Genomic DNA, 115343 nt, shown 5'->3' with positions numbered 1-115343 from the left:
GGAGGAACCGCGCGGCTACGATCAGTGCGTTCATTGGCCTCGCACTTGAACGAAGAACCAAAAAAAATCCCACCCTTTCGGGTGGGAGATTTCATGATCGCAACGCGATAGGGCTACTGGAACAGGGTTTCCGGATATTCCGGTTTCTGTTCGCGCGCCAGCAGGCGCTCCAGGCCTTCGGCCGGGGTGATCTCGCCGTGCAGGACATCGCGCACGGCCTCGCTGATCGACAGGTCGATGCCGTAGCGGCGCGCTTGGCGCATGACCTCGTCGGCGGTCTGCACCGACTCGACCACCTGGCCGATCTCGCGCACGGCCTCTTCGATGGACTGGCCGCGCCCCAGCGCCAGGCCCAGGCGGCGGTTGCGCGACAGGTCGCCCGTGCAGGTCAGTACCAGGTCGCCCAAGCCGGCCAGGCCCATCAGGGTCTCCGGGCGCGCGCCGATAGCTGCGGCCAGGCGCAGCATCTCGTTGAGGCCGCGGGTGATCAGGCCGGCGCGCGCGTTGAGCCCCAGGCCCATGCCGTCGGCCACGCCGGTGGCCACGGCCAGCACGTTCTTCATCGCGCCGCCCAGCTCGGCGCCGACCATGTCGTTGCCGGTGTAGGCGCGGAACGTCGGGCCGTGCAGGACGTCGGCGACCTGCTGGCAGAACGCCTCGTCGGCACCGTGGATGGTCAGCGCGGTGGGCAGGCCCTGGGCGACTTCCTTGGCGAACGAGGGGCCGGTGACCACGGCCAGCGGCACCTCCGGACCCAGCACGTCCTCGGCCACTTCGTGCAGGAAGCGGCTGGAGCCGGGCTCGAAGCCCTTGGTCGCCCAGCTCACGCCGGCCTGCGCTGGACGCAGCGGCGCCAGCGCGCGCAGGGTGTCGGTGAAGGCATGCGAGGGCACGACCACCAGCACCAGATCGGCGTCGGCCATGGCCGCGGCCAGGCTGGTGGTGGCACGCAGGGTGTCGGGCAGTTCGATGCCCGGCAGGTAGCGCGGATTCTCGTGGCGGAGGTCGATGGCCTGGGCCACCGCCTCATCGCGTCCCCACAGCACGGCCTGGTGGCCATGCCGGGCGATCAGGGCCGCCAGCGCGGTCCCCCAGGAGCCGGCGCCGAGCACTGCGACTTTCAACGCGTTCATTGCATCCCCCCGCCTGTGTGCAGGGGGCCAAGCTTTATCACAGACGCCATCGAAATCAGGCGTTGCCCACCGGCGGATCGTTCTCGATCACGCCCTGCTGGCCCTGGGCGGCGCGCTGGCGCAGGGTCTCGGCGTACAGGCCGTCGAAGTTGATCGGCTGCAGGAAGAACGGCGGGAAGCCGCCGGCCTGGATCAGGTCGCTCAGCAGCTGGCGCACGTACGGGAACAGGATGCTCGGGCACTGGGTGCCCAGCAGCGCGTCGATGGTCTGCGCGTCGAAGCCGGCCAGGCCGAACACGCCGGCCTGCTGCACTTCGGCCACGTAGGCGGTCTTGTCGCCGGCCTTGCAGGTCAGGGTCACGCCCAGGATCACCTCGAAGGCGTTCTCGGCCAGGCGCTGCACGCGCTGGTTGAGGTTGAGGTTCAGTTCGGGGGCGATGTTCTCCGAATAGATCGCCGGCGCGCCGGGGACTTCGAAGGACACGTCCTTGACGTAGATCTTTTCGACGGTGAAGTTCGGGCCGTTGGCCTGGGTGGCGGCTTCGTTGGCGCCGTTGAGGGTCTCGTCGGACATCGTGTACTCCGAATGGGTTGCGGTGAATGGGCCAAAGCCCGGGATTATCGCATGGGGGTGGCGCCACGCCCGGGCCGCTTCAAGGCCCGCGCGCGACGCGACGCGTGTTCAGTGTCAGGCGCGGCCCTTGACCAGCGGCAGGTCGGCGGCCTGCCAGGCCCCGACGCCGCCATCGAGCACATAGACCTTGGCGAAACCGGCCTTCTTCAGCTGGGCGGCCGCGCCCGGCGCGGTCTGGCCGCTGCGGCAGACCAGCACCACCGGGCGATCGCCCGCGCCGGCCAGCAGCTTGTGCTTGGGGTCGAACTTGCCGGCTAGGTTCTTGCTGCCGGGGATGTGGCCCTTCTCGAAGTCGCCGCTGGCCGACAGATCCAGCACCAGCGCGTTGTCGTTGTTGATCAGCGCGGTCAGCTCGCCGGGGCGCACGCCCTTGTAGCCGCGGAACAGGCGCATGACCTCGGTGACGAGAATCGCCAGGGTCAGGCCCACCAGGGCCATGGACAGCATCGCGTTGTCGGCGGCGAAAGCCTTGAGTTGTTCGAAATTCACGGCAGGAAAGCGTCGGCTGGGCGCGAAAAGGCCGGCGATTGTCGCACAGCCCCGGCGACTATTGCCCCTGCCAGAGGTCCGGCAGGCCGTCCTGCAGCCACCACTGCTCGGCCGCCGGGTCCCAGCGCCAGCGCTCGCGCACCCGCACGGTGCGCTCGGCCATGGTGTGGCGGTTGACCACGCGCACGTCGACCATGCGCGCCACCGTGCCGTCGGGTTCGGCGGCGCTGCCGATCTCGCTGTAGCCGGTGATTTCCACCTGCTGGTAGCGCGAGAGCTCCAGCGCGCTCAGCCCGGCGCCCTGGCTGGCCTCGGGGTCGACCACGCTCCAGGCCTGCTCGAATTCGCCCCAGCGCATGGCCTTGGTGAACAGGGTCTGGGTATCGGTGAGCTTGCGCTGCTTGGCGCGGTTGCTGATGGCCTCGGCCGGGCCGGCGCTGGCCAGCACCAGCAGCGCGGCCAGCAGCATCCACAGAAGTCGTCCCACGTGCGTGTGTCTCCCCAGGCGTGAACGAACGATGCTACCCCTTTGCCAGGGCGACGTAGCGGCCGCTCAGTTCGGCGGCGACACCGCCGTCGGGCAGCAGCACCTGGGCCAGCAGCGGGGCGCGCGCCTTGCCGCGGCGGCGGAAGGTGTCGATGAACTCGGCCCAGTCCGCCTCCGGCGCCAGCCAGGCCTGAGCAGCCAGGTCGTGCAGCAGCGGGGCGCGGTAACGCACGGCGCTGTCGGCCACGTAGACCTCGGCCTCCAGGCCGGCCTGGCGCAGGCGCAGCGTGGTCAGCGCCCAGCCGGCCAGGGTCATCAGCGCGACCAGGCTGCCGCCGAAGGCCGTACCCTTGTCGTTGACGTTCGCCGCCAGCGGCGCGCTCATGTGCAGACGCGTGCCGTCGAAATCGCGCAGCGCGATGCGCATCGCCACCACCGGCGGCATCTGCGCGCAGGTCGCGCGCAGCGCGTCGAGCAAGGCGTCGTGATCCATCGCGTACTCTTGATTCATGGGCCAAGGCAAAGCGCGCGCATGGTACGTCATCTCCCTGCGGCCTCAGGGCGGCCACGCCGCGGTGCGCCAGGCCGCCGCGCGCGTGGGCGCCGGAGTGATCGCGCTCTCGCCGTGGTCGCTGGCGGCCTGTACGGATGCACCGGCGCGGCAGGCCTGGGACGCGGCGCGGGCCTGCGAGGTGGTGGTGTTCACCAGCCCGGCGGCGGTGCGCTTCGCCCACGCACTGGCGCCCATCGCCGCGCGGCCCGGCCAGGTCCTGGTCGGCACCGGCAGCGGCACGCGCGCGGCGCTGGCAAGGCTGGGGCTGGAGGCCGTCGCACCTGCGCGCATGGACAGCGAGGGGCTGCTCGCGCTGCCCGAACTGGCCGCGCTGGAGCAGCGCCCGGTCGGCCTGGTCACCGCGCCCGAGGGACGCGGCACGCTGGCCCCTGCGCTGCGCAGGCGCGGCGCGCACCTGCACCTGGCCGAGGTCTATCGACGCCAGCCGATCCCGCTGTCGACGCGCGCCCTCGCTCGGCTCGATGCGCTGGACGCGCCCGCCTGCGTGCTGGTGACCAGCAGCGGCGCGCTGGGCGAGGTGTTCCAGCGCCTGCCAGGCCATGCGGCCGCGGCGCTGCGCGCGCAGCCGGCCATCGTGGCCAGCGCGCGGCTGGCGACCGTCGCGCTGCAGGCCGGGTTCGAACACGTGCTGCAGGCCGAAGGCCCGCGTCCTGCGCAGCTGATGGCCACCGCACAGGCCATGTACTCACATCGCTTGGGCTAGCATGCGGCCGATCCCGCCGCGCCTTCACGCGCCTGTTCCACGGCTTCTTTGTTGGAGTGCCCCCCTTGAACGATGCCATCGCCAGCGCCGAGTCCGACACGCGCCCGCGCCGCCGCATCTGGCCCGCCCTGATCGTGCTGCTGCTCATCGCCGCCCTGGCGGCCGCGGGCTGGTACGGCTGGCAGCAATGGCAGGGCTGGCGCGCCGCGCAGGAAGGCCAGATCCAGCGCCAGCTGGCCGCGCTGGACCAGCGCATCGATGTCCTGCGCGGCGATGCCCGCGCCCAGGGCGAGCGCATCCAGGACGCGGCCGCCACCAACCGCGTGCTGCGCGATGAAATGCTCGGCCTGAGCCAGCGCGGCGCCCTGCTGGAAGACACCGTGGCCAAGCTGGCCGACTCCACCCGCCAGGGCGCCACCGCCCTGCGCCTGGACCAGACCCAGCTGGAACTGCAGCTGGCCGCCCAGCGCCTGAACATCGCCGGCGACCTGCCCGGTGCGCAGCAGGCCTACGGCCTGGCCGCCGATACCCTGGCCGGCCTGGACGACCCGCGCGTGCTCAATCTCAAGCAGTCGCTGGAACAGGAGCGCGCCGCGGTCCTGCGCCTGGGCGCCGGCCCGAAGGCCCAGGCCCTGCAGCAACTCGATGCTGCAAGCGCGGCATTGGCCCAGTTGCCGCGCCAAGTGTCGGTCGATCCGGCCGCGCGCCCGGCCTGGCAGCGCGTGCTCGCGCCGCTGGTCGATGTGCGCCCCAGCGGCGCGCGCGTGGCGGTGGTGCCGGCCCAGCGCGCCGCCTTCGACAACGCCCTGCAGCTGGAACTCACCCTGGCCCGCGCCGCCGCCGAGCGCAACGACACGGCGGGCTTCCGCGCCGCGGTGCTGCGCGCGGCCGGCTGGATCCCGCGGCTGTGGCCGGCCACGCCGCAGGCCGACGCGCTGGAGCGCCAGCTGCGGCAGATCGCGGCCCTGCCGCTGCAGCCGCAGATTCCCGAACTGGGCAGCACCCTGGCCCAGCTGCAGGCCCAGCGCGGCAAGGCGGCCGGCACCGCGCCGGCGCCGCCGGCACCGGTGCCGGCACCCCCTCCGCCCTCCGCGCCCATCGCGCCGGCCCCAACGGAGACCACGCCATGAAGATCCTGCGTCTTGTCGTGATCGTGCTTGTGCTGGTCGCCCTGGGGGTGTTCGGCGCGCAATGGCTGGCGCGCGATGAGGTCCGCGACTGGGGCGAGGTGTTCGTGCGCGTGGGCGGCTACGACGTCACCGCCACCGTGCCGGGCGCGATCCTGGCGCTGGTCCTCGCCGCCGTGCTGCTGTGGATCGTCTGGACCCTGCTGGCCCTGCCCTTCCGCGCCTGGGGCCGGCATCGCCGCAAGCGCGCCCGCGCCCAGCTGATCGAAGGCCTGGAAGCGGTCCAGCACGGCCATTGGCTGCGGGCGGAGAAGCTGCTGGACCGCGCCGCGCAGGATCCCGAGGTCGGCAGCGCGGCGCGCATCGCCGCGGTCCGCGCCGCGCAGGCGCGCACCGACGCGCCGGCCCTGGAGCGCCATCTGCAGGCCCTGGCCCAGCGCGATCCCACCGCCCACGCCCTGCTGCTGGCCGACGATGCGTTGGCCGCCGGCATGCCGACCCAGGCGCTGGTGGCCCTGGACGCACCCGGCGCCCAGCCGCTGCCGCCGCGCGGCCTGGCGCTGCGCGCGCAGGCCCTGGCCGAGGTCGGCCGCGCCGGGGATGCCTGGGGCCTGCTCGGCCCGCTGCGCCAGCACAAGGCGCTGTCGGCCCCGGACTACGCCCAGCTGGAAACGCGCCTGGCCGCGCAGTCGCTGGAGCAGGCCGGCGACGCCAATGCGTTGGCCGAGCGCTGGGAACTGGTGCCAAAGGCCCTGCGCACCGAACGCGCCGTGGTGGCCGCCTACGCCACCCGCGCCGCCGCGCTGCGCTGGGACGATGCGGCCACCCATGCCCTGGAACATGCGCTGGACAGCCGTTGGGACGAAGACCTGATCGCCCTCTACGGCCGCCTGCCGGTGGGCAAGCTCGATTCGCGCCGGGCCAGCGCCCAGCGCTGGCTGCAGGCCCATTCCGACAGCCCGGCGCTGCTGCTGACCCTGGCCCGGTTGGCGCGCCAGCAAGGGCAGTGGCCGCAGGCGCAGGAGTTCCTGCACCGCGCCCTGGCCCAGGGCGGCGGCGCCGAAGCCTGGGAGGAACTGGGCCACGGCTACGCCGCCGCCGGCGAGGACTTGCTCGCCCGCCGCAGCTACGCCAACGCCCTGGCCGCCCAGCGCGGCGAACTGCCCGCCACCGCGCCCGACCGCGACCTGCGCCAGCAGATCCACGACCAGGCCGTCACCGAGACCTGCGACGAACACGGCCTGCCGCGCCTGCCCGAGTGATGCGTCAGCCGCTTGGGTGACGCGGCTTGAACTGGTTACGCAAGCGACGCATCAACGCTGAGGTCGCTCGCCGTCGCATCCGTTCGGCTCGCCATGGTTTAGTCGAACACGCCGCTGCGCACGGGCACGGAACGTGGAGTCAGCGCAGCGACCCAGCTGCCCTGCGCGCCAGCAGCGCGCTGGCCGCTGCCGCGGTCAGCGCCGCGACGCCGGCCAGCAGGTAGATTGCGCCGAAGCGCCAGGCCAGCGCGAGCGCGCCCGCCAGCGGGCCGGTGATCGCCAACGCCAGGTCCAGGAACAGCGAGTACAAGCCCAGCGCGGTGCCACGGTTGCTGTCGCTGACCCGGCGCACCGCTTCCATGCCCAGCGACGGGAACACCAGGGCGAAGCCCGCGCCGGTGATCGCCGCGCCCACCGCGGCCAGGGCCGGCAGCGGCGCCCGCCAGATGCACAGCAGGCCAGCGGCCTCCACGCACAGCGACACCACCGCCACGCGGTAGCCGCCGTGGCGGTCGATCGCGCGCGGGAAGACCAGCCGCACCGACACGAAGGTCGCCCCCAGCAGCGTCATCGCCAGCGCCGCGTGCGGCCAGCCGCGCTGGGCATAGTACAGCGCGATGAAGGCGGTGATCGCACCGAACCCCACCGACGCCAGCCCCAGGCACAGCCCGAACGGCAGGACCCGCGTCAGCACGCGGCGGGCCGGGATATGTTCGCCCGGCACCGGCCGCACGCCGTGCCGCGGCAGCACGCAGGCCAGGGCGGCCAGCGCCAGCACGACGGTCAGCGCGCCCAGCGCGGCCAGACCGAAGCGCTGCCCCAGCGCCACGCCGACCGGGGCCGCCAGGGCCAGCGCGCCGTAGGTGGTGACGCCGTTCCACGAGATCACCCGGCCGGTATGGATCGCACCGACCGCGCCGATCCCCCAGATGATCGTGGCGGTGGTGATCAGGCTTTCGCCGCAGCCCAACAGCAGGCGCCCGGCGAACAGCACCGCCAGGCTGGCCGCCGGCCAGGCCACCATCAGCGCGGCGGCCACGGTGCAGGCGCCCGCCAGCGCGCACGCGCCCAGGCCCAGCAGCACCGAGACCTTCGGCCCGCGCCGGTCGCACAGGCGCCCGGCCACGGTGCGGCTGAGCAGGGTGGCGACGTACTGCAGGCTCACCGCCAGGCCGGCCAGCACCGTGCCGTAGCCCAGCGTGGTGTGGACGAAGCCCGGCACCACCGCCAGCGGCAGACCGACGCAGAAATAGCCGACGAAGTTGAACACCACGACGCTCAGCACGCGGCGGGTGAGGCGCGAGGGCACCGCGGCGGCGGCATCTGCAGGCGTCAGGGAAGCGGGTGAATCGTCCAAGGCGATACGCGGCGGCCCGCGCGAGGTCATGCGCGCGCCGGCAAACGGGGGGAGGGCCTGGACATGATGCGCCTGGCAGCCGGTGCATGCCGCACCGGCCTTGCCGAATTCCAGTCAGCGGCGCGTGCGCTGTGGGCACGGACACGTGCCTCGGAAGCGGCATTCAGGGGCACGCTAGGACTTGGTCGTGCTTGTGGTTTCTGCCTGCTCGGGATCGGGCTCGGTGGGAGCCGCCATGGCGGCGAGGGGTTCTCCCGAGAAAGCCCCATCGCCATGGCGCCCCTACCTGTAGAGCGGAGCTTGTGGCAATCCCCTCTTGGGGACTCCGCTGCTCTTCGTTCGGTTCGTGGGGAAGGCCCCAGCGGAGCAAGCTCCGCTCTACAGGCGGGCAGCTGCGGGGTTTGAGGACACAGTTGCTCCCCCAACACTTGCTGCGATTAGCGGGGAAAAGCGGAGCAGCCCCTCAGCGCTCGACGATGGCGACCACGCCCATGCCGCCGGCGGTGCAGATCGAGACCAGCGCGCGGCCGCCGCCGCGCTGGGCCAGTTCCTTGGCCACCGTGCCGATGATGCGCGCGCCGGTGGCGGCGAAGGGATGGCCCGCAGCCAGCGAGGAGCCGTTGGGGTTGATCTTCTCCGGATCGATGCGGCCCATCGGACCGGGCAGGCCGAGGCGATGGGTGCAGTACTCCTCGCTCTCCCACGCGCGCAGCGTGCACAGCACCTGCGCGGCGAAGGCCTCGTGGATCTCGTAGATGTCGAAGTCCTGCAGGCTCAAGCCGTGGCGCGCCAGCATCTGCGGCACGGCCACGGTCGGGGCCATCAGCAGGCCCTCGCCGTGGACGAAATCTACCGCCGCGCTCTGCACGTCCTTCAGATAGGCCAGCGGCGTGTGGCCGTGCGCGGCCGCCCATTCATCGCTGGACAGCAGCACCGCCGCCGCGCCATCGGTCAGCGGCGTGGAATTGGCGGCGGTCAACGTGCCGCGGCCGGAGGTCTTGTCGAACGCCGGCTTGAGCGTGGCCAGCTTCTCCAGCGAGGTGTCCGGGCGCAGGATGTTGTCGCGGCTCACCCCGCGGAAGGGCACGATCAGATCGTCGAAGAAGCCGCGCTCATAGGCCGCGGCCAGCTTCTTGTGCGAGGACACCGCCCAGGCGTCCTGCGAATCGCGCGAGATGTTCCACTCCTTGGCCATGTCCTCGCAGTGCTCGCCCATCGACTTGCCGGTGCGCGGCTCGCCCACGCCGGGGAACTCGGGCTTGAGCTCGGAAAAGCGGAAGCCCTTGAGCAGGGCGCGCGCCTTGTCCTTGGGCGTCTTGGCGCGGTTGACCTCGAGCAGGCGCGCGCGCAGCTTCTTGCCGTAGACAATCGGCACGTCCGAGGTGGTGTCCGAGCCGCCGCCGATGCCCGCCTCGATCTGCCCCAGCGCGATCTTGTTGCCGATGTGGGCGATGGTGTCCAGGCTGGTGCCGCAGGCGCGCTGCAGGGTGATGCCGGGAGTCAGCGGCGACAGACCGGAGGACAGCGCGGCCTCGCGGCCCAGGTTCCAGTCCCTGGAGTGCTTGATCACCGCGCCCATGGCCACCTCGCCCAGGGTCTGCCCGTGCAGGCCGAAGCGCTCGACCAGCGCGCCCAGGGTGCGCACCGACATGCCCAGGTTGCCGACATCCGAATACGCGGTGTTCTGGCGGCAGAAGGGGATGCGAACGCCGCCGAGGATGGCGACGGGACGGGCGACTGGCATGGGAAGACCTCGGTGGACGGCCATGTTCAAGGGAGACCCGCACATGCGCAGGCGTATGGTGGAAGTGTAGCGGCGTCGTTCGACGCCTGTCATTGCGCGTCAACGACCTTCTCTGCTGCGCCGTGAACAGCACGTGCGCGTTCATCGTGTCGCGGCGGTCACCCGGCAGGTGGCGAGGGCCTGTCAGCCATGCCCGGGCAGGCCGCGCCGCCCTTGCGCGTGCCCGGGGCAAGGAAGCGGGAGGGAGTGGACGTCCGTCCACGACCGAGCAATGACGCAGCCCCGGGTGCGCGCAAGGGCGGCCCTCCGGGTTGGCGCTGCAAGGCCGCCATCTTCGCGCCGCGCGGCTTGGCCTGACGGCCAGTCAAGCCTGCGCCACGCGACGCAAACCTGACGGCCTTGCAGCGCCAACGCGACCTGCCCGGGCATGGCTGACAGGCCCTAGAATGCCGACAGATTGCATTGGCCTTGCTGTTCCTTCCATGACCCACCCCAACGAAACCGCGCAGGTGATGGGCCTGATCGCTCTTGAGCTGGCCGGCGGCGCCCCGCCGCGGCAGCCGGCCCTGCCCCAGGCCGAGGCCGGCGCGCTGGCCGAGAAGATCGCCCGCGACCTGGCCGGCCTGGTGCCGCAGGTGACCGCGCTGGAGCTGACCCTGGCCGCCGCGCACTTCGACCCCGCCGAGGCGCTGCGCCCCGGCTGGCCACTGCACCGCCGCCTGGACGAGCTGCGCCAGCGCGCGCCGGGACGCGATCAGGGCCCGCGCGTGATCGCCTTCGGCGCGGCCAGCGATGGCCAGGTGCCGATGCCGTTCCAGGCCGACCCGGACCTCACCGGCGGCGCGCTGCGCGTGCTGCCGTTCCTGCTCAGCGGCACGCCGGAAGATGTCGATGCGGTCGGCGAGGCATTGGAAGAGGTGCTGATCGAACGCGGCATGGCCGGCGCCGACACCGCGCTGCAGCTGCAGGACGGGCTGGGCGCCAAGGTCGAGCATGTGCGCTTCATGACCCTGCACGACCTGGCCGCGATGATGGCGCTGCAGTACCAGCACCAGCACCTGGAAGGCCTGTGGCCGGTGATCGAGACCGCGCTGCTGGCGCCGGACGAGGAGCAGTGGCTGGACGCGCCCCCCGAACCGCTGCTGCGCTATGCCGATGGCCAGGTGCAGATGGCGCTGCTGGACGCGGCCACCTGGAAGTCGCGCAACACGCCGGGCACCGACGAGCCCGAGCGTCTGGCCCGCGCCTACGAGCACTATCTGATGCGCAAGCGCCAGCTGGCCGCGGTGCTCGAGGCGCACGGCATTCCCGTCACCTACGTGCACTGCCCCGGCGAGGGCGACCTCTGCGCGCACCTGCGCAGCTGAAGGCGGCTTCCTGCCCGTGCAAAAGAGAAGGCGCCCAGTGGGCGCCTTCTTTCTTCCTGCGGACCTCGCGGGCGGACGCATCGCGCCGCCCGCGATGGCGCGGCTTACATCGCCGCCGGCGCGGCCTCGATCACGCCGCAGGCCAGGCGGCCACCGGCATCGCCGGTCGGCTGGGTTTTGTAGTCGTCCGGCTTCTCGTGAACGATCACGCCCTTGCCGACGATGTCGTACTTGTCGCCCTTGCCGATGTCGGTATTGGCCGAGAGCATCTGGTCGATGGTCACGTTGCCTTGCGCGTCGGCGGTGATGTTGTTGCTGTCGCCGGCGTGGTGGGTCGGCGCGGTGACCTGGCCGTGATCCACGCCGTCGGGATTGAAGTGGCCGCCGGCGCTGCTGCCGTCCGGCGCGCTGCAGTCGCCCTTCTCGTGGATGTGGAAGCCGTGCTCGCCCGGGGTCAGGCCGGTCAACGTGCCGGTGACGTGCACGCCGCCTTCCATCGCCATGAAGTTCAGCTCGCCGGCGACCTTGTTGCCCTGGGTCGGCTTGAGCGTGGCCTTGGCCGAGGCCATGGCGGTGGTGGCCGGCGAGCTCGGCGGCGGCGTGTTCTCGGCCGGGGCCGAGCTGGCCGCCGGATCGCTCACCGGCGCGGGCGCGGCCTCGGGTTCGGACTTGTTGCACGCGGCCAGGGCCAGCACGGTGGCGGCACACAGCAGGGTTTGGGTCAGTCGCTTCATCGGAACGCTCCTCGTGTTGCTTCTAGGGAATGCGCGCCATGAGGCACGCGGTCAACGGATCGCCTGGATCACGCCACAGGCCACCCGCGCACCGGACTTGCCCGCCGGCTGGGTGGCGTAGTCGTCGGGGTCTGCATGCACCACCAGCGCGCGGCCGAGAATGTCGTTGGGCGCGCCGCCGCCCAAGGTGACCTCGCCCAGGCGCGTATCGACCCGGGCCACGCCTTCCAGATCGGAGGTGAGGTTGTCCATGTCGCCGGCGTGGTGGGCGCCGATCTTGGCGTTGCCGTGCGGCTGGTGGGTGGGATTGAAATGTCCGCCGGCGCTGCTGGCATCGACCGCGCTGCAGTCGCCGACCTCGTGCACATGGAAGCCGAAACGCCCCGACGGCGGCAGGCCGCCGATGGTGCCGGCGATGCGCACGCCGCCGGCCACCGGGCTCAGCGTCAGCTTGCCGCTGACCAGGCTGGCCGAGGCCGAGCGCATGATCGCCTGCGCATCGTGGACCGTCGCCTGGGCGGGCACGACGACCGGAGGCGCGGGCTTGGGCGCCGGTGCGCTGCTGCAGGCCGACAGCGCCAGCGCCGCGCCCGAGGCGAGGGCCGGCAGCAGCAGGCGATGGAAGCGGTGGTGAGGCATCGGGCCGCCACGCTATCGGCGGCGGCGTTCAGTTGCAATGAAGTTGGGCGCCAAGCGCGTGGCGGCGCGGTGACCATCGCGTCATCGCATCGGCGGCCCTTGCCGCACGCAATCAGCTGCGACGGCGCCCGGAACCCAGCTTGCGCGTGATCGTGTTGCGGCCCACGCCCAGCCGCGCGGCGGCATCGGCACGTCGGCCGTTGGTGAACTGCAGCGCCGCTTCCAGCAGGGCGCGGTCCAGGCGCGTGCGCGCCTCGGCGTGCAGGCCATCGGCACCTTCGGCCAGGCGCGCGCGCGCCCACTGGCCGAGCAGCGCGTCCCAGTCGGCGGCATCGCGCGTGGACGACCTGGCGCCATGCGGCAGGGCCTGTTCGACATCGCCCACGGTGATGGTGTCCGACGGCGCCAGCGCGGCCAGGCGCCAGCACACGTTCTCCAGCTCGCGCACATTGCCGGGCCAGTCGTGCGCGCGCAGCGCCTCGCGCGCGGACGGGGCCACGCGCTTGGCCGGCATGCCGAGCTTGGCGCAGGCCTGGGCCAGGAAGTTCTCGGCCAGACGCGACACGTCGCCGCGGCGCTCGCGCAGCGGCGGCAGCTGCAGGCGCACCACGTCCAGGCGATGCAGCAGGTCGGCGCGGAAGCGGCCGGCCTGCACCAGGCCTTCCAGGTCCTGGTGGGTGGCGGCGATCACGCGCACGTCTACGCGGATCAGCTCGCGCCCGCCGACGCGGAAGAACTCGCCCTCGGCCAGCACGCGCAGCAGCCGCGTCTGCAGCGGCAGCGGCATGTCGCCGATCTCGTCCAGGAACAGCGTGCCGCCGTCGGCCTGCTCGAAGCGGCCGATGTGTCGCCGCTGCGCGCCGGTGAACGCACCGGCCTCGTGGCCGAACAGCTCGCTTTCCAGCAGCTCGGCCGGAATGGCCGCGGTATTGAGCGCCACGAACGGCTTGCGCGCGCGCGGGGACTCGTTGTGCAGGGCGCGCGCGACCAGCTCCTTGCCGGTGCCGGTCTCGCCGGTGACCAGCACCGACAGCGGCGCCTGCGCCAGGCGGCCGATCGCGCGGAACAGCCCGCGCATGGCCGGCGTGTCGCCGATCAGCTCCGGCGTGCCGTTGCGCGTCTCCGCCACCGGTTCGGCGACGGCGGCCTCGCTGGGCTCCAGGCTGGGCAGCGCGCGCGCGGCCAGGGCCACCGCATCGTCCAGGTCGAAGGGCTTGGACAGGAACTCCTGCGCACCGCCGCGGAACGCGCCTGCCGTGCTGGCCACATCGGTATAAGCCGACATCACGATCACCGGCAGGCTCGGATGCGCATGCTTGAGCCGGTCCAGCAGCTTGAGGCCGTCCTCGCCGGGCATGCGCACGTCGGTGAACAGCAGGTCCGGCACGCCGCGCGTGCCCAGCGCCTGCAGCGCCGAGGCGGCGCTGTCGAAGCCGTCCACGTCGTAGCCCGCGTCGCGCAGCGCGGTGGCCAGCACGAAGCGGACCGAGCGGTCGTCGTCGACGACCCAGATGCGCTGGCTTTCCTCAGTGGGCATGGCGTCCCTCCTCGGCGGCATCGCGCGATTGCGGCAGCAACAGGGTGAAGACGGTGTGCCCCGGGCGCGAGCGGAAGCCCAGCGAGCCGCGATGCTCGCGCGCCACCTGCTGGGCCAGCGCCAGGCCCAGGCCGCTGCCCTCGGCGCGGCCGCTGACCAGCGGCAGGAACAGGTGCTCGGCCAGCTCCTCGGGCACGCCGCGGCCGTCGTCGATGATCTCCAGCCGCAGCGCGCGCGCATGCAGCTGATCGTGGATGCGCAGCCCGTGCTCGACGCGGGTGCGCAGGGTGATCAGCGCGGCCCCGGCCTGCATGGCGTTGCCGACCAGGTTCCACACCGCCTGGGTCAGGCGGTCGGCGTCGCCGTGCAGCTCCGGCAGGCTGGGGTCGTAATCGCGCTGCAGGCGGCCGTGCCAGGCGCCCTCGGCCTCGGCCAGGCGCAGCACGCGCTCGAGCACGGCGTGGATGTTGAGCGCGGCGTGCGGGCGCTGCGAGGTCGGCGACAGCAGCCGGTCCAGCAGGGCGTTGAGCCGCTCGGCCTCGGACTCGATCAGGCCGATCAGGGCGCGTTCGTCCTCGTTGTCCGCGCGGTTCTGCGCGCGGCGCGAGAGCAGCTGCGCGGCGCCCTTCAGGCCGGCCAGCGGGTTGCGCAGTTCATGGGCCAGGCCGCGCAGGGCGGCGGCCAGCGCGCTGGGCATGGCCTGGGCCGGGTCCAGCGCGGGGAAGTCGTCGACCGGATGGGCTTCCAGCAGCCAGCCACCGGCGTCTGCACGCGAGAGCCAGCCCTCGGCGAAGCGCGCGGCCCCGCCGGGGAAGCCCAGGGCGACCCGGTGCAGGCGCAGCAGGTCGCGGTCGGTATTGCGGAGAAAACGGGCCATGGCATCGCCATCCATTTCCAATGCGGCCAGGGGGCGTCCGACCAGGCGGCGCTGGCTGACACCCAGCCAGCGCGCGAAGGCGGCATTGACGCCCAGGACCGTGCCGGCGGAATCGGCCCAGGCCACCGGCGTGCTCAGCGCGTCCGGGGTGGGAATCTCGCTCACAGCGCGTTCCGGGGGTTCGGGAAGCGGGTCCGTGGAGTCCGGCGGCAGCATTGCACCATCTTAGTGCAATGCCGCCGACGGGAGCGGTCAGGCCTCGTAGGCCGCCTCGCCATGCGAGGTGATGTCCAGGCCCTCGCGCTCGGCGTCCTCGCTCACGCGCAGGCCGAACACCAGCTTGGCAATCGCGAAGCCCACCACGGACACCACGCCGATCCAGGCCACGGTGATCGCCACGCCCTCGATCTGGATCAGCACCTGGTGCGGGATGGAGTAACCATCGCCCTTCACCCCACCCAGCGACGCGGCCGAGAACACACCGGTCAGGACGGCGCCGACGATGCCGCCGATGCCGTGCACGCCGAACACGTCCAGCGTGTCGTCGGCCTTGAGCAGCTTCTTCAGGCCGGTCACGCCCCACACGCAGACGAACGCGGCGATGGCGCCGATGGCGATCGCGCCGAACGGACCCACCGTGCCGCAGGCCGGGGTGATGCCGACCAGGCCGGCCACCGCACCGGAGGCCACGCCCAGGGCGGAGGACTTGCCCTTGAACAGCTTCTCGGCCAGCGCCCAGGCCAGGATCGCCGCGGCGGTCGCCAGCATCGTGTTGAGGAAGGCCAGCGCCGCGCCGGCGTTGGCTTCCAGGTTGGAACCGGCGTTGAAGCCGAACCAGCCCACCCACAGCAGCGCCGCACCGACGAAGGTGTAGGTGACGTTGTGCGGCCGCAGCGCGACCTGGCCGAAGCCGATGCGCTTGCCGACGAAGTACGAGCCCACCAGACCGGCGACACCGGCATTGATGTGCACGACCGTGCCGCCGGCGAAGTCCAGCGCGCCGCGCTCGAACAGGAAGCCGCCGGTCGCCCAGACCATGTGTGCAATCGGCAGATAGCCGGCCGTGAACCAGATCAGCGCGAACAGCAGCACCGCGGCGAACTTCACGCGCTCGGCGAAGGCGCCGACGATCAGCGCGCCGGTGATGCCGGCGAAGGTCAGCTGGAAGCAGACGAACACCTGCTCGGGCAGGCTGACGCCCTTGGTGAAGGTGGCTGCCAGCGTCTCGGTGGTCACGCCCTTGAGGAAGAGCTTGTCCAGATTGCCGATCCACTTGCCGTCGCCCGAGAAGGCCAGGCTGTAGCCGTAGGCGACCCACAGGATGGCGATCAGCGAGAACACGGTGATGACCTGGATCAGCACCGAGAGCACGTTCTTGGCGCGTACCATGCCGCCGTAGAACAGCGCCAGGCCGGGCACCACCATCATCAGCACCAGCAGCGTGGAGGTCAGCATCCAGGCCACGTCGCCCTTGTCGACGATCTCGGCGGCCGGTGCGGCCGTGGCCGCGGCGGCGGACGGGGCAGCGACCGGTTCAGGCGCGGCGTCCGCCGGGGCGGTGGTGGCCGGGGCCTCCGTGGCGGCAGGCGCGGTGGCTTCCTGCGCGGCGACGGTGGATACGGTACCGGCGGCCAGCAGGCCCAGCGCGGCGGCCGCGCACAGCACCTGCAGGCGGGTGGTCAGGGCGGAGAGCAGACGAGTCTTCATGGGGGGTCTCTCCGGAGGGGTTAGAGCGCGTCGGCGCCGACTTCGCCGGTGCGGATGCGGATGACCTGGTCGATCGTGGTCACGAAGATCTTGCCGTCACCGATCTTGCCGGTGCCGGCGGCCTGCTGGATGGCCTCGATGACCGCATCCAGACGCTCTTCGGTGACGACGGTTTCGATCTTGATCTTCGGCAGGAAATCGACGACGTACTCGGCGCCGCGATACAGCTCGGTGTGGCCCTTCTGGCGGCCGAAGCCCTTCACTTCCGTGACGGTGATGCCCGAGACGCCTGTCTGCGACAGCGCCTCGCGGACTTCGTCCAGCTTGAAGGGGCGGATGATGGCGGTGATCAGTTTCATGCACATTCCCCGATGATGGTTGGAGCGCCCGGCGCGGGGCCGGACGAAAGAGCGGCGCGATAAGCCGAATCGAAGGTGGTCGCCGGCATCGCGCCGGCGCCACGATGAAGCGCCCAAGGGCCGCGTCGAGCGCGCGGGAGCAAGGACCCGTGCGTACGACGTGGGAGGGAGGGCGTGCGGCCCATGGGCGTCTTCGATGACGCGTCCCCAGCACTGCATGGTTCACAGCCGCCCCAGCGTGGCATTGCGGCTTCCGTCGGCCGTGCACCGGAAGCGCTCAGATGAGGTGCAGCGATGGCAGTGGGTGGGAGGGGGGACCCACCGCCATCGCCGCGTTTGCTCAGTTGGCGTAGTACAGCTGGTACTCGAGCGGGTGGGTCGCCGCGCGGAACTTGGTGACTTCCTGCATCTTCAGGTCGATGTAGCCGTCGATCAGGTCGTCGGAGAACACATCGCCGGCCTTGAGGAAGTCGCGGTCGGCGTCCAGCGCGGCCAGGGCCTGGTCCAGCGAGGAACAGACCTGCGGGATCAGCTTCTCTTCTTCCGGCGGCAGATCGTAGAGATCCTTGTCCGAAGCCGCGCCCGGGTCGATCTGGTTCTTGATGCCGTCCAGGCCGGCCATCATCAGCGCGGTGAAGGTCAGGTAGCCGGACTGCAGCGGATCGGGGAAGCGGATCTCGATGCGGCGCGCCTTCGGGCTGTTGACCCACGGGATGCGGCACGAGGCCGAGCGGTTGCGCGCCGAGTAGGCCAGCATCACCGGCGCCTCGAAGCCCGGCACCAGGCGCTTGTAGCTGTTGGTACCCGAGTTGGCGAAGGCGTTGATCGCCTTGGCGTGCTTGAAGATGCCGCCGATGTACCACAGCGCCATCTGCGACAGGCCGCCGTAGCCGTCGCCGGAGAACAGGTTGGTGCCGCCCTTGGCCAGCGACTGGTGCACGTGCATGCCGCTGCCGTTGTCGCCGACGATCGGCTTGGGCATGAAGGTGGCGGTCTTGCCGTTGCGGAAGGCCACGTTCTTGATGATGTACTTCATCATCAGCAGCTCATCGGCCTTCTTCACCAGCGTGTTGAACTTGGTGCCGATCTCGCACTGGCCGGCGGTGGCCACCTCGTGGTGGTGCACCTCGGTCTCGATGCCGACCTGCTCCAGGGTCTTGACCATCTCGGCGCGGATGTCGTGCAGCGAGTCGGTCGGCGGGACGGGGAAGTAACCGCCCTTCACGCCCGGACGGTAGCCGCTGTTGCCGCCTTCGTACTTGGCCGCGCTGTTCCAGGCCGCCTCCTCGGAGTCGATCTTGAAGAAGGTGTTGCCCATCTCGTTGGCGAAGCGCACCGAGTCGAAGATGAAGAACTCCGGCTCCGGGCCGAAGAAGGCCACATCGGCGATGCCCGAGGACTGCAGGTAGGCCTCGGCGCGCTTGGCCACGCCGCGCGGGCAGCGCAGGTACGAGGTCATCGTGGCCGGGTCCAGCACGTCGCAGGTCAGGTTGATGGTCGGATCGGCGTAGAACGGATCCAGATAGGCCGTGTCGGCGTCGGGCATGAGGACCATGTCCGATTCGTTGATGCCCTTCCAGCCGGCGATGGAGCTGCCGTCGAACATCTTGCCTTCCTCGAACAGGCTGGGCTCGACGATGCTCGCCGGGAAAGTCACGTGCTGCTGCACGCCGCGCAGGTCAACGAAACGCAGGTCGACGAACTCCGCCTTGGAGTCCTTGATCAGCTTTTCGACTTTGTCGACGGACATCTTTGCTCCTCGAATCGGTGGTGAGGTGGAATGTGTGACGGCCTTATCGCAAGCCGCGTGCCAACCCGGAGGGCGCGCTAAGTCCCTGTTTTCTCTACATCCTCTTCACGCCGCGCACCAACCGGATGCACTTTGAAGGTGCATCGACTGAAACTAGCACCCAAAGCGTGCAAATGCGATTCGCCTTATGCTTCGGCCTCCCCCACGTTGCGCCCTGCCCCATGTCCGAACTCCTGGCCGCGCTGCTGCTCGGCATCCTCGAAGGCCTGACCGAATTCCTGCCCATCTCCAGCACCGGGCACCTGCTGATCGCCCAGCACTGGCTGCCGCGGCAGACCGATTTCTTCAACATCGTCATCCAGGCCGGCGCGATCATCGCGGTGGTGCTGGTGTTCCGGCAGCGGCTGGTGAGCCTGGCGCTGGGCTGGCGCGACCCGGTCCAGCGCGACTACCTGTTCAAGCTCGGCACCGCCTTCCTGGTCACCGCGGTGGTGGGCCTGGCGGTGCGCAAGCTGGGCTGGGCGCTGCCCGAGACGGTGACCCCGGTGGCCTGGGCGCTGATCATCGGCGGCCTCTGGATGATCGTGGCCGAACGCCTGGCCGAGCGCCGCGGCGACAGCCCCAACGTGACCTGGACGGTGGCGGTGCTGGTCGGCCTGGCGCAGGTGGTGGCCGGCGTGTTCCCCGGCACCTCGCGCTCGGCCGCGGCGATCTTCATTGCGATGCTGGCCGGCACCAGCCGGCGCTCGTCGGCGACAGAATTCGCCTTCCTGGTCGGCATCCCGACCATGTTCGCCGCCAGCGGCTACACCTTCCTGGAGCTGGCCAAGGACGGACAGCTGGGCCAGGTCGACTGGACCGCGGTGGCGGTGGCCTTCCTGGCCGCGGCCGTGACCGGCTTTATCGTGGTGCGCTGGCTGCTGGGCTTCATCAAGTCCCACCGCTACACCGGCTTTGCGGTGTATCGCATCTTGCTGGGCGTGGCCCTGCTGCTGTTCCTGCCCAGCGGCGCCTGACCCGCGGCAACCGATAAGACGAAAAGCCCGCGCGATGCACGGGCTTTTTTCTTGCCGGAGCGCGTCACCCAGGTCTGTCGATGACATGCGCGCTGGGGCTTGCGCTCACTTCGCCGACCAGCCTCGACCCGGCCGGGCACGGCTCCTCGGCTCGGTCCGCCATCCCTGGCGGACTCGCCGCCGCGGGCCATCCATGGCCCGCTCTCCGCGCGCCCGGCCGGGTCGAGGCTCCGCGAGCGTGCAGATCAGGACTTCTTCCCACGAAGGCATTGCGCAAGCGCTCTGCCCCCTCCCTTTCGCCGCAGGCGAAGGGGAGGGCCGGGGTGGGGTGCTTTTGCTCTTGCTCTTGCTTCGGTGGCTTTCCCGGGAAAGCCCCGACCCCTCCCCCTCAGTCGCTAGCCGCGACTTCGAGCTCCCCTGCGCTGCGCGCAAGGGAGGGGGCCTCAAGTCGAAGCCCTTCCCTTCGCTGATCGCGCTCTGCGCATGGGCGAGGGTCTCGAACGACCGCGCAAACCGAAGCGCTGTGACCTGACGCGCGAGGCAGCGGGCCGGCGGGCGGGGGCCGCGCCTAGCGAGGCAGGAGCCGAGCGCCCGAATCAGGGCAGGATGCCCTGATTGAGGGATAAGCGGCCCCCGCCCGCCGGACCGCTGCCCCGCCGAAGCCGAGAGCACTCAGGCACCGCGACCGCTTACTCGGGAAGAAGAGGCCTCTCTACGAGAGAGGCGCAAACAACTCAGCCCGACAGCTTGGGGTTGAGCGTATAGGTGCCGACCCACTAGGCCTGCCCCAGCACATGGCCTTCGATCGCCTTCAGCACGTCCTGCCCGGTGAACGCACCCTCCACCGGCACGCGCTCCAGGTCCAGCGCGTACAACCGGAAATGGTAGTGATGCAGGCGCGCATCGTTGTACGGCGGATAAGGCCCGTCGTAGCCGAAGTACTGCCCGGCCAGCTGCGCATTACCATCGAAATAGCCGGTGTAGTCGTTCAGCCCCTGGCGCGCGCCGGACGGACCTTCAGGCGTGCGCTTGCCGCCGGCGATGAAACCGTCGGCACAGCTGCCCGCCGCGAGCGCCTGCACCTGGGCCGGGATGTCGACCATCACCCAGTGATAGAAGTCCTGCCGCGGCTGGTCGGCCGGCACCTCCATGTCGTCGCGGTTGGTGGTCTCCGGCACCGTCGGCACGTCCGGATCGACCACGAGCAGCGCGAAACTGCGCGTGCCGGCCGGCGCCTGCTCCCAGGCCAGGTGCGGATTGCGGTCGGGCGCGAAACCCTGGGCATCGCCGCCGGCGAACTCGGCCGGGATCGGGGCGCCGTTGGCGAAACTGTCGCTATGGATGCGCATGGCAAGTCTCCGTATCGAAGGAAGCTGGGAAGACGGCGCGCCGGGCGCGGCGCGGACGCTAGTCGCGGGTGAGCCGATCAGTCACCCAGCGCTCGCCGAACCCGTCGCAGTGCGCGTTCTCGATGAAGCCGCAATGGCCGCCCCAGCGCGCCACTTCCAGCGCCACGCTGGCCGGCAGCTGCCAGCGGGCGAAGTCGGCGAAGGGAATCACCGGATCGTCCTGAGCCATCAGGATGTGCGCCGGCACGGTCATCTCGGCCAGCCGGTTGCCGGCGATGGAATAGCCGTCCAGATAGTTCTCCAGCGTGCCGAAGTCGGTCTCGTGCTCGACCATCCAGCGGGTCAGCTCGCGCACGCTCAACGACAGCACCGTGTCGTCGTAGACATGGCGCTCGGGGAACAGCTGACGCTTGATCTCCAGCGAATGGCGCCACTTGCGCTGGAAGTACCAGTGGTACAGCGGCAGGCCCTGCTCCATCCCGGTCAGCGTGGACTGCGGGTCCAGCACCGGGCACACCGCGGCCACGGCCTTGAGCGGCAGCCCGAACGCCGGCGCGCGCAGCGCCACCCGCAGCGCGAAGTTGCCGCCGAGCGAGTAACCGGCCGCGACCATCGGCCGCGACGGGAACCGCTGCGCCACATCGCAGGCCGCGTGCAGCACCTCGGGCAGCAGGCAGGAGTGGAAGATGTCCTCGTTGAGGTGGTGGGTCTGGCCGTGGTCGCGGAAATTCAGCCGCACCACCTCGTAACCGGCCTCCAGCAGGCTGGCGGCGGTCATGCGCATGTAGCTGGATTCCGAACTGCCCTCCCAGCCGTGCAGCAGCAGCGCCAGGCCGCGCACCTCCATGCCCGGCACGATGCTGTGCCAGCCCTGCAGGCGCACGCCGGCGCCGCCGTCGAAGATGTGCTCGGTGCTGACCGCGCCCATCGCCTGCAGCCGGCGCAGACCGCGCCGGCGGCGCAGGTCGCTCGAACTCAGGATCGACTGCAGATGCGCGTTGCGCAGCCAGCGCGGCGGCGCGTAGCTGCTGGCGCTGACCGGCGCCTGGCCCACGTCGGACTGCGCCGGCGCCAGGGAGGCGCCCATCAGGCCCGCGCGTGCGCCGAAGCCCAGCATGCTCAGGCCTCCATCGCCGCGACGATGCGCGCCCGGGCCGTGTCGGCGATCTGCCGACGGCCCTGGACCTGGTCGGGGAAGATGGGTTCGAGGAAGCAGATCTCGGCCACGCGCGAAGGTTCGCCCAACAGGCGTAGAAAGTTCGCGAAGAAGCTCTCGTGCGGGCCGAAGGCCACCACCTGCTGCGCATCGCCGCGCACGCCGTAGCGCAGCGCCACCGGCTGCACCGGCACGGCCGCCTCGACCGCCGGCTGGAAGATGCGCGCGTGGAACGGGCCGACCTCGCTGCCGTCGCGGGTGCGACCTTCCGGGAACACCGCCACCGGGCGGCCTTCCTTCAGCCGCTCCAGCATCGCCTCCATCACCCCGCCCAGCGACTCGGTGCTGCCGCGCTGGTGGAAGATGGTCTCCCCGCGCTGCGCCAGCCAGCCCACCACGGGCCAGCCGCGGATCTCCTGCTTGGCCACGAAGCCGACCATGCGCTGGCTGTGCACCATCTCGATGTCCACCCAGCTGACGTGGTTGGAGACGAACATCACCGCCCCCTGCAGCGGCGTGCCGCTGCGACGCAGGCGGAAGCCGAAGATGCGCATCAGCGCGGCCGACCAGTGCTCGACGGAGAACTGCTTGACCGTGCGCCCGCGCAGCGGCAGGCCCGCCCACAGCGGCACCATGGTCAGCAGCAGCAGCGGCAGCATGACCAGCACGTGGATCAGCAGCAGCGGCGTGCGGAGCAGATAGCGGAAGGCGCGGCCGGCACCGGGGGCAGCAGGCGCCAGAGAGGGGGACGGACTCATCCAGGCAAGATACCGGATGGGTCCGGGGCCGGCTACAACAGCCGACCGGAAGCAGCGTTGCGCCGGGCCGGCGCGCGGCCCGCGCGGCCGATCAGGCCGCCGGCTTGGGCACCACCGCCAGGGTCAGGCGCGAGACGCACACCGGCTTGCCGCGCTCGTTCTCGATGCGGATGTCCCAGACCTGGGTGCTGCGGCCGATGTGGATCGCGCGCGCGGTGCCGGTGACGGTGCCGGCGCGCTCGCCGCGGATGTGGTTGGCGTTGATCTCCAGGCCGACCACGGCGTGCCGCTCGGGATCGAGCACGCTCAGGCCGCCGGCCAGGCTGCCCAGCGTCTCGGCCAGCACCACCGAGGCGCCGCCGTGCAGCAGGCCGAACGGCTGGTGGGTGTGCGCGGCCACCGGCATGGTGCCGCGCAGCCAGTCCGGGCCGGCCTCGGTGATGACGATGCCCAGGTGGCCGACCAGGTTGCCGGCCGACATGGCATTGAGCGCGTCGATATCGACGGGGACGCGGAAAGTCATGGCAGTGTCCTTCTAAAACGTGAAGCGTCAGAGGATCGGCACCAGGCCGGCGCCGAAGGCGATCAGGATGCGCGCGTACAGCCGCTTGGGCCCGATGCTCACCTCGGGGAAGTCGCCCACCGACTTGTAGCAGGCGTGGAACATCGGATCCTTGACCGGCAGCGGGCCCGGGCACTGTTCGCTGGGCACGAATTCGTAGCTGGTGGCATAGCGCCAGGGCCAGATGTCGAACACCGGCAGCGCCGAGGACACCTTGTCCAGGCTGTAGTTGATGCCCGAGAACACGCCCGGCTTGGGCCGGGGCGCGATTACCCAGGAATTCTCCGGCTCGATGTCGCGGCGGATGCTCTGCTCCAGCTGCTGGGCGAAGGCGCGGTTGGGGATCACCACCACCGCCTCGGTGTTGTAGTCGAGCGAGCGCGGGTCGAAGTTGTGCGTGCCGATGACCGCGATGTCGTCGTCGATCACCATCGACTTGGCATGCAGGCCCATGCGCACGCCGGCGCGCTTGAGCGGCAGCGGGTCGCTGTGCGGGCCCTTGCTGAGGAACGAGGGCCGGCCCTCGGCGCGCTGCAGGCGCCGGTCCACGCGGTTGCGTTCGCGCGCGCGGCGCGTGGCGCGGTCCTGCTGCTCGTCGCGGTCCACCATGCCGAAGGGCCGGCTGCCGGGCATCGAGGTGCGGATGGCGGTGCTGCGCGGCACGTCCTGCTCGGGCATCGGTGCCGGTTCCTGCCCGGGCAGCGCCACCGGCGGCACCGGCAGCAGCGTGGCCACGTCCACCGGCGCGTCGGCCGGGAACGGCTTGTATTCGTAGAGCTGGAAGCCGAGCTCGCGCAGGTACATGCGCTTGTACTTGGCCGACACCGAATACACGATCGGATTGTCGGTGGCGGCCAGGCTGTTGGTGGACACCACCACCGCCGGCGGCACCGGCCGCGTGCGCAGGCCCTTGAAGAAGCGCTTGGCCTGCTTGGACATGATCAGGTACGGCGTCTGCATCAGGATCTCGTCCTGCGCGCGGGTCAGCAGCGTGCCCAACTCCCAGTCCGAGGGCGCGGCGGTCTCGGGATCATCGGCGCGATGCTTGCGCGGGGTGTCGGCCACGTAGCTGACCGTGCCAACTTCCAGCGCGCGGTCGACCAGGCGCTGCTGGATCACCTCCGGGTCGCTGGCGTCGGCGCCCATGTCGGCGACGCGGTCGGGGCGCTTGAACGCCTCCGGCGGCATCGGCGGCACGCCTTTCTCGAGCAGCGTGCGGCCGACGTCGCTGAGCCGCTCGGCCGGGATGCTGCGCGGCGCGTCCCAGAACTGGTCGAAGCTGCGCCCCATGTCCGCGCCTTCCGGGCCTGCGATCAGCACGTCGCGGTCGCGGAAATTGTATTCCGAATCCCAGTCGTAATAGTCGTCCTGGTAGTTGCGCCCGCCGGTGATGCCGACCGCATCGTCCACCAGCAGCAGCTTGGTATGCATGCGCTGGTTGAAGCGCCGGAAGCAGCACACCACGCTGGCCGCATAGTCCAGGTAGCCCGGCACGGCCTGGTTGAAGGTTGGGTTGTACAGGCGCAGGGCGAAGTTGCGGTGCGCGCCGGACAGCGCCGCTAGCATGTCCAGGTTCGGAATGGCGGTGAGCTGGTCGATCAGCACCCGCACCTGCACGCCGCGGCGCGCGGCGGCCAGCAGCTCGTCCAGCACCAGCCGCGCGCTGTCGTCGGTGTCGAAGATGTAGGTCTGCACGTCGATGCTGTGGCGCGCGGAGCGGATCAGGTTGAGCCGCGCCAGCAGCGAGTCCTCGCCGCGGTCCAGCAGCAGCGCGTAGTGGCGCGGCACCTTGGGCGTGGAATCGGCGCGCGCCTTGTCGGCCAGATCGCGCAGCGCTGAGGGCTCGGCGCAGGCGTTGGCGCCCTGGCAATCGATCACCTGCGAACGGGCGGCCTGGGCGATCTGCACCGCCCGTGCATGATCGGCCTGGGACAGGCTGGCGCAGCCGCTGCCCAGCAGGGACAGCAGCAGGGCGAAGGCCCCCAACAGCTTCCTCAAGGTTTGGGCTCCCGCTCCGGTGCCTGCACGCGCGCGCGCAGCAGGAACTGCACCTTGTCGCTGAGCGCCAGCCGGAAGCCGTCCATGTCGTAGTCGCTGCGGCGCACCTCGCCGGACAGCACCACATCGCAGTCCACGCCAGGGCGCGCACAGGGCTCGGGCGTGACCGTGAGGGTCTCCGGGCGGCGGATGCCGCGGATCACCAGCTCACCCTCGAGCTGGCCGCCGCCTTTGAGCACCGCACTGTCATAGGGGTAGGACACGAACACCACTTCCGGCCATTTTTCCGCATCGAAGAACGCGCTGCCGCGCGCCCACTGCGCATAGCGCGTATGGTCGCCGATCTGCACGTCGGCCGTGTACATGTGCAGGGTCACCTGGTGTCGGCCGTCGGGCAGCACGTGCACCACCCCGTCGTAGCGCGGGAAGTTGCCTTCCAGCGTCTGCCCCCAGCGCGTGGACAGCGCGAAGCCCAGCCGCGTGTGCTGCTTGTCCAGCGGCATGGTGCGCGACTGCGCGGCGGCGGCGGTGCAGAGGGTCAGCCCGGCGCCGAGACAGAACCGGATCCAGGCCTTCGCCTTCACGGCCACCAGAACGCCGACAGGCTCGCCGCGCCCGGTTCGATCGGGCCGTCCTCGGCGAAGGTCAACACGACCACCGAGCCGGTGGGCATGCCGCGGTAGTCGCTGGTGCTGCCGCTGTGCAGCAGCGCCGCCAGTTGTTCCAGCCCGGGGTTATGGCCCAGCAGCAGCAGGCGGTCGACATCGCGGTGCGCATCGGCCAGGCCGATCAGGGTGCCGGCGGTGGCCTCGTAGATGGCCTGTTCCAGGCGCTGTTCGACGTAGCCGGTGGTGGCCAGCACCGCTTCGAGCGTCTCGCGGGTGCGGCGCGCGGGCGAGCACAGCACGCGGTCGGGGATCAGGCGCTGGTCCTTGATCCAGCGCCCGGCCGCCTCGGCCTCGGCCTGGCCGTGCGGGGCCAGGGGGCGGTCGAAATCGGACTGGCCGGGCAGGGCGGGCTCGGCATGGGCATGGCGCAGGAGGATGAGTTCACGCATGGGACGACCTTATCGGGAGCTGCGTGATCAGACCGCATCCAGCCAGGCGAGCAGCGGCTGCCAGTCCTGCTGGTGATCGCGCACCTGCAGGGAGTGGTAATCGAACAGGCTGCGTCCCAGTCCGGCCATGACCACATAGGCCTGGGTATCGCGCAGGGTGGCGACCACCGGATAGGGCCATTCTCCCATCATCTCCAGTGCCTGCTGGGCGGTGTGGGTCCAGGGCTTGGCGCGGTTGAGGACCAGGCCCACCGGCAGCTTGCGCTTGTGCACGCGCGGGACCTTGGACAGCGAGTTGAGGAAGCCGACGGTGGCTTCGATGTCGAGCCCTGAGGGCAGTACCGGCACCACCACCGCATCGGCGGCGTCCAGCAGCGCTTCCAGCTCATCGGCCATGGCGCCGGCGCGGCCGTCGGCGATCACGGTCTGGGTGTCGGCCGGCAGCCTGGACGCCCACTTCTTGCCGGTGCCGCTGAGCGGCAACACGGCGCTGGGAAGCTCGGCGCGGCGCTGGGCCCAGCGCGTGGCCGATTCCTGGGGATCGGCGTCCACCAGGACCGTGCGCTGGCCCTGCAGGGCGTAATACGCGGCCAGATTGGTGGCCACCGTGGTCTTGCCCGCACCGCCCTTGGAACTGGCGACCAGGATGGTCTTCATGCGCTCACGCCTTCGCACTCGTCCGGGAAGCCGGAGCGTACACCGTCGGCCGTGAAAGCCACCAGCCGGCCTCCGGCCCGTGGCGAGGGTGCGCTCTGCTATGTTCGCTCGCCCCGCAAGGAGTGCCCATGAGCGAGTTGAAGGACCTGACCGCGCTGATCCGCGCCGGAACGCCGCTGATCGTCATCGAGACCCAGGACGAGGCGCGCGTGGTGGACCTGTTCCGCCAGTCCCTGGCCCAGGTCTGGCGCGCGCTCTATCGCTGGTCGGCCACCGAGGGCCTGCGCCGGCTGGACATGGACCGCGAGGACGCGGCCGAAGGCGCGCCCGAGGCCGGTGCGGCCCTGCAGGCGATCAAGGCGGCCGAGCAGCGCGGCGTCTACCTGCTGCTCGACTTCGCCCCGTATCTGGAATACGCCGGCCACCAGCGCCAGCTGCGCGACATCGTCCAGCGCCGCCATTGCCAGCCGCACGTGGTGGTGCTGGTCGGCGCCCGGGTCGCGCTGCCCGAAACGCTCGAGCCGCTGGCGGTGCGCTTCAGCCCGCGCCTGCCCGATGCAGCGGCGCTGCTGAAGATGCTGCGCGAGGAAGTGGCCGCCTACCCGGCCGAGAACGGCGGGCGGCGGGTCGAGGTGGACACTGCCGCGGCCCAGCAGATCATCCGCAACCTGGCCGGGCTGGACCTGGTCGACGCGCGGCGCATCGCGCGCCACCTGATCTACGACGACGGCGTGCTCGGCCCTGGCGATCTGCCGCAGCTGGCCAGGCTGAAGTTCGAGCTGCTCGGCCGTGGCGGCCAGCTGCAGTACGAATACGACGGCACGCGGCTGGACGAGGTGGCCGGCGCCGACCGGCTCAAGCGCTGGATCGCCCAGCGCCGCAGCGTGTTCGCCTCCACCGCGCCGCCGCCGGGCCTGGACCCGCCGCGCGGCATGCTGCTGCTGGGGGTGCAGGGCTGCGGCAAGTCGATGCTGGCCAAGGCCACCGCGGCCGGGTTCGGCGTGCCGCTGCTGCGCCTGGACATGGGCGCGCTGTACGACAAGTACCACGGCGAGACCGAGAAGAACCTGCGCAAGGCGCTGGCCGCGGCCGAGCAGCTGGCGCCGTGCGTGCTGTGGATCGACGAGATCGAGAAGGGCCTGGCCAGCAGCGGGAGCGGCGAGGATGGCGGCGTGTCCCGGCGCGTGCTCGGCAGCCTGCTGACCTGGATGGCCGAGCGCAGCGCGCCGGTGTTCGTCGTGGCCACCGCCAACCAGGTCCACGAACTGCCGCCGGAGCTGCTGCGCAAGGGACGCTTCGACGAGATCTTCTTCGTCGACCTGCCCGACGCCGACACGCGGGTCGAGCTGCTGCGGCTGCATCTGGGCCGACGCAGGCTGGTGGCCGAGGACTTCGCCCTGCCTGCGCTGGCCGCGGCCAGCGACGGCTTCTCCGGCGCCGAGATCGAGCAGGCCATCGTCTCGGGCCTGTACACCGCACACGCCGAGGGCCGCGCCCTGGACACCGACGGCCTGATGCGCGAGATCCGCACCACCCGCCCGCTCTCGGTGCTGATGGCCGAGCAGGTCCAGGCGCTGCGCGACTGGGCCCGCGGCCGCACCGTGCCGGCACACTGAGGCGCGGGTGTGCGACGGCGGCCAAGCGCGCCGCTGGGCCCAGGTGGGGTGAACCGCGTGGAAGACGCTACCAATCCTCACTCATTTCCCTGTAATTCCAAATACTTGTCGCTTGTCGCAAGGGCCGCGCTGACGTACGCTCAGGGGTCTCACGGATCCCGACGGAACGGCCCCGTAGTCCATGGAACACTCCCTTCCCCACCCCCAGACCTGCGAGGAGGCCACGCCCTCGCAGGTGGCCGCCGAGCTGATCGCGCGGCATCAGCAGGCCGACGGCCGCGTCGCCGTGCTCGATCTGGCGCGCCAGGTGCCCGCCACCGCGCGCGCCAGCCACATCGAAGTGCAGGTGCTGGCGCAGGAAGTCGCCGTGCGCCTGCCCATCCCCGTCGCGCGCAAGCTGCTGTCCGGCTTCCCGCCCTTCAGCCTGGTTCCGCGCGCGCCGTGGCAGCGCAAGAGCCTGCTGTACCGCGCGCTGGACGCGCTGGCGCCACTGCGCTGGGTGCGCTATCGGCTGGGCCGCTCGCGCTATGCCTGGGTGCGCCAGCGCGCGGCGCATCGCCAGGGCCTGGAGGCGTTCACCGTGGTCGAACGCGCCACCGACGCGGCCGTGGCCCGCTTCGCGCGCGTGGTCGACCTGCATTGCTTTGCCGACCTGTTCGGCCGCGACGGCGATTTCCGCGACACGGTGGTCGCGCTGGTGTGCGAGCACGCCGCGCCCGAGCTGCGCGATCCCTCCGGAGCCGAGCAGCGCCTGAACATGGCCGCCCTGCTCGACCTGACCGCCTGGCACCAGGGACAGCGCGGCGACGCCGCCACCCAACTGGGCGCCGAACTGGTGATGCTGGCCATCCCGGCCTCGGTGTTCGAGCGGGTCACGGCGGCGATCCGCCAGTGCATGTCCCAGCGCACGCCGGTCGTCCCGGCGCAGGCGCCTTCCCAGGAGATGGCGGCCGCCTGAAGGCCGGCGGGGCGCTACCGCGACCCTGCCACTGTCGCCCTGTCCGACGTCCAGCCCGCGGGCGGGTTGAGCGGCCAGTGGTTGGCGTCCAGCAGACGTCGCAGGGCGACGATCTCGCCGTCGCGCAGTCGCCAATCCAGGTAGGTGTCCAGCGGAACTTCGCCCGTTGCCGGCGGCAGGAAGCGCGAACCTTCGGCCAGGAGCCATTGCAGCTGCCGCCGCTCCTCGCGCCAGCGCAGTTCCTGCGGGGTGTCCGCCGTCAGGCGCGTCATCACGCCGATGCCGAGCAGGCGGCTGATCAGGTCGCTGCCGTCCCGCGCCATCAGCGCGAACACCGATTTGCAGTCGTCCCAGCGTTCGCGGTCGTCGTGGGTATGCGTTTCATCGCAATAGCGGGTGACCACGCCCAGATTGGGCATCGGCCGCGTCGCCAGCATGGTCAGCACGTTGAACCTGGGCCAGTCCGCCAGTTGCGAGCCGTTGGGTATAGCGTTCTGCGCCGCGAGCGCCTGGCGCAGCGCTGCATCCATGGGAGGCACCGGCATGCCGGAGACTGCATCCGCCAGCAGGCCGCCGAACTCGATCTGCATCGCGTCGTAGCGCGTCGCCTGCGTGGCCGCGCGCCAGGCCTTGGCCGCTGCCTTGGCATCGCCGCGCTGCTGGGCCTCGATGAAGGCGAGCAGCTGCACGAACAGGTTGTCGCCTTCCTCGCGCTGCAGGAACGCAAGCGCGCCGGCCGCGTCGCATTGCACGTTGGCCCCGGGGCATCCCATCGCCTCGAAGCGTGCGACCAGCGCATCGCGCGGCCGCGCATCGAGCGCGGCCTGCATCCAGACACCGGGCTCGTCGATCCCGGCGGCAGGCGGCTTGCCCGTGCCTTGCCGTGCGTCGGCGTCGTCGCGTGGCCACAGCACGGCGGCGGCATAGAGATCGCGCGCCTGGCCGCTGGAGGCCACGCCGCGCAGGTGCAGCTGCAGGGCCTGGTCGTACTGCGCCTGCCAGGCCTTGAAGCGCTGCTCGGACGCGGTCTGGTCGGCCGCGGCCTGCGCCTGCGCACGGACCGGAAGCACCTGAAAGGCCAGCAGCAGAACGGCGGCGAAGGCAAAGCGGCGCATGTCGGTTCGTCCCTGAAAACCCGACCTCGAGGATGACACGTCTCAAGGCGCCAGGTGCGGCAACAGCCAGGCCAGCAGGGGCAGCGTGGCCAGCGACAGCACGATGGAGTAACCGGTCAGCGCCGCGCACAGGCGCGGGGCCAGGTTGTGCGAGATGGCCAGCGCCGCGGCGGTGATCATGGTCGGCATGGCCGACTCGAGCACGTTGACCTGGAACAGCTGGCCACGCAGACCGAAGGCGTAGGACAGTGGAATGGCCAGCGCCGGCATCACCAGCAGGCGCAGCGCCAGGCCCACGGCCAGCGGCTTGAGTTCATGGCGCGGCAGCCGCAGCTGGATCGACAGGCCGACCGAGAGCATCACCAGCGGCAGCATCGCATCGGCCAGGCGCTGCAGGCCGCTGGCGATCCAGGCCGGCGGCGCGGCGGGCATCAGCGTGACGGCGAACACCAGCGCCCACAGCGGCGGGAACTTCACCACCCGCAGGACGAGCTGCCTGGCCCCCGGCGGCGTCTCGCCCGAGTAGCGCGCCAGGATCACGATGCCGAGCGTGGACAGCATCAGGAAGGTGCCGAACTGGTCGTACACCACCGCATAGGGCAGCGCATGGTCGCCCAGCAGCGCCCGCACCATCGGATAGCCGATGAAGCTGGAGTTGGAGAAGCCCACGCAGATCAGCAGCGCGGCCTGTTCGCTGCGCGCCAGCTTCAAGGCGCGGCCGGCGATGGCGACCAGGCCATAGACCGCGCCCATCAGGATCCACGGCGTCAGCATCAGGCCCAGCAGCGAAGGATCCAGGTGCAGGCGCGGCACGAAAGTCAGCACCGCCGCCGGCAGGCAGACGTAGAGCACTACCAGATTGAGCACATGCGCCGCCCCTTCCGGGAACAGGCGCAGCCGCGCGAACAACAGCCCCAGGGCCAGCATGGCCAGGATCAGGGCGAAGGCATCGAAGGCCATGCGTTTCCTTGCGCGGACAGGCGCGAGAGCGTGGATCGGGCGCATTGTCGCAACGCGCCTGCCGCAACGCCAAGTGAGGCCGGCCCCGAGGCGGTTGTAGACTGCCGCCGCGCCAGGCCCATCGCCACGCGCACGCCACGCCGCTTTCCACCGGGCCAGCCCATGACCAGCACCGCAGAACTCACCTCGCCTTCGTCCGCCGACACGCCGGCGCTGGCCACGCTGGATACCGACTACACCCTGGAGCACAAGTACACGCGCACCGACGGGCGCATCTACCTGTCCGGCGTGCAGGCGCTGGTGCGGCTGCCGCTGATGCAGCGCCTGCGCGACGATGCGGCCGGCCTGAACACCGCCGGCTTCGTCAGCGGCTATCGCGGCAGCCCGCTGGGCGGCTTCGACCTGGAGCTGTGGCGCGCGCGCCGGCACCTGGATGCGGCCAAGGTGAAGTTCCAGCCCGGCCTCAACGAGGACCTGGCTGCCACCATGCTGTGGGGCACGCAGCAGACCACGCTGTTCCCGGGCGCCACCGTCGCGGGCGTGTACGGCATGTGGTACGGCAAGGGCCCGGGCGTGGACCGCAGCGGCGATGTGTTCAAGCACGCCAACGCGGCGGGCACCTCGCCGCTGGGCGGCGTGCTGGCGCTGGCCGCCGACGACCACGCCTGCCGCAGCTCGACCCTGCCGCACGGCAGCGAGGAAGAGTTCGTCAGCGCGATGATGCCGGTGCTCAATCCGGCCGGCGTGCAGGACATCCTCGACCTGGGCCTGGTCGGCTGGGCGATGAGCCGCTACACCGGGCGCTGGATCGGCTTCAAGACCATCGCCGAGACCGTGGAGTCCTCGGCCTCGGTGGACGTGGATCCGTTCGCGCGGCGGATCGTGCTGCCGGAGGACTTCACCATGCCGGCCGGCGGCCTGAGCATCCGCTGGCCCGATCCGCCGCTGGACCAGGAGATGCGCCTGCATCGCTACGCGGTGGCCGCCGCGCAGGCCTTCGCCCGCGCCAACCAGGTCGACCGGGTGGTGCTGGACTCGCCGCGCGCGCGGCTGGGCATCGTCACCACCGGCAAGAGCTACTTGGACGTGCTGCAGGCGCTGGAGTACCTGGGCCTGGACGAGGCGGCCTGCCGCGACATCGGCATCCGCGTCTACAAGATCGGCATGAGCTGGCCGCTGGAGCCGGTGGGCATCACCGCCTTCGCGCGCGGGCTGGAGGACATCGTCGTGGTGGAGGAGAAGAAGGCCTTCATCGAGCGGCAGATGAAGGAGCTGTTCTACAACTGGCCGGCCAGCGCCGGCGCGCGGCCCAGCATCGTGGGCAAGTACGACGAGGCCGGCGCCTGGATCCTGCCCTCCACCGGCGAGCTGACCCCGGCCACCATCGCCGGCGTGATCGGCGCGCGCATCCTGCGCTTCGCCAGGACCGAATCGATCGAGCAGCGCCTGCGCTGGATGGAGGCCAAGGAAGCCGAGATGGCGCTGCCGCGCGCCAGCTTCCCGCGCGTGCCGCACTACTGCAGCGGCTGCCCGCACAACACCTCCACCGTCGTGCCCGAGGGCGCGCGCGCGATGGGCGGCATCGGCTGCCACTACATGGTCACCTGGATGGACCGCAGCACCGACACCTTCACCCACATGGGCGGCGAAGGCGTGACCTGGTCGGGGCAGGCGCCGTTCACCGCGACCGAGCATGTGTTCCAGAACCTGGGCGACGGCACCTACTTCCACAGCGGCTCGCTGGCCATCCGCCAGTCGATCGCCACCGGCGTCAACATCACCTACAAGATCCTCTACAACGACGCTGTCGCCATGACCGGCGGCCAGCCCGTCGATGGTCCGCTGAGCGTGCCGGACATCGCCGCGCAGATGCGCGCCGAGGGCGTGCAGACCCTCGTGCTGGTGTCCGACGAGATCGCCAGGTGGTCGCGGCGGCGCGACCTGTTCCCGCCGGACACCGAATTCCACGACCGCGCCGAACTGGACAGCGTGCAGGCGCGCCTGCGCCAGGTGCGCGGCGTGTCGGTGCTGATCTATGAGCAGACCTGCGCCACCGAGAAGCGCCGCCGCCGCAAGCGCGGCAAGCTGGTCGATCCGCCCAAGCGGGTGATGATCAACTCGCTGGTGTGCGAGGGCTGCGGCGACTGCGGGCAGAAGAGCTTCTGCGTGTCGGTGCTGCCCAAGGAGACCGAGTTCGGCCGCAAGCGCGCCATCGACCAGTCCAACTGCAACAAGGACTACTCCTGCGTGTCGGGCTTCTGCCCCAGCTTCGTCACCGTGCACGACGGCCGGCCGCGCAAGGGCCAGCGCAGCGAGGCCTCCGCGCTGCTCGAGGCGCTGCCGGCGCCGGCGTTCAAGTCCGACCTGGGCGAGCCCTGGAACATTCTGATCACCGGCGTCGGCGGCACCGGCGTGGTGACCATCGGCGCGCTGCTGGGCATGGCCGGGCACCTGGAGGGCAAGGGCGCCAGCGTGCTCGACCAGACCGGACTGGCGCAGAAGGGCGGTGCGGTCACCACCCACGTGCGCCTGGCGCGCGCGCCGCAGGACCTGCACGCCGTGCGCATCGCCGCCGGCGAGGCCGACCTGGTGCTGGGCTGCGACATGGTGGTGGTCAACGACTACTGGGTGCTGTCCAAGGTGCGCGGCGAGCGCGCGCAGGTGGTGCTCAACACCTATGAGGCCATGCCCGGCACCTTCACCACGCACCCGGACATGCAGTTCCCCGCGGCCGAGATCATCGCCGGGGTCAACGTCGCCCTGGGCGGCCGCGACCCGCTGTTGCTCGATGCCACCCAGCTGGCCACCGCGCTGCTGGGCGATGCCATCGCCACCAATCTGTTCATGCTGGGCTATGCCTGGCAGCAGGGGCTGGTGCCGATCGCATTCGAGGCGCTGATGCGCGCCATCGAGCTCAACGGCGCGGCCATCGAGATGAACAAGACCGCTTTCGCCTGGGGCCGCCTGGCCGCGGTCGATCTGCCCGTCGTGCAGCAGGCCGCCGGCCTGGTGCGCAATACCGAGACCCGCGAGGAGCACGTGCCGCGCAACCTGCGTGTGCTGCCGCCGGGCGACTGGGAAGGCACCGAATGGGGCGCCACCAGCGCGCCGCGCAATCCCGACAACGCGCGCAGCGTGCGCGGCCTGCCCGACACGGCCGCGGCCACCGCCGACGGCGTGGTGCTGCTGCCGCTGGACGACGCGCGCCTGTCGCGCACCCTGGACGAGGCCATCGCGCGCCGCAGCGCCTTCCTGGTCGACTACCAGGACGCCGCCTACGCGGCGCGCTATGCCGATTTCGTCGCCCGGGTCCGCGAGGCCGAGAGCGCCCGGGCGCCCGGCTCGACGGCGCTGACCGAGGCGGTGGCGCGCTATCTGTTCAAGCTGATGGCCTACAAGGACGAGTACGAGGTCGCGCGGCTGTATACCAGCGGGGAATTCCAGCGCCAGCTCGAACAGCAGTTCGAAGGCGACTACACCCTGCAGTTCCACCTGGCCCCGCCGCTGCTAGCCAGGCGCGACGCCAAGGGCGAGCTGGTCAAGCGCGCCTACGGGCCGTGGATGCTGCGCGCGTTCGGCGTGCTGGCCCGGCTGAAGTTCCTGCGCGGCGGCGTGTTCGACGTGTTCGGCCGCAGCGCCGAGCGGCGCATGGAGCGCCAGCTGATCGAGGACTACCGCCGCACCGTGGCCGGCCTGCTGGACACGCTCGACGCCGAGCGCCTGCCGCTGGCCGTGCGCATCGCCAGCCTGCCCGAGCGGATCCGCGGCTATGGCCACATCAAGGAGCGCCACCTGCACGCGGCCCGGGCGCAGGAGGCGCAGCTGCTGGCGCAGTGGCGCAACCCGAAGGCCATCCCGATCGTGCAGGCGGCCTGAGGGTCTGCCGCTCCTGTGGGAGCCGCCATGGCGGCGATGAGGCTTTCCCGGTAAGGCCCCATCGCCGCCATGGCGGCTCCCACGGAAGCAGAAGATGCGGCGGTCGCCGATGCTTCCAACCGCAACCAAGCCCCAGCAAACCTAACGCGCGCTGTAGCATGGCGGCCCTATGACCGCACCGCTCAAGCCTGCCGATTACCTCAGGAAAATCCTCACCGCGCGCGTCTACGACGTGGCCGTCGAGACGCCGCTGGAGCCGGCACGCATTCTCAGCCAGCGGCTGCACAACAAGGTCCTGCTCAAGCGCGAGGATCAGCAGCCGGTCTTCAGCTTCAAGCTGCGCGGCGCCTATAACAAGATGGCGCATCTGAGCCCCGAACAGCTGCAGCGCGGGGTGATCTGCGCCTCGGCCGGCAACCATGCCCAGGGCGTGGCGCTGGGCGCGCACCGGCTGGGCACGCGCGCGGTGATCGTGATGCCGGTGACCACGCCGCGGCTGAAGATCGACGCGGTCAAGGCGCTGGGCGGCGAGGTGGTGCTGCACGGCGACAGCTACTCGGACGCCTACACCCATGCGGTGACGCTGGAACAGCAGCAGGGCCTGACCTTCGTCCATCCCTTCGACGACCCGGACGTGATCGCCGGCCAGGGCACCATCGCCATGGAGCTGCTGCGGCAGCATCCCGGTCCACTGGATGCGGTGTTCGTGGCGGTCGGCGGCGGCGGGCTGATCTCGGGCGTGGCCAACTACATCAAGGCCCTGCGCCCGGAGATCAAGGTGATCGGCGTGCAGATGGCCGACTCCGATGCGATGGTCCGCTCGGTCAAGGCGCGCAAGCGCGTGGCGCTGACCGAGGTCGGCCTGTTCGCCGACGGCACGGCGGTCAAGCAGGTCGGCCGGGAGACCTTCCGCATCGCCCGCGGGCTGGTGGACGCATTCGTCGTGGTCGACACCGACGCGGTCTGCGCGGCGATCAAGGATGTCTTCGTCGACACGCGCGGCATCGTCGAGCCCTCCGGCGCGATGGCGGTGGCGGCGATCAAGCAGTACGTGGCCACGCACAAGACCAAGGGCGCCACCTACGCGGCGATCCTGTGCGGGGCCAACATGAACTTCGACCGCCTGCGCTTCGTCGCCGAGCGCGCCGAGGTCGGCGAGGAGCGCGAGGCGCTGTTCGCGGTCACCATCCCGGAAGAGCGCGGCAGCTTCCTGCGCTTCTGCGAACTGGTCGACCAGCTGCCCGGCGGGCCGCGCAACGTCACCGAATTCAACTACCGCATCAGCGACGCGGCGCAGGCGCATGTGTTCGTCGGCCTGACCACGCACGGCAAGGGCGAGTCGTCGAAGATCGCGGCCAACTTCCAGCGCCACGGCTTCGCCACGCTGGACCTGACCTTCGACGAGCTGGCCAAGGAACACGTGCGGCACATGGTGGGCGGACACTCGACGCTGGCCCAGGACGAGCGGCTGCTGCGCTTCGTGTTCCCCGAGCGGCCCGGCGCGCTGCTCAAGTTCCTGACCCTGCTCAAGCCGAGCTGGAACATCAGCCTGTTCCACTACCGCAACCAGGGCGCCGACTACGCGCGCACGCTGGTCGGCCTGCAGGTGCCGGCCAAGGACAACGCCGCCTTCGCCCGCTTCCTGGACACGCTGGGCTACCCCTGCGTGGAAGAGACCGACAACCCGGTGTACCGGCTGTTCCTGCGCAAGTAGCGCTCCTGCCTCTCCCCGTTGCGCGCAGCGCGGGTGGAGGTTGGGAGGGGTGCTGTTGCCGTTGGCACAGGCACGAGCAACGGCAACGGCAACAGCTAACCCCACCCCAGCCCTCCCCTTCGCTTCGCGAAAGGGAGGGGGCAGAGGCCCGCGAACTTGCTGCAATCAGCGGCTGCCGGGGTAGCGCGGTATGCGCTGCTGCGAACGCCGCTTTTGCCCCTCCCCTTTGCGCGCAGCGCAAGGGGGAGGTTGGGAGGGGGTGCTTTTGCTTTTGCTTTGCTTTTGCTGTTGGCACGAGCAACGGCAACAGCAACAGCCAACCTCTCCCCAGCCCTCCCCTTCGCTTCGCGAAAGGGAGGGGGCAGAAGCAGCTCGAGGCCTTGGCTTCACGCTCGGCCAGCAGGCGTACGCCGCGCGAGACGAGCGGCTAGGGTGCGTCGAAGCGTTCGCCGCGGCGCAGGCGCACGGGGCCCTTGGCGTCCTCGATCCGCACGGTGCGCCGCCGCTGGGTGACCTCGATCCGCTGCGCCTGCGCCAGGTGCGCCGCCGCCTCGCGCACGGCCGGCATCAGCGCGCGCCATACGGCCTCGTCATCGCCCAGGGCGCGCGCCACTTCGGAGGGGCAGATCGAGGCCTGCGCCTCGCGCTCGGCCAGCAGCCGCAGGATGGTCGCCTCGACGCACGCCGGTGCGTCGGGCGCGGTCACAGCGGCTGCAGCAGACGCAGGCCGAACCAGTCGCGGGCGTCGTTCCAGCCGTGGGTCACCTTCAGCCCCGCGCGCGCGGCCAGCTGGGCGAAGCGCGCATCGGTGTACTTGTGGCTGTACTCGACCTGCATGGCCTCGCCCTCGGCGAAGTCAAAACGCCGCCCACCCACGTGCACGGTCTGCGCCCGCTGGCTGACCAGGAAGGTCTCGATGCGCAGCCGCTCGCGCACATAGATGGCGCGATGGGCGAATGCGTCCAGGTCGAAATCGCTGCCGATCTCGCGGTTGAGCCGCGCCAGCAGGTTGAGGGTGAAGGCGGCCGTGATCCCGGCGGCATCGTTGTAGGCCGCCTCGATCAGCGCCGGATCCTTGTCCAGGTCGATGCCGACCAAGGCGCAGCCGCCCGGCCCCATCGTCTGGCGCATCCCGTCCAGCAAGGCCTGCGCGGCCTCGTCGGTGAAGTTGCCCAGGGTCGAGCCGGGAAAGAACATCACCGTACGCTGCGCCGGCCGTGCGCTCTCGGGCAAGTCGAGCGGCTTGGTGAAGTCCGCGCACACCGGCAGCATCTCGATCGCGGGGAAATGCTCGGACAGGCGCGCGGTGGCCTGCACCACCGCCGTGCGCGAGATCTCCACCGGCGTATAGGCCACCGGGGCGTGCAGGTGTTCGAGCAGCAGCTCGGTCTTGCGGCCGCTGCCGCTGCCGTACTCGACCACGTGCGCGCCCGGGCCGATGGCCTGGGCGATGGAGGGCAGTCGCTGCTCCAGCAGGGCCAGCTCGGTGCGGGTCAGGTAGTACACGGGCAGATGCGTGATCGCCTCGAACAGGCGCGAGCCCTCCGCATCGTAGAAGTACTTGGACGGCAGCGTCTTGGGATCGCGCGAAAGGCCCTCCAGCGCATCGGCGGTGATGTCGTCGGGCTTGGGGCGCAGGTCGGTCAGCGCGTCACGGGCGCGGGTCATGGCGCAGGCGGCAGCGTTCAAGGCAGGTCCTTGGCAAGGCGCATGCCGGCGTACTGCCAGCGCGCGTCGGAGGGGAAGAAATTGCGGTAACTGGCGCGGATGTGCGTGCGCGAGGTGGCGCAGCTGCCGCCGCGCAGCACCCACTGGGCATTCATGAACTTGCCGTTGTATTCGCCCAGCGAGCCGGGCCAGGGCGCGAAGCCGGGATACGGCAGGTAGGCACTGCCGGTCCATTCCCACACATCGCCGAACAGCTGCGACAGGCCGGTGTCGGTGCCGGGCTGCGAGCGCGGATGCAGCAGGCCGTCCTCGACGAAATGGCCTTCGGCCGGCACGCCGGTGGCAGCCAGTTCCCACTCGGCCTCGGTCGGCAGGCGCGCGCCGGCCCAGCGCGCGAAGGCGTCGGCCTCGAACAGGCTCAGGCCGCTGACCGGCGCATCCGGATCGCGCTCACGCCAGCCGCCCAGGGTGAACTCACGCGCGCCGTCCTCGTGCCAGTACAGCGGGCGCTGCCAGTCGCGGGCGCGCACCGTCGCCCAGCCGTCGCTGAGCCAGTGCGCCGGCGTGCGATAGCCACCGTCATCGACGAAGGCGGCGAACTCGGCATTGCTCACCGGCCGGCTGGCCAGGGCGTGCGCGGCCACCAGCGTGCGATGGCGCGGCGATTCGTTGTCGTAGGCGAAGTCCTGCGCCTGCGGCCAGGGCGCCGCGCCGATCTGGGCGATCTGTTCCTCGCGCGCACACCAGCGCAGCGGCGCGCCCGCGGCGCGCGGCGCGGGCAGATCCTCGCGATAGGCGGGCTGCAGCGGGTTGCTCCACAGCGCGTGGCGGATGTCGGTCAGCAGCAGCTCCTGGTGCTGCTGTTCGTGCTGGATGCCGAGCTGCACGATGTCCAGCGCCTGATCGTCCAGCGCCCGCGCCTGCAGCCGCGCGCACAGCGCCTCTTCGACCGCCGCGCGATAGGCGCGCACCTGCGCCAGCGTCGGTCGCGACAGCATCCCGCGGCGCGGGCGCGCATGCATCGGCCCGACGCTGTTGTAGTAGCTGTTGAACAGGTAGTCCCAGGCCGGGTCGAAGGCGCGATAGCCCGCGTCGGCGCCCAGCACGAAGCGCTCGAAGAACCAGGTCGTATGCGCCAGATGCCACTTGGCCGGGCTGGCGTCGTCCATGCTCTGCACCATCGCGTCCTCGGCGCTGAGCGGCGCGGCCAGCCGGGCGGTGAGGGCGCGCATGGTCTGGAACGCGGACAGCAGCGTCTGCGATCGCGCGTCGCGGTCGCGATGCGCCTGGCGGGGTGGGAGGGCATGCATGGGCCCATGCTAGGGGGCGGCGGTGAACGCCCTGTTATGCCCACCTGCGTCCTGTGCAGCTAGGCTGCACACATGCGCGATACGCCGACGTTCCCCGCCCCTGTCCCGTGGCCGCAGCGCCAGCGTGCCTTCGCCACGCCGACCGACGCCATCTACCTGGACGCGGCCTCCAAGGGCGCACGGCTGCGCCATGTGCTGGACGGCGCGCACGCCATGCTGGAGGCCGAGGCCGCGCCGTGGTGGCTGCCGCACGCCGACTGGATGCGGCGCATCGAGGACGCGCGCGCGCTGGCCGCGCAGGTGCTGTTCGACGGCGATGGCGAGGGCCTGGCGATGGTGCCCTCGGCCGCGCACGGCCTGGCCACCGCCGCCGCCAACCTGCCGCTGCGGCGCGGCCAGGCGGTGCTGGTGCTGGAAGGCCAGTTTCCGTCCAACCTGCTCGCCTGGCAGCAGCGCTGCGCGCAGGCCGGCGCGCACGTGGTCGGCGCCGCGCCGCGCGCGGACGAGACGCTCACCGAGGCGGTGCTGCGCACCATCGACCGCACGCCCCAGCTGGCCATTGCCACCCTGCCCCATTGCTACTGGCACGACGGCCGCGTGCTCGATCTCGACGCCATCGCCGACGCCGTGCACGCGCGCGGCGCGGCCCTGGTGCTGGACCTGAGCCAGAGCCTGGGCGTGCTGCCGCTGCAGCTGGCGCGCTGGCGGCCGGACTTCGTGGTGGCGGTGGGCTACAAGTGGCTGCTGGGCACGATGGGGCTGACCTGGCTGTGGGCCAGCCCGCGCTGGCGCGACGAAGGCGTGCCGCTGGAGCAGCACTGGGTCGCGCGCGATGCGGGCGCGGATTGGGTGTTCCCGCTCGACACGCCACCGCCCTACCTGCCGGGCGCACGCCGCTTCGACGCCGGCGGCATCGCCGATCCGCTGCGCCTGCTCCTGACCCACGGCGGCCTGGCCCAGCTGCAGGCCTGGCAGCCGGCCCGCATCGCCGCGGCGCTGGGCGAGGTCACCGCCGCGCTGGATGCGGCCCTGGACGCGCGCGGGCTGTCGGCGTGGAAGACGCCGGGGCATGCGCCGCATATTGCGGGGTTGCGGGTGCCGGCCGAGCGGTTTGACGCGGTGGCGGGGGCGTTCGCGCGGCGGGGGGTGATCTGTTCGCGGCGGCAGGGGTGTTTGCGGTTGGCGCCGTATCTGATGGTGGCGGCGGAGCAGATGGAGGAAGTGGTCGAGATCGCAGCGAGCGCCTAGCGCCGTTGCCGTTGCTGTTGCTGTTGCTGTTGCTGTTGCTGTTGCTGTTGCTGTTGCTGTTGCTCGAGAGCTTCTGCTTTTGCTGTTGCTTTACCTGTCTGAGCCGTAAAGCACGCCGAGCACCGCAGCGAAGCAGGGCCGAAGAGGCGCCCTGTTTGAGCGAAGCGAGTTTGGGCGCCGTCCCTAAAAGGGGATAAATGCCCTGCTTCGCGAGGAGCGCAGGGGACCGATGCGAAGCATCGGCGTGCGTCCCGGCGAGAAGCGGTTTTGCTTCCTTTTGACAAGACAAAAGGAAGTCGCGCCGCAGGCGCGAAAGCTTTGCACTTGGCGCGCCGCAGGCGCGTTGCTTTCGTCGTACAAGTTCCGGCGTCAGTTCCTGACAAGTCTTGATTTAAATTTGCAAGCAAAACTTGAGTGCCATGCAGGTGCTTCTTAAAAGCAAAGCTTTCGCACGGCTTCGCCGCGCGAGCTACTTTTGTCTTGTCAAAAGTAGCCAAAACCGCTTCTCGCCGGGACGCGAGCCGCCGCTGCGCGGCGGTCCCCTGCGCTTCTCGGAAGTCAGGGCACGGCGCCCAAACTCGCTTCGCTCAAACAGGGCGCCTCTTCGGCCCTGACTTCCTGCGATGCTCGGCTCGCTTTACGGCTCAGACGGGTAAAGCAACAGCAAAGACAAGAGCAACAGCACCGCAACGGCAACGGCAACGGCAACGGCAACGGCAACGGCAACGGCAACGGCAGGTTATGCCCGCGCTGCGAGCCTCAGGCCCTTGGGCGTCATGGCCCGCTCGAAGAGCTCGAACCCCCCCTGCACCAGCAAGGCCAGCCCCGCCGCCGGCACCGCCCCTTCCAGAATCATCCCCAGATTGTCCAGCCGGATCCCGGTCAGGATCGGCTGACCATAGCCGCCGGCGCCGATCAGGGCCCCCAGCGTCGCCGTGCCGACATTGATCACCGCGGCGGTCTTCACCCCCGCCAGGATCGTGCGCAGCGCCAGCGGCAGCTCCACCCGCCACAGGCGCGTGCGCGGCGGCAGGCCCAGGGCCGCGGCGGTCTCGCGCAGGTCGCGCGGGATGCCGGTCAGGCCGGCGTGCGTGTTGCGCACGATCGGCAGCAGCGAATACAGGAACAGCGCCGCGATCGCCGGCTTCGCGCCGATGCCGAACAGCGGAATCATGAAGACGAACACCGCCAGCGACGGCAGCGTCTGCAGCACGCCGGTCAGCGACAGCACGACCTGGCCCAGGCGCGGGCGGCGCGCGGCCAGCACGCCCAGCGGCAGCGCGACCAGCAGCGCGCAGCCGAGCGAGACGCCGACCAGGGCCAGGTGTTCGCCGGTGCGCTGGGCGATGCGCGCGGCGCGGCCGCTGCCCTGCGGCGCATCGACGCCCACGAAGGTCGCCGCCACCTGCGCCTCGCCGCGATGCTCCAGCTTGACCTGCGCGTTGAGCCGGCGCATGTCCGCCACGTCGATGCGTCCCTCTAGCGAGCGCAGCACCTGCACAAAGGCTGGCGCGCTGCGCTCCAGCGCCAGCCGATACAGGAACACCGCCTGGTAATCGGGGAAGTAGTGCCGGTCGTCGTCCAGCACCACCAGGTCGTAATACGGAATCTCCGCATCGGTGCTGTACAGGTCGGTCACATCGATGGCCCCGCTCTGCAGCGCGCGATAGGCCAGGTCGTGGTCCAAGCCATTGGCCTGCTGCGGCAGCCCGTAGGCGGCGCGCACGCCGGGCCAGCCGTCGGCGCGCTGCAGGAACTCGTTGCTCAGGCCCAGCCTGAGTTCAGGATGCCGCGCCAGATCGCCCAGCGTGCGGATGCCCAGCGCCTGGGCGCGCGCCTTGCGCATGCCCAGGGCATAGGTGTTCTGGAAGCCGAGCGAGCGGGTCATGCCCAACCCCTGCCGCGCCAGGGCGGCGACCAGCTGCGCCTCGGTGGCGTCGGGCTGCTGCAGCAGTTCCTGGCGCAGCGTGCCGGTGTATTCGGCATAGGCATCGATGTCGCCCTCCTGCAGCGCGCGCCAGAGGATGCGCGTGCCGCCGAGCTGGCGCTTGTGCGCCACCTCCACGCCGTCCTTGCGCGCCTGCGCCACGGCGATCTCGGCCAGGATCACACCTTCGGTGAAGTTCTTCGAGCCGACGGTGACCTGCCTGGCCATCGCCGGGGACAGCAGACACAGCAGCACGCAGACCAGCCAGGCGCGCATCGCCGCCCGCCTCATGCGGCATTCTCCAGCGTGCGCTGGGCGGTCATGAAGCGGGTGACGAAGTCTTCGGCCGGGTCGTCCAGCAGGGCCCGGGCGCTGCCCTGCTGGACGATGCGCCCGGCCCGCATCAGCACCAGGGTGTCGGCCAGGTAGGCCGCCTCGGCCACGTCGTGGGTCACCAGCACCACGGTCTTGCCCAGCTGCGCGATCAGGGCGCGTATCTGGGTCTGCAGCTCGTGGCGCACGATGGGGTCGAGCGCGCCGAGCGGCTCGTCCAGCAGCAGCACCGGCGGATCGAGCATCAGCGCGCGCACCAGCCCCATGCGCTGGCGCTGGCCGCCGGAGAGTTCGGCCGGATAGCGCGCCAGCAGCGCAGGCGGCAGCTGGCAGACCTCGGCCAGCTCGGCCAGGCGCGCCTCGATGCGCTCACGCGGCCAGCCCAGCGCGCGCGCCAGCAGCGCGGCGTTGTCGCGCGCGCTCAGATGCGGGAACAGGCCGCCTTCCTGGATCACGTAGCCGATGCGCCGGCGCTGCGCCAGCAGCGTCTTGCGCTGCAGCGGCGCGCCCTCGAAGCGCACCTGACCGCTGTCGGGCCATTCCAGCCCGATCAGCATGCGCAGCACGCTGGACTTGCCTGCGCCGCTGGGCCCGATCAGGGCGGTGGTGCGACCCTGTTGGATCTCGAGGTCGACGTCATCGAGCGCGACGGCCTGGCCGTAGCGGCGCGTGACCCGCTGCAGGGAAAAGATCGCCATGGCCCGATGCTGGCATACCGCGCTGGGCCATGTCGCGAAGGGCGCTCAGGCCGCCGCGGCGGCATCGGCGGCGGGCGCGGGCGGCGCACGCAGCCAGCGCCGCTTGAGCCAGCGCTCGGCCGGCAGCGTCCACAGCCGCGCGAACGCCCAGGCCAGCAGCCAGCACAGCGGCAGCAGCGCCAGATACCACCACGCGCCCAGACGCACCTGGCCGCCACTGGCGCGATACAGCCCGACCAGCGCGAACACGACGAACATGTGCGTCAGATAGAGCTCGTAGCTGAGCCGGCCCCAGGCACGCAGCCACGCCAGCGCGCGCAGCGGCGCACGGGCCGGCATCGCATGCAGGCCAACCAGCAGCGCGCCCGCGCCGCCGACCAACACCAGCATGGCGCCGTTGCCCAACGAGCGCCACAGCTCGCCGCCGTACAGCAGCACCGCCGCCAGCGCGACCACCCCAAGCACGCGCAGGCCGCGCGCGGTCGAGGCCGGCACCGGCCAACGGGTCACCGCCAGGGCCGCCAGCACGCGGACGGCGATGGCGGAAAAGCCCGGCAGGTAGGCCTTCTCCTGCCAGATCTCGTTATCGGCGATCGCCGCGCGGGTCAGCGGCAGCGACAGCGCCAGCAGCAACAGGGCCGGCACCAGCAGCGCGCGCCGGCGCAGCAGCAGACACACCAGCGGGAAGGCGAGATAGAACGCCTCCTCGATCGACAGCGACCACAGCACGTCCCAGCCGCCGGGCAGCCAGCCGGTGCGGCCCTCGTACCAGTTCAGCTGCAGGCTCAGCGCCGACCACAGCGCGCCGCCCAGCGACTGGCCGGGCTTGTCGATCACGAAGTTCGGCACGCCCAAGCCATGCATGAGCGCCAGCACCGCCAGGAGCAGCAGCAGCGCGGGCAGGATGCGGGCCGCGCGCCGCGCATAGAACGCGCGCAGGTCGATGCGCGCCAGCGACGACCAGCGCTGCACGGCATGCAGCGTGATCAGGAAGCCGGAAATGACGAAGAACACGAACACCGCCTCGTAGCCGTTGTAGCTCAGCGCGCGCAGCAGGCGCAGCGGCAGCCAGTCGGCCAGCGCGGTGTCGCGCAGCGGGATGCGCAGCGCCAAGTGGTGCACGACCACCAGCAGGATCGACACGCCGCGCAGCGTGTCGATGCCGGGATTGCGCTGCGCCGGCGCGGTCAAGGCGCGCCCGGCGTGGAGGCCGGCAGCAGCACCGGCGGCCCGGCCGCGCGCAGGGCCTGCAGGATCTTCCGACCGGCGCGGCCATCGACCGGCGCCAGGCCCAGGGCCTGCTGTTCGCTGGCGATGGCGCGGCGGGTCTGCGCGCCGACCAGGCCATCGGGCGTGCCGAGGTCATGGCCACGCGCGAGCAGCAGCAGCTGCAATTCTTTGCGCCGCGCGCGGTCCAGCGGCGGATCGTCGGTGGGCCAGGAGGCGATCAGCGGGCCGCCGCCGCGCAGGCGGTCGGACAGCAGCGCGATGGCCAGCGCATAGCTCTCGGCGGCGTTGTAGCTGTAGATCGCATCGAAGTTGCGGAACACCAGGAACGCCGGCCCGGCCACGCCGGCCGGCAGCAGCAGCGCGGCCGGCGTGTCGTCGGCCGCGATCGCACCGCCGTCGGCGCGGGTGATGCCCGCGGCGACCCACTCGCGCACCGGGCGCTTGGCCTTGCGCCCCGCGCGGGACGCGTCCCAGCCCGCCGGCACGCGCACCTCGAAGCCCCAGGGCTGGCCGGTCTGCCAGCCGGCGCGCTTGAGATAGTTGGCGGTGGACGCCAGCGCGTCGGGCACGCTGTGGACCAGATCGCGGCGCCCGTCGCCATCGCCGTCCACCGCGATGCGCTGGTAGGTGCTGGGCATGAACTGGGTCTGCCCGAACGCGCCGGCCCACGAGCCGGTCAGGCCGTCGGGGGTCAGGTCGCCCGACTGCAGCAGCGCCAGGGTCGCCAGCAGTTCGCCGCGGAAGAACTCCTGCCGCCGGCCGAAGCACGCCAGCGTGGACAGCGACACCAGCAGCGGCCGCTTGCCCTGCACCCGGCCGTAGTCGCTCTCCACGCCCCAGACCGCCACCACCGTGGCCGCATCCACGCCGCTGTCCTGCGCCACGCGCGCCAGCACCTCGGCGTGCTGGGCGCGCATCGCCTGGCCATCGGCGACGCGCTGGGCGTCGACCAGCGGCGCCAGGTAGTCCCAGATCGGCGTGGAGAACTCGGGCTGACTGTCCAGCAGCGGCAGCACGCTCATGTCCGGCACCACCCCGGCCATGAAACGATCGAACGCGGCAGGCGCGATCCCCGCGGCGCCCGCTCGCGTGCGCGCCATGCAGCTGGCGTAGGTGGCGCGATCGGCGTCGCTGGGGGCTCCCGCATCGATGGCCGGCTGCTGCGCCTGCGCCGCCCACGCCATCGAGGCCATCGAGGCCATCAGGATTTCCGCCAGGTTGCGTCGCATGCATCCACTCCCGCGCTGCCATTGCCAGCGTCGATTGTAAGCAGCGGGCCGCTGCCGGGGCTTGGGCTGCGACGTTGCTCAATGCGCCGTGCCGACGGAGGTCTGCGGGCGAAACGCCGCACCAAGCGCAAAGGCACTGGATTCCCGCCTTCGCGGGAATGGCGACCTGAAGCATCCGCTGCGCTGCTGTTGCTGCTGTTGCTTTGGCTCTGGCTTCCAGGCCCCTCCCCTTTCGCGCAGCGAAGGGGGAGGCTGGGAGGGGGTGCTTTTGCTTTTGACGTTCCCGGCAAGAGCACCCCTCCCCCTCAGTCGCCAGCCGCGACTTCGAGCTCCCCCTGGCCCACGGCCAAAGGGAGGAAGCGAAGCGCTACCCCCGCCGCCACACCAGCAAGCGATTGTTCGCCGGCATCGCATGATCGGCCTCCAGCCGCAGGCCGATGCCGCGCGCCAGCGCATCGACCGCCTCGAGATCGCGGATCCCGCTGACCGGATAGCGCGCCTTCAGCCACTGGTCGAACTGCGCATTGCTGTCGCTGGTGAAGGCACCGCCGTAGTTGAACGGCCCGTAGACCGCCAGGACGCCGCCCTCCTCCAGCACACCGGCAAGCCCGTCGAAGCACGCCTGCAACTGCGGCCAGCCCATGATGTGCAGCGTATTGGCGGTGAACACCGCATCGAAGGGCTGCGCCGGCCACGGCCCGCGCGCCACGTCCAGCGCCAGCGGCGGCAGGGTGTTGGGCAGCGCGGCCTCGTCCAGCCACGCGGCGATGCCGGGCAGGTGTTCGGCGCGCTCGCTGGTCTGCCAGCACAGCTGCGGCAGCGCGGCGGCGAAATGCACCGCGTGCTGGCCGGTGCCGCTGCCGATCTCCAGCACGCGGCGAGTCCGGGCCAGCAGCGGGCGCAGCACGGCCAGGATCGGATCGCGATTGCGCGCGCACGACGGCGCGAACGGCTTGTCCACCATGGGCCGGCCGGCTCAGCCCTCGGCGGGCTGCAGCGCCTCGGCCACGGCGTGGAAGAGCCGGCCCATTTCCAGCGGCTTGTCGAGGAACTGCGCGCGCAGGCCCGCCGGCAGTTCGGAGCGGTCGAACGGGCGCGCCGGATCCTGCAGCAGCAGCACCAGGCCGCGATAGCCGCGCTGGACCAGCGCCTGCACCAGCGCGGTGGCCGGCAGCAGCACGAAGTCGCTGTCGATGATGAACAGCTCGGGCATGCCGTCGACCACGGCCGCGCGCAGCGCGTAGGCGCCGTCTGGCGCGGTGGCCGGCGCGTAGCCCTGGCTTTCCAGCGCGTTGCGCAGCAGCGACTGGCGCGTGCTGTCGCCGTCGACCAGCAGGATGCGCTGGCCCTGGCCCGGGGCCGGCACGCTGGACTGCGGTGCGGCGCCGCCGGTGACCGGCAGCACCACCGCGAAGGTCGTGCCCACGCCCGGCGTGCTGTCCACCTCGATGCGGCCCTGGTACTGCTCGACGATGCGCAGGCAGGACATCAGCCCCAGGCCCGTGCCCTCGGACTTGGTGGTGAAGAACGGGGTGAACAGCTGGCTGCGCGTCTTGGCGTCCATGCCGACGCCCTGATCGGCCACGCGGATGCATACGCCCTCCTCGACCGGCCGCGCCGACAGGGTCAGCGTACCGCCAGTGGGCATGGCCTGGATCGCGTTGAGGCACAGGTTGATCAGCACCTGCTGCAGCTCGACGTAGTTGGCGTCGATCTGCACCGGGGTGGCCGGCGGTTGCAGGTCCAGGCGCACGTTGTCCGGCAGGGTGCCCTGCAGCAGCACCTGCACGGCCTGGAACAACTCGCCCACCGACACGTCCTCGCGCGCCTTGCGCGCGCCGCGGACGAAGGACAGCATCGACTCGGCCATCTCGTGGCCGCGCCGGCCGGACTCGGCGATCACCTGGCCCAGCTTGTGGATCTTGGGGTTGTCGCTGTGGATGGCCAGCAGGTCCGGCACGATCAGCAGCGGCTGCAGGATGTTGCGCAGGTCGTGGCTCAGGCCCGCGGCCAGCATCGCCATCGAATCCAGCCGCTGCGAGCGCAGCAGCTCCTTCTCCACGCGCGCGCGTTCGTGCTCGCTACGCGCCTCGCGGATCGCGCGCGCGGCCGCCGACGGCAGGCGCGCGGTCTTGTCCTTGAGGATGTAGTCGGCCGCGCCCTCGCGCAGCGCCTGCACCGCGGTCTCCTCGCCCATGGTGCCGGAGACGAAGATGAAGGGAATCGGCGGCTGATGGCCGCGCACCAGCTGCAGCGCCTGATGCCCGGAGAAGCCCGGCATGCTCAGGTCCGACAGCACCAGGTCCGGCTTGAACGTGACCAGCGCGCGCGCGAGCTCGGCCTCGGTATCGACCCGCTCGAACTCGGCTTCCAGCCCCGCGTCCACCAGCTGCATGGACGTCAGCTCGGCGTCCTCCGGCGAATCCTCCACCAGGAGGATGCGCACCGGGCCGATCGGGGCGGCGCTCAGCGGCATGCCGCTCAGGCCTGACCCGGGGCTTCGTTGAACACGGCCCAGAACGTGCCCAGCGTCTTGACCGCGGTGAAGAACTGGTCGATGTCCACCGGCTTGACCACATAGGCGTTGGCGCCCAGGTCCCAGCTGCGCACCAGGTCGCTTTCCTCGCGCGAGGACGACAGGATGACCACCGGCAGCGACTTGAGCGCCTCGTCATCGCGGATCGCGCGCAGCACTTCCAGCCCGTCCATGCGCGGCATCTTGATGTCCAGCAGCAGCACCGCCGGCAGCCCTTCCGGGCGCTCGGCATAGGCGCCGCGGCGCAGCAGGTAGTCCAGCGCCTCCACGCCGTCCTCCACGTGCACGATGGGGTTTGCCAGGTTGGCCTCGCGCAGCGCGTCGATCGCCATCTCGGCGTCGGCGATGCTGTCTTCGGCCAGCAGGATGGTGCGGATCGGGGTACTCATGAGAGGAACTCTGCAGGGGTGGGCCCGCGCGGGACGAACGCGTCGTCCGGCGAGCTGGGGATGATGAAGTGGAACGTGGCGCCCTGGTCGGGCTCGGCCTCCGCCCAGACGCGGCCGCCATGGCGCGTCACGACGCGGCGCACGCTGGCCAGGCCAATGCCCGTGCCGGCGTACTCGCTGGATTTGTGCAGCCGCTGGAACACGCCGAACAGCTTGCCGGCGTAGGCCATGTCGAAACCGGCGCCATTATCGCGCACCCAGAAGTGATGCTCGCCATCGCCCTCCAGCCGGTAGCCGACCTGGATCTGGGCGACCTCGCGCTTGCCGCTGTACTTGACCGCGTTGCCCAGCAGGTTCTGCCAGACCTGGCGCAGCATGTTCTCGTCGCCCACCAGGATCGGCAGCGGGTCGATGTTCCAGTCCACGCGCAGCGGCAGAGCGTGCTTGTCCGCGCTGACCTGCGCATCGAGCATCGAGCGCGTCTCGGCCACCAGCGACTGCATGTCCACCGCCTGCAGGCGCAGCACGACCCGGCCCAGGCGCGAGTACACCAGCAGGTCGTCGATCAGCGCCGACATGCGCCGCGCCGAGTCGCCGATCACCTGCAGGTAGTGGCGGCTGCGCTCGTCGGTGTCCTCGCCCAGGTGGCGGGCCAGCTTGTCGGCGAAGCCGGACACGTGGCGCAGCGGCGCGCGCAGGTCGTGCGAGACCGAGTAGCTGAAGGCCTCCAGCTCGCGGTTGACGTCCGAGACCTGCTCGATCTTGCCTTCCAGCTGGCGGTTGAGGTCGATGATGCGCTGCTGGCTGGTCTTCTGCGTGGTCACGTCGCTCAAAGTCATCAGCACCGCGTCGTCGCCGCCGTCGGGCAGGGCCATGCGCCGGGCGTTGAGCAGCAGGGTGCGCTGCACGCTGCCACGGGTCAGCTGCTGGACCTCGTAGTCCCACAGCTCGCGCCCGCGCGCCAGCACGTCGGCCAGGCGTTGGCGCACCACATCGTCGTCCCAGGCGTCGCTGAGCTCGTCCAGGCGCGGATGGCGCTCGGCCAGGTCTTCCTCGTCGATGGCGTAGAGCTCGGCGAAGGCCGCGTTGTGCAGCAGCACGCGCTGGTCGCGGTCCAGCACCACGATCGGCTCGCGCACGGTCTGCAGCACGCTGGCCGCGCGCGCGTCGGCGCGCGAGGAGGCCTGTTCGGCCGACAGCCGCTGGCCCATCTGCCGGGCCAGCAGCCAGATGATCAGCACCAGCAGCAGCAGCTGCAGCACCATCGCGCCCAGACCCAGCCAGCGCACCTGTTCGCGCCGGGCCTGGAAGTCGCGCTCGCGCTGAGCCTTCATGCGCTGCTCGTCCTGCAGCAGTTCCTGCAGAACCGGATGGGCCGGCAGGTCGCTGGCCAGCAGCCGCAGAATCTGGGCGCGGCGCGGGTCCACGCTGCCCGGCAGCTCGGTCGCCAGCGCAATGCGCCGGGTCGCAATCTCGCGCAGGCGTCCCACCCGCACCTGGGTGTCGGCGTTGTCCTTGGTCAGCGCCTGCAGTTGGTCGAGCATGCGCTCGAGCACCGCCGGGGAGGCCTTCAGGCGCTCGCGTGGAATCTTGGCGTCCACGCCCATGGCCAGCAGCAGGCTGCACTCCTCGGCCTCGCGCAGCTCCACCGTCAGCGCATTGACCTGCGCCTCGACCTGATGGGTGTGCGTGACCCACGCCGCCGCGTTGAGCGTGGACGTGAACAGCTGCTGCAGCAGCAGGGTCGGCAGGATGACGATGAGCAGGACGATCAGCGTCAGCAGAGGCAGACGCCAATCCAGCCACTGCGACCGAAAGGACACGGACATGGGTCTATGGTGAGGGTGACGGGAAGCCCGGATCTTCACCCGGACTCTACGAAAGTTAATGCGACAGCATCCGCTTGCTTCCCGTCCGTCGCGCGCCGCCCCCTCCCAGCTGTGGACTGCGACCCGACACGCGAAACGCGTGCTTGTGGAGCACGCAACAAGTGGACCGTTTGAGATGTAAAGAATCCGTGAAAACGTGTGAAGATGAATAGGCCAGACAGCCAACGGCCGCTTTGTCAGCAGACCGCCAACGCCACAACGCTTAGCATCTACCCGACTCCTTCTCTCTCCGGCCCTGCCCCCGCCTGCATGATCCGACGTCAATTCCTCACCCGCGCCGCCGGGACCCTGGCCGCCCTGGGCCTGCCCCCCTCGCTGCTGGCCTCGCAGGCCGCCCTGGCCGCGCCCGGCAAGTCCAACCTGGTGTTCGGCCCGGCCCAGCCCTTCGACTACGCCAGCCTGAAGGGCCAGGCGCGGGCGCTGGCCAGCGCGCCGTACAAGCCGCATGGCGGCCCGCTGCCGGCGGCACTGGACGGGATCAGCTGGGACCACTACCAGGCCATCCGCTACCGCAAGGACCATGCGCTGTGGACCGGCCAGGACGATGCCTTCCTGGCCCAGTTCTTCCACATGGGCCTGTACTTCAAGCGGCCGGTGACCATGCACGAGGTCGCCGACGGCCAGGCGCGCGAGATCAAGTACAACGCGGGCATGTTCGACTACGGCGACAGCGGCCTGGCCAAGGTCAAGCTGCCGGACACGCTGGGCTTCGCGGGCTTTCGCCTCAACACCAAGGACGATCCGAACCGCGACTTCGCCGCCTTCCTGGGCGCCAGCTACTTCCGCGCGGTCGGCAAGGAGGGCCAGTACGGCCAGTCCGCGCGCGGCCTGGCCATCGACACGGGCATGGGCAAGCCGGAGGAGTTCCCGGACTTCGTCGCCTATTACCTGGAACGGCCGGCCAAGGGCTCCAATACGCTGGTGGTCTACGGCCTGCTGGATTCGCCCAGCGTGGCCGGCGCCTACCGCTTCGCGCTGACCCCGGGCGAGCCGCTGCTGATGGACATCGACTGCGCGCTCTACCCGCGCACCAGCATCGAGCGCCTGGGCCTGGCGCCGTGCACCAGCATGTACCAGACCGGCGAGAACGACCGCCGCATGGCCTGGGACTGGCGCCCGGAGATCCACGACACCGACGGCCTGGCCCTGCACACCGGCAGCGGCGAGTGGATCTGGCGCCCGCTGACCAACCCGCCGCAGCTGCGCTTCAACGCCTTCGCCGACAACGATCCCAAGGGCTTCGGCCTGCTCCAGCGCGATCGCGACTTCGACCACTACCAGGACGATGGCGTGTTCTACGAGAAGCGCCCGTGCCTGTGGATCGAGCCCAAGGGCGGCTGGGGCGCCGGCTCGGTGCAGCTGGTGGAGATCCCCACCGTCGATGAGACCTTCGACAACATCGTGGCGTTCTGGAACCCCAAGGAGAAGCCGCAGGCCGGCCAGGAGCTGCTGTACGGCTACAAGCTGTTCTGGGGCTCGGCCGCGCCCTCGCAGCCGCCGCAGGCGCATTGCGTGGCCACCCGCACCGGCCTGGGCGGCGTGGTGGGGCAGAAGCGCAGCAAGTGGTCGCAGCGCTTCGCCGTGGACTTCGTCGGCGGCAAGCTGGCCGCGCTGGAGGCGGCCAACGCCAAGGTCGACCCGGCGCTGGAGATCCACGGCGGCACGCTGGAGACGGTGTCGTGCCGGCCGCTGCGCGAGCTGCACGGCTACCGGGTGATGTTCGACGTGGTGCCGGAGAAGGAAGACAGCAGCCAGATCGATCTGCGCCTGTACCTCAAGGACGCCACCGGCTCCTTGAGCGAGACCTGGCTGTACCAGTTCAGCCCGCCGCCGGCGGCCGAGCGCAAGATCTACTGAGCCGCGGGCGGCGAACCGCCTGCCATTGAAGCGCGGGACGCGCGATGCGCCCCGCTGTCCTGTCCGCGCGCGCGACTGCGTTAACCGCAGTAAGCCACCGAAAGATGCCAGTGCAGCGGCATCGGGGGGGACACGACCTGGGGCGCGCGCGGGAGGCGCGCCGGGTCGCGACCGGTGGGCTGAATGCGGTGCCGTGCCGGTCCATCGTGGCCGCGCGTTCCTCAAAGGTCCGGTCCGCCCTGCGCCGCTGCGCACGGGCGGACGCCTGCAGGAAGGCGCGAGGCGATGCGTCAGGTTTCCCCACACTTGACGAAGGAATGCCCATGGCCGACCGATCGGTCCTGCTGTCGAGCAATTACAACGCCTGGCCCGAGCCGTTCAACGGCCAGGCCTACGCCTTCCTCAACGTGATCGCCCAGGTCGAGAACGCCGACCTGCTGATCCCGTCCGCCGCGCCGCATACGGCCGGGCGCGGGGTCAATCCCAGCGTGGGCTATCTGTGGAACGAGCTGCGCCACCGGGTGATGTCGCAGGCCTGGCGCCGGCTGGGCCGGCCGGGTCTGTCCAACGCCGGCCAGACGCAGGTCGGCCGCGACTACGACGTGTTCGTGTTCGTGTGCCAGTTCCCGCCCGAGCTGACCACGCTGGCGCGGATCAAGGGCTGGCGCGAGCGCTGCGGCAAGGCGTACTGCTACCTGCTCGAGGGCTGGCCCGAGCGTTTCCCGCACCAGGCGCAGGAGCTGCGCATGCTCGACGCGTTCGATCATGTGTTCGTGCTCAACGCCGAGAGCATTCCGGCGCTGCGCCAGTACACCTCCACGCCGATCTCCTTCCTGCCCAGCGCCTGCGACACGCTGCTGTCCTGTCCCTATCCCGAGGCGCCGCCGCGCAGCATCGACGTGCTCTCCATGGGCCGGCGCATGCCCGAGCTGCACACCAAGCTCAGCGCGCTGGCCGCGCACGACGGCAACTTCTTCTACGTGCACGACGTGCTCAAGGCCGGCGCGGTCACCGACTGGGCCGAACACCGCGCCCAGTCGGCGGCGATGATCAAGCGCGCCAAGTACTTCATCGCCTACGATTTCACCGTGGACACCACCGGCGTGTTCAAGGGCGTGCGCAAGAACGCGCTGGCCACGCGCTACTTCGAGGGCACCGCCGGCGGGGCGATCGTGCTGGGCTCGCGCCAGCACTGCCTGGAGTTCGACGATCACTTCGACTGGCCCGATGCGGTGATCGAGCTGCCGCCCGGCACGCCGGACGTGGGCGCGTTCCTGGCCGACTTGGGCAGCCAGAGCGCGCGCCTGGAGCAGGCGCGCGCGACCAATGTCAGCCAGGCCCTGCGCCGCCACGACTGGGCCCATCGCTGGGGCCAGCTGCTGGATGTGGCCGGCCTTCCCCGCAGTCCGCGTCTTCAACAACGGATCGAGCGACTGGCCCGCATGGCCGGCATGGTCGATGTCGCGCATGGCACGCCGCTGGTGCGTCGCCGCGACGTCACCGTCTGATCGGGCAGTCCCCCTTGCGCGTTGCGGTCAGGGCCGCCCGTCGTGCCGTGCTTTGGCCGGCGCGGCCAGGACGCGCGAGCCACGACGTTTTCGCAGGAGACCAAGACGTGACCCGGAAGGAGCAGCAATGAAGGCAGTCATCCTGGCCGGTGGCCTGGGCACCCGCATCTCCGAGGAGACCTCCGTGCGGCCCAAGCCGATGGTGGAGATCGGCGGCAGGCCGGTGCTGTGGCACATCATGAAGATGTACAGCCACCACGGCATCAACGACTTCATCGTCTGCCTGGGCTACCGCGGCGAGGTCATCAAGGACTTCTTCATCAATTACCACCTGATGGGCTCGGACATCACCTGCGACCTGGCCAGCAACACCACCACCCTGCACGACAGCCGCGCCGAGCCCTGGCGCGTGACCCTGGTGGACACCGGCGCGGACACCATGACCGGCGGCCGCCTCAAGCGCGTGATGCCTTACCTGAAGGACGAAGAGGCCTTCTGCCTGACCTATGGCGACGGCGTGTCCGACGTGGACATCGGCGCGGGCATCGCCCTGCACCGGCGCGAGGGCCGGCTGGCGACGGTGACCGCGGTGCAGCCGCCCGGCCGCTTCGGCGCGCTGCGGGTGGAGAGCGATGCGGTCACCGGCTTCCGCGAGAAGCCCGCCGACGGCGACGGGCTGATCAACGGCGGCTTCTTCGTGCTCTCGCCCAAGGTCGCCGACTTCATCGAGGGCGACGACACGGTGTGGGAGAGCGCGCCGCTGGAAGGCCTGGTCGAGCAGGGCCAGCTGAGCGTGTACAAGCACGAAGGCTTCTGGCAGCCGATGGACACCCTGCGCGACAAGAACTACCTCAACGATCTCTGGAACCACAACAAGGCGCCCTGGCGCGTCTGGGAGTAAGCAACGATGCGCATCCTGATCACCGGCAACATGGGCTACATCGGGCCGGTCCTGGCCACGCACCTGCGCCAGCGCTTCCCGCAGGCCTGGCTGGTCGGCGTGGACCGCGGCTGGTTCGCCCATTGCCTGTCGGACAAGCGCGGCCTGCCCGAAGTGGTGCTGGACGAACAATGGTTCCGCGACGTGCGCGACCTGACCGCGCGGGAGCTGGCCGGCTTCGATGCGGTGGTGCACCTGGCCGCGGTGTCCAACGATGCGATGGGCAAGCGCTTCGAGCAGGTCACCGACCAGATCAACTGCAAGGCCAGCCTGTCGGTGGCCCGCGCGGCGGCCGAGGCGGGCGTGAAGCATTTCGTGTTCGCCTCCAGCTGCAGCGTCTACGGCGCCGCCGCCGACGGCACGCCGCGCTCGGAATCCAGCGCCGTGGCGCCGCTGACCGCCTACGCCCACTCCAAGATCGACACCGAGACCGGGCTGGCGGCCCTGGACACGGACATGACCGTCACCGCCCTGCGCTTCGCCACCGCCTGCGGCGCCTCGCCGCGCCTGCGCCTGGACCTGGTGCTGAACGACTTCGTCGCCGGCGCGGTGGCCAGCGGCAAGGTCGACGTGCTCTCCGACGGCACACCGTGGCGTCCGCTGATCCACGTGCGCGACATGGCGCGCGCGATCGAATGGGCGATCCAGCGCCCGGCCGCGCAGGGCGGACGCTACCTGTTCGTCAACGCCGGCTCGGAGCGCTGGAACGTGCAGGTGCGCGACCTGGCCCGTGCCGTGGGCGCGGCCATCCCCACCGCCGAGGTCTCCATCTCGACCAACGCGCCGGCGGACAACCGCTCCTACCGCGTGGACTTCTCGCTGTTCGAGCGGCTGGCGCCGGACCACCAGCCGATCGAGACGCTGGAAGGCACCATCGCCGAGCTGCGCGACGAGCTGCAGCGCACCGCCTTCTCCGACCGCAACTTCCGCCAGAGCGGCTTCATCCGCCTGCGCATCCTGGAAGGGCTGGTCGACAGCGGCGTGCTGGCGCCCGATCTGCGGGCGGCGGCATGAAGTTCCACAGCACGCCGTTGCACGGCGCCTATGTGATCGAGCCGGAGCAGCGCGGCGACGCGCGCGGCTGGTTCGCGCGGGTGTTCTGCGAGAAGGAAATGGCCGCGGCGGGGCTGGTGGACCGCTTCGTCCAGGTCAACAACTCCTACAACGCGCAGGCCGGCACGCTGCGCGGCATGCACTACCAGCTGCCGCCGGCCGCCGAGGTCAAGATCGTGCGCTGCGTGCGCGGCGCGCTGTGGGACTGCATCGTCGACCTGCGGCCGGATTCGCCCACGTACCTGAAGTGGCACGGGGTGGAACTGACGGCGGAGAACCGGCTGGCCTACTACGTGCCGCGCGGCTTCGCCCATGGCTTCGTCACGCTGGAACCGGACACCGAGGCCTTTTACCTGGCCAGCGCGTTCTACGAGCCCAGCGCCGAACGTGGGCTGCGCTGGAACGACCCGACCTTCGACATCCAGTGGCCGGCGCCGGGCCGGATCGTCTCGGACAAGGATGCGGCCTGGCCGGACTTCGACCCCACCTATCACGGCGTCGATCGGCTGATCGGCTACTGAGCCACGCTTCAAGGAGTTTCCCCCATGGTCATCGATCGACTGCTGCAGGCGCGACAGGCCGCCGGCACCCCCATCCGCGTCGGGCTGTACGGCGCCGGCTTCATGGCCAAGGGCATCGTCAACCAGATCGTGCATTCGGTGCCGGGCATGGTGCTGTCGGTGATCTGCAACCGCAACGTGGACAAGGCGCTGGCCGCCTTCGCCCTGGCCGGCGTGCAGGCGCGCGTGGTCGAGACCGGCCGCGCGCTGGCCGACGCCATCACCAGCGGCGTGCCCGCGGTCACCCACGACCCGGCGCTGCTGTACGAGTGCGACCTGCTCGACTGCCTGGTCGATGCGACCGGCGCGGTGGAGTACGGCGCGCACATCTCGCTGGCCGCCATCTCCCACGGCCGCGACATGGTCACGATGAACGCCGAGCTGGACGGCACCGTCGGCCCGCTGCTCAAGCGCAAGGCGGATGCGGCCGGCGTGATCTTCACCGCCTGCGACGGCGACCAGCCCGGCGTGCAGATGAACCTGTTCCGCTTCGTCAAGTCCATCGGGCTGACGCCGCTGATGTGCGGCAACATCAAGGGCCTGCAGGACCCGTACCGCACGCCGACCACGCAGGCCGGCTTCGCCGCCAAGTGGGGCCAGGACCCGTACATGGTCACCAGCTTCGCCGACGGCACCAAGATCAGCTTCGAGCAGGCCATCGTCGCCAACGGCACCGGCATGTCGATCCTGCAGCGCGGCATGACCGGCTACGACCACCGCGGCCACGTGGACGAGCTGACCAGGAAATACGACATCGACGCGCTCAAGGCCGTCGGCGGCGCGGTCGACTACGTGGTCGGCGCGCTGCCCAGCCCGGGCGTGTACGTGCTGGCCAGCCACGACGATCCCAAGCAGCAGCACTACCTCAACCTCTACAAGCTGGGCGAGGGTCCGCTGTACAGCTTCTACACGCCGTACCACCTGTGCCATTTCGAGGTGCCGCTGTCGGTGGCGCGCGTGGTGCTGCTGCGCGATGCGGTGCTGCAGCCGCTGGGCGGCCCGCTGGTCGAGGTGGTCGCTACCGCCAAGCGCGACCTGGCCGCCGGCGAGACGATCGACGCGCTGGGCGGCTACCTGACCTATGGCCAGTGCGAGCGCGCCGACGTCACCGCGCGCGACGCGCTGCTGCCGATGGGCGTGGCCGAGGGCTGCGTGCTCCGGCACGACGTGGCCAAGGACCAGGTGCTGACCTATGCCGATGTGGAGCTGCCGCAGGGGCGCTTGATCGATCAGCTGCGAGTCGAGCAGGCTGCGCTGTTCGAGACTGCTGGGCAGGCCGCGACGGTCTGAGTGGCGTCAGGATCGCCGGATCCGCGTGTGCGGCGTGTTGCGGTGCCGATGTGGACGCAGTAGATGAGGTCTGAGGCGATCTGGGCGGACGTCCATGGATCCCCGCTTTCGCGGGGATGACGAAGACAACCACACACGTCCGCGTCATCTCGAAGTCGTCACTCCCGCGAAAGCGGGAGTCCATGGACGTCAGCCGCAGTCGCAAGCGTTGGCCGATCAGCGCACCACCAGCACCGGCACGGTGCTGCGGGTCAGGACCTCGGCGGTCTGGCTGCCCAGCAGCACGCGGGTCACGCCACGGCGGCCGTGCGAGGCCATCACCACCAGGTCATTGCCGCGTTCGGCCAGCGTCTCCAGGATGCCGTCGGCGGCATACCGGTCCAGCACATGGATCGGCTCGGCCTCCACGTCCATCGCCTCGGCCCGGTCCAGCGCCGGCTGCAGGATGGCGTTGGCGGCCTGCTCCCGCTCGGCCCGGTATTCGGGACCGGATTCATAACCCACCACCCAGCCCTGCGCATCGACCATGCCGCCGGCCCACGGCTCGGACACGGTCAGGATGTCGACCCTGGCGCCCAGCCGCGCCGCCAGCCCCAGGCCCTGGTCCAGGCCACGCAGGGAAAGCTCGGAACCATCGATGGCAATCAGAATGCGTCGGTACATGGGACCCTCCACGCGCTGCGGTGATGTCCCATTCAAGCGCGATCGCCCCCTCCCCGCCTTGATCGCGATCAAAGCCCCGCAAAAACCCCGTCGCCCCAGCCGCAGCCGCCAGCGCGATGCACAGGCGCTACCGCCTTACCCCGCCTAGACCCGCCCCCGCACCAGCACCAGCACTAGCTCTGGCTCTCGCTCTGCCTTTGCCTTTGCCTCTCAGACCGCCCCGTAAGGCACGGCGGAGGGGCGAGGACAAGACCCGCAGGGCGCCGCACATGGATGTGCGGCGTTTTCCGAGGGGACAGGATGTCCCCTTGGAAAATCCCTCGTCCCGCAGCGGACCTGCGCGCAGCGCAGGCGTGCCGCCCGGGGTGTGTTTCTTTTGCCTACTTTTCTTTGCACAAGCAAAGAAAAGTAGGTCGGGCGGCGAAGCCGCACGAAAGCCTTTGATTCAAGAACTATCGCGCGCCAACAGGATCAGAGCAGAAACCCACTAAGAGCCGCTGACAAACCTACCGTTCCCGCGAAGAAGAGAACCCAGAGCCTTCGACCTTGCCGCGCGCAAGTCGCTGGATTCCCGCATGCGCGGGAGCGACGGTAGAGGATTCGTCGGCGGCTCTAAACCGCCAAGCAAGCCCAACGCCTCAAGCCGGCGACAGATTCGCGTAGGCCAACACCAACCACTTGGCCCCCTCGTCGAACTGCACCTGCACCCGCGCATGCGCGCCCGCCCCCTCATAGTCGATGACCACCCCTGCCCCGAACTTCGGATGCGACACATTGGCGCCCAGCCTGAGCGCCGGCACCTCCAGCGCCGCATGCCCGCCCGCACCCCGCATCGCCCCCAGCGAAGCCGGCCGCGACACCTGCACCTTGGGCCGCACCTCGTTGAGCAGCTCGCGCGGGATCTCGCGCAGGAAGCGCGAGGGCACGTTGTAGTTGTCCATGCCGTGGATGCGGCGCGACTCGGCGTAGGCCAGCACCAGTTTCTGCCGCGCGCGGGTGATGCCGACGTAGGCCAGGCGCCGCTCCTCCTCCAGCTTGCCCGGCTCCTCGACCGAACGCGCGCTGGGGAACAGTCCGTCCTCCAGCCCGACCAGGAACACCAGCGGGAACTCCAGCCCCTTGGCCGAATGCAGCGTCATCAGCTGCACCCCGTCCTCGCCGGCCTGGGCCTGGCCCTCGCCCGCCTCCAGCGCCGCGTAGGACAGGAACGCCACCAGCTCGTCCATGCTCTGCGCCGCATCGGGCGTGTCGTCCAGCTCCAGCGGATTGACCTCGGCGCGGGCGAAGCGCGAGGCCACCGAGACCAGTTCGTCCAGGTTCTCGGTGCGCGACTCGGCGTCCAGCCCGCCCTTGTTCTCGCGCGCCCAGTGCTCGCGCAGCGCCGAGCGCGCCAGCACGTGGTCGATCTTGTCCTTCAGGTCCAGCGCGGCGGTTTCCTCGCCCAGCGCCTGGATCAGCTGCACGAACGCGGCCAGCGCGTTGCGCGCGCGCCCGGCCAAGTCGCCGCCCTGCGCGGCCTGGCGCGCGGCGTCCCACAGCGACAGCGACGCGCCGCGGGCCACGCGCCGCACCTCGTCCAGGGTGCGCTCGCCGATGCCGCGCGGCGGCGTGTTGACCGCGCGTTCGAACGCGGCGTCGTCGGCGCGGTTGGCGACCAGACGCAGGTAGGCCAGCGCGTCCTTGACCTCGGCGCGCTCGAAGAAGCGCATGCCGCCGTAGACGCGGTACGGCACCTGTTCGGCCAGCAGGGCCTCTTCCAGCGCGCGCGACTGGGCGTTGCTGCGGTAGAGCACGGCCACCTCGCCATAGCTGCCGCCCTCGCGCACCCACTGACGCGCGCGCTCGACCACGTAGCGCGCCTCGTCGACCTCGTTGTAGGCCGCGTAGAGATCGATCGGATCGCCCTGGCCGGCATCGGTCCACAGCTGCTTGCCGATGCGGTCGGGGTTGTGCGCGATCACCGCATTGGCCGCGCCCAGGATGTTGGCGGTGGAGCGGTAGTTCTGTTCCAGGCGGATGGTCTGGGCGCCGGGGAAGTCGGTGAGGAAGCGCTGCACGTTCTCCACCTTGGCCCCGCGCCAGCCGTAGATGGCCTGGTCGTCGTCGCCGACCACGAACACCTGCCCGCTGTCGCCGGCCAGCAGGCGGATGAAGCCGTACTGGATGGCGTTGGTGTCCTGGAACTCGTCCACCAGCAGCTGGCCGAAGCGGCGCCGGTAATGCGCCAGCAGCGCCGGGGTGTCGCGCAGCAGTTCGTGCGCGCGCAGCAGCAGCTCGGCGAAATCCACCAGCCCGGCGCGGTCGCAACGCGCCTGGTACTCGGTATAGGCGGCGACCATGGCGCTGAGCCATTCGTCGCGGCCCTCGGGCTGGATGTGCTGGGGGCGACGGCCCTCGTCCTTCTGCTGGTTGATCCACCAGGCGATCTGGCGCGGCGGGTACTTGCCCTCGTCCAGCTCCAGCGCCTGGGCCACGCGCTTGACCAGACGCTGCTGGTCGTCGGAGTCCAGCACCTGGAAGCCTTCGGGCAGCCGCGCTTCGTTGAAGTGCAGGCGCAGCAGGCGGTGGGCCAGGCCGTGGAAGGTGCCGATCCACATGCCGCGGCTGCCGTTGCGCAACTGCGCATCGGTGCGATGGCGCATCTCGGCGGCGGCTTTGTTGGTGAAGGTCACCGCCAGGATGCCGTGGGTGGGCACGCCCAGGACCTCGTTCAGCCAGGCAATGCGGTGGGTAAGCACCCGCGTCTTGCCCGAGCCGGCGCCGGCCAGCACCAGGTAATGCCCCGAAGGGGCGGACACGGCCTCGCGCTGGGCCGGATTGAGATCGTCGAGCAGGTGGGAGACATCCATTGCCCGCCCATTCTACCGGGGCCGTCCTCAGGCCTTGAGAAAACAGAACTTCCCCTGTGGGAGCCGCCATGGCGGCGAGGGGCTTTGCCGGGAAAGCCTCATCGCCGGCATACCGGCTCCCCCCTGTAGAGCGGAGCTCGCTCCGCTGGGGCGTTCTCCGCGAGCCGAACGAAGAGCAGCGGAGCAAGCTCCGCTCTACAGGCAGGTCGCTGCGAGATTTGAGGAGACAGCTGCTCCCACACCAGCGGGCGCACCGTCCGCTTCCAGAAGGCGGAAATTCCCCGGTGGGAGCCGCCATGGCGGCGAGGGGCCTTACCGGGAAAGCCTCATCGCCGGCATGCCGGCTCCCACCGAGCGCGCCGTCGCGCTGGCAGAGGCGTTGAAGGCCGCCGGCTCAGGCCATCGCGGGGCGCGGCTGGGCGCAGTAGCTGCGCAGGTAGTCGGCGTGGGTCGGCAGGCGGGCCACGGTCTGTTCGACCTGCTGGTGGATGCCGTCCAGGAAGCGCGCCAGCTCGGCGTCGTCCATCAGGTCGGCGACCGGGTGGTACTGCGCAGGCGCGATGCCCTGGCCCAGCATCACCTGGATCCAGGAGTTCTCGGCGAACAGCTCGTTGGGCACATGGAACACGCGGCCGGTCTGGGCGAACAGGTCGATCCGGTGCCGCAGCGTGGCCGGGATGTCCATCTGCGCGCAGGCCTGCCAGAACGGCGTGTCGCGGCGTCGGGTCACGTGGTAATGCAGGATGACGAAGTCGCGGATGTGGACCATCTCGGCCTCGGTCTGCGCGTTGTATTCGTCGATGTCCACCTGGCGGATCACATGCGGGAAGGACTGCAGCAGCCGGGTCAGGTTGCGCGAGACCAGATGGATGTTGGTCGACTCCAGCGGCTCCAGGAAGCCGCTGGCCAGGCCGAGGGCCACGCAGTTGCGCTTCCAGGTGACCTGGCGCTGGCCGGGGGTGAAACGCAGCGGGCGCGGTTCGAACAGCGGCGGGCCTTCCAGGTTGTCCAGCAGCGCCGCGCGCGCGGCCTCCTGGTCCATGAAGCGGCTGGAATAGACGATGCCGTTGCCGACGCGGTGCTGCAGCGGGATGCGCCACTGCCAGCCAGCCGGGCCGGCCATCGAGCGCGTGTACGGCACCGGCGGGGCGACCGATTCGGTCTGCACGGCCAGCGCGCTGTCGGCGAACAGCCAGTGCGACCAGTCCTGGAAGGCGACCCCCAGCGTCTGCCCCAGCAGCAGCGCGCGGAAGCCGGTGCAGTCGATGAACAGGTCGCCCTCCACGCGCGTGCCGTCCTCCATCACCAGCGCGTCGATGTCGCCCTGGACGCTGGTCTGGACGGTGGCGATCCTGCCCTCGATGCGGCGGGCGCCGAATCCTTCGCTGAAGCGGCGCAGGAACCGGCCGTACAGGCCGGCATCGAGATGGAAGGCGTAGTTCATGCCGTTGCGCGCCAGGTGGGCGAAGCGCTGCTCCTGCGCGGCGCGCAGCTCCAGGCAGTAGTCGCCATAGTCGCGCGCCAGCCCGCGCTGGCGGCCCTTCATCCAGAAATGCTGGAAGCCGGCGGTCCAGTGGTCCTTGCCGGTGGTGCCAAAGGAATGGATGTAGTCCTGGCCGGGCTCGCGCCAGCCTTCGAACTGGATGCCGAGTTTGATCGTGGCGCCGGTGGCGGCCATGAACGCCTGCTCGTCGATGTCCAGCAGGCGGTGGAAGGTGACCAGCGTGGGGATGGTGGCCTCGCCCACGCCGACCGTGCCGATCTCCTCGGACTCGACCAGGGTGATGTCCAGCACCTTGCCCAGGGTGCGAGAGAGGGCCGCGGCGGCCATCCAGCCGGCGGTGCCGCCGCCGGCGATGACCACGCGCTTGACCGGGCGGGGCTGCGAACTGTCCGTCATGCGGCTCGATTCCTCGTGACGCTCAGCGGTTGAGCCGCTGCAGCAGGCGCGCGCGCAGCTCGCGCGCGCGGATGTCGTCCATCGGCGCCAGCGCGCCGCGCGCCTCGGGCGCGATGTGCGCCACCGTCTCGGCATCGGCGTCGAATACGTAGTGGCGGAACACCTCGCGCCAGTGTTCGCGCTCGTGCGCGGGCAGGTCCCGCACGCTCAGCAGCGCCAGCATCAGCGCGTTCATCGGCGAATCCATATAGGCCGGGCTGCGCCGCCACCAGTAGTTCACCAGGATGTTGAACGGCGCCAGGCCTTCCATGTGGTGCCACCACAGCGAGGGGATCAGCACCGCGTCGCCGGGCTCCAGCACCGCGACCTGCGCGTGGCGCAGCGCCTCGGCGAAGCGCGGATGGGCCTCGAAGTCGGGAGCGGCGAAGTCCACCAGGCTGATCGCCTGCCCGGCCGGCGTGCGGTCCAGCGGGCCGATGTACAGATTGGCCAGCTGCTCGGGCGGGAACAGCGTGACCCGGCGGCGGCCCGCCACCACGCAGGCGATGTTGTCGGGGATGTCCTGGTGCGCGGCGATGCGGGTACGGTTGCCGATCCAGATGCTGGCCAGCGGCATGCGGGCGCCCAGGTCCAGATCGTTCTCGGCGCGGAAGCCCGGCAGCCAGGTATCGATGGTCGTCGAGCCGACGTAGATCGCCGGCGGCGCGGGCGCGTGCAGATAGCCCAGCAAGGTGTCCAGCACCACCGGCAGCGGCACGCGCTCCTGGCGGAAATTGAAGCCCTGCTGCCCATCGGTATAGAAGAAGCGGCCGCCGGTCTCGGGCGCGGCCACGGTGGCGACCACCGGGTCGGGGCGCGCGAAGCGGCGCAGATAGGCCACCGCCTCCTGCGCCGACGCCGCACCGGCCCTGGCTATCGGCCAGTCGGCCACCACGCCACGCAGCACCAGCGGCTGATCGGAGGCCAGCAGCTCGGGGCCGAGCGTGTCGGCGCGCAGGCCGTGGCGTTCCTCGATCGGGCGCGGCGTGGCGGGCTGCATTACGCGCCCTGCTCGAGGCGGCCGATCAGGTCGCGCAGATGCGTCATCGAGGCGAGCGCCATGTAGATCGGCTCCAGGTGACCCGCGCGCGACAGCGCCTGCAGCGCCTCGCCGTCCAGCGCACGCAGGCGCTCCTCGTGGATGGTGTAGCAGCCGCGCAGATGAATCTCCTGCCCGCCCGTCAGCTTCACGTCCAGCACGAACGACTCCAGCAGCGCATGCGACAACAGCGCCTGGACGAAGGCGCCATTGCCGGCCAGCCCGTCATGCAGGGTGCGCAGCAGCGCGACCATGTGCTGCAGCAGCGGCGCGTGGCCGCCATGCTCGAGGAACAGTGGCTCGCCCTGCGGATCGATGCGCGGATGTTCCAGGTCCACGTGCAGCATCGGCTCGCCCTGCGCGTCGTGCCCGATCGCGAACGGCTGACGCTCGACCGCCATCGGCACGTAGTGGGCATCCCAGCGATCGCCGCGCAGGAACAGGTTCTGCCCCGGCTGCAGGCCCAGCAGCGCCAGCGGATGGAACACGCCTTGGGCGTCCTTCTGGAACACGATCGGGTAATAGGCCTGCAGCGCGCGGAACTCGCCCGGGAAGGTCACCACCGACATCGCCGCATCGTCCACCCCCGCGCCGTGGCGGGTGGAGACGCGCAGGTCGCGATGGTCGATGTTGTTGAGCAGGGCGTGACGCGGCATCGGCATTCCAGAGAATCAAAGACGGGGCAGGCCATGGGCCTTGATGTGCTCGACCAGCGCGCGATGGCTGGGCAGCGCCGGCAGCATGCGCTGCACCAGCGCCGCGCTCTCGGCGAAGCAGGCCTGCGCGGCCTGCAGGTCTTCCGAGCGCCGCGCGGGACGGGAATGCGGACGCGCGCCCATGCCGTAGAGGATGTACTGCCAGCTGGCCGAAGGAAAGATCTCCTCGCTGCGCGGAAAGTCGCTGCGCGAGGGCGCCTGATGACGCCACAGCTGCAGCAGTTCGCGCAGGCGCGGCGGCAGGCTGGCGTCCTCGCGATGCGCCTGCCAGTAGGGCGTGGGCCGGCGGCTGAGCACGTAGTGCAGCTTGAGGAACTCGATCACCCGCTGCCAGCGGTAGGCGAAGGTCTCGTTGAAGCGCGCGGCCAGCAGATCCATCTGCGCGCGCGTGGCCGGCATCTCGTCGGCCAGGCGCGCGGCGGCCAGTTCCACCAGCACCAGCGAGGAGGCCTCCAGCGGTTCGACGAAGCCGCTGGCCAGGCCGACGGCCACGCAGTTGCGGTGCCAGGCCGTGGGCCGATAGCCCGGCTGGAGATCGATCCGCCGCGCCGGCGGCAGCGTCGCCGCGGCGGGGCCGCCGGTGGCTTGGATATAGGCCCGCAGATCCGCTTCGGCCTCCTCGTCGGAGGTGAACGCGCTGCTGTAGACATGGCCGACGCCACGCCGCGCCGACAGGCCGATGTCCCAGATCCAGCCGGCGCGCTGGGCGGTGGACAGCGTCTGGCAGGCGATCGGCGCATTCGGGTCCGCATAGGGCACCTGCAGGGCCAGCGCACGATCGTTGAACAGGATGTCTTCGACGCCGACCGGCGAGATGCCGTAGTGCGCGCCCAGCAGCAGCGCGCGCAGGCCCGTGCAGTCCACGAACAGGTCGCCTTGCAGCGCGGGCTGGTCGCGCACCGCCAGCGCGGCGATGTCGCCGTTCTCGTGGCTGAGCACCGCGTCCATGTGGCCGACGACGTGCTGCACGCCGAGGCGTTCGACGCAGTGCTGGCGCAGGAAGGCGCCGAGCCGGGTCGCGTCCAGGTGATAGGCATAGTTGGCGACCGCCGCGTACTCCGGGGTGGCGAACTGCTTCGGCCCGCGCCCGGCATCGCACAGATGCGGCTGGAAGCAGGCCAGATGCGCGAAGGGCAGCTCGCCCTGCGCCGCCCAGGCCACGGCCAGCTGCGTCTCGCCATAGCCCTTGGGCAGGGTGAAGGGATGGGTGTAGCGATCGTGCGCGCCGCCATCGACCCAGCCGACGAACTGCGAGCCCTGCTTGAAGGTCGCATCGCAAGCGCGCACGAAGTCCGCCTCGCCCACGCCGATCCGGCGCAGCGTGTCGCGCATGGTCGGCCAGGTGCCCTCGCCGACGCCGATCGCCGGCACGTCGGGCGACTCGAGCACGCTCACCCGCAGGGTGGGACCGTGGCGATCGCGATGCTCGGCGGCGATCAGTCCGGCCGTCAGCCAGCCGGCCGAGCCGCCGCCCACGATCACCACATGCCGGATTGCCTCGTCCATCGCGCTTCCCGAACCTTCAGCCTGCCTATCAAACGCGACGGGCCACTGGTTTGCCAGTGGCCCGTGCGCAGCGCCTGTCCGCCATGCGGCGTCCCTGCAACTGCCAACCAACCTCGCATCGCCGTTCCCGCGGACGCGGGAGCGGCGGATGCCACAGGCGCGCTTAGAACTTGTAGCGCGCGCCGAACATGTAGCGCGGCCCGAACTGCTCCAGCGAGTACACCTGGTGCTTGTTGCGGCCGTGCACACGGGTGGACTCGTCGGTCACGTTGATGCCTTCCAGCGACACGCTGAAGTGGTCGTTGATCTCGTAGCTGAAGCTGAGATCCAGCTGGCCATAGGCTTCGACGTAGAGCGGGTTGTCGCCCTTGCCATCGCCCAGGGCGCTGAGGAACTCGTCGCGCCAGTTGTACGCCGCGCGTGCTTGCCACGGGCCCTTGTCGTAGAACACCACGAAGTTGGCCGTGTCGCTCAGGCCGGTCAGCGCGAACTGGGTGCCCAGCACGCCGTTGTTGTAGGTCAGGCCCGAATCGACCTTGGTGTAGTTGGCCGCCACACCGAAGCCGGTCTCGCCGAACACGTGCTGGATGTTGAACTCCCAGCCATCGAGCTTGTCCGAGCGGTTGTTGACCGGCTTGGAGATGTTGAACGCCAGCACCGGGTCGCCCGGCTGGCCGACGATGCTGCCCGTGGCCGCGTTCACGCCCGGATCGCCGTCGTGGTTGGCGAAGATGTAGTCGCGGATGCAGGGACGGTCGGTCTGCGCGCAGCCGGCGGCCACGGCCTCGTTCCAGTACGCGCCACCGGCCGGGGTGTACAGGTCCGGGATCGGGGTCTCGCGCTGGGTCTGGCGGGCGATGAAGTTGTCGATCTTCTTGTAGAAGTAGCCGACCGAGACATAGCTGCCCTCGGCGTAGTACCACTCCCAGGACAGGTCCAGATTCCTGGACACCAGCGGCTTGAGCGCCGGGTTGCCCGAACCGCCGCCGCCGCCGTCGTAGCGCGCCGGGCTGCCGAGCGTCTGCGCGGCATTCAGGTCGCCCCAGTTGGGACGGCCGATGGTCTTGCCGGCGCTGAAGCGCAGCTTCATATCGGAGGTCAGGTCCAGGGCCAGGTCCAGGTTCGGCAGCCAGTACTTGTAGTCGCCGCCCAGGGTGTAGAACTCGTTGCCCTGGTAGACCAGGTTGAACTCGTTGGCGCTGGCCCAGTTGACCGCCACCGGCGCCGGCTGCAGCGCCGAGGCGGTGACCTTGGTGTCCTCGTAGCGCACGCCAACGGCCACGCTCAGCGGCATGGACAGATCAAAGGTGTTGCTCCACTCCAGGTAGGCGCTGTGCGACTTCTCCTGCACGCGGCTGTCGCCCACCGTGCGGCTGGCCGAGCTGCCCGGCACCGCGGCGCCGGAATAGTCGGTCGAGGCCAGATAGTCCTCCGGCACGCCCAGGCCGGCGTTGGTGCGGGCATTGGCCGCGGCCTGGCGCATGGCCTCGAAGTCGAACAGGAAGAACGCATCGGAGAAGGCCGGGCTGTTGGCGCCGCCGCCGTCGAAGTAGTCGCCCATGTGCGCGAGCTTGAACAGCGAGTCGTCATAGGCGCCCGGGCCGGCGGGCACGTTGCCGCCCCAGGTATCCAGCTGCACGTTGGTGAAGGCCGAGCGGTTCTTGTACTCGGTGCTGGACACGCCGAAGTTCAGCTTGGAGTAGTCCTCGAACTGGAACTGGCCGGAGAGCTGGCCCTGCTTGATCTTGGCCTTCTGGTAGTCGTTGCGGAACACCGAGCCGGTGGCCTGCATCATCGACGGGTCGATCTCGCTCATGCCGGGAGGCAGGTTGAGCATCAGGATCGGGAAGTCGCCGCTCATGTCGAAGCCGGCACCCTGGCGAAAAAAGCCGGCGGTGGACATGGTGTTACTGGAGCCGTACGGGCTGTCCGGACGCGATTCGGCGCTGGAGTCGTGGTAGTCGAAGTTCAGGCTGAAGCTGTCGGTCACCCGCCAGTCGACGTTGAAGCCCAGCGACTTGTTCTCGTGCACCACGGCGGTCTTGGACGCGCCCATGGCCAGGTCCGAGCAGCCCGGGTCGCTCGCGCCGCCCGGATAGACGCGCGGCGTGCAGCCGTAGGTCTCGTGATAGGTCAGCGGCGAGGAGCCGGAGCCATCGGTCCACGAACTCTGATCCGGCGTGAAGTTGAACCACACCGACATGTCGTTGCGCGCCGACTGGATCTTGTTTTCCGAGTAGGTGTAATCGAGCGTGGCGGTCAGGTTGTCGGTCGGCGCGAACTGGAAGGCCAGCTGGCCGTTGGTGCGCTGGCGATGCACCGAGTTGACCGAATAGCCCAGGCTCTGCGGCATCGAATACACATCATTCGGGCCGGGACGGTTGGTGACGTTGGGCGAGGCGGCCAGCGCGCCGTTGGGGCCGCCCACGCCGTTGGCCTGCGGGGTATCGATGTAGGTCTGCCAGCCGTTGCCCGGCGCGACCTGGGCCAGGGCCGACCCGGACTCGCGGTCCTGGCGGCTGGCGCTCAGCGAGATGCCGAAGCGGTTGTCGGCCCAGGTGTTGCTGAAGATGCCGGAGATTTCCGGCGTGACGGTCTTGCCTTCGTAATGGCCCGGCAGATCGTCGTCGGAGGTGTCCACCACGCCCTTGACGCCGGCGCTGGCGTGGAAGCCCGGGTTCTCCAGCGGACGGGAGGTCTTGATGTTGATCGTCGCGCCGATGCCGCCGGCCGGGGTGCTGGCGCGGCTGGTCTTGTAGACCTCCACCGCCGAGATCGCCTCGGAGGCCAGATCGGAGAACTCGAACGCGCGGCCGCCGGTGGCGGTCGGCATCTGGCGGCCGTTGAGCAGCACCAGGTTGAAGTCCGGGCCGACGCCGCGCACGGTGACCTTGGAGCCTTCGCCGTTGCTGCGGTCGATGGATACGCCGGTGATGCGCTGCAGGGACTCGGCCAGGTTGGTGTCCGGGAACTTGCCCATGTCCTCGGCCACGATGCCGTCGACCACACCCTGCGAATCGCGCTTGAGGTTGGCCGAGGACATCATGCTCTGGCGGATGCCCTTGACCTGCACGGCGTCCAGGTTGGTGGCATCGGTGCTGGACTGCGCGCTGGCGTTGCCAGGCGTGGCCTGCGCGGCCGAGCTGGCCGGCGCTTGATTCGATTCCGGCGCGGTCTGCGCGGCGGCCGTCGCGGACAACGCGACCAGCATCGCCGACACCAGCAACCGCCGACGCGGCATGGCAACCATCTGCTTCATACGACCCTCCCCAGGTGCGGATATGACGAATGCCGTCCGAGCCCTTGAATTCAGGTCTCGTACACGGCAGGTGCGCCGTTTTGTCAGAGGGTGACAGCGCTGTCACGCCGCATCGCAGCACCGCGCCGCAGGGGCATGCGCCGCCATCGGAAGCGGACGCGGATGGCGCCGGCGGCAAAGGCCCGCCACGCGGGGCTGGAATCGTTTACGTTCCGTTAGGAAGCGATGACAACGTTGGTCACCGGCGCGACTGGCGCCGAAGCGCTCAGTGCGCGGCGCGTTGCGCGGATTGCGCGCCCTGCATCAGGCGGTCGGTCCAGGCGATGCCGATGGCCGACAGGATGAAGACGCAGTGGATGATGGTCTGCCACAGCACGCCCTGCGGGGTGAGCGTGGAGCAGCCGGTAGTGCCGATCGCGCTGGCCGCGGTGGCGCTGGCCAGCAGCTCGGGCGAGCAGAACGGCAACCCGCCCAGCGCCCCGGCGGCGATGAAGGTCTTGAGCAGGTGGATCGAGGAGATGCCGATGATCGCCATCGCCAGCTTGACCTTGAGCACGCTGGCGTTGACGTGGCTGAGCCATTCGGGCTGGTCGGGATGGCCTTCCAGCCCCAGGCGCGAGACGAAGGTCTCGTAGCCGCCGACGATCACCATCACCAGCAGGTTGGAGATCATCACCACGTCGATCAGCCCCAGCACGATCAGCATGATCTGCTGCTCGCCCAGGCTGGGCGCCTCGTGGATCAGGTGCCACAGCTCCTTGCCGAACAGGAACACGTAGACGCACTGGGCCAGGATCAGCCCCAGGTACAGCGGCAGCTGCAGCCAGCGCGAGGCGAAGATCAGGCCGGCGATGGGGTTGAGGCGGGCGGGCGGCTGGGGCGACATGGCGGAACGATTCGTCTCGTGGGCGCGGCAGCGTAGCCAGCCGCCCATGACACTGCCAAGCGAAGCCGCGCCGTAGACTCGGCTTCTTTCAGCACTGTAAGGAACCGGCGCGATGATCGACCTGTACTACTGGCCCACGCCCAACGGGCACAAGATCACCCTGTTCCTGGAAGAGGCCGGGCTGGACTACACGATCAAGCCGGTGGACATCGGCAAGGGCGACCAGTTCGCCGCCGAGTTCCTGGCCATCTCGCCCAACAACAAGATGCCGGCCATCGTCGACCACGCCCCGGCCGACGGCGGCGCGGCGCAGAGCGTGTTCGAGTCCGGCGCGATCCTGCTGTACCTGGCCGAGAAGACCGGCGCCTTCCTGCCGGCCGAGGCCCGCGCGCGGATCGAGGTGCTGGAGTGGCTGTTCTGGCAGGTGGGCGGACTGGGGCCGATGCTCGGCCAGAACCACCACTTCAACCAGTACGCGCCGGAGAAGATCCCCTACGCGATGGACCGCTACACCAACGAGACACGGCGCCTGTACGGCGTGCTGGACAAGCGCCTGGACGGGCGCGACTTCATCGCCGGGGACTATTCCATCGCCGACATGGCGGCCTATCCGTGGATCGTGCCGCACGCCAAGCAGAAGATGGACCTGGTGGACTTCCCCAACGTGGCGCGCTGGTTCGACGCCATCAGCCAGCGCCCGGCGACCGCACGCGCCTACGCCCTGGGCCCGCAGGTCAATCCCGCCCTGGGCGAACCGCTGACCGAGGAACAGCTCCGGCACATGTTCGGCCCGCGGTAAACCTTCCGCGCGGTGGAAGCCGCTTGCTCGGTGGGAGAACGGTGAAGCCGCTTGCTTGGTGGGAGAACGGTCTGTCAGGTCAAGCCGCGGCCTCCTTGTAGAGCGGAGCTTGCTCCGCTGCTTTTCTGCCGGATCATGGGAAAGCCCCAGCGGAGCAAGCTCCGCTCTACAGGGGGAGCCGCCCTTGTGGCCTTTTCGGCCAATGGCGGCGATGGGGCTTTCCCGGTAAAGCCCCTCGCCGCCATGGCGGCTCCCACCCCAGCCCCAACCGCATGTGGCATCGACGATCATGTCCACATGAACCGCGCCACTGCCCTTTCCCCGCAGCCACTCACCCTCGACGCCATCACCGGCGATGCGCCGCTGAGCGGCCCGAGCCTGCTCAAGCCCACCCTGTCGCCCGACGGGGCGCGCGTGGCCTATCTGCGCGGCCGCGACGGCGCGCGGCACCGGCTGGACCTGTGGTGCTACGAGGTCGCGGCCGGCGAACACCGGCTGCTGGTCGATGCCGACCACGTGCTGCCGCCAGGCGGGGAACGGCTCAGCGCCGAGGAAGCCGAGCGCCGCGAGCGCCAGCGCATCGCCGCCTACAGCGGCATCGTCGACTACCAGTTCTCGCAGGACGGCGCGCGGCTGCTGTTCCCGCTGGGCGGCGCGCTCTATCTCTACGACCTGCGCGCCGCGCCCGCGCAGGCGGTGCGGACGCTGACGCACGCCGAGGAGGGCTTCGCCACCGATGCGCGCTTCTCGCCGCGCGATGGCTTCGTCGGCTTCATCCGCGGACGCGATCTGTGGGTGGTGGACCTGGCCGACGGCGCGCAGCACCGGCTGACCCACGACGGCGATGCGGTCATCGGCAACGGCGTGGCCGAGTTCGTCGCCGACGAGGAGATGGGGCGCCACACCGGCTACTGATGGGCCCCCGACGACAGCGCGCTGGCGTTCGCGCGCATCGACGAATCGCCGGTGCCGCTCAAGCAGCGCAGCGAGATCCACGCCGACCGCACCGTGGTGGTCGAGCAGCGCTATCCGGCCGCCGGCGAGCCCAATGTGCGGGTGAGGCTGGGCGTGATCGCGCCCCGCGCGGGCGCGGCCCCGCGCTGGATCGACCTGGGCGACGAGGCGGACCTCTATCTGGCCCGGGTGAACTGGCGCGACGCGCAGCGCCTGACCTTCCAGCGCCAGTCGCGCGACCAGCAGCGCCTGGACCTGATCGAGCACGATCTGCGCACCGACGCGCAGCGCACCCTGATCACCGAGACCTCGCCGACCTGGGTGCCGCTGCACGATGCGCTGCACTTCCTAGCGGACGGGCGCTTCGTGTGGGCGTCCGAACGCAGCGGCTTCCTGCATCTGTCGCTGCACGAGGAGGACGGCAGGCTGCGCACGCCGCTGACCGCCGGTGCCTGGCCGGTCGATGCGCTGCTGGGCGTCGATGCGGCGCGCGAGCAGGTGTACTTCAGCGCCGGCATGCGCGGCGGCGAGGCAGCGCCGACGCAGGCCCATGCGTTCGCCGTGTCCTTCGACGGCGGCGCGCCGCGGGCGTTGACGCGGGAGGCGGGCGTGCATGCGGTGCGCTTCGCGCGCGATGCCAGCGTGTTCGTCGATCACTGGTCCAGCCCGTCGGTGCCGCCGCAGCTGGTCCTGCATCGCGCCGACGGCACGCCGCTGGCCGCGCTGCTGGCCAACGACCTCGACGATCCCCGCCATCCGTATGCGCCCTACCGCGCCGCGCATCGCCCGCCGCGATTCGGCACCTGCCTGGCCGCCGACGGCGTCACGCCGCTGCATACCAGCCTGCTGCTGCCGCCCGGCTTCGACCCGGCGCGGCGCCACCCGGTGATCGTGCACGTCTACGGCGGCCCGGCGGCGCAGACGGTGACCGAAAGCTGGCCCACGCGCGGCGATGCCTGGCTGGACCAGGTCCTGGCCCAGCGCGGCTATGTGGTCTTCAGCGTGGACAACCGCGGCACGCCGCGGCGCGGGCGCGCGTTCGGCGGTGCGCTGTACGGTCGGCAGGGCACGGTCGAGGTGGACGACCAGTGCGCGGCGGTGGACTGGCTGCGCGCGCAGCCCTGGGTCGACCCGGCGCGCATCGGCGTGTACGGCTGGTCCAACGGCGGCTACCTGACGCTGATGCTGCTGGCGCGCGCGCCGCAGCGGTTCGCCTGCGGCGTGGCCGGCGCCCCGGTGGTCGACTGGGCGCTGTACGACACCCATTACACCGAACGCTACATGGGCCATCCGCGCGACAACGCCGACGGCTACGCCCAGGCCAGCGTGCTGACCCATGCAGCGGGCATCGCCCCGGGCGCGCTGTTGCTGCTGCACGGCATGGCCGACGACAACGTGCTGTTCTCCAACGCCACCGCCCTGATGAGCGCCCTGCAGGCGCGCGGCACCGCCTTCGAACTGATGGCCTTCCCCGGCGCCCGGCACGGCCTGCTCGGACACGACGCGCGGTTCCGCTACCGGATGATGGAAGACTTCTTCGCGCGCAAGCTGGGGGTTGGCAGCGCAGGCTGACGGCTTCGGCCATCCGCTCCGCCCCCTCCCTTTCGCCGAAGGCGAAGGGGAGCTCGAAGTCGCGGCTAGCGACTGAGGGGGTGGGGTGCTCTTGCTCTTCGCTTCGGCGGCTTGCCCGGGAAAGCCCCAACCCCTCCCCAGCCCTCCCCTGCGCTGCGCGCAAGGGAGGGGGCCTATGGTTGCCTCGGCCCACAGCAGTGCGTAGCGTCGCCGCACTCTCCTTGCCTGCCAGGTGTCGTCCATGATCAAGCCGCTGGTGTTCGCCCTTGCCCTGGCGCTGTGCGCGCCGCTGCCCGGCGTGGCGGCCGAGGCCGCCTCGCCGGCCGCGCCGGCCTGGGTCGCGCGCAGCAACACCTACGCCGAGGCGCTGCTGGAGGCGCAGGCGGCCTTCATGCCGGAGATGGCGAGCCAGGTGGGCCTGTCGGCCTACGACGCGCGGGTCGCCGATCTGGGGCCCAACCAGCCGGCGCGCTATCGCGCCGCGATGACCGCGGCGCGCGCCAAGCTCCAGGCCGCGCTGCAGACCGAGCGCGATGCCAACGTGCGCCAGGACCTGCAGATCCTGCTGCACGCGGTGGACATGGAAATCCAGGGCAGCCAGCTCAACGAGGCGCTGCTGCTGCCGTGGGTCGACGCACCGCAGTCGGTGTTCAACGGCATCAACAACCTGCTCTCCGACCAGGTGCCGCCCGCGCGCCGGGCCAAGGCGCTGGACCGGCTGAAGGCCTACGTGGGCCTGACCCCGGACAGCACGCCGTTCACCACGCTCGCGCGCCAGCGCTACGAGGAGAAGCTGGCCAATCCGGCGCTGCTGCCGCCGACCAGGCTCGAGGTCGAGCGCGCGCTGTCCAACGTGGACACCTACATCGACGGCATCCGCGAACTGTTCACCGAATACAAGATCGCCGGCGCCGAGCCGGCGCTGGCGCGCATGGCCGCCGAGCTCAAGGCCTACGCCGACTGGACCCGCGGCACCGTGCTGCCCAAGGCGCGCACCGACACGCGCCTGCCGCCGCAGCTGTACGCCTTCCAGCTCAGGCAGGTCGGCATCGACATCGATCCGCAGCAGCTGATGCAGCGCGCGCAGGTGGAGTTCATGGAGACCCGCGCGGCCATGCAGCAACTGGCGCCGCAGGTGGCCAAGGCGCAGGGGCTGCGCGACACCGACTACCGCGCGGTGATCAAGGCGCTCAAGCGCGGCACCATCGCCAACGACCAACTGGAGGCGCACTACCGCGATGTGATCGACCGGATCGATCCGATCATGAAGCGCGAGCGCATCGTCACCGTGCCCAAGCGGCCGCTGCAGATGCGGCTGGGCTCGGCCGCCGAGAGCGCCGCCTCGCCCGCGCCGCACTACCTGCCGCCGCCGCTGGTGGGCAACACCGGCCAGCAGGGCCAGTTCGTGCTGCCCATCGGCAACCCGTCGGCCGATGGCCAGGACGCCGGCAGCCGCTACGACGATTTCAACTTCGCCGCCGCGGCCTGGACGCTGAGCGCGCACGAGGGTCGCCCGGGCCACGACCTGCAATTCGCCGCGATGGTCGAACGCGGGCTGTCGCTGGCGCGCACGCTGTTCGCGTTCAACTCGGTCAACGTCGAGGGCTGGGCGCTGTACGCCGAGGCCGAGATGGTGCCCTACGAGCCGGCCGAGGGGCAGATGATCGCGCTGCAGTTCCGCCTGCTGCGCGCGGCGCGCGCGATGCTGGACCCGATGCTCAACCTGGGCCTGATCGACCGCGAGCGCGCGCGCCTGGTGCTGGAACACGACGTCGGGCTGTCGCCGGCGATGGCGCGCCAGGAGCTGGACCGCTACACCTTCAACGCGCCCGGCCAGGCCGGCAGCTACTTCTACGGCTATAGCCGGATCCTCGAACTGCGCATGCAGACCGAACTGGCGCTGGGGCCGGCGTTCGACCGGCAGGCGTTCAACGACTTCCTGCTCGACCAGGGGCTGCTGCCGCCCGACCAGCTGGCCGAGGCGGTGCGCACGCAGTTCGTGCCGCGTTACGCGGGCAAGGCCGCGCCATGAAGCCGCTGGTCGTGCACCGCGTGGTCGCCAATCTGGCCACGCCCGATCCGGCCGGGCTGGCGGCGTTCTATCGGGCGGTGTTCGATCTGGAGCTGGCGATGGACCACGGCTGGATCGTGACCCTCGCCAGCGACGCGGCGAGCATGACGCCCCAGGTCTCGCTGGCCAGCGAGGGCGGCAGCGGCACGCCGGTGCCGCAGCTGTCGATCGAGGTGGACGATGTGGCCGGCGCCTATGCGCGGGTGCAGGCGCTGGGCGCGCCGGTCGAATATCCGCTGACCGACGAGCCCTGGGGCGTGCGACGCTTCTTCGTGCGCGATCCGGCAGGACACCTGCTCAACGTGCTGGCGCACCTGCCGCGCTAGGGCCTTGGGTCAGGGCGTGGCGGGCGCCGTCTCGGCCGCGCGCTCGGCGCCCGGCGGGACATAGATCGCCACGCCGTTGGCCTGCTTCTGCTGGGTCGGGATGCCGATGCCGATCCCGCCGCCGACATGGCCGCCATAGCTGCCGCCGCCGACCGACAGGCCCACCGGCGAGCGCCCGCCGGCGCCGGCGCCGATCAGCACCACGCCATTGGCGCCGAGCTTGGCGGCCTCGTTCTTGAGCCGGCGCATGGCCGCGTCGGTCTGGCCCTGGGTGCCGAAGCCGACCGCGCTCTGCGCCTCGAGCTGGGCGATCTGCACCGCGCCGGGCGGCACGGCGGTGTAGACGCGCACGGTGGCCGGGTCCACCGGCGGGCGCGGCGAGGACAGCATCACCTTGGTGGTGCCGGCGCAGGCGGCCAGGCTGAGCAGCAGCGGGGCGAGGAACAGGGCGCGCTTGGACATGGTCGAAACTCCGGCTATGGGCGAGGACGGCCCTCCAGGCCGGCATGATCCACGCCGGGCGCTGAACCGCAACGTCCCAGACGGCGCGTGGCGCCGCGCGGGCGTCGGGGCGATCATGGCCTGTCCGGTTTTCCTGTCCCCCTCGCATGATCCTGCGTCCACGCCCCACCACCTGGCAGCTGCTGTACCTGATGCGCGGCTCGATCCTGCCGCTGGTAGCGCCGCGGCTGCTGTTCGTCGGCGCGGTGGCGTGCCTGGCGTCGTGGTTCGCCCAGCGTCAGCCGCACGCGTTCGCGCAGATCACCGTCGCGCCCTTCACCCTGATCGGCATCGCGCTGTCGCTGTTCCTGGGCTTCCGCAACAGCGCCTGCCACGAGCGCTGGTGGGAAGGCCGCAAGCAGTGGGGCGCGCTGCTGGTGCACACCCGCGCGCTGGCGCGGCAGACCGATGCCCTGCTGGCGCAGGCGCCGCAGCTGCGCACCGAGCTGCTGCGCGCGGCCATCGGCTTCACCCATGCGCTCAACGCCCGCCTGCGCGGCGGCCAGACGGCGGCCGCGGCCGCGCCCTGGCTGCCGGACGAGACGGCCGCCGCCATCGCCGCCGCGCCCAACCCGACCGACGCGGTGCTGGGCTGGATGAGCCGCCGGCTGGGCCAGGCCCTGCACGATCAGCAGGTCCATCCGCTGCTGTATCCGAGCCTGGCCGCGCCCGTCGCCGGCCTGGGCGAGGTGCAGGCCGCGTGCGAACGCATCCACGGCACGCCGCTGCCGTTCGCCTACACGCTGCTGCTGCATCGCACCGCGCTGCTGTTCTGCACGCTGCTGCCGTTCGGCCTGGCCGGCGATAGGGCCTGCCCTCCACTCCCGAGTAGGCCGCGCCGCCCTTGCGCGTGCCCGGGGCAAGGAAGCGTGAGGGAGTGGACGTCCGTCCACGACCGAGCAATGACGCCGTCCCGGGTGCGCGCAAGGGCGGCCCTCCGGGTTGGCGCTGCAAGGCCGCCATCTTTGCGCCGCGCGGCTTGGCCTGACGGCCAGTCAAGCCTGCGCCACGCGACGCAAACCTGACGGCCTTGCAGCGCCAACGCGGCCTACTCGGGAGTGGAGGGCAGGCCCCAGGCTGGGCCACGCCGCTGCTGTCGATGCTGATGGCCTATGCGATGTTCGGCCTGGACGCGCTGGGCGACCAGCTGGAAGACCCCTTCGGCCGCGCCGACAACGACCTGCCGCTGGACGCGCTGACCCGCACCGTGGAGATCGAGCTGCGCGCGGCGCTGGGCGAGACCGCGCTGCCGGCGCCGCTGCAGCCGCAACGCTTCGTCCTGACCTGATCGCGCCAACGCCGCGCCGGTCCGCGCGGCGCGGGGGCGTATCCTTGTCGGGTTGACGCTGGAGTTCTTCCCGTATGGCCTACCCCGCCCACCGTCCGCGCCGCATGCGCCGCGACGATTTCTCGCGCCGCCTGATGCGCGAGCACACCCTGACCACCAACGACCTGATCCTGCCGGTGTTCGTCCACGAGGGCGAGGGCCGCATCCCGGTGCCGTCGATGCCCGGCGTGGAGCGCCTGTCGATCGACGAGCTGCTGCGCGTGGGCGAGCAGGCGCTGGAGCTGGGCGTGCCGGTGCTGGACCTGTTCGGCGTGCCCGACCCGGCCGCCAAGACCGACGACGGCCGCGTGGCCTGGGACGAGCAAGGCATCATCCAGCGCGCGATCCGCGCGCTCAAAAGCCGGTTCCCCGAACTGGGCGTGATGACCGACCAGGCACTGGACCCGTACACCACGCACGGCCAGGACGGGCTGATCGACGAGACCGGCTACATCCTCAACGAGGCGACCATCGAGGCGCTGATCAAGCAGTCGCTCTCGCACGCGGCCGCCGGCGTGGACATCCTCTCGCCCAGCGACATGATGGACGGGCGCATCGGCGCCATCCGCGGCGCGCTGGAAGCCGAAGGCTTCATCCACACCAAGATCATGGCCTACTCGGCCAAGTACGCCAGCGCCTTCTACGGCCCGTTCCGCAACGCGGTCGGCAGCGCCGGCAACCTGGGCAAGGGCAACAAGTTCACCTATCAGATGGACCCGGCCAACCTGGACGAGGCGCTGCACGAGATCGCGCTGGACCTGGAGGAAGGCGCGGACATGGTCATGGTCAAGCCGGGCATGCCGTATCTGGACGTGCTGCGCCGGGTCAAGGACACCTTCCGCCGCCCGACCTTCGTCTATCAGGTCAGCGGCGAGTACGCGATGCTCAAGGCCGCCGCGGCCAATGGCTGGCTGGATGGCGAGGCGGTGATGATGGAATCGCTGGTCGGCTTCAAGCGCGCCGGCGCCGATGGCGTGCTGACCTACTTCGCCCTGGACGCGGCGCGCTTGCTGCGCCAGCGCGGCTGACGCGATGAGCGCCGGCATGGCCCTGCAGGCGCTGCTCGGCCTGCCCCTGGTCTGCGCCACCGCCTTCGCGCTGCTGGTGGCGCTGATCGCCCCGCGCGTGCCCGGCCGCACCCTGGTGCGCTGGGGCGCGGCGCTGATGCTGCTCGGTCAGGTGGGCGCGCTGGGCGTGAGCGTGGGCCAGACCCTGCTGCTGCAGCGCACCCTGGCCGGCGGCGGCAGCCTGCAGCAGGCCGGCGTGGTGATCGGCCTGATCCACATGGGTCTGGGCGTGATCGCGGTGGTCGGCCTGAGCCTGCTGGCGGTCGGCTTCCTGCGCACGGCCCGGGCGGCGGCCGGCGCCATGCCGCGCTGAAGCCCGGCATGGGACACTAGGCGCTCGTCGTCCCATCCGAGTGCCCGCATGAGTCGTTACGCGCTGTTTGGCCGGTCCGTGGCCAAGTCGCCCTCCCCGCAGATCCACGCCGCCTTCGCCCGCCAGACCGGCATCGCGATGGAATACGTCGGCCTGGACGTCGAGCCGGGCGCGCTGCCCGCCGCCCTGGACGCCTTCGCCGCCCGTGGCGGCCGCGGCGCCAACGTCACCGTGCCGCACAAGCAGGCCGCCTTCGCCGCCTGCACGCGCCTGAGCGAGCGCGCCCGCACCGCCGGCGCGGTCAACACCCTGCGCCTGGAAGAGGGCCAGTGGTACGGCGACAACACCGACGGCGCCGGCCTGGTGCGCGACCTCACCGGCCGCCACAGCCTGGACCTGCGCGGCCGACGCGCCCTGCTGCTGGGCGCCGGCGGCGCCGCGCGCGGCGTGGCCCCGGCGCTGCTGGAGGCCGGCGTGCGCGAGCTGGTCATCGTCAACCGCAGCCCCGAGCGCGCCGATGCCCTGGCCGACGCGCTGGGCGAACCCGGCCGCGCCCATACCCGCTACTGGGAAGACCTGGCTGGCATCGGCGACTTCGAACTGGTCATCAACGCCACTTCGGCCGGCCGCGACGCCGGCGCCCCGCTGTCGCTGCCCTTCGCCCTGTGCAACGACATGACCGGCGCGGTGGACCTCAACTATGGCGAGGTGGCCATCCCCTTCCTGGCCTGGGCCCGCGCCGCGGGCCTGCGCACCATCGTCGACGGCCTGGGCATGCTGGTCGAACAGGCCGCCGAAAGCTTCGAGATCTGGCACGGCGTGCGCCCCGACACCGACCCGGTCTACACCCTGCTGCGCGAGGGCGCCCCGGAACCGGCAACAGCCTGAGCCGCTTAGCGCTCGCCTTTGCAGTTGCGGTTGCGGTTGCGGTTGCCTGTGCTTTTGTTTTTGCGGTTGCTGTACCTGTCTGAGCCGTAAAGCGAGCCGAGCATCGCAGGAAGACGGGGCCGAAGAGGGGCCCTGTTTGAGCGAAGCGAGTTTGGGCCCCGTGCCCCGTCTTCCGAGAAGCGCAGGGGACCGCCGCGCAGCGGCGGCTCGCGTCCCGGCGAGAAGCGGTTTTGGCTACTTTTGACAAGACAAAAGTAGCTCGCGCGGCGAAGCCGTGCGAAAGCTTTGCTTTTGCTTTGCTTTAAGAAGCGCCTGCATGGCGCTCAAGTTTTACTTGCAAATTTAAAGCAAGACTTGTCAGTAGCTGGCGCTGGAACTTGTAGGACGAAAGCAACGCGCCTGCGGCGCGCCAAGTGCAAAGCTTTCGCGCCTGCGGCGCGACTTCCTTTTGTCTTGTCAAAAGGAAGCAAAACCGCTTCTCGCCGGGACGCACGCCGACGCTACGCGTCGGTCCCCTACGCTCCTCGCAAAGCAGGGCACGGCGCCCAAACTCGCTTCGCTCAAACAGGGCCCCTCTTCGGCCCTGCTTCGCTGCGGTGCTCGGCGTGCTTTACGGCTCAGACAGGTAAAGCAACAGCAACCGCAAAGGCAACGGCAACGGCAACGGCAACGGCAACGGCAACGGCAACGGCAACGGCAAGCTAGGCCATCAAACGTTGCAACGCCTCCCGCAAGGCGAGCCCGCCGCCGCCGATCAGCACGCCGAAGTAGACGATGCTGGCCAGATTCATCAGATGGCCCAGCAGCGCCGCGACGCCGTCGCGCTGCATCAGGCCGATGGCCAGCAGCAGGATCGCCAGCGCCGGCAAGGTGTTGGAGAAGGGCACGAAGCCGAACGGCGCCATCAGCAGCAGCGCGCCCAGCACCAGGCCGGCGTCGTTGACCGTCTCGGCCGGGCGCGAATCGACCAGCGCGGGCAGCCGGTGCGGGCGGCTGATCTTCTGCAGCCGCCCGACCCAGACCATGCCGCGGCCGAGCGCGCTGCGCAGCCGGTCCGAGGGCAGCTGGCGTTCGCGCAGCCGCGCCGGCAGCCACAGCGGGCGGCGCAGCAGGCGGCACACGCCGACCAGCAGGATGCCGGCGCCGAACACCGTGCTCACCCCGGGAATCGACACCGGGATCAGGAACACCAGGGTCAGCAACGCCGTCAGCAGCAGCAATCCCTGAGGCCCGAACTGGTCGAGCAGCGCGTCCAGGCTGAGCTGGTCCGGCGGCAGGTGGTCGATGGCCTGTTGCAGCTGGTCGCCCAGCGCGGTGGTGGACGGGTCGGGCGCGGCGCGCATGCGGGATCCGAAACGAAGGGGACCGCGAGCCTAGCCCGGCCGCGCATGTCGGCGCTGTCAGTCGGCGCCGACAAACGCAGGCGCGATTCAGCGCGCGGCGGCGCCGTGCGCGGCCAGGAAGGCGCGCAGCGAGGCCGGCTTGACCGGCTTGGTCAGCAGGCGATAGCCGCGCTCGCGCGCCTGGGCCTTGAGCTCGTCGCGGCCATCGGCGGTCAGCAGCGCGCCGGCGATCGGGCCCGGGCTGGCGGCGCGCAGCGCGTCCAGCGTATCCAGGCCCTCCAGGCGGTCGTGCAGGTGGTAGTCCACCAGCATCACCGCCGGCGCCTCGGCCACCACGCGCTCCAGCGCCGCATCGACGGTGGCGGCGGTGACCACGTTCACCCCCCAGCGGCCCAGCAGCACGCGCATGCCGTCCAGGATCTCCTGGTCGTTGTCCACGCACAGCACCTTGAGCCCGGTCAGCGAGTCGCTGGCCGGCATCCGCCGCGGCACCGCCGGGCGGGCGCTGATGCTGGCCGCGCGCGGCACGGTGATCGAGAACATGCTGCCCTTGCCGACGTTGCTGCGCGCGTCCAGCGGCGCGTCCAGCACGCGCGAGATGCGCTGGCAGATCGACAGGCCCAGCCCCAGGCCCTGCTCGCCCCAGTCGAAGGGCTGCTGGTAGCGCTGGAACTCGTCGAAGATCTGGCGCATGTGCTGCGGCGGAATGCCCGGGCCGGTGTCCCACACCTGCAGCTCCAGCTGCGCGCCGCGGCCGCGCATGCCCAGCACGATCCGGCCCGAGCGGGTGTAGCGCAGCGCGTTGGCGATGAAGTTCTGCAGCACCCGGCGCAGCAGGCGGCGATCGCTGCGCACCGGAGCGCGGTCGCGCACGTGCACGCGCAGCTGCAGGCCGCGGCCGGCGGCCACCGGCGCGTACTGCGCGGCCAGCTCGCGCATGACCTCGGCCGCGTCGAAATCGGTCAGCTCGGCGCGCAGGCGGTTGTGGTCCATGCGCGAGACGTCCAGCAGGCCGTCGAGCAGCTCCTCGGCCGCGCGCAGCGAGGCGTCCACGCGCTCGGCCAGACGCACCTGCTCGGCCGCGTCGCCGCCGCTCTCGCGCAGGGCCGAGGTGAACAGCCGCGCCGCGTTGAGCGGCTGCAGCACGTCGTGGCTGATGGCCGCCAGGAAGCGCGACTTGGACTGCTGCGCCGACTCGGCCTCCTCGCTGCGCTGGGCCACGCGCTGTTCCAGGTTCTCGTTGGCTTCCAGCAGGGCCAGCTCGACGCGCTTGAACTCGGTCACGTCGTTGTAGCTGGTCACATAGCCGCCGCCGGGCAGCGGCTGGCCGCGCATCTCGATCACCTGGCCGTCGCTGCGCGTGCGCTCGAACACGTGCGGGCTGCCGGCGCGCATGTAGCCGATGCGCTTGGCGATCTGTTCCTCGACATCGCCCTCGCCCAGCTCGCCGCGCTCGGCGTTGTAGCGGATCAGGTCGGCGACCGGGCGGCCGACGTAGAGCATGCCCTCTGGATAGCCGAACATGGTCTGGTAGCGGCGGTTCCAGGCCACCAGGCGCATCTCCGGATCGACCACGCTCACGCCCGAGCTGATGTTCTCCAGCGTGGAGGAGAGGATCTCGCGGTTGAAGCGCAGCTCCTGGCCGGCCTCGTCCAGCACCGCCACCACCTCGCCCAGCTCCATGCCCGAGCCGCGCAGCACGCTGGTCAGCACCAGCCGCGCCGAGGCCGCGCCGATGGCCGAGGCCAGCAGGCGTTCGGTGAACTGCACCCAGGCGCGGTCGGCGTTGGCGTCGAGCTTGAGCTCGCGGCCCAGCTCGCGCGCCTGCTCGGCGAAGGCGCGCGAGGCATGGCGTTCGCCCACCACGCGCTGGGCCAGCGACATCAGGTCGGCCACGCGCACGTTGCCCGGCCACTCGCTGGCGATCAGCGCGCGCCGCTGCGCGTACGGGTCCAGGAACGGCACGATGCGCAGGCGCTCGTCCAGCGAGGGCCGCCATCGCGCCGAGACCAGCATCATCGTGGCGGTGTTGAGCAACAGCGACCAGAACGTGCCGTGGGTGAGCGGATCCCAGCCGCTCAGGTTGAACAGCTGCTGCGGCTTGAGCCAGGCGATGCCGAACGGCCCGGTCTCCAGCCACTCCGGCCCCAGCCAGCCCGAGGCCGACAGCGTCGGCAGCAGCAGCGTATAGCCCCATACCGCGAAGCCCGCCGCCATGCCCAGCTCCACGCCGCGCTTGCTGGCCCCGCGCCAGTACAGCCCGCCGATCAGCGCCGGGGCGAACTGCGCCACCGCGGCGAAGGCGATCAGGCCGTAGCTGGCCAGCGTGCTGTCGCCGTTGCTGCCGCGGTGATAGGCATAGGCGCACAGCGCCAGCACCAGGATGGTCACCCGGCGCACCCACAGCACGCGCGTGGCCACGTCGGCCGCGTCGTGGCGCTCGCCCCAGCCGCGGCGCAACAGGATCGGCATGACCAGGTCGTTGCTGATCATGGTCGCCAGCGCGATGCTGGCCACGATCACCATGCCGGTGGCCGCCGAGAAGCCGCCGATGTAGGCGGCCATGGCCAGCTTGTCCTGGCCGATGGCCAGCGGCAGGGCCAGCACGAAGGTGTCGCCGGCCTGGGCGCCGTGCCCGCCGAACAGCTCCACCCCAGCGGTGGCGATGGGCACCACCATCAGCGAGATGATCACCAGGTAGGCGCCGAACATCCAGCGCGCGCGGCGCACATCGCCCACGTCGCCGCATTCGACCACCGCCACCTGGAACTGGCGCGGCAGGCACAGGATGGCCAGGAAGCCCAGCAGGGTCTGGGTGAGGAAGCCGGCCGGCGGCTGGCTCTCGAACAGCGTGCGCGCCGCCTCGCCCAGCGGGTGGTCGCGCACGCTCAGCCAGTGCCAGGACACCAGGCCCACGGCCACCAGCGCCACCAGCTTGACCACCGACTCCAGCGCCAGGGCGGCCATCATGCCGTGGTGGTGCTCGGTGGCATCGACCTGGCGGGTGCCGAACAGCGCGGCGAACAGCGCCATCAGCAGCGCCACGTACAGCGCCGGATCGTGGAAGAAGCCGGTGGTCTCCGGGTTGTGCCCGGTCAGCACGCCCAGGCTCATCGCCACGGCCTTGTACTGCAGGGCCAGGTAGGGGATGACGCCGAACAGCGCGATCAGCGTCACCAGCGCGGCCAGCCGGCGCGAGCGCCCGTAGCGCGAGGAGATGAAGTCGGCGATGGAGACGATGTTGTGGCTGCGTGCCAGCAGCGCCAGCCGCTCGATGATGCGCCAGGCGAACACCATCAGCAGCAGCGGGCCCAGGTAGATCGGCAGATAGCTCAGGCCGTGGCGCACCGCCGTGCCCACCGCGCCGTAGAAGGTCCACGACGAGCAGTACACCGCCAGCGCCGCCGAATAGATCACCGGGCGCAGCCAGCGCAGGTTGGGATACAGCCGATAGCGGTCCCCCAGCCACGCCACGCCGAACAGCACCGCGGCGTAGGCGACGGAAATCCCCAACAGGACCCAGCCTGAGATCATCGTGTTCCTTAAGGATGTGCGGCGCGCGGACGGCGCGCCCGGCGGCCAGTGTACTGAGCGGCGTCGGGAAAGCCCCGTCGCCGCCATGGCGGCTCCCACAGGAGCGCCGGCCGTCACCGCCAGCTGACAGCCGCCAGCCGCCAGTCGCCAGTCGCCAGTCGCCAGTCGCCAGTCGCCAGCAAAGTCTCCACCGTCATTCCCGCGTAGGCGGGAATCCAGGGACTTTGCTCCTGCGCTTCGACGCCCTGGCTCTCCCGCCCGAACGTCCATGGATTCCCGCTTTCGCGGGAACGACGGATTGGGAGGATCGGCGGAGCGACGGCGTTGCAGGCCGTTGCGCGCCAGCACCGCGGCGATTGTGGTGGGAGCCGGCATGGCGGCGATGCGGCTTTACTGGCAAAGCCTCATCGCCGCCATGGCGGCTCCCACCAAGCGGACTGACTGGCCACCGCAGCGCCACAGGCGCCGCGGATTCATTCCGCCGCGCAGAAGCGCAGGCGGGCCACGGTGCCGCGGCCGGGGTCGGAGTCGATGCGCAGCTGCCAGCCCAGGTGCTCGCACAGGCGCGCGATCAGGTCCAGGCCGATGCCGCCGCCGTCGCGGCCGCCGCCGCGGGCCATGCGGCTGTAGACCGCGCTGATCTCCTCCGGCGACATGCCGTGGCCGGGATCGCGGATCACCACGGTCGCGCCGGGCTCCAGGCCCACTTCGATGCGGCCACGGTCGCTGTTCTCCACCGCGTTGCGCAGCAGGTTGCCGATGGCGGCCTGGACGATGGCCAGCGGCGCGTGGATCACGCATTCGGCCATGGGCGCGATCACCAGCTCCAGGTCGCGGCCCTCGGTCAGGTGCTGGTGGTCGGCCACCACCTCCGGGATCAGGTCCTGCAGCGCGACCAGGTCGGCGTTGCGGGTCAGCCGCGAGGGATCCTTGGCCAGCACCAGCAGCAGCGAGATCAGCTGCTCGACCTTGCGCGCGGTGCGACGCACGCGCAGCAGCGGCGCGCGCACGGCCGGCGGCAGGTCGGGGTGTTCCAGGGCCAGGTCGTTGGCGCCGGCGATCACCGCCACCGGGGTGCGCAGCTCGTGGCTGGCGCTGTCGATGAAGGCGCGCTCGCGCTCGACGAAGCGCGCGTTGCGCTCCAGGTAGCCGTTGAACGCCTCGCCGATCACGCGCAGCTCCTCGCTGGCGTCGGGCGGCACGTCGATGCGGGTCTGGGTCGCGTCCGGACGCAGGCCGGCGATCTGCCGCGCCAGTGCGCTCAGGGGCTGCACCGCCCGGCCCAGGCCCAGCGCCATCAGCAGGCCGAAGATGATGATGGCCACCGCCGCGGTCACCACCGTGGAGAAGGTCACCCAGCCCTCGACGCCTTCGAACTTGGTCAGGTCCAGGGCCAGCGCCAGCCGCCCGAACTCGGTGTCCTCCACCAGCACCACGTGCTTGACGTGGTTGATGAAGAAGTCGTCGTGCAGTCCGGGTTTGAGCCGGGCCAGCTTCTTGGGCAGGTTGGCGTCGTGCTGCAGGAAGTACATGTGCTCGGCCGGGTCGTCGATCCAGTTGTAGCCCGGATCGGCCCGCCGGCGTTCGACGAAATGCTGCAGGTCCGAGCGCATCAGCGAGCGCCAGACCTGGCGCTCGGCGTGCTCGTTGACTACCTCCCCGCCGATGACCACCGCGGCGGTGACCACCACCAGGTAGACCAGCGCCCAGCGCAGCAGGCGCGCACGCAGTGAAGGCCTACGCGCCATCGCGCGCCATGGGCTGGGCGTGCAGGCGGTAGCCCACGCGCGGCAGGGTGTGGATCAGCTTGGTCTCGAACGGCCCGTCCACGCTGCGGCGCAGTTCGTAGATATGCGAGCGCAGCATGTCCCCGTCCGGCGGTTCGTCGCCCCACAGCGCCTGCTCCAGGCGCTGGCGCGCCACCGCGCCCGGGCTGGCCTGCATCAGCACCTCCAGCAGCTTGCGGCAGGCCGGGTACAGGTGCAGCGGCCGCCCGGCGCGCTGCACCTCCAGCGTGGCCAGATCCAGGGTCAGGTCGGCCACCTGCAGCACGCGGCGCCGGTTGCGGCCCTCGGCGCGGGCCAGCAGCGCCTCCAGGCGCACCTCCAGCTCCTGCATGGCGAAGGGCTTGGTCAGGTAGTCGTCGGCGCCGGCGCGGAAACCGTCGACCTTGTCGGGCAGCTCGTCGCGCGCGGTCAGCATGATCACCGGCACGGTGCTGGCGTGCTCCTCGCGTAGCCGGCGCAGCACCTCGCGCCCGTCCATGCGCGGCAGCATCCAGTCCAGCAGGACGGCGTCGAAGGCCTGGGTGGTGGCCAGGTGCAGGCCGGTGACGCCGTCGGGCGCGGCGTCCAGCGCATGGCCGCGCGGTTCGAAATAGTCGAACAGGTTGGCCACCAGGTTGCGATTGTCTTCGATCACCAGCAGACGCATGGCGAGGGTCCTTGCAGGGGCCGCCGGCAGGAAGGCGGGCGGCGCGGGCGCGCATGGTGCACGGCCGCACGTCGGAAAGCCGTGTGGGCGCGCCGGCCGATTGTCCCATATGCTCCAGCGGCTGAACGCCTATGACGGGAGCGCCAGGTTCCGACATGTCTCCGACATCGCCCGGCACAGCATCGCCACCGCTTCCCTCGTCTCGCGCGCTCTCCATGCAGATGCCTGCCGTTTTCCGCCCGCGCGCGTCGTTGGCCGCCCGCTTCCATCCCGATCTGCTGCTGTGGGGCCCGCTGTGTGCGGCGGCCGTGGCCATCGCCCTGCTGCAGGGCGCCGGCGGCGATCTGTGGCTGGCTGACCATGTTTATGCGTGGGAAGGCGGGCACTGGGCCCTGCAGCACGCCTGGGCGACCGAGACCCTGGTCCACCAGTGGGGCAAGCGCGCCGACGTGGTGATCTGGCTGACGCTGGCGGCGATGCGCATCGTGCTGGCGCGCGAGCCCTCGACCCGCGCCTGGTGGCGGCCGCTGGACTACCTGCTGATCGCCTCGGTGGCCGGCCCGCTGCTGGTGTCGTGGATGAAGTCCTGGACCGACGTGGACTGCCCCTGGGACCTTGCCCGCTACGGCGGCAAGCATGTCTATGTGGAGCTGTTCCAGTCGCGCCCGGCCGGCTATGGCCCGGGCCAGTGCTTCCCGGCCGGCCACGCCAGCGCCGCCTACGGCTGGGTGGCGCTGTTCTTCGGCCTGGGCGCGGTGCAGCCGCGCTGGGGCCGGATCGGGCTGATCGCCGCGCTCTGCGCGGGCCTGCTGTTCGGGCTGAGCCAGCAGCTGCGCGGGGCGCACTTCGCCTCGCACGACATCGCCGCCGTGGCGGTGTGCTGGACGGCGTCGTGGCTGCTGGCGCGGCTGATGCTGCCGCGCGCGGACGCGCCGGCGTGAGCATGGAGGTGCCGCTGGACGCGCGGCGCGGCCGCCTGCGCCTGCCGGCCTGGCTGAGCCAGCGCCCGGTGCTGTCCAGCGATGCGCTGGTGGTGCTGGCCAGCCTGTACTTCGCCTGCTTCAGCAACGCCCGCTTCTGGTCGGCGGCGATCACCTCGCCCACCCAGCAGTGGCCGATGGCGCTGGCGCTGCTGGTGCTGCTGGTCGGCCTGCACGTGCTGCTGCTGGGCCTGCTGCTGACCCGCCGCACCGCGCAGCCGCTGCTGACGGTGATCGTGCTGGTCACCGCGGCCGCCTCGCACTTCATGGTGAAGTTCGGCCTGTACCTGGACGCGGACATGATCCGCAACGTGCTGGCCACCGACCGGCGCGAGTCGTCCGAGCTGCTCACCCCGTCCCTGCTGCCGCCGCTGCTGCTGGCCCTGATCCCGGTGCTGCTGCTGTGGCGGGTGCGCGTGCGCCAGCGCCCGCTCAAGGTCGCCGTGCTGCGCCGCGGCGCGCTGCTGGGCGGCGCGGCGCTGGCCTGCGTGCTGGCGGCCGTGGCCGCCTACCAGCCGCTGTCGGCGCTGATGCGCAACCAGCACGACCTGCGCTACCTGGCCGCGCCGGGCAACTGGATGATCTCGCTGGCGCGCGTGACCCTGGCCGGTCCGCCCGGCGACAAGAAACCCAAGCAGCCCATCGGCCTGGACGCGGTGCAGCTGCCGCTGCGCCCGGCCGGCGCCAAGCCGCGCCTGCTGGTATTGGTGGTCGGCGAGACCGCCCGCGCGCAGAACTGGGGGCTCAACGGCTATGCGCGCGACACCACGCCGCAGCTGCGCCAGGCCGGGGTGATCAACTTCCCCAACACCAGCTCCTGCGGCACCGCCACCGAGGTCTCGGTGCCGTGCATGTTCTCGCCCTGGGGCCGGGCCAACTACGACGAGGCCAAGATCCGCGGCCACCAGTCGCTGCTGCACGTGCTGGACCACGCCGGCGTCGGCGTGGTGTGGCGCGACAACCAGGCCGGCTGCAAGGGCGTGTGCGAGGGCCTGCCGTTCCAGTCGGTGACCGAGTCGACCGATCCGGAATTCTGCAACGGCACGCGCTGCTTCGACGGCATCCTGCTCAAGGACCTGGACGGCGCGCTGAAGCTGGCCAAGACCAAGGGCGGCGACCGCGTGCTGGTGCTGCACATGCTGGGCAACCACGGGCCGAGCTACTACGACCGTTATCCGCCCGCCTTCGCCCGCTATGCCCCGGCCTGCCAGCAGGCCGACCTGGGCCGCTGCACGCGCGAGCAGATCGTCAACGCCTACGACAACGCGCTGACCTACACCGACCACGTCCTGGCCAGCGCCATCGCCCAGCTGGCCGCGCGCACCGATGTGGACAGCGCGCTGCTGTACGTCTCCGACCACGGCGAGTCGCTGGGCGAGAAGGGCCTGTTCCTGCACGGCGTGCCCTACGCGATCGCCCCGCGGGAGCAGACCCATGTGCCGATGGTGATGTGGTTCGGCGACGGCTTCGCCCGCGACGAGGGGCTGGACGTGCAGTGCCTGCGCCAGCACGCCGATGCGCCGGCCAGCCACGACAATCTGTTCTCGTCGGTGCTGGGGCTGATGGACGTCAAGACGTCGGTGTACGACCGGTCGCGGGACCTGTTTGCGCCATGCAGAAGCAAGTCTGTGGCGAGCAAGTAGCGCACCGCTCAAGCGGTTGCTGTTGCTGTTGCTTCGGCTGTTGCGGTTGCGGTTGCTTCGGCTGTCGCTGTTGCCGTTGCCTCCCTGTCTGAGCCGTAAAGCACGCCGAGCACCGCAGCAAAGCAGGGCCGAAGAGGCGCCCTGTTTGAGCGAAGCGAGTTTGGGCGCCGTGCCCTGCTTTGCGAGGAGCGCAGGGGACCGATGCGCAGCATCGGCGTGCGTCCCGGCGAGAAGCGGTTTTGCTTCCTTTTGACAAGACAAAAGGAAGTCGCGCCGCAGGCGCGAAAGCTTTGCACTTGGCGCGCCGCAGGCGCGTTGCTTTCGTCCTACAAGTTCCAGCGCCAGCTACTGACAAGTCTTGCTTTAAATTTGCAAGTAAAACTTGAGCGCCATGCAGGCGCTTCTTAAAGCAAAGCAAAAGCAAAGCTTTCGCACGGCTTCGCCGCGCGAGCTACTTTTGTCTTGTCAAAAGTAGCCAAAACCGCTTCTCGCCGGGACGCGAGCCGCCGCTGCGCGGCGGTCCCCTGCGCTTCTCGGAAGTCAGGGCACGTCGCCCAAACTCGCTTCGCTCAAACAGGGCGACTCTTCGGCCCTGACTTCCTGCGATGCTCGGCTCGCTTTACGGCTCAGACAGGTGGAGCAAAAGCAAAAGCCGAAGCAACAGCAACAGCAACAGCAACAGCAACAGCAGAGTAAAAGCGGGCGAACTCATCGCTAAGAGCGAGAGCTCAGTGTCTTTGGCGCTGCGCTTGCACGTCCATGGGTTCCCGCGTTCGCGGGAACGACGGTAGGGGGTGTGCTGCCAGCTTGAGCGGCAACAGCCCGCCGGCAGCTGATCTGCTCGACAACAGCACAGCAGCAGCCCAGCCGCACGGCACCCAACCAACCCCTACCCGCGATGCGCGGTCCCCAGATACTCCGCACTGCGCATCTCGATCAGCCGCGACGCCGTGCGCTCGAACGCCCCCGCCAACCGCGTACCCGCATACAGCGCCACCGGCGCGGCCGCCGCCGTGCAGACCAGCTTGACGTGGCGGTCGTAGACCTCGTCGATCAGGTTGACGAAGCGGCGCGCGGCGTCCTCGTTCATGCGGTCGAAGGTGGGAATGCCGCCCACCAGCAGGGTCTGGAACTCGGTGGCCAGGGCGATGTAGTCGCTGGCCGCGCGCGGGCCTTCGCATAGCTCGGCGAAGTCGAACCAGGCCAGGTCCTGGCTGCGCCCGCGCATGACCAGCGTGCGGCCGTCGATCTGGATCTCATCGCGCTGCGCCGGGGCGCCGGCCAGCGCCTGCCAGCGCCCGGCCAGCCAGGCCTCGCTGTCGGCATCCAGCGGCGCGCGATACACCGGCGAGCGGGTCAGCGCGCGCAGCCGGTAGTCCTGCTGGCCCTCGGCGTAGAGCACCACGCAGTGCCGGACCAGCAGGTCGATCGCCGGCAGGAAGCGCTCGCGCTGCAGGCCGTCCTTGTAGAGATGTTCCGGCGCGGTGTTGGAGGTGGTCACCAGGGTCACGCCCTGGGCGAACAGGCGCTCGAGCAGGCGGCCCAGCAGCATCGCATCGCCGATGTCGGTGACGAAGAACTCGTCCAGCACCAGCACGCGCAGGGAATCCTTCCAGTCCTGGGCGATGCGCGCCAGCGGGTCGGCCTGGCCGGCGTGCTCGCGCAGCTTGTCGTGGATATCGCGCATGAAGCGATGGAAGTGCGTGCGCCGCTTCTGCCGGATCGGCAGGCCTTCGTAGAACAGGTCCACCAGGAAGGTCTTGCCGCGCCCCACGCCGCCCCAGAAGTACAGGCCGCGCACGGCCTGGGGCTTTTTCCAGAACGCCGAGAGCCGGTCCAAGAAGCCGTCCTGCGCCTCGTCGCACAGCTCGGTATGGATGCGGTCCAGTTCGGCCAGGGCCGCGTGCTGGGCCGGATCGTCGCTCCACTGCCCGGCCTGGGCGCCCTGCGCGTACCGCTGCGAGGGCAACAGGTCCACCTGCGGAGCGCTCACGCGCCGGCCGCCGGCAGCCAGCCCTTGACCGCGTGCTGGAGGGCGCCGCGCAGGTCGATCAGCTTGCGGTGGAAGAAGTGGCTGGTGTCGGGCATGCGCACCAGCGTGTGCGGGGCGCGCTCGCCGATCTCGCCCAGCCAGTCGTACACCGCCTGCGGGTCGACGATCTCATCGTCCTCGCCCTGGATCACCAGCCAGTGCGCCGGCGGATGGATCTCCGAGAAATCCCAGCGCCCGGCCGGCGGCGCGATGGAGATCAGCGCCTTGGGCCGCAGCGCGCCGGCGGCCTTCAGCGAGACGTAGGCGCCGAAGCTGAAGCCCACCAGCCACAGCGCCGCGCGCGGGCGCATCACCCGCACCCACTCGACCACCGCGGCCAGGTCGTCCTGCTCGCCCTGGCCGTCGTCGAAGCTGCCTTCCGAGGCGCCGACGCCGCGGAAGTTGAAGCGCACCGTCGGCACGCCCAGCTCGCGCAGGGCGCGCGCGGCCATGGTCACGACCTTGTTGTGCAGGCTGCCGCCCTCGGTGGACAGCGGATGGCAGACCACGGCCACGACCGGCAGCTGGGCCGCGTCGGGCGCGGGGACGTCGACAGCCACCTCCAGCGCGCCGGCCGGGCCGGCCAGCTGCAGGACGGTGTCCTGGGTGGGGAATTCGGGCAGGGACATGCGCCCATGATACCGCCGCGCCGCAGCATGGCCGCGGCACGGCGCTCGCCGCTACTGCAGCGAGACGTCCACCAGGTTGTCCTCGGCGATGCGGTCGACCAGCTTGTTGTACGGGTCGATCCCGGCGCGCGTGGGCAGGCGGTCCACGGTGAAGGTGAAGTCGCGCTGGCCCGCGCCCAGGCGCACGCGCTGCACGGCCAGCGGCTTCTCCTTGCCGGCCGCACCCTCGAACACGCCCACCTCGACCAGGTCGTCCATCGGCGCCGGCGTCTCGTTGCCGTCGCCGTCGGCCTGGGCCTTGCCGGCCTGCACCTGCAGGGTCACCTGGTAGCGGCCGTCGGCCAGCTTGCGCGCCGTGGCCGAGCGGGCGCGGTTGTCGTAGAGCACGATCCGCTCGAAGCTGTCCCCGATGAAGGACTGCAGGTCCGCCGGCGCCTGCGCGCGCAGCGCGGCCACGAACTCGCGCGTGTCCGGGTAGCTGCCGTCGCGCCCGTCGGCCGGGTCGGCGTTGGCGTAGCGACGGCGCAGCAGCAGGTCGCGCAGCGCCGCGTTGACCTTGTCCTCGCCCATGTAGTCGGCCAGGGTGTACATCAGCAGGCCGCCTTTGTTGTACCAGACGTAGGGCTCGTTCTGGACCAGCACCAGCGGCCGCTCGCGACGCAGTTCGCGGGTGCGCCCGCGCAGGTAGCTGTCCAGCTCGGTCCGCAGCACCTTGCGCATGTAGTCCGGGCCGTACTGGTGCTTGAGCGCCATCAGCGCCGAATACTCGGCCAGGGTCTCGGACATCATGTTCGAGCCCTCCACGTTGCCGCCGATCAGCTGATGGCCCCACCACTGATGGCCCAGCTCGTGGGTGGTGATGAAGTAGGCGAAGTCCACGTCGTCGTCCTTGCGCCGGCGCTGGATGAAGCCCAGCGCCTCGGAGAACGGCACGGTGTTGGGGAAGGACTGGGCGAAGCTGCGATAGCGCGGATACTCCAGGATGCGGTACTGGCGGAACTGGAACGGGCTGAAGTGCGCCTCGTTGTAGGCCAGCCCCGCGCGCGAGGACGCCAGCAGGGTGCCGATGTTCCAGGCGTGGCCCGGGTGGTAATAGACCTCCAGGTTGATCGGCCCTTCCTTGCCGGGATAGACCTCCTTGTGCACCGCATAGCGCCCGGAGACGAAGGCGAAGAAGTTCTGCATCGGCTGCTGGCCCATGCTGTACTCGAAGTACTGGCGGCCGTCCTTGCGCCACTGCTTCTGCAGGTAGCCCGGCGCCAGCGCGGTCTGGTCGCCGCTGGTGCCCACCACCGTGTGGAAGCTGATCCAGTCGGCGTTGGGACTGAACAGGTTGACCTTGGACTGCACCGGATCGCCGCGCTTGGCCATCTCCTGCTGCGGGCCCAGGCCCTGCTCGCGGCGGCGGCGCGGATCGTCCAGCTCGTTGCCGGGCTGGTAGCCCAGGACCGGGAAGAACTCCAGGTCGAAGAACGTGCCGTTGTAGGCGAACTTACCGCCGGCATCGCCGCCGGAGAAGTCGGCGACCTTGCCGTCGGTGAAGCCGGGACTGTCGTGGCCGACCTTGAAGTGCAGGGTCATCGTCTGGCCCGGCTGCAGCGGCGCGTCCAGTGCGTAGATCACATACAGCCCGCGCGGCGCGCGGCTGACCAGGTGGGCGGGACGGTCGAAGGACAGCGCGCGCAGCGACTGGTTGATGTCGGTGAAGTGCAGCTGGGTCACCGGCACGCTGCCACGGTTCTGCAAGGTGTAGGTGCCGGTGGCCTCGAAGGCGCGCCGCTCCGGATAGATCTCCACCGTGGTGTCCACGGCCGTGACCTTGGGCTGCGGCAGGTCCTGGTAGCGCTTGAACCGGCGCTCGTAGTCGGCCTGGATGGCGCGCCGGTCCTTGCTGCTGAGGAACTCGTTGAGCACGTGGGTGTTGTAGTAGTACCAGCCGCCGGCCGCGGCGGCCACGCACAGGCAGGCCAGGGTCGCCGGCAGCCAGCTGGACGGGCGCCGCAGCGCCGCGCCGATGCGGCGGCGCAGGCCGGTCTCGGCACCGCGCCGGGCCAGGGCCATGGACAGCACGCCCAGCGCGGCGAAGATCGCCAGCCAGTACAGGATCGACCAGAACAGCGCCGGCACGTAGTGCCCATAGCCGTTCATGTCCGAATAGGTGAAGCCCGGCGTCGCGCCCGGCAGATACAGCGTGTTCTCCAGGCCGAAGTTGTACAGGATCGGCACGATCACCCACAGGCCGATCACGATGGCGTGGCCCAGGAACTTGTTGGGCACCACCGTCTGCACGAACAGCGCCAGCATCGAGAAGCTCACCAGCTGCGGCAGGATCAGTAAGAACAACTCCTTGAAGTACAGCGGCGGCTCGTAGTGGTAGTAGCCCAGCACCGTCTGCATCAGCACGCCACCGAGCATGGACAGCAGCAGCATCACGACCTGCGCGGCGGTGAGGGCGACCAACTTGGAGGCCGCGTCGGGCAGCGGGCGCAGCGGCAGCGCGTCGAAGATGCCGTCGAAGCGCACGTCGCGCTCGCGCCAGACCAGCTCGCCGGCATACAGCGCGGTAACGATGACCAGGAACAGGTAGGCGTTGCCTTCCACCGATTCGAGCATCAGATAGGTCACCGGCCACACGTCGGTGCCGCTCATGCGCCCGGCGTAGTAGCCGTTGTTGATGATGAAGGCGAACAGCACGCCGCACAGCGCCCAGAACGGCACCGCCTTGAGGATGGCGCGCGTGCGCAGCGAGGCCAGCGCGAGGAACTGGCGCCAGCGCGTGGCCAGATCGTGGCGCGGATGCACCTGCGGCAGCCGGGTGGCGATCTGCGTGCGCACCGGCGCGCCCTGCGCCTGTTCCAGCGTGCGCAGCTTGGCCGCGCGGCGCCCCTGCGAACGCGCGCCCAGCGCCTCCACCGACATCGGGAACAGCAGCGCCAGCGCCGCCAGCACCAGCGCGCCGAAGCCGATCCACAGCAGGCGGTTGTAGAGGAACACGCCCGGCGCGTAGCCGCTGGTGGTGTCCATCGGGAACAGCCAGCTGTTGCGTTCCACCACCGACCAGTAGCCGCTGACCACGCGCGCCAGCTGCAGGCCGATGGGGTCCAGGATGCCCGACCAGAAGTGCTCGGTGGAGCGCGTGGCCTGGAAGGCGGTGATGCCGATCAGGTACAGCACGAACAGCGCCACGCCCTGCACGTAGACCACGAACAGGCTGCGGGTCAGCGCCGCCACGGCGAAGAACAGCGCGCCGATGAAGAACACCTGCACCACCACGATGGTGAAGAACGGCTGCAGGTACCAGACCAGATGGTTGGGCCCGATGCGCGCCTGATCGGCCCACGGCGCGTAGGTGCCCAGCCAGGCCCCGACCAGCAGGCCGGAGAAGGCGAACAGGGTGACCAGCATCGAGCCCGACCAGCGCCCGCCCAGATACGACAGCCGCGACACCGGCTTGGTGAACAGCAGCTGGAAGGTGTCGCGCTGGAAGTCGCGCAGGATCGAGGTGCCGAAGATCGCGGCCATCACGATCATGCCGAACATGCACGCGCCGAACATGTTGTAGCCCATCGCCCAGGGCCCGTTGAGCATCACCTTGCCGCTCTGGCTGGACACCGGCCCGAAGTTTTCCGAGGCCACGCACAGGAACGCGAACGCCGCCCACATGAAGAAGTACACGTAGGTGGACGGACTCTTGAAGCGCAGCTTCAGCTCGAAGCGCAGGAACTCGAGGAACTGGTGCATGGCGCGCCCCCCTGCTCAGGCGCGCCCGGCGGCGAGCCGGGTGAAGTACACGTCCTCCAGGCCGGCACCGGCGGGCACGAAGCCCTCGCCCGGCGCCTGCGCGGCCAGCACGCGCACCTCGTGGCGGCCGCCGACCAGATGGGTGCTGATGAGCGTCATGTCGGCCTCGATGGCGCGCAGCTCCGCGTCGCTGTCCACCAGCTTGGACCACACCTGGCCGTCCAGCGCGCCGATGGCCTCGTTGGGCGCGCCCTCCAGCAGCACCTGGCCGCCGGCGATGATGGCCATGCGCGGACACAGCTCGCGCACGTCATCGACGATGTGGGTGGACAGGATGACCGTGACGTCGCGGCCGATGCCGGCCAGCAGGTTGAGGAAGCGATTGCGCTCGGCCGGGTCCAGGCCGGCGGTGGGCTCGTCGACGATCACCAGCCGCGGGTTGGCCAGCAGCGCCTGGGCGATGCCGAAGCGCTGCTTCATGCCGCCCGAATAGGTGGCGATGGCCTTCTTGCGCGCGTTCCACAGGTTGGTCTGGTTGAGCAGCGCCTCGATCATCTCGCGCCGCTCGCCCTTGTTGGTCACGCCCTTGAGCACCGCCAGGTGCTCGAGCATGTCCAGCGCCGAGACCTTGGGATAGACGCCGAATTCCTGCGGCAGATAGCCCAGCACGCGGCGGATGCGGTCCTTCTCGCGGACCACGTCCACGCCGTCCAGGGTGATGCTGCCGGCGTCCGGATCCTGCAGGGTGGCGATGGTGCGCATCAGCGAACTCTTGCCCGCGCCGTTGGGCCCCAGCAGGCCGAACATGTGGTTGCCGATGGTCAGCGACAGGTCCTTCAGGGCCTGCACACCGTTGGGATAGGTCTTGGACAGTCCTTCGATGACGAGCGCCATGCACGGATCCTTTGAGGACGTACGGGAAAAGGGGGGAGGGGGGATACCAGAACCGATACTGACCGCACCGCGGTCCGCCGCGAATGCCCGGACGTCATCATGACGAAAGATCTAGGCGGCCACGGACAGCCGTCCGACGAACGGCCGCCATGCCCGCATGCAGTCGCGGCGGCAGCGGCGCCGGCGCTCACGTCGGCGCCGGGCTCTCCTTGGTGAGCTGCCCGGCGGCGATGCGCCAGCCCTCGGCCGTCTGGACGGCCACCAGCAGCAGGGCGCGCTCGATGCCGGCGATCGGCTGGCCCTGCGCATCGAGGAACTTGACCCGGAAGAAGAGCGTGGCCACGCCCGGTTGGGGGATGCGCACGGTGCTGGGGCCGAGCGGCGCGATCGTGGTCTTGCCGGCCCAGGACCCATGCGCGGCGGCCAGGTCCTGGACGATGGCTGCGCGCCCCTCGTCGCGCACTTCGGCGATCGGCACCCAGACCGCCTGTTCGGTGAAGAGCCGTTCGAAGCCTTGCGCCTGGTGCGCATTCCAGGCGTCGACGAACGCCGCGACCAGCGCCTCCGGCCCGGGCGCCGCGGCCTCGCCGCCCGGGCCCGCGCCGGCGGGCGGTGGCGCGTCGACACCCAGGATCGTCGCCTGGCGCAGCACCAGCACCCAGCGCGCGCCGTCCTGCTTCCAGACATCGGTGAAACGCCGGCGGACCTGTTGGCCGGCGTTTGGCGCATCGCCCTTGGGCACCACGCGCTCCTCACCCATCAGGACCACGGCGTCGTCGAGCCTGCCCGCGTACTCGATGCTGCGCTCATGCCGGCTGTAACTGATCAGCCCGTTGCTGTTGCGGCGCTCGACCGCGTCGCGCACGGACACGCCGTTCTGCGGATTGTTGACCACCAGGCCCTGGCCCAGGCCCGCGGCGAACGCGGCATGGTCGTCGCGGATCAGGGCCGCGTCCATCGCATCGACGGCGGCCAGCGCCGCCGCGATGCGCGGATCGGCAGCCGCGGCGGTGACGCTGTCGTTGGCGGCCTTCCATTTCGCCGAGGCGGGGGCGCAGCAGGCGATCAGCAGCAGCGCCAGGAAGCGGGCGGTGCGCGAGGGAAGCGACAGCGTCATGTGCGTTTTCCTTTGAAGTCGTCAGTGGAGGCAGCGTCGGTCCGGCGTGTCTCTTCGCCTGGATGAGTGCGTGGCGTCGGAGGACGCGCACGCCGGGTTGGCAGCCGACGCATCGAGGTCAGGAAGGCGGCTGGGCCCAGGCCGCGAGCCGCTGTGCGAGCGTGGTCGCGGTGACGGCGTCGGAGAGCGGCCCCATCGCGCACAGCAGCGCACCGCCGATCACGGTCACGACGAAGACGCGCCTGCGGGTGGCCAGGTCGAAGACGCACAGCGCGGCGATCGCGGCCAGCGGCACCAGGCCGATGAGCGCCGGATGCTGGACCATCACCGGGAACGTCAGCGCCGGGTGCTCCACCACGGGGAAGGCCATCCGGAACAGCGCCGGCGGCAACAGCGCAGCATTGGCGATGAGCATCGCGCGCTTGTGCACGATGCGGTCGTTGCGCCTGTAGACCGCGAGTGCGACGAAGGCGCCGAAGAACAGCAGCTCGATGAGGTTGCCGATCAGGAAGGACGCCGGGCTGCCCAGCGCCGGCGGCAGCGCCAGCCCGCGCGCCAGCGTCCCGAACGTGGTGAGGACGCCAAGCACCACCATCGCCCCGGCGATGAGCGCGCCGGCCAGGCCGAGCCTGCGGTGGAGCCGCAGCTCCCCGGTCGCCACCAGCGCGGGCTGCACCACCCCCAGCACCATCCAGGACGAGAACACGAGCCCATGCGCGTGCACGAGCACGCTGGGCTGATGCGAGAGCGTCACGCCGCGCAGGAAATAGCTCGAAGCGAACCCCAGGAAGACGATCGCCAGCATGGCCAGCGACATGACGGTGAAGAACACATCGTCCGCGCGCCTGTGGAGGGCCGGCGCCGGGCGCGACGTCGCGCCCATGCCGGCCGGGCGTGTCGGCGAGGGGCTGCTCATCCTCGCTCCGTCGTGCCTCCGACACCGCTGCGCGCCGGTCCACCGCCCGGGTGGCCCATCGACGCGCCCCGCGCGCCCTTGTCCGCACCGCCCGCACCCGCGATCAGCAGCAACACCAGCAGCAGGGTCATCGTCGATCTCCTGTCAGGACATCCTTGGTCGCTTGGACGTCACGCGCCGCCGGCGCGCGACGCCGGGGCTCAGTAGTGCTTGACCGCCGGGTCGTAGATCGTGGCCTGGCGTGCGATCAGCACCCAGGCGCCGTCGGTGTACTGCCAGACGTTGGTGGCGCGCCGGTGCAGCAGCTGGCCCTTCTCCGGCCCGAAGGTCGGGGTGTAGGTGTCCTCGCCCATCGACACGGCGACGTTGCCGTAGAACTCGGCGCGCTCGAGCTTAAAGGTGTAGCCCTGCTCGTAGTCGAGCATCCCCGCCTTGATCGCGCCGAAGACCTGGTCGCGCGTCAGGACCGAGTTGTCCGGCGAATTGACCAGCAGCTTGGGCGACCAGAGCTTGCTCAGCGCGGCCAGGTCGTGGGCGACGATGGCCCGCCCCACCGCCTCGGCCGCCTGCGGCAGCTGCTGCCTGGCGCGTGCGTCGAGCTCCTGCGCCTGGGCGAACGCGCATGGGGCGAACAACGCCAGCAGAAAGGTCAGCTTCAAGGTCCTGGACATGGGAATTCCTTCATGGATGGATGGAGGGATGCGCGATCTGCGCGAGGGCAGACGGAGCGCGTCGGGGCCCGCGGCCGGCCGTGTGCGGGCCGGTATGCCCCCTGTTACGCCGAACGGCGCGCCGGCCCGCCATCGCCGCGGCGCTCATGGCGGGTTGGGCCAGTGGAAGTCCTCGCGGGCGACCGACACGCTGAAGTCCATCGCCGCGCCCTGGCGCCACCAGCCGAACGGGACGAACAGCGCATCGCCCGGCTGCAGCAGCACCGCATGCAGTTCCAGCCCGCGCAGCTGCGGCTGGCGTTCGGGCAGGTCCTGCGCGGTCAGGTCGCCCAGCGCGCCGGCCTGGGCCAGCGGCTGCAGACGCGCCGCCTCGCCCGGCGGCGCCAGCCACAGGCGGCGCTGGCCGTGCAGCTGCAGCAGCAGGCGGTTGCAGGGTTCGGGCGCGGCCAGGGTGCCGCTGCCGGCCGCCTCCAGCCACAGCCGGCCCGGGTCGTGACCGCGCAGCAGGCGCATCAGGTGGCCCAGACGCGGGGCCAGGTCCGGCAGCGTCTCCAGCGCGCCGGTCAGGCGCGGCTGACGGCCGGGCGTGTCCGCGGGCCGCAGCGCCTGCTGCACGAACCGGCCCAGCGTGCTGGCCTGGCCGTGGACATCGACCAGCGGCGCGTCGCCGTGGGTCGAGACCAGGGCCTGCGGCGCCCAGCGTCCCAGGGCTTCCTCGATCTCCCCGGCCAGCAGTACCGGCCAGTTGGCGGCGTAGTACTCGTCCAGGAACACGCCGGCGGTCAGGCCGCCACGGCGCGGCACGCAGCGGTTGCCCGCCGACAGCGCGCGCAGCCGCTGCAGGCGGGCGAGCACTTCGCTCGCGTCCGGCGATGGCGGCAGGGCCGGGCCCGCCGCGCGCGCATGCGGGCAGGCCGCTTCCGGCGTGTCTGCCAGCAGCGGCGCGGCGCCCTCGAAGCCCGGCAGGCGCAGCCTGCTGCGGTGATCGGCCGCTCCCGGCGCGCCATCGGCATCGGTGCCGCGGAAATAGAACTTCTGCCACTTGGCGCCCGGTGCGGCCTGCGGCGTGGCGGCGACCTGCGCCTGGAAGGCGTCGCGCGCCTGGCTCCACTGCTCGAAGCGGCGCTTGAGCTCGGGCGCCTCGTCGATCGGCGCGATGCGCGGCACCACCGCGTCGAGCAGGTCGCGCGGCAGCGGGAACAGGAAGGCCAGCGGCTCGTTCTCCTCGAAGCGCACCACGTGCCCGGCGCGGGTGAAGCGCCAGTTCATGGTGAAGGTGTACGGCGCCCAGTCGGTCTCGATGATCCCGCCCAGCGCGGCCACGCCGTCCTTGGCCAGGTTGGGCGAGCCGCCCACCCACAGGTTGTGCCCGGGCGAGGTGCGGAACAGCCCGGGCACATGGAAGGTGAAGGTGCCCTGCCCGAACAGCGCCACCGGCGCGTCCTGCGCCGGCGTGCCCGGATCGGCCTGGATGCGCACGTCCTGCGGCAGCGGCCCGCCGTTCCAGTGCGCCTGGAAGCCGCACGGGCTGAGCAGCTCCCAGCCGTGCGCATTGGCGATGCCCAGCGGCAGGCAGCGGTAGGCGAAGCTTTCCGGGCTGGCGTCCATCCAGGCGCGCCGCGGGCTGGCCGCACGCAGCCGCGGCTTCCAGCCCGGATAGACATAGCAGGTCAGCTCCATCGCGGCGCTGGTCTCAGAACGTCGCACGCAGGCTCAGCGTGCCCTGCTGATCGCTCCAGCCGTCGGCCCATTGCCCGCGCCAGGCCAGCGACAGCGTCCACGGCCCGCGATGCCCGGTCAGCGCCGCGCCGGCTTCGCCGACATCGCGCGCGATGCCGTCGCGGTTGCCGTCGAACAGCGTGCCGTCGGCGGCGGTGAGTGCGTAGCGCTGGCCCTGCCCGGCCTGCGCGCGGCGATAGCCCACGTGCAGCTCCGGCGTCCAGCGCATCCCGCTGGCCTGATCGAAGCTGCGCGACAGCCCCAGCGCGGCATACGGCGACACCACGGTCTCGCGCCGGGCCTGTCCGCCGACCTTGAACGCATCGGGCACATCGCCGGTCTCGACGAAGGCCTGGCCGGTCAGGCGCGTGGCCACCACCCCGGCCACCGGCGTCAGCTGCGCCTGGCCGACGTCCAGCGGCAGCGCCAGCTGCAGCGCCGCGGTGGCCGCGTCGGTGCCGCGGCTGGAGAAGGCCAGGCCGATGCCGGTCTGGCGCCAGGCGTGCTCGCGCGCATGGGCATAGCCCAGCATCGCCGACACGCCCAGCGGCCCGATCAGCTGCGAGCCGTACACGGCCACGCGCGTGACATCGCTGCGGCCGCGGCTGCCCAGCTGGTCATGCAGCCAGGCGTTGTCCGTGCCGACCGCCAGGCCCAGCCGCGTGCCTTGGCCGAGCGTCCAGTCGGTGCCCACCTGCGTGGCCGTGGACCGCGCGCCGAAGCCGACCTGATCGCTCGCCCCTTCGACATCCAGATCCTGGTAGCGCAGCTGCACCCAGCCACGCGCCGCCGGGTCGAGGCCGGCATCGCGGTTGAACAAGGTATTGCCGTCGCCCTCGGCCCGCAGGCGCGCCAGCAGGCCCATCGCATCGGCCTGGCTGGACAGCGCCAGCGCGGTGGCCTGGCGACTGAACAGCGCGCCATCGTTGGGCGCGATGCGCACCGGCGCGGTGGGGGTCGGAGTTGGTGTCGGTGTTGGGGTTGGGGTGGGAGTAGGTGTAGGCGTCGGTGTTGGAGTGGGGGTTGGTGTTGGGGTTGGTGTTGGTGTTGGTGTTGGTGTTGGGGTCGGAGTCGGTGTGGGCGTTGGCGTTGGCGTTGGCGTCGGCGTGCCCAGCGTCAGGTAGGCATTGTTGGCGTCGTAACTGACCGAGGTCGGGAAGCCTGTCGGCGGCGTGGTGCCCTGGACATTGGTCACCGTGGCGAACTGACCGCTGAGGCCACCGCCGGCCGTGACGAAGCTGCGGGTCACCGGGCTGTAAGTGCCCGGCGCCCAGGCGAAAGCCACCGTGCCCGCCAGCGTGGCGGTGCCGGCGAAACCCGGGTTGCCGGCGACGTTGAGCTGATCGATGGCATTGGGCGTGACCCCGACCACCAGCGTACCGCTGGCGGTCTGCACGTAATCGCCGGCGCCGTAGGTCGGCGCCAGGCTGACCACATTGCCGGGCGTGCCGGACTGGCTCAGGTCGAACACGCCGGCGTTGTTGACCACCAGCCGGCGCGCGCCGAGTTCGCGCTCGATCAGCAGCCCCGCCCCGGCGATGAAGGTGGAGGTCGCGTCGATGTTGAGGCTGGCGTCGCTCTGGTTGTTGATGCCCTGCAGGCTGAGCACGCCGGTCATCGTGCCAACGCTGCCGTTGCGCAGGTTGATGGTGTTCCAGCCGGCCAGCGCGATCCCTGGCGCGGTGGCGTCGTGGAAGCCGAATCGACCACGCCAGGTCACGCCATCCAGCGTGAGCGTGCTCGTGCCACCGCCGCTGGTGCCGGCGTTGAGGAAGGTCAGCCCAGCCATGTCGGCCGTGCTGAGCCCTCGCAGGGTCATGTTGCCCACGCCGATGTCGATGCCGCCGCGTACCGCACCACCGGTCCACAGCACCGTGGTCGGCGCGGCGACGGTGGGACCGAAGAAATCCGGAACGGTGTCGCCGACGACCGACCCACCCTGCAGATTCAGCGTGGCCCCGGCGTGCAGCGCGATGGCGGTGTACACCGAAGTGATGGTGCCGGTGTTGTTGAGCACCATCGCGCGGCCGATGTTCAGGCCGCCGACCAGGGTGCCGGCGTTGTTGAGGGTAAGCAGATTGCCCGCGGCCGATCCGGTCAGACCGGTGCCCTGGTCCCAGACGGCCACCACATTGTTGATGCCACCGCGCGGCGTGGTGCCATCGTTGGCGGCGGCGTCGGCGGCCGCGATGGTAGCGCCCTGGGCCACATCCAGGGTGACCTGATCGCCGCCGGCCAAGGTCAGGCCCGTATAGCCCTGGATCGTGCCATTGACGGTGAGGTGGACGGCGGCGTTCAGGCCGGTGCCATCCACGCCGCTGCCGCTGCCGCCAAGGCCGGTGATGCTCAGCCCGTTACCGCCGGAGGCGTTGTTGTCGACGATGCCGCCGTCGACCCGCACGTTCATGCTGCGGTCGCTGGTCCCAGGCGTGGTGGTGGTCCACTGGTTGATGCGCGCGCCGTTGGCACCGCCCGTGGTCACGTTGCCGGCGATCACCGTGTTCACCGGGCCATTGAAGTTGTCCACGACCAGGCCGCCGCCGGTCGCGTTCTGCAGCAACGCGCCGGCGGCCACCTGGAGATCGCTGCCCGCTGCGCCTCGGTTGGTGACGTAAAGGCCGAATCCGGGAAAGATGGCGGTGCTGCTGCTGACCACCTGGCCCAGAACCAGTACCGAAGTCTTGCCGGCGCCGCCGTTGGTGGTGGCCTGAATGCCGTAGGTGCCGCCATAGGTGATGTTGCCCACCTGCAGCGACAGGTCGCCATCGCCCGCCGTGGCCCGCAGGCCGTTGCCGCTGCTGTCGATACTGCCGGTGGCCTGCACCGTCACCGCGCCACCGGTGTTACCGATATAAAGACCGTCGCCATTGCGCGCGGTGATCGTGCCGTTGCTGACCAGCGAAAGCGGCGCGCTGGTGCCGCTCACGTTCCAGAGGATGCCATTGCCGCCCGCGATGCCAGACTGCTGGGCGTCGGTGAAGCTGCCCGCGCCGGTCAGGGTCAGCGCGGTGGCGGTGTTGCCGACATCCACGCCGAAGCCGGCGGCCGTGCTGGCGGTGGTGACGGTGGGGCTGAAGACGATGGTCTGCCCGCTGGTGTTGGCGCTGGCGGGGCCGTCGCAGATCCAGGTCTGCGGCGTCAGGTCGGTGCGCAGGACGCAGGCGGCCTGGGCGGCCTGTTGGCTGGCCAGCACGGCCAGGATGGAAACGCTCAGTGCGGCATAGCGCGGCACGGCCTTGCGCCGGATCGAATTCATGTCTGCTCCATGGCGGGACGAGGAAGCCGCCGCCCCGGTACCGGGACGGCGGCGCGGGCCCGCCTCGCACGGACTCGCAGTCCTCTGTTACGCCGCATAGGGGCGGGGACCGCCACGCGTGGAGCGTTTTTTGTTCTTCTTGTGTTCGATGGGTCGCGGCGTGGGGGTGCTCCGGCTTCCGAAGGGCGGCGGTTCGGCGGACGGGCAAGGAGGGTTCGGGGTGGCGCGCCGGTGCGATGCGTCCTTGTCGAATGCCAAAGGGCAGCATCGGACCGACGCCTGTAGAGCGGAGCTCGTTCCGCTGGGGCTTTCCCGATGATCTGGTCGAAAGGCAGCGGAGCAAGCTCCGCTCTACAAGGAGGGCGCGGCGTGTTTCGCGGCGGTACGCCGGTGCGATGCGTCCTTGCCGAATGCGAAAGGGCAGCATCGGACCGACGCTTGTAGAGCGGAGCTTGCTCCGCTGGGGCGTTCCCGATGATCTGGTCGAAAGGCAGCGGAGCAAGCTCCGCTCTACAAAGAGGGCGCGACGTGGTCCGGGGCGGTACGCGGGTGCGATGTGTCCTTGCCGAATGCCAAAGGGCAGCATCGGGCCGACGCCTGTAGAGCGGAGCTCGCTCCGCTGGGGGCTTTCCCGATGATCTGGTCGAAAGGCAGCGGAGCAAGCTCCGCTCTACAAGGAGGGCGCGACGTGGTCGACTGCGGCGAAGAACCAAGGCTTTGACGGAGCGCTGGACGGGCCCCGTCCGGGCGCCTGGCTCAGGTGCCCAGGGCTTCGTACAGCAAGGCCTTGGCGATGGCCCAGTCGCGCTGCACGGTGCGCTCGGAAACGCCCAGGGCCAGGGCGGTCTCGGCGTCGGAATAGCCGGCGAAGTAGCGGCATTCGACGATGCGCGCCAGGCGCGGCTGCTGGCGCTCCAGTTCGGCCAGGGCCTCGTCGAGGGCGACGATGCGCTCGTCGCTCTCGGCCAGCACCTCGACGGTGTCGATGTCCAGCAGCGCGCGGCCCGGGTCGCGCTTGTGGCGCAGGCGCGCGCGGGCGTGGCTCACCAGCACCTGGCGCATGGCCAGGGCGGCGGTGTTGAGGAAATGGGCCTGGCCTTCGAAGGCGCCGTGGCGGCTCAGCTTGAGGTAGGCCTCGTGCACCAGCGCGGTGGTCTCCAGCGTGGCCGCGCGCGGAAAGGCCCGGCCGCGCTCGCGACGGGCCAGGCGCTTGAGGTCGGCATAGAGGACCTGCACCAACAGATCGAACGCAGGGTCCTGACGGCTGGACTGTGAGGAGGTCATAAGAGGAATCGTGCGATCAACGGACGCATGCGCGGCCTGCCTCAGGCTCGCGCCAGCGGGCGCTTGGCCAGCCGGGCGCGCAGCGACGTCAGGGGCCGCAGGTAGCCCGCGGCCAGCGAACTATGTTGCGCCTGGATCGCCTCGGCCTTGGCCAGCAGCGTGGCGGCCTCGCCAGGCCTGCCCAAGGCCAGGTCGCATTCGGCCAACGCCAGCTGCGCCTGCGCGATGCGCCGACTCTGCGGCAGGTACAGCGCGCTGCGCAGGGTCAGCGCCTGTTGCAACAGCACGCGCGCCTGCGCCGCCTGACCGGTGCGCAGTCGGGCCTGCCCTGCGATCAAGGCGGCGTCCGCGCGCGCCACGTTGAGCACCGGGGCCAGGTCGGACGATTGCGACCGCGTCAGGACCGCATCGGCCAACCGTGCGGCCTGCTCCGGTTGCCCGTCGGCCAGATCGATGGCGGCGCGCAGCAGATCGCGCCGCGTCTGGATGAGGCCCACGGTCCGCGTGTCGCCCTGGATCGGTGCCAGCGCCGCCAGCAGGGCCCGGGCCTGCGCCGGCTGCGCCCGGTCCAGTGCCAGGCGGATGCGCCAGGTCGTCAGGAACTCGTCCAGTCGGGGATTCTTCATCCGCTGGCCGAACCCTGCCAGCTCCTGTAGCGCCGCCTCGGCGCGGGCGGTGTGGCCCAGCTCGACCAGGGCCTGGGCCTGCTTGCCCACCGCCGTGGCCAGATGCGCCCCGCTGGTGTCGTACTTGCGGTAGATCCGCACCGCCGCATCGGCATCGGACAGGCCCGCATCTAGTTCGCCTGACTGAACCTCGGCATCGCCGATGGTGCTCCTCGCGTAGGCCATCGCGGGTCCCTCGGCGTCAGGGCCGAACCGCTCAAGCGCCTGCTTCAGGGTCGCGGCCGACGCCGCGGCCTGGAGCAGACGCTCGGCGCGGAGCTGGATCTCGATGCCCAGGGTCTGCGCCCTGACCCGGTCGGCATCGGCCGACTGTTCGCCATTACCCGCCTCCGCCAGGGCCCTGCGCGCGTCGGCCTCGGCCTCGTCGAACCGCATGGCCGCGCTCTCAGCCTGGGCCAGCTGGAAGTAATAGATCGACAGCCGCGAGCCCCGCGCGCCCTGGGTCTTGACCGAAAGCTCGGCCGCGCGCCGTAGCGGTTCCACCGCGCCGGGAGCATCGCCGGTATACAAGCGGCCCATCCCCAGCAGGCGCTGGGCGTCGGCCAGTTCCGCCGAATCCGGGTAACGCTCGAGGATCTCCACCGCCTGGCCCGCCTCGGCCAGCGCCCTGGGCGGATCGCTGGAATTGTGCAGGGCGGCGGCGGTGGCCAGTAGCCGACCGCGCAGGAACGAGCCGGTCTCGCGCCGGGCATCGAGCACCTTCAGCCCGTGCTCCAGCATCCGGTCGAACTCGGCACGGGCCGAGATCGCGTTGTTGACCCGCGCCAGCGTGATCTGGTCGTTGATCAGTTCGGGCGAGTCCTCCCCGTAGCGCTGCCGGCTGAGCGTCACCACCTGGCGTCGCAGGCGATCGGACTCGTCGGTCAGGCCCAGATCGTAGTAGAGGTCGCCGAACAGACGCAGCAGCGCCAGCTTGTTCTCCGGCGCCTGGGTCAGCCCGGCCTCGATCCGCGCCGCGCCGATATCCAGCAGTTCGCGGGCGGTGGTCTGGCGGGCCTTCACCGGATCGGGCTGGTTGCTGGAATTGCTGCGGAACATGTCGACCATGAACGCCTGCACCGCCGCGGCGCGCTGCGCCTCACGCTCCGCGCGGCGCTCCTGCCAGATGACTGTCACCAGGCCGGTGCCCAGCGCCAGGAAGGCCACGCCCACCAGCGCCAGCCCGCGCCAGTGCCGGCGCACGTAGCGGCGCGCCTGGTAGCTGCGCGCGCCGGCGCGCGCCAGCACCGGGCGGTGTTCCAGATGGCGGCGGATGTCCTCGGCCAGGGCGCGCGCGTCGGGATAGCGCTGCTCGGCCGCGGGCCGCATCGCGCGGGCGACGATGGCATCCAGGTCGCCGCGCAGCGCGCGTACCGGGACCGGGCCGTCGGCGGCCACCGCGCGGCTGGGCGGCGGCGGTTCGGCCGCGGCCAGACGCCGCACCGCAGTGGCCAGCGCGCCGCCCTGCATGTCCCAGGGCAGGCGGCCGGCCAGCAGTTCGTACAGGGTCACGCCCAGGGCGTAGACGTCGGTAGCGGTGCCGATCAGGCCGCCTTCCAGCTGCTCGGGCGCGGCATAGGACGGGGACAGCTGTAGCGAGCGTGTGGTGTTCGCTGCTCCGCCCGGCCCCTCCTCGAGCAGCCGGGCCAGGCCGAAATCCAGCAGCCGCGCCTGGCCGTCGTCGGTGACCAGGATGTTGGCCGGCTTGATGTCACGGTGGACGACCAGCCGGGTGTGGGCGTAGGCCACCGCGTCGCAGACCTGCAGGAACAGGCCCAGGCGCTCGGCCACACCGCTGCAGTGCGCCTGGCACCAGCTGACCAGGTCCTGGCCCTGCACGTACTCCATCGCCATCCAGGCCAGGCCCTCGTCGGTCACCCCGCCGTCATAGAGCCGGGCAATCCCCGGGTGCACCAGCGAGGCCAGGATGTCGCGCTCGGCCGACAGCCGGCCCTGCAGCGGGTCGGGCACCTGGGCGATGAGCTTGATCGCCACCTGCTGGCGGAAGCCGCCGGCGATGCGCTCGGCCAACCAGACCTGGGCCATGCCGCCGGCGCCGAGCCAGCGCAACAGCCGGTAAGGCCCAACCACGCGGCCGGGCGTGCGCGGTTCGTCCCCCTGGGGGGCGGCTTCGCCGAACGGGGAGCGGTCCAGGAACCCGCCATCGCCCTCGGCCAGCGTCAGCAGCCGCTGCAGGCGTTCAAGGAGATCGGGCCGTCCCTCGCAGGCACGCGCCAGCGCCTCCTGGCGCTGCGCCGGTGGCAAGGCCAACAGCTGCTCCAGCAGGGCATGCAAGCCGTGCTCGTCGGTCTGCGTCATCGAATGGTTCCAGGCCAGTCCCCCTGCCCCGCGCCGGAGCATAGCGCGGCGCGGGCGGGTCAAGACCTGGAAACAGCGACGCCGGCCCCCCACGGACCGGCGTCGGTGTGAGCCGGCGTGATTCGCCCCGGCCCTTGGCGCCCCTCCCAGGGAATTATTTCGTGATATCCACGTCCTTGGTCTCGCGCAGGAAGATCGCGCCGATCACCAGGGTCATCAGCGCGACGCCGATCGGATACCACAGGCCGTAATACATGTTGCCGGTGGCCGCGACCAGGCCGAAGGAGATGGTCGGCAGGAAGCCGCCGAACCAGCCGTTGCCGATGTGATAAGGCAGCGACATGGAGGTGTAGCGGATGCGGGTCGGGAACAGCTCAACCAGCCAGGCCGCGATCGGCGCATAGACCATGGTCACGAACAGCGCCAGCACGAACAGCACCGCGATCACCATCGGCTTGTTGATGCGCGCCGGGTCGGCCTTCTCCGGATAGCCGGCGCCGGTCAGCGCGCCCTTGAGCTGCTTGCCGAAGGCATCGGCCTTGGCCTTGCCTTCTTCCTTGGACAGCCCGCTGCCTTCGTAGGAATTGATCTGGTTGCTGCCCACGTTGACCGTGGCGATGGTGCCCGGCGGGGCGGCCTTGACGGTGTAGGGCACGCCGGCCTTGGTCAGCGCGGTGGCGACGATGTCGCAGGAGCTGGTGAAGGTCTTCTTGCCGACCGGGTCGAACTGGAAGCTGCAGGTGTCCGGATCGGCGTTGATTACCACCGGCGCACTGGTGCGCGCCTCCTCGATGGCCGGGTTGGCGTAGTGGGTCAGCGCCTTGAACATCGGGATGTACAGCAGCGCGGCCAGCAGGCAGCCGCCCAGCACGATGACCTTGCGGCCGATGCGGTCGGACAGCCAGCCGAAGAACAGGAAGAACGGCGTGGCCAGCGCCAGCGCACCGGCGATCAGCAGCGCGCCGGTGGTGGCATCCACCTTGAGCGCCTGGGTCAGGAAGAACAGCGCGTAGAACTGGCCGCCGTACCACACCACGGCCTGGCCGGCGGTGGCGCCCAGCAGCACCAGCAGCATCAGCTTGAAGTTGCCGCCCTTGAGGCTGTCGCGGAACGGGGTCTTGGAGCCCTTGCCCTCGGCCTTCATCTGCTGGAACAGCGGCGACTCGCTCAGCTGCATGCGGATCCACACCGACACGCCCAGCAGGATGATCGAGACCAGGAACGGGATGCGCCAGCCCCAGGCCTCGAAGGCCTCGTTGCCCAGCGCGCTGCGGCAGGCCAGGATGATCAGCAGCGACAGGAACAGGCCGATGGTCGCGGTGCACTGGATGAAGCTGGTGTAGAAGCCGCGCTTGTTGGCCGGCGCGTGCTCGGCCACGTAGGTCGCCGCACCGCCGTACTCGCCGCCCATCGCCAGGCCCTGGGCCAGGCGCAGGCAGATCAGGATCACCGGCGCGGCCACGCCGATGGTGGCGTACGAGGGCAGCACGCCCACCAGGAAGGTGGACAGGCCCATGATCAGGATGGTCACCAGGAAGGTGTACTTGCGACCGATGCGATCGCCCAGGCTGCCGAAGAAGGCCGCGCCGAAGGGCCGCACGAAGAAGCCGGCGGCGAAGGCCAGCAGCGCGAAGATGAAGGCCGTGGTCTCGTTGACGCCGCTGAAGAACTGCTTGGCGATGATCGCCGCCAGCGAACCGTACAGGAAGAAGTCGTACCACTCGAACACGGTGCCCAGGGACGAAGCGAGGATGACCCGCTTGTGGCCCTGGGTGAGTCCGGCCGGCTGGCCGGCGGTGACGTTGACGCTGGACATGGGAGCTTTCCCTCGAAGCTGGATGCCGTGGTGCTGGCGTGGATGTCAGTTGGCCATGGAGCAGCCGTGGGTCTCGCGCCGGAAGGCGAGCCCTTCCGGCGCGTGTCAGGCAGGTACAGCGCCCTAGAAGGTGTACTGGGCGCTGACGCTGACCTGGTTGCCGCTTTCGGTGGTGGTGTTGGCGGTGGTGCCGACCGTGTGCTCGAGCTTGTCGTGCATCGCCTCCAGGCCCAGCTTGTAGGGACCGTTGGCGTAGATCAGGTTGAGCGCGGTCTGGCGGTTGCCCAGCAGGCCCACGGCCGTGCCGCGCCAGCGCAGCACGTCGTCCTTGTCGGGGTTGTCCACCGCGTAGAACGCGTTGAGGCTCCAGTTCTTGTTGAAGCTGTAGCCCACCTGCGCGTAGCCGCCGGTTTCGGAGATGTCGCCGAACTGCGAGAGCGCGCCGAAGTTCTGGCCCATGCCGTTGCCGGTGAAGGCGAACGCCTTGATGTTCCAGTTGCCGGGCTTGACCATGCCGCCCACTTCGAAGGCGGTGCTCTTGATGTCCGAACGGATCGGCGTGGGCGTGGCACCGTCGACGCCGCTCAGGTCGATCTTGGAATAGTGCCCGGCGGCATAGGCCACCCAGTTGCTGCCGGCCACGCGCACGCGCGCCTCGACCTGCGGGTTGAAGCCGGCATTGCCGCCGGTGAGGTAGTTGGTGGTGCTGCCCGGGCCGGACCAGTTGCCGCTGAAGGCGCCCACGTCCAGGCGCCACTTCGGGCCATCCGAACCGTGGTTGAGGTCCTGCATGACCACCACGCCCGGATAGCGCCAGCCGATCATGCCGGTGCCGAAGCCGAGCGGGAAGGCCACGTGGGCGACCGAGTCGGGCACGTTGTCCAGCGGGAACATCAGCGTCCACTGCTGGCCCACGCGCACCTTGGTGCCGGTGGCGGCATTGTCCATGTCCAGGTAGGCCTGGCGCAGGCGCGGGACCGGCTGCTGGCCGCTGTAGGCGCCGGTGCCGTTGTTGCCGCCGAAGAAATCCATCTCCAGGCGCGCGCCGCCGGTCCAGTGCTCACCCATCTTGGCGCCGGTGATGTCCACCCAGAAGCGGGTGTTGCGGATGTCCACGCCGCTCAGGTCGCCCTTGCCGCCGGGCGTGGGCCACTCAGCGTTCTGGCCGTTGCCGAAGTTGAACGGCCGCGACTGTTCGAACGCCGTGGCGTTGACGAAGCCGTGGAAGGCCACCGACATGCCCGGCGCGGTCGTGAACTGCGGCGCGGCCGGCTTGGCGGCGGCGGTAGCCTTGACCTCATCCAATTGGGTCTTGGTGTCGGCCACCTGGGTCTGGGTCTGGCTGACCTGGCTCTGGGTCTGCACGACCTGCGCCTGGGTCTGCTGCTGCGCCGAGAGCAGCTGCTGCACCTGCGCCTCGAGCTGGGCGACACGCGCCTCGAGCGCCTTCTCCTTCTTCGACTGCGCCAGGGCCACGCCCGGCGCCATCAAGGCCACGATCATGGCGAGCGCCAATGGGCGACGCGCCATCGTTGCGATGCGTGTGGTCATGCTCCCCTCTCCCAAGAGTCCGGTGATTCACCGCGGCGCGCCCTCCCCTTTGCGAGAGCGCGATGTGCGCCGCAGATTGCGCACGCATGACAGCGCCCACCATTCGCCTTTGGTCTCAAAACAAGGGCTTTAAGACCATGGTCTAAGCCAGCTGCTGCACTGCGCAAACAGTGGATCGGTCAAACTTCAAGGCCTCGACAAGTCGCTGGCCGCACCCCGCAACGGTTGGTCCATCCGCCACGTTCCAAGCAAGATGAGGTAAGGAGATTCCATGTCTGATCTGTATCCCGTCGATCCCGCATTCGCCAGCCAGGCCCTGGTCGATGCGCAGGCCTATGCGCGCGACTACAAGGCGTCGGTGGAAGCACCCGACGCGTTCTGGGCCAAGGCGGCGCAGCGACTGGACTGGATGAAGGCGCCGACGCAGATCAAGGACGTCAGCTTCGACATCGACGACTTCCGCATCAACTGGTTCGCCGATGGCGAACTCAACGCCAGCGTCAACTGCCTGGACCGCCAGCTGGAGAAGCGCGGCGACAAGATCGCCCTGCTGTTCGAACCCGACAGCCCCGACAGCCCCGACAGCCAGAGTGTTGGTGTGACCTATCGCGAGCTGCATGCACGCGTGTGCAAGCTGGCCAACGCGCTGCGCAAGCTCGGCGTGGTCAAGGGCGACCGGGTCACCATCTACCTGCCGATGATCCCCGACGCGGCCGTGGCGATGCTGGCCTGCGCGCGCATCGGCGCGGTGCACTCGGTGGTGTTCGGCGGCTTCGCGCCCAACTCCATCGCCGACCGCGTATCCGACTGCGGCAGCAAGCTGATCATCACCGCCGACGAAGGCCTGCGCGGCAGCAAGAAGGTGCCGCTCAAGGCCAATGTCGATGCCGCGCTCAAGCTGCCCGGCACCAACAGCGTGGAGACCGTGCTGGTGGTGCGCCACACCGGCGGCGCGGTGCAGATGCAGGCCCCGCGCGACCGCTGGTTCCACGACGTGGTTGAGGGCCAGCCGGAGACCTGCGAGCCCGAGCGCATGAACGCCGAGGATCCGCTGTTCATCCTCTACACCTCCGGCAGCACCGGCAAGCCCAAGGGCGTGCTGCACACCACCGGCGGCTACCTGCTGTGGGCGGCCTATACGCACGAGGTGGTGTTCGACCTGAAGGAGGACGACATCTACTGGTGCAC

General features: G+C 70.4%; 90 protein-coding genes and 1 pseudogene (1 of these 91 only partly in view). 29 read left to right on the top strand and 62 right to left on the bottom strand.

All coding sequences use genetic code 11. From position 1 onward, the window contains the following. Positions 1-113: 113 nt before the first annotated feature. From EAT51_RS12970 to EAT51_RS12950, 5 genes are all read right to left on the bottom strand, one after another. Positions 114-1133: an NAD(P)H-dependent glycerol-3-phosphate dehydrogenase gene (locus EAT51_RS12970; RefSeq protein ID WP_130561719.1), complete on the bottom strand. Its 1020-nt coding sequence runs from the start codon at positions 1131-1133 to the stop codon at positions 114-116. 55 nt (positions 1134-1188) lie between these two features. Next, positions 1189-1707, bottom strand: a complete 519-nt coding sequence (gene secB, locus EAT51_RS12965; protein ID WP_130520844.1) for a protein-export chaperone SecB — start codon at positions 1705-1707, stop codon at positions 1189-1191. 114 nt (positions 1708-1821) lie between these two features. Continuing rightward, positions 1822-2256, bottom strand: a complete 435-nt coding sequence (locus tag EAT51_RS12960) for a rhodanese-like domain-containing protein (RefSeq protein WP_130520842.1) — start codon at positions 2254-2256, stop codon at positions 1822-1824. 58 nt (positions 2257-2314) lie between these two features. Next, entirely contained in the window at positions 2315-2743 is a 429-nt protein-coding gene (locus EAT51_RS12955; RefSeq protein WP_228257930.1) for a hypothetical protein, read from the bottom strand. A gap of 34 nt (positions 2744-2777) precedes the next feature. After that, entirely contained in the window at positions 2778-3254 is a 477-nt protein-coding gene (locus tag EAT51_RS12950) for a YiiD C-terminal domain-containing protein (protein ID WP_425478242.1), read from the bottom strand. On the opposite strand from EAT51_RS12950, the gene EAT51_RS12945 reads away from it, so the two are divergent. The 3 genes from EAT51_RS12945 (at position 3253) to EAT51_RS12935 (ending at position 6409) form a co-directional block, all read left to right on the top strand. Further along, the gene (locus tag EAT51_RS12945; RefSeq protein ID WP_130520838.1) at positions 3253-4020 is read left to right on the top strand and encodes a uroporphyrinogen-III synthase; all 768 of its coding nucleotides are present in this window, start codon (positions 3253-3255) and stop codon (positions 4018-4020) included. The genes EAT51_RS12950 and EAT51_RS12945 overlap by 2 nt on opposite strands. Before the next feature lie 65 nt (positions 4021-4085). Next, complete coding sequence (locus EAT51_RS12940; protein WP_425478241.1) at positions 4086-5150, top strand: uroporphyrinogen-III C-methyltransferase; 1065 nt, start codon at positions 4086-4088, stop codon at positions 5148-5150. Next, positions 5147-6409, top strand: coding sequence for a heme biosynthesis HemY N-terminal domain-containing protein (locus EAT51_RS12935; protein WP_130561718.1), 1263 nt, complete (start codon positions 5147-5149; stop codon positions 6407-6409). The genes EAT51_RS12940 and EAT51_RS12935 overlap by 4 nt, the downstream gene beginning before the upstream one ends. 139 nt (positions 6410-6548) lie before the next feature. Here EAT51_RS12935 and EAT51_RS12930 read toward each other — a convergent pair whose 3' ends face one another. Continuing rightward, entirely contained in the window at positions 6549-7796 is a 1248-nt protein-coding gene (locus EAT51_RS12930) for an MFS transporter (protein WP_130520834.1), read from the bottom strand. Between the two features lie 433 nt (positions 7797-8229). Beyond that, the gene (locus tag EAT51_RS12925; protein ID WP_130520831.1) at positions 8230-9510 is read right to left on the bottom strand and encodes an acetyl-CoA C-acetyltransferase; all 1281 of its coding nucleotides are present in this window, start codon (positions 9508-9510) and stop codon (positions 8230-8232) included. A 482-nt stretch (positions 9511-9992) separates the two neighbouring features. Here EAT51_RS12925 and EAT51_RS12920 point away from each other — a divergent pair, with 482 nt between their 5' ends. Then, on the top strand, positions 9993-10877 hold the full coding sequence (locus tag EAT51_RS12920; RefSeq protein ID WP_130520829.1) for a hypothetical protein: 885 nt from the start codon (positions 9993-9995) through the stop codon (positions 10875-10877). A gap of 104 nt (positions 10878-10981) precedes the next feature. Here the strand turns inward: EAT51_RS12920 and EAT51_RS12915 are convergent, their stop codons facing one another. From EAT51_RS12915 to glnA, 7 genes are all read right to left on the bottom strand, one after another. After that, the gene (locus EAT51_RS12915) at positions 10982-11611 is read right to left on the bottom strand and encodes a superoxide dismutase family protein (protein ID WP_130520827.1); all 630 of its coding nucleotides are present in this window, start codon (positions 11609-11611) and stop codon (positions 10982-10984) included. Positions 11612-11662: 51 nt separating this feature from the next. Next, positions 11663-12250: a superoxide dismutase family protein gene (locus EAT51_RS12910; RefSeq protein ID WP_130520825.1), complete on the bottom strand. Its 588-nt coding sequence runs from the start codon at positions 12248-12250 to the stop codon at positions 11663-11665. A gap of 112 nt (positions 12251-12362) precedes the next feature. After that, positions 12363-13787, bottom strand: coding sequence for a nitrogen regulation protein NR(I) (gene ntrC, locus EAT51_RS12905; protein ID WP_130520823.1), 1425 nt, complete (start codon positions 13785-13787; stop codon positions 12363-12365). Then, a complete protein-coding gene (locus EAT51_RS12900; protein ID WP_425478240.1) occupies positions 13777-14829 on the bottom strand; it encodes a two-component system sensor histidine kinase NtrB in 1053 nt (350 codons plus the stop codon). The genes ntrC and EAT51_RS12900 overlap by 11 nt, the downstream gene beginning before the upstream one ends. Before the next feature lie 87 nt (positions 14830-14916). After that, a complete protein-coding gene (locus EAT51_RS12895; RefSeq protein ID WP_205953626.1) occupies positions 14917-16371 on the bottom strand; it encodes an ammonium transporter in 1455 nt (484 codons plus the stop codon). Positions 16372-16391: 20 nt separating this feature from the next. Beyond that, positions 16392-16730: a P-II family nitrogen regulator gene (locus tag EAT51_RS12890; protein WP_130520819.1), complete on the bottom strand. Its 339-nt coding sequence runs from the start codon at positions 16728-16730 to the stop codon at positions 16392-16394. A gap of 340 nt (positions 16731-17070) precedes the next feature. After that, complete coding sequence (gene glnA, locus EAT51_RS12885; RefSeq protein ID WP_130520817.1) at positions 17071-18480, bottom strand: type I glutamate--ammonia ligase; 1410 nt, start codon at positions 18478-18480, stop codon at positions 17071-17073. Positions 18481-18701: 221 nt separating this feature from the next. Between glnA and EAT51_RS12880 the strand changes: the two genes are divergently transcribed. After that, complete coding sequence (locus EAT51_RS12880; protein WP_130520815.1) at positions 18702-19496, top strand: undecaprenyl-diphosphate phosphatase; 795 nt, start codon at positions 18702-18704, stop codon at positions 19494-19496. A 776-nt stretch (positions 19497-20272) separates the two neighbouring features. Here the strand turns inward: EAT51_RS12880 and EAT51_RS12875 are convergent. From EAT51_RS12875 to EAT51_RS12840, 8 genes are all read right to left on the bottom strand, one after another. Beyond that, positions 20273-20845: a YbhB/YbcL family Raf kinase inhibitor-like protein gene (locus EAT51_RS12875; RefSeq protein ID WP_130520813.1), complete on the bottom strand. Its 573-nt coding sequence runs from the start codon at positions 20843-20845 to the stop codon at positions 20273-20275. Between the two features lie 58 nt (positions 20846-20903). Continuing rightward, positions 20904-21932 (bottom strand): YheT family hydrolase, encoded by a 1029-nt coding sequence (locus EAT51_RS12870; protein ID WP_130520892.1) that lies wholly within the window; start codon positions 21930-21932, stop codon positions 20904-20906. 32 nt (positions 21933-21964) lie between these two features. Then, positions 21965-22759, bottom strand: coding sequence for a lysophospholipid acyltransferase family protein (locus EAT51_RS12865; RefSeq protein ID WP_130520811.1), 795 nt, complete (start codon positions 22757-22759; stop codon positions 21965-21967). 91 nt (positions 22760-22850) lie between these two features. Then, positions 22851-23282 carry a hotdog fold thioesterase gene (locus tag EAT51_RS12860; protein ID WP_130520809.1) on the bottom strand — a complete coding sequence of 144 codons (432 nt, stop codon included), beginning with the start codon at positions 23280-23282 and terminating at the stop codon, positions 22851-22853. Positions 23283-23309: 27 nt separating this feature from the next. Continuing rightward, positions 23310-25319 carry a phospholipase D family protein gene (locus EAT51_RS12855; RefSeq protein ID WP_228257929.1) on the bottom strand — a complete coding sequence of 670 codons (2010 nt, stop codon included), beginning with the start codon at positions 25317-25319 and terminating at the stop codon, positions 23310-23312. Beyond that, positions 25316-25909 carry a YceI family protein gene (locus tag EAT51_RS12850; RefSeq protein ID WP_228257928.1) on the bottom strand — a complete coding sequence of 198 codons (594 nt, stop codon included), beginning with the start codon at positions 25907-25909 and terminating at the stop codon, positions 25316-25318. The genes EAT51_RS12855 and EAT51_RS12850 overlap by 4 nt, the downstream gene beginning before the upstream one ends. Beyond that, positions 25900-26376, bottom strand: a complete 477-nt coding sequence (locus tag EAT51_RS12845; protein WP_130520807.1) for a SixA phosphatase family protein — start codon at positions 26374-26376, stop codon at positions 25900-25902. The genes EAT51_RS12850 and EAT51_RS12845 overlap by 10 nt, the downstream gene beginning before the upstream one ends. A gap of 27 nt (positions 26377-26403) precedes the next feature. Next, positions 26404-27033, bottom strand: coding sequence for a ParA family protein (locus EAT51_RS12840; RefSeq protein WP_130520805.1), 630 nt, complete (start codon positions 27031-27033; stop codon positions 26404-26406). 128 nt (positions 27034-27161) lie between these two features. On the opposite strand from EAT51_RS12840, the gene EAT51_RS12835 reads away from it, so the two are divergent. Both EAT51_RS12835 and EAT51_RS12830 read left to right on the top strand, forming a co-directional pair. Next, the gene (locus EAT51_RS12835) at positions 27162-28649 is read left to right on the top strand and encodes an AAA family ATPase (RefSeq protein ID WP_130520803.1); all 1488 of its coding nucleotides are present in this window, start codon (positions 27162-27164) and stop codon (positions 28647-28649) included. Between the two features lie 181 nt (positions 28650-28830). Continuing rightward, positions 28831-29607 carry a hypothetical protein gene (locus EAT51_RS12830; RefSeq protein ID WP_130561717.1) on the top strand — a complete coding sequence of 259 codons (777 nt, stop codon included), beginning with the start codon at positions 28831-28833 and terminating at the stop codon, positions 29605-29607. A gap of 14 nt (positions 29608-29621) precedes the next feature. Here EAT51_RS12830 and EAT51_RS12825 read toward each other — a convergent pair whose 3' ends face one another. Both EAT51_RS12825 and EAT51_RS12820 read right to left on the bottom strand, forming a co-directional pair. Continuing rightward, on the bottom strand, positions 29622-30722 hold the full coding sequence (locus tag EAT51_RS12825) for a hypothetical protein (RefSeq protein WP_130520799.1): 1101 nt from the start codon (positions 30720-30722) through the stop codon (positions 29622-29624). Between the two features lie 42 nt (positions 30723-30764). Beyond that, a complete protein-coding gene (locus tag EAT51_RS12820) occupies positions 30765-31682 on the bottom strand; it encodes an AEC family transporter (RefSeq protein ID WP_130520796.1) in 918 nt (305 codons plus the stop codon). 162 nt (positions 31683-31844) lie between these two features. Here EAT51_RS12820 and EAT51_RS12815 point away from each other — a divergent pair, with 162 nt between their 5' ends. Both EAT51_RS12815 and ilvA read left to right on the top strand, forming a co-directional pair. Next, positions 31845-35558, top strand: coding sequence for an indolepyruvate ferredoxin oxidoreductase family protein (locus EAT51_RS12815; RefSeq protein WP_130561716.1), 3714 nt, complete (start codon positions 31845-31847; stop codon positions 35556-35558). 169 nt (positions 35559-35727) lie between these two features. Further along, positions 35728-37272 carry a threonine ammonia-lyase, biosynthetic gene (gene ilvA / locus EAT51_RS12810; protein WP_130524608.1) on the top strand — a complete coding sequence of 515 codons (1545 nt, stop codon included), beginning with the start codon at positions 35728-35730 and terminating at the stop codon, positions 37270-37272. A 427-nt stretch (positions 37273-37699) separates the two neighbouring features. Here ilvA and EAT51_RS12805 read toward each other — a convergent pair whose 3' ends face one another. Genes EAT51_RS12805 through egtB form a run of 3 tightly spaced genes read right to left on the bottom strand, consistent with a single transcriptional unit; the run spans position 37700 to position 40250 of the window. Beyond that, entirely contained in the window at positions 37700-37978 is a 279-nt protein-coding gene (locus EAT51_RS12805; protein ID WP_130520790.1) for a DUF3253 domain-containing protein, read from the bottom strand. After that, entirely contained in the window at positions 37975-38961 is a 987-nt protein-coding gene (egtD, locus tag EAT51_RS12800; RefSeq protein WP_130520788.1) for an L-histidine N(alpha)-methyltransferase, read from the bottom strand. The genes EAT51_RS12805 and egtD overlap by 4 nt, the downstream gene beginning before the upstream one ends. Then, positions 38958-40250: an ergothioneine biosynthesis protein EgtB gene (gene egtB / locus EAT51_RS12795; protein WP_130520785.1), complete on the bottom strand. Its 1293-nt coding sequence runs from the start codon at positions 40248-40250 to the stop codon at positions 38958-38960. The genes egtD and egtB overlap by 4 nt, the downstream gene beginning before the upstream one ends. 72 nt (positions 40251-40322) lie before the next feature. Here egtB and EAT51_RS12790 point away from each other — a divergent pair, with 72 nt between their 5' ends. Continuing rightward, positions 40323-41498 (top strand): aminotransferase class V-fold PLP-dependent enzyme, encoded by a 1176-nt coding sequence (locus EAT51_RS12790; RefSeq protein ID WP_130520783.1) that lies wholly within the window; start codon positions 40323-40325, stop codon positions 41496-41498. A 739-nt stretch (positions 41499-42237) separates the two neighbouring features. On the opposite strand, the gene EAT51_RS12785 is transcribed toward EAT51_RS12790, so the two are convergent. The 8 genes from EAT51_RS12785 to EAT51_RS12750 all read right to left on the bottom strand — a co-directional run bounded on the left by EAT51_RS12785 (position 42238) and on the right by EAT51_RS12750 (position 51669). Next, complete coding sequence (locus EAT51_RS12785) at positions 42238-43701, bottom strand: ABC transporter permease/substrate-binding protein (protein ID WP_130520885.1); 1464 nt, start codon at positions 43699-43701, stop codon at positions 42238-42240. Positions 43702-43712: 11 nt separating this feature from the next. Next, complete coding sequence (locus EAT51_RS12780) at positions 43713-44456, bottom strand: ATP-binding cassette domain-containing protein (protein ID WP_205953625.1); 744 nt, start codon at positions 44454-44456, stop codon at positions 43713-43715. 45 nt (positions 44457-44501) lie between these two features. Next, complete coding sequence (locus tag EAT51_RS12775; protein ID WP_130520781.1) at positions 44502-45647, bottom strand: acyltransferase family protein; 1146 nt, start codon at positions 45645-45647, stop codon at positions 44502-44504. Next, on the bottom strand, positions 45644-46915 hold the full coding sequence (locus tag EAT51_RS12770; protein WP_425478239.1) for a lytic murein transglycosylase: 1272 nt from the start codon (positions 46913-46915) through the stop codon (positions 45644-45646). The genes EAT51_RS12775 and EAT51_RS12770 overlap by 4 nt, the downstream gene beginning before the upstream one ends. A 367-nt stretch (positions 46916-47282) precedes the next feature. Next, on the bottom strand, positions 47283-47879 hold the full coding sequence (locus EAT51_RS12765) for a DUF938 domain-containing protein (RefSeq protein ID WP_130520779.1): 597 nt from the start codon (positions 47877-47879) through the stop codon (positions 47283-47285). 12 nt (positions 47880-47891) lie between these two features. Continuing rightward, positions 47892-49391: an ATP-binding protein gene (locus EAT51_RS12760; RefSeq protein WP_130520777.1), complete on the bottom strand. Its 1500-nt coding sequence runs from the start codon at positions 49389-49391 to the stop codon at positions 47892-47894. A gap of 5 nt (positions 49392-49396) precedes the next feature. Beyond that, positions 49397-49840, bottom strand: a complete 444-nt coding sequence (locus EAT51_RS12755) for a response regulator (RefSeq protein ID WP_130520775.1) — start codon at positions 49838-49840, stop codon at positions 49397-49399. Further along, positions 49837-51669 (bottom strand): sensor histidine kinase, encoded by a 1833-nt coding sequence (locus EAT51_RS12750; protein WP_130520773.1) that lies wholly within the window; start codon positions 51667-51669, stop codon positions 49837-49839. The genes EAT51_RS12755 and EAT51_RS12750 overlap by 4 nt, the downstream gene beginning before the upstream one ends. Before the next feature lie 309 nt (positions 51670-51978). Here EAT51_RS12750 and EAT51_RS12745 point away from each other — a divergent pair, with 309 nt between their 5' ends. The 6 genes from EAT51_RS12745 (at position 51979) to EAT51_RS12720 (ending at position 58937) form a co-directional block, all read left to right on the top strand. Next, positions 51979-53586 carry an OpgD/OpgG family glucan biosynthesis protein gene (locus EAT51_RS12745; protein WP_130520771.1) on the top strand — a complete coding sequence of 536 codons (1608 nt, stop codon included), beginning with the start codon at positions 51979-51981 and terminating at the stop codon, positions 53584-53586. A gap of 323 nt (positions 53587-53909) precedes the next feature. Continuing rightward, complete coding sequence (locus tag EAT51_RS12740) at positions 53910-55094, top strand: glycosyltransferase family protein (protein WP_205953624.1); 1185 nt, start codon at positions 53910-53912, stop codon at positions 55092-55094. A gap of 127 nt (positions 55095-55221) precedes the next feature. Beyond that, positions 55222-55995 carry a glucose-1-phosphate cytidylyltransferase gene (gene rfbF, locus EAT51_RS12735; RefSeq protein ID WP_130520769.1) on the top strand — a complete coding sequence of 258 codons (774 nt, stop codon included), beginning with the start codon at positions 55222-55224 and terminating at the stop codon, positions 55993-55995. A 6-nt stretch (positions 55996-56001) separates the two neighbouring features. Further along, the gene (locus EAT51_RS12730; RefSeq protein WP_130520767.1) at positions 56002-57048 is read left to right on the top strand and encodes an NAD-dependent epimerase/dehydratase family protein; all 1047 of its coding nucleotides are present in this window, start codon (positions 56002-56004) and stop codon (positions 57046-57048) included. Further along, on the top strand, positions 57045-57608 hold the full coding sequence (gene rfbC / locus EAT51_RS12725; protein ID WP_130520765.1) for a dTDP-4-dehydrorhamnose 3,5-epimerase: 564 nt from the start codon (positions 57045-57047) through the stop codon (positions 57606-57608). The genes EAT51_RS12730 and rfbC overlap by 4 nt, the downstream gene beginning before the upstream one ends. Positions 57609-57632: 24 nt before the next feature. After that, a complete protein-coding gene (locus EAT51_RS12720; RefSeq protein WP_130520763.1) occupies positions 57633-58937 on the top strand; it encodes an NAD(P)H-dependent oxidoreductase in 1305 nt (434 codons plus the stop codon). Between the two features lie 216 nt (positions 58938-59153). Here EAT51_RS12720 and EAT51_RS12715 read toward each other — a convergent pair whose 3' ends face one another. From EAT51_RS12715 to EAT51_RS12680, 8 genes are all read right to left on the bottom strand, one after another. Next, the gene (locus EAT51_RS12715) at positions 59154-59600 is read right to left on the bottom strand and encodes a universal stress protein (protein WP_130520761.1); all 447 of its coding nucleotides are present in this window, start codon (positions 59598-59600) and stop codon (positions 59154-59156) included. Positions 59601-60238: 638 nt separating this feature from the next. After that, positions 60239-62449, bottom strand: coding sequence for a DNA helicase II (gene uvrD, locus EAT51_RS12710; protein WP_130561715.1), 2211 nt, complete (start codon positions 62447-62449; stop codon positions 60239-60241). A gap of 394 nt (positions 62450-62843) precedes the next feature. After that, complete coding sequence (locus EAT51_RS12705) at positions 62844-64349, bottom strand: tryptophan halogenase family protein (RefSeq protein ID WP_130520757.1); 1506 nt, start codon at positions 64347-64349, stop codon at positions 62844-62846. Between the two features lie 22 nt (positions 64350-64371). Continuing rightward, a complete protein-coding gene (locus EAT51_RS12700) occupies positions 64372-65388 on the bottom strand; it encodes a cupin-like domain-containing protein (protein ID WP_130520756.1) in 1017 nt (338 codons plus the stop codon). Beyond that, positions 65388-66083, bottom strand: coding sequence for a SapC family protein (locus EAT51_RS12695; protein ID WP_130520754.1), 696 nt, complete (start codon positions 66081-66083; stop codon positions 65388-65390). The genes EAT51_RS12700 and EAT51_RS12695 overlap by 1 nt, the downstream gene beginning before the upstream one ends. 15 nt (positions 66084-66098) lie before the next feature. Further along, positions 66099-67649, bottom strand: coding sequence for a tryptophan halogenase family protein (locus tag EAT51_RS12690; RefSeq protein WP_130561714.1), 1551 nt, complete (start codon positions 67647-67649; stop codon positions 66099-66101). A 163-nt stretch (positions 67650-67812) separates the two neighbouring features. Beyond that, positions 67813-70908, bottom strand: coding sequence for a TonB-dependent receptor (locus tag EAT51_RS12685; RefSeq protein WP_130561713.1), 3096 nt, complete (start codon positions 70906-70908; stop codon positions 67813-67815). 265 nt (positions 70909-71173) lie between these two features. Beyond that, a complete protein-coding gene (locus EAT51_RS12680) occupies positions 71174-71794 on the bottom strand; it encodes a TIGR00645 family protein (RefSeq protein ID WP_130520748.1) in 621 nt (206 codons plus the stop codon). A gap of 112 nt (positions 71795-71906) precedes the next feature. Between EAT51_RS12680 and EAT51_RS12675 the strand changes: the two genes are divergently transcribed. The 4 genes and pseudogenes from EAT51_RS12675 to EAT51_RS12660 all read left to right on the top strand — a co-directional run bounded on the left by EAT51_RS12675 (position 71907) and on the right by EAT51_RS12660 (position 77516). Then, positions 71907-72593, top strand: coding sequence for a glutathione S-transferase N-terminal domain-containing protein (locus EAT51_RS12675; protein ID WP_130561712.1), 687 nt, complete (start codon positions 71907-71909; stop codon positions 72591-72593). A 297-nt stretch (positions 72594-72890) separates the two neighbouring features. Beyond that, positions 72891-75119 (top strand): annotated as a pseudogene (locus tag EAT51_RS12670) (S9 family peptidase). Positions 75120-75363: 244 nt separating this feature from the next. Then, positions 75364-77151, top strand: a complete 1788-nt coding sequence (locus EAT51_RS12665; RefSeq protein ID WP_165422716.1) for a DUF885 domain-containing protein — start codon at positions 75364-75366, stop codon at positions 77149-77151. A 5-nt stretch (positions 77152-77156) separates the two neighbouring features. Further along, the gene (locus EAT51_RS12660; RefSeq protein ID WP_130561752.1) at positions 77157-77516 is read left to right on the top strand and encodes a VOC family protein; all 360 of its coding nucleotides are present in this window, start codon (positions 77157-77159) and stop codon (positions 77514-77516) included. 9 nt (positions 77517-77525) lie between these two features. Here the strand turns inward: EAT51_RS12660 and EAT51_RS12655 are convergent, their stop codons facing one another. Then, positions 77526-77978, bottom strand: a complete 453-nt coding sequence (locus EAT51_RS12655; protein WP_130520745.1) for a hypothetical protein — start codon at positions 77976-77978, stop codon at positions 77526-77528. Positions 77979-78124: 146 nt separating this feature from the next. On the opposite strand from EAT51_RS12655, the gene EAT51_RS12650 reads away from it, so the two are divergent. From EAT51_RS12650 to aroE, 5 genes are all read left to right on the top strand, one after another. Then, positions 78125-79042, top strand: coding sequence for a bestrophin family protein (locus tag EAT51_RS12650; RefSeq protein ID WP_130561710.1), 918 nt, complete (start codon positions 78125-78127; stop codon positions 79040-79042). A 5-nt stretch (positions 79043-79047) separates the two neighbouring features. Further along, positions 79048-79305: a bestrophin family protein gene (locus tag EAT51_RS12645; RefSeq protein ID WP_228257927.1), complete on the top strand. Its 258-nt coding sequence runs from the start codon at positions 79048-79050 to the stop codon at positions 79303-79305. A gap of 74 nt (positions 79306-79379) precedes the next feature. Then, positions 79380-80372 (top strand): porphobilinogen synthase, encoded by a 993-nt coding sequence (hemB, locus tag EAT51_RS12640; protein ID WP_130520742.1) that lies wholly within the window; start codon positions 79380-79382, stop codon positions 80370-80372. A 4-nt stretch (positions 80373-80376) separates the two neighbouring features. Continuing rightward, positions 80377-80724: a hypothetical protein gene (locus tag EAT51_RS12635; RefSeq protein ID WP_130535328.1), complete on the top strand. Its 348-nt coding sequence runs from the start codon at positions 80377-80379 to the stop codon at positions 80722-80724. A 48-nt stretch (positions 80725-80772) separates the two neighbouring features. After that, on the top strand, positions 80773-81612 hold the full coding sequence (gene aroE, locus EAT51_RS12630) for a shikimate dehydrogenase (RefSeq protein WP_130561709.1): 840 nt from the start codon (positions 80773-80775) through the stop codon (positions 81610-81612). 701 nt (positions 81613-82313) lie between these two features. Here the strand turns inward: aroE and EAT51_RS12625 are convergent. The 4 genes from EAT51_RS12625 to EAT51_RS12610 form a co-directional block, all read right to left on the bottom strand. Then, positions 82314-82955: an exopolysaccharide biosynthesis protein gene (locus EAT51_RS12625; RefSeq protein ID WP_130561708.1), complete on the bottom strand. Its 642-nt coding sequence runs from the start codon at positions 82953-82955 to the stop codon at positions 82314-82316. An 87-nt stretch (positions 82956-83042) separates the two neighbouring features. Next, positions 83043-86489 carry a PAS domain-containing hybrid sensor histidine kinase/response regulator gene (locus EAT51_RS12620; protein WP_130561707.1) on the bottom strand — a complete coding sequence of 1149 codons (3447 nt, stop codon included), beginning with the start codon at positions 86487-86489 and terminating at the stop codon, positions 83043-83045. A gap of 473 nt (positions 86490-86962) precedes the next feature. Continuing rightward, positions 86963-88237: a sensor histidine kinase gene (locus tag EAT51_RS12615; protein ID WP_130520732.1), complete on the bottom strand. Its 1275-nt coding sequence runs from the start codon at positions 88235-88237 to the stop codon at positions 86963-86965. Then, entirely contained in the window at positions 88227-88922 is a 696-nt protein-coding gene (locus tag EAT51_RS12610; protein ID WP_130520729.1) for a response regulator transcription factor, read from the bottom strand. Before EAT51_RS12610 ends, EAT51_RS12615 begins: the two co-directional genes overlap by 11 nt. A 215-nt stretch (positions 88923-89137) precedes the next feature. Here EAT51_RS12610 and EAT51_RS12605 point away from each other — a divergent pair, with 215 nt between their 5' ends. From EAT51_RS12605 to EAT51_RS20655, 3 genes are all read left to right on the top strand, one after another. Then, positions 89138-89863, top strand: coding sequence for a phosphatase PAP2 family protein (locus EAT51_RS12605; protein ID WP_228257926.1), 726 nt, complete (start codon positions 89138-89140; stop codon positions 89861-89863). Between the two features lie 2 nt (positions 89864-89865). Then, the gene (locus EAT51_RS12600; protein ID WP_130561750.1) at positions 89866-91545 is read left to right on the top strand and encodes a phosphoethanolamine transferase; all 1680 of its coding nucleotides are present in this window, start codon (positions 89866-89868) and stop codon (positions 91543-91545) included. A 201-nt stretch (positions 91546-91746) separates the two neighbouring features. Continuing rightward, complete coding sequence (locus EAT51_RS20655) at positions 91747-91953, top strand: hypothetical protein (protein WP_130520727.1); 207 nt, start codon at positions 91747-91749, stop codon at positions 91951-91953. Positions 91954-92434: 481 nt separating this feature from the next. Here EAT51_RS20655 and zapE read toward each other — a convergent pair whose 3' ends face one another. From zapE to EAT51_RS12530, 14 genes are all read right to left on the bottom strand, one after another. Then, complete coding sequence (gene zapE / locus EAT51_RS12590; RefSeq protein WP_323052889.1) at positions 92435-93523, bottom strand: cell division protein ZapE; 1089 nt, start codon at positions 93521-93523, stop codon at positions 92435-92437. Between the two features lie 11 nt (positions 93524-93534). Continuing rightward, complete coding sequence (locus EAT51_RS12585) at positions 93535-94206, bottom strand: alpha/beta hydrolase (RefSeq protein ID WP_130561706.1); 672 nt, start codon at positions 94204-94206, stop codon at positions 93535-93537. A 51-nt stretch (positions 94207-94257) separates the two neighbouring features. Beyond that, positions 94258-97947 (bottom strand): ABC transporter permease, encoded by a 3690-nt coding sequence (locus EAT51_RS12580; RefSeq protein WP_130561705.1) that lies wholly within the window; start codon positions 97945-97947, stop codon positions 94258-94260. 15 nt (positions 97948-97962) lie between these two features. Next, complete coding sequence (locus tag EAT51_RS12575) at positions 97963-98841, bottom strand: ABC transporter ATP-binding protein (protein WP_130520721.1); 879 nt, start codon at positions 98839-98841, stop codon at positions 97963-97965. 187 nt (positions 98842-99028) lie between these two features. Beyond that, the gene (locus EAT51_RS12570) at positions 99029-99958 is read right to left on the bottom strand and encodes a nuclear transport factor 2 family protein (RefSeq protein ID WP_130520719.1); all 930 of its coding nucleotides are present in this window, start codon (positions 99956-99958) and stop codon (positions 99029-99031) included. 118 nt (positions 99959-100076) lie between these two features. Further along, on the bottom strand, positions 100077-100763 hold the full coding sequence (locus tag EAT51_RS12565; RefSeq protein WP_130520717.1) for a hypothetical protein: 687 nt from the start codon (positions 100761-100763) through the stop codon (positions 100077-100079). 107 nt (positions 100764-100870) lie between these two features. After that, positions 100871-101005, bottom strand: a complete 135-nt coding sequence (locus tag EAT51_RS20805; protein ID WP_265937031.1) for a hypothetical protein — start codon at positions 101003-101005, stop codon at positions 100871-100873. A gap of 69 nt (positions 101006-101074) precedes the next feature. Next, a complete protein-coding gene (locus tag EAT51_RS12560; protein ID WP_130520715.1) occupies positions 101075-101545 on the bottom strand; it encodes a nuclear transport factor 2 family protein in 471 nt (156 codons plus the stop codon). 144 nt (positions 101546-101689) lie between these two features. Then, on the bottom strand, positions 101690-103252 hold the full coding sequence (locus tag EAT51_RS20305) for a DUF6065 family protein (RefSeq protein ID WP_165421987.1): 1563 nt from the start codon (positions 103250-103252) through the stop codon (positions 101690-101692). Continuing rightward, entirely contained in the window at positions 103239-106520 is a 3282-nt protein-coding gene (locus tag EAT51_RS12550; RefSeq protein WP_130520713.1) for an autotransporter outer membrane beta-barrel domain-containing protein, read from the bottom strand. The genes EAT51_RS20305 and EAT51_RS12550 overlap by 14 nt, the downstream gene beginning before the upstream one ends. Positions 106521-107276: 756 nt before the next feature. Next, the gene (locus EAT51_RS12545) at positions 107277-107804 is read right to left on the bottom strand and encodes an ECF-type sigma factor (RefSeq protein WP_130520711.1); all 528 of its coding nucleotides are present in this window, start codon (positions 107802-107804) and stop codon (positions 107277-107279) included. A 41-nt stretch (positions 107805-107845) separates the two neighbouring features. Beyond that, complete coding sequence (locus EAT51_RS12540) at positions 107846-110788, bottom strand: serine/threonine-protein kinase (RefSeq protein WP_165421986.1); 2943 nt, start codon at positions 110786-110788, stop codon at positions 107846-107848. Positions 110789-110942: 154 nt separating this feature from the next. After that, entirely contained in the window at positions 110943-112604 is a 1662-nt protein-coding gene (locus tag EAT51_RS12535) for an MFS transporter (protein WP_130520707.1), read from the bottom strand. A 123-nt stretch (positions 112605-112727) separates the two neighbouring features. Then, the gene (locus EAT51_RS12530; RefSeq protein WP_228257925.1) at positions 112728-114155 is read right to left on the bottom strand and encodes a hypothetical protein; all 1428 of its coding nucleotides are present in this window, start codon (positions 114153-114155) and stop codon (positions 112728-112730) included. Between the two features lie 271 nt (positions 114156-114426). On the opposite strand from EAT51_RS12530, the gene acs reads away from it, so the two are divergent. Continuing rightward, positions 114427-115343: the 5' portion of an acetate--CoA ligase gene (acs, locus tag EAT51_RS12525; RefSeq protein WP_130520705.1), read on the top strand. 1036 nt of this gene lie beyond the right edge of the window; 917 of the gene's 1953 nt are visible here — the first part of the coding sequence; the start codon lies at positions 114427-114429; the stop codon falls past the right edge of the window.

Origin of the sequence: Pseudoxanthomonas winnipegensis, assembly GCF_004283755.1 — a bacterium.
Lineage (GTDB): Bacteria > Pseudomonadota > Gammaproteobacteria > Xanthomonadales > Xanthomonadaceae > Pseudoxanthomonas_A > Pseudoxanthomonas_A winnipegensis.
The sequence above is the reverse complement of the archived record's forward strand: the minus strand, read 5'-3'. Positions and strand labels throughout refer to the sequence as shown.

Coding starts and splice junctions, on each gene's coding strand:
- EAT51_RS20805 (WP_265937031.1), bottom strand. CDS start 101,005: ATGACCCTGCTGCTGGTGTTGCTGCTGATCGCGGGTGCGGGCGGTGCG.
- EAT51_RS12720 (WP_130520763.1), top strand. CDS start 57,633: ATGGTCATCGATCGACTGCTGCAGGCGCGACAGGCCGCCGGCACCCCC.
- EAT51_RS12715 (WP_130520761.1), bottom strand. CDS start 59,600: ATGTACCGACGCATTCTGATTGCCATCGATGGTTCCGAGCTTTCCCTG.
- EAT51_RS12625 (WP_130561708.1), bottom strand. CDS start 82,955: ATGCGCGCCGCGCCCGACCCGTCCACCACCGCGCTGGGCGACCAGCTG.
- EAT51_RS12675 (WP_130561712.1), top strand. CDS start 71,907: ATGATCGACCTGTACTACTGGCCCACGCCCAACGGGCACAAGATCACC.
- EAT51_RS12695 (WP_130520754.1), bottom strand. CDS start 66,083: ATGCCGCGTCACGCCCTGCTCAACAACATCGACCATCGCGACCTGCGC.
- EAT51_RS12780 (WP_205953625.1), bottom strand. CDS start 44,456: ATGGCGATCTTTTCCCTGCAGCGGGTCACGCGCCGCTACGGCCAGGCC.
- EAT51_RS12835 (WP_130520803.1), top strand. CDS start 27,162: ATGAGCGAGTTGAAGGACCTGACCGCGCTGATCCGCGCCGGAACGCCG.
- EAT51_RS12730 (WP_130520767.1), top strand. CDS start 56,002: ATGCGCATCCTGATCACCGGCAACATGGGCTACATCGGGCCGGTCCTG.
- rfbC (WP_130520765.1), top strand. CDS start 57,045: ATGAAGTTCCACAGCACGCCGTTGCACGGCGCCTATGTGATCGAGCCG.
- EAT51_RS12585 (WP_130561706.1), bottom strand. CDS start 94,206: ATGTCCCTGCCCGAATTCCCCACCCAGGACACCGTCCTGCAGCTGGCC.
- EAT51_RS12655 (WP_130520745.1), bottom strand. CDS start 77,978: ATGTCCAAGCGCGCCCTGTTCCTCGCCCCGCTGCTGCTCAGCCTGGCC.
- EAT51_RS12790 (WP_130520783.1), top strand. CDS start 40,323: ATGCGCGATACGCCGACGTTCCCCGCCCCTGTCCCGTGGCCGCAGCGC.
- EAT51_RS12785 (WP_130520885.1), bottom strand. CDS start 43,701: ATGCGCGCCTGGCTGGTCTGCGTGCTGCTGTGTCTGCTGTCCCCGGCG.
- EAT51_RS12535 (WP_130520707.1), bottom strand. CDS start 112,604: ATGTCCAGCGTCAACGTCACCGCCGGCCAGCCGGCCGGACTCACCCAG.
- EAT51_RS12745 (WP_130520771.1), top strand. CDS start 51,979: ATGATCCGACGTCAATTCCTCACCCGCGCCGCCGGGACCCTGGCCGCC.
- EAT51_RS12840 (WP_130520805.1), bottom strand. CDS start 27,033: ATGAAGACCATCCTGGTCGCCAGTTCCAAGGGCGGTGCGGGCAAGACC.
- EAT51_RS12890 (WP_130520819.1), bottom strand. CDS start 16,730: ATGAAACTGATCACCGCCATCATCCGCCCCTTCAAGCTGGACGAAGTC.
- EAT51_RS12820 (WP_130520796.1), bottom strand. CDS start 31,682: ATGGCCTTCGATGCCTTCGCCCTGATCCTGGCCATGCTGGCCCTGGGG.
- EAT51_RS12610 (WP_130520729.1), bottom strand. CDS start 88,922: ATGCGTCTGCTGGTGATCGAAGACAATCGCAACCTGGTGGCCAACCTG.
- EAT51_RS12915 (WP_130520827.1), bottom strand. CDS start 11,611: ATGAAGCGACTGACCCAAACCCTGCTGTGTGCCGCCACCGTGCTGGCC.
- EAT51_RS12865 (WP_130520811.1), bottom strand. CDS start 22,759: ATGAGTCCGTCCCCCTCTCTGGCGCCTGCTGCCCCCGGTGCCGGCCGC.
- EAT51_RS12870 (WP_130520892.1), bottom strand. CDS start 21,932: ATGGGCGCCTCCCTGGCGCCGGCGCAGTCCGACGTGGGCCAGGCGCCG.
- EAT51_RS12935 (WP_130561718.1), top strand. CDS start 5,147: ATGAAGATCCTGCGTCTTGTCGTGATCGTGCTTGTGCTGGTCGCCCTG.
- EAT51_RS12970 (WP_130561719.1), bottom strand. CDS start 1,133: ATGAACGCGTTGAAAGTCGCAGTGCTCGGCGCCGGCTCCTGGGGGACC.
- EAT51_RS12875 (WP_130520813.1), bottom strand. CDS start 20,845: ATGCGCATCCATAGCGACAGTTTCGCCAACGGCGCCCCGATCCCGGCC.
- EAT51_RS12750 (WP_130520773.1), bottom strand. CDS start 51,669: ATGTCCGTGTCCTTTCGGTCGCAGTGGCTGGATTGGCGTCTGCCTCTG.
- uvrD (WP_130561715.1), bottom strand. CDS start 62,449: ATGGATGTCTCCCACCTGCTCGACGATCTCAATCCGGCCCAGCGCGAG.
- EAT51_RS12740 (WP_205953624.1), top strand. CDS start 53,910: ATGGCCGACCGATCGGTCCTGCTGTCGAGCAATTACAACGCCTGGCCC.
- EAT51_RS12700 (WP_130520756.1), bottom strand. CDS start 65,388: ATGCAGCCCGCCACGCCGCGCCCGATCGAGGAACGCCACGGCCTGCGC.
- EAT51_RS12920 (WP_130520829.1), top strand. CDS start 9,993: ATGACCCACCCCAACGAAACCGCGCAGGTGATGGGCCTGATCGCTCTT.
- EAT51_RS12930 (WP_130520834.1), bottom strand. CDS start 7,796: ATGACCTCGCGCGGGCCGCCGCGTATCGCCTTGGACGATTCACCCGCT.
- EAT51_RS12950 (WP_425478242.1), bottom strand. CDS start 3,254: ATGAATCAAGAGTACGCGATGGATCACGACGCCTTGCTCGACGCGCTG.
- aroE (WP_130561709.1), top strand. CDS start 80,773: ATGAGTCGTTACGCGCTGTTTGGCCGGTCCGTGGCCAAGTCGCCCTCC.
- EAT51_RS12560 (WP_130520715.1), bottom strand. CDS start 101,545: ATGTCCAGGACCTTGAAGCTGACCTTTCTGCTGGCGTTGTTCGCCCCA.
- rfbF (WP_130520769.1), top strand. CDS start 55,222: ATGAAGGCAGTCATCCTGGCCGGTGGCCTGGGCACCCGCATCTCCGAG.
- EAT51_RS12600 (WP_130561750.1), top strand. CDS start 89,866: ATGGAGGTGCCGCTGGACGCGCGGCGCGGCCGCCTGCGCCTGCCGGCC.
- EAT51_RS12620 (WP_130561707.1), bottom strand. CDS start 86,489: ATGATCTCAGGCTGGGTCCTGTTGGGGATTTCCGTCGCCTACGCCGCG.
- EAT51_RS12565 (WP_130520717.1), bottom strand. CDS start 100,763: ATGCTGGCGATCGTCTTCCTGGGGTTCGCTTCGAGCTATTTCCTGCGC.
- glnA (WP_130520817.1), bottom strand. CDS start 18,480: ATGTCCGTCGACAAAGTCGAAAAGCTGATCAAGGACTCCAAGGCGGAG.
- EAT51_RS12860 (WP_130520809.1), bottom strand. CDS start 23,282: ATGACTTTCCGCGTCCCCGTCGATATCGACGCGCTCAATGCCATGTCG.
- ilvA (WP_130524608.1), top strand. CDS start 35,728: ATGACCGCACCGCTCAAGCCTGCCGATTACCTCAGGAAAATCCTCACC.
- EAT51_RS12550 (WP_130520713.1), bottom strand. CDS start 106,520: ATGAATTCGATCCGGCGCAAGGCCGTGCCGCGCTATGCCGCACTGAGC.
- EAT51_RS12880 (WP_130520815.1), top strand. CDS start 18,702: ATGTCCGAACTCCTGGCCGCGCTGCTGCTCGGCATCCTCGAAGGCCTG.
- ntrC (WP_130520823.1), bottom strand. CDS start 13,787: ATGCCCACTGAGGAAAGCCAGCGCATCTGGGTCGTCGACGACGACCGC.
- EAT51_RS12825 (WP_130520799.1), bottom strand. CDS start 30,722: ATGCGCCGCTTTGCCTTCGCCGCCGTTCTGCTGCTGGCCTTTCAGGTG.
- EAT51_RS12680 (WP_130520748.1), bottom strand. CDS start 71,794: ATGTCGCCCCAGCCGCCCGCCCGCCTCAACCCCATCGCCGGCCTGATC.
- EAT51_RS12845 (WP_130520807.1), bottom strand. CDS start 26,376: ATGCGTGAACTCATCCTCCTGCGCCATGCCCATGCCGAGCCCGCCCTG.
- EAT51_RS12615 (WP_130520732.1), bottom strand. CDS start 88,237: ATGGCGCGTAGGCCTTCACTGCGTGCGCGCCTGCTGCGCTGGGCGCTG.
- EAT51_RS12570 (WP_130520719.1), bottom strand. CDS start 99,958: ATGACGCTGTCGCTTCCCTCGCGCACCGCCCGCTTCCTGGCGCTGCTG.
- EAT51_RS12705 (WP_130520757.1), bottom strand. CDS start 64,349: ATGACGGACAGTTCGCAGCCCCGCCCGGTCAAGCGCGTGGTCATCGCC.
- EAT51_RS12755 (WP_130520775.1), bottom strand. CDS start 49,840: ATGAGTACCCCGATCCGCACCATCCTGCTGGCCGAAGACAGCATCGCC.
- EAT51_RS12830 (WP_130561717.1), top strand. CDS start 28,831: ATGGAACACTCCCTTCCCCACCCCCAGACCTGCGAGGAGGCCACGCCC.
- EAT51_RS12770 (WP_425478239.1), bottom strand. CDS start 46,915: ATGCGACGCAACCTGGCGGAAATCCTGATGGCCTCGATGGCCTCGATG.
- EAT51_RS12910 (WP_130520825.1), bottom strand. CDS start 12,250: ATGCCTCACCACCGCTTCCATCGCCTGCTGCTGCCGGCCCTCGCCTCG.
- EAT51_RS12650 (WP_130561710.1), top strand. CDS start 78,125: ATGATCCTGCGTCCACGCCCCACCACCTGGCAGCTGCTGTACCTGATG.
- EAT51_RS12540 (WP_165421986.1), bottom strand. CDS start 110,788: ATGACGCAGACCGACGAGCACGGCTTGCATGCCCTGCTGGAGCAGCTG.
- EAT51_RS12690 (WP_130561714.1), bottom strand. CDS start 67,649: ATGGACGAGGCAATCCGGCATGTGGTGATCGTGGGCGGCGGCTCGGCC.
- EAT51_RS12635 (WP_130535328.1), top strand. CDS start 80,377: ATGAGCGCCGGCATGGCCCTGCAGGCGCTGCTCGGCCTGCCCCTGGTC.
- EAT51_RS12580 (WP_130561705.1), bottom strand. CDS start 97,947: ATGCACCAGTTCCTCGAGTTCCTGCGCTTCGAGCTGAAGCTGCGCTTC.
- EAT51_RS12925 (WP_130520831.1), bottom strand. CDS start 9,510: ATGCCAGTCGCCCGTCCCGTCGCCATCCTCGGCGGCGTTCGCATCCCC.
- EAT51_RS12530 (WP_228257925.1), bottom strand. CDS start 114,155: ATGACCACACGCATCGCAACGATGGCGCGTCGCCCATTGGCGCTCGCC.
- EAT51_RS12575 (WP_130520721.1), bottom strand. CDS start 98,841: ATGGCGCTCGTCATCGAAGGACTGTCCAAGACCTATCCCAACGGTGTG.
- EAT51_RS12545 (WP_130520711.1), bottom strand. CDS start 107,804: ATGACCTCCTCACAGTCCAGCCGTCAGGACCCTGCGTTCGATCTGTTG.
- EAT51_RS12685 (WP_130561713.1), bottom strand. CDS start 70,908: ATGAAGCAGATGGTTGCCATGCCGCGTCGGCGGTTGCTGGTGTCGGCG.
- EAT51_RS12945 (WP_130520838.1), top strand. CDS start 3,253: ATGGGCCAAGGCAAAGCGCGCGCATGGTACGTCATCTCCCTGCGGCCT.
- EAT51_RS12815 (WP_130561716.1), top strand. CDS start 31,845: ATGACCAGCACCGCAGAACTCACCTCGCCTTCGTCCGCCGACACGCCG.
- EAT51_RS12765 (WP_130520779.1), bottom strand. CDS start 47,879: ATGGTGGACAAGCCGTTCGCGCCGTCGTGCGCGCGCAATCGCGATCCG.
- hemB (WP_130520742.1), top strand. CDS start 79,380: ATGGCCTACCCCGCCCACCGTCCGCGCCGCATGCGCCGCGACGATTTC.
- EAT51_RS12605 (WP_228257926.1), top strand. CDS start 89,138: ATGCAGATGCCTGCCGTTTTCCGCCCGCGCGCGTCGTTGGCCGCCCGC.
- egtB (WP_130520785.1), bottom strand. CDS start 40,250: ATGCATGCCCTCCCACCCCGCCAGGCGCATCGCGACCGCGACGCGCGA.
- EAT51_RS20655 (WP_130520727.1), top strand. CDS start 91,747: ATGCGCAGCATCGGCGTGCGTCCCGGCGAGAAGCGGTTTTGCTTCCTT.
- EAT51_RS12760 (WP_130520777.1), bottom strand. CDS start 49,391: ATGCCGCTGAGCGCCGCCCCGATCGGCCCGGTGCGCATCCTCCTGGTG.
- EAT51_RS12895 (WP_205953626.1), bottom strand. CDS start 16,371: ATGAAGACTCGTCTGCTCTCCGCCCTGACCACCCGCCTGCAGGTGCTG.
- secB (WP_130520844.1), bottom strand. CDS start 1,707: ATGTCCGACGAGACCCTCAACGGCGCCAACGAAGCCGCCACCCAGGCC.